The organism is Mucilaginibacter sp. UYNi724, from assembly GCF_054057495.1.
In genome coordinates this window covers 173,015-288,357 of the sequence record NZ_JBSRZI010000002.1, presented here as the reverse complement: position 1 = coordinate 288,357, position 115,343 = coordinate 173,015, and the positions used below count along the sequence as shown (strand labels likewise).

Annotated in this window: 90 protein-coding genes, 1 other RNA gene and 1 riboswitch (2 of these 92 running past the window's edge); of the genes, 32 read left to right on the top strand and 59 right to left on the bottom strand. The window is 43.3% G+C overall.

Annotated elements, in window-relative coordinates; translation table 11 throughout:
* On the bottom strand, positions 1-433 hold the 5' portion of the coding sequence (locus ACVW0P_RS04080; protein WP_457130954.1) for a DUF4126 family protein. The gene continues 53 nt to the left of window position 1, outside the view; only the first 433 of its 486 coding nucleotides appear in the window; the start codon lies at positions 431-433; its stop codon lies beyond the left edge, outside the window.
* Between the two features lie 136 nt (positions 434-569).
* Between ACVW0P_RS04080 and ACVW0P_RS04075 the strand changes: the two genes are divergently transcribed.
* The gene (locus ACVW0P_RS04075) at positions 570-1,106 is read left to right on the top strand and encodes a hypothetical protein (RefSeq protein ID WP_457130953.1); all 537 of its coding nucleotides are present in this window, start codon (positions 570-572) and stop codon (positions 1,104-1,106) included.
* Between the two features lie 72 nt (positions 1,107-1,178).
* On the opposite strand, the gene ACVW0P_RS04070 is transcribed toward ACVW0P_RS04075, so the two are convergent.
* From ACVW0P_RS04070 to ACVW0P_RS04055, 4 genes are all read right to left on the bottom strand, one after another.
* On the bottom strand, positions 1,179-4,598 hold the full coding sequence (locus ACVW0P_RS04070; RefSeq protein ID WP_457130952.1) for an efflux RND transporter permease subunit: 3,420 nt from the start codon (positions 4,596-4,598) through the stop codon (positions 1,179-1,181).
* A 31-nt stretch (positions 4,599-4,629) separates the two neighbouring features.
* Positions 4,630-5,727: an efflux RND transporter periplasmic adaptor subunit gene (locus ACVW0P_RS04065; RefSeq protein WP_457130951.1), complete on the bottom strand. Its 1,098-nt coding sequence runs from the start codon at positions 5,725-5,727 to the stop codon at positions 4,630-4,632.
* A gap of 36 nt (positions 5,728-5,763) precedes the next feature.
* Positions 5,764-7,179: a TolC family protein gene (locus ACVW0P_RS04060; RefSeq protein WP_457130950.1), complete on the bottom strand. Its 1,416-nt coding sequence runs from the start codon at positions 7,177-7,179 to the stop codon at positions 5,764-5,766.
* Positions 7,180-7,281: 102 nt separating this feature from the next.
* Positions 7,282-7,908, bottom strand: coding sequence for a TetR/AcrR family transcriptional regulator (locus ACVW0P_RS04055; RefSeq protein WP_457130949.1), 627 nt, complete (start codon positions 7,906-7,908; stop codon positions 7,282-7,284).
* 115 nt (positions 7,909-8,023) lie between these two features.
* Here ACVW0P_RS04055 and purB point away from each other — a divergent pair, with 115 nt between their 5' ends.
* Positions 8,024-9,370, top strand: coding sequence for an adenylosuccinate lyase (purB, locus tag ACVW0P_RS04050; protein ID WP_457130948.1), 1,347 nt, complete (start codon positions 8,024-8,026; stop codon positions 9,368-9,370).
* Between the two features lie 192 nt (positions 9,371-9,562).
* A complete protein-coding gene (locus ACVW0P_RS04045) occupies positions 9,563-10,117 on the top strand; it encodes a NifU family protein (protein WP_354430266.1) in 555 nt (184 codons plus the stop codon).
* A gap of 305 nt (positions 10,118-10,422) precedes the next feature.
* Here the strand turns inward: ACVW0P_RS04045 and ACVW0P_RS04040 are convergent, their stop codons facing one another.
* The 8 genes from ACVW0P_RS04040 to ppk1 form a co-directional block, all read right to left on the bottom strand.
* A complete protein-coding gene (locus ACVW0P_RS04040; protein WP_457130947.1) occupies positions 10,423-11,217 on the bottom strand; it encodes an inositol monophosphatase family protein in 795 nt (264 codons plus the stop codon).
* A 26-nt stretch (positions 11,218-11,243) separates the two neighbouring features.
* Positions 11,244-12,422, bottom strand: coding sequence for a prolipoprotein diacylglyceryl transferase (locus ACVW0P_RS04035; RefSeq protein ID WP_457130946.1), 1,179 nt, complete (start codon positions 12,420-12,422; stop codon positions 11,244-11,246).
* A 33-nt stretch (positions 12,423-12,455) separates the two neighbouring features.
* Complete coding sequence (gene mtaB, locus ACVW0P_RS04030) at positions 12,456-13,775, bottom strand: tRNA (N(6)-L-threonylcarbamoyladenosine(37)-C(2))-methylthiotransferase MtaB (protein ID WP_457130945.1); 1,320 nt, start codon at positions 13,773-13,775, stop codon at positions 12,456-12,458.
* A gap of 181 nt (positions 13,776-13,956) precedes the next feature.
* Entirely contained in the window at positions 13,957-14,298 is a 342-nt protein-coding gene (locus ACVW0P_RS04025; RefSeq protein WP_457130944.1) for a hypothetical protein, read from the bottom strand.
* Between the two features lie 18 nt (positions 14,299-14,316).
* Entirely contained in the window at positions 14,317-14,808 is a 492-nt protein-coding gene (locus ACVW0P_RS04020) for a DUF6265 family protein (protein ID WP_457130943.1), read from the bottom strand.
* Between the two features lie 167 nt (positions 14,809-14,975).
* A complete protein-coding gene (locus ACVW0P_RS04015) occupies positions 14,976-15,542 on the bottom strand; it encodes a UbiX family flavin prenyltransferase (protein WP_457130942.1) in 567 nt (188 codons plus the stop codon).
* Positions 15,543-15,703: 161 nt separating this feature from the next.
* The gene (locus ACVW0P_RS04010) at positions 15,704-16,591 is read right to left on the bottom strand and encodes a Ppx/GppA phosphatase family protein (protein WP_457130941.1); all 888 of its coding nucleotides are present in this window, start codon (positions 16,589-16,591) and stop codon (positions 15,704-15,706) included.
* Positions 16,588-18,639, bottom strand: coding sequence for a polyphosphate kinase 1 (gene ppk1, locus ACVW0P_RS04005; protein ID WP_457130940.1), 2,052 nt, complete (start codon positions 18,637-18,639; stop codon positions 16,588-16,590). The genes ACVW0P_RS04010 and ppk1 overlap by 4 nt, the downstream gene beginning before the upstream one ends.
* 157 nt (positions 18,640-18,796) lie before the next feature.
* On the opposite strand from ppk1, the gene ACVW0P_RS04000 reads away from it, so the two are divergent.
* Positions 18,797-19,288, top strand: coding sequence for a YajQ family cyclic di-GMP-binding protein (locus ACVW0P_RS04000; RefSeq protein ID WP_457130939.1), 492 nt, complete (start codon positions 18,797-18,799; stop codon positions 19,286-19,288).
* Positions 19,289-19,445: 157 nt separating this feature from the next.
* Here ACVW0P_RS04000 and ACVW0P_RS03995 read toward each other — a convergent pair whose 3' ends face one another.
* Positions 19,446-19,883, bottom strand: a complete 438-nt coding sequence (locus tag ACVW0P_RS03995) for an Hsp20/alpha crystallin family protein (RefSeq protein WP_457130938.1) — start codon at positions 19,881-19,883, stop codon at positions 19,446-19,448.
* 135 nt (positions 19,884-20,018) lie between these two features.
* On the opposite strand from ACVW0P_RS03995, the gene ACVW0P_RS03990 reads away from it, so the two are divergent.
* Positions 20,019-20,465 carry an acyl-CoA thioesterase gene (locus ACVW0P_RS03990; protein ID WP_457130937.1) on the top strand — a complete coding sequence of 149 codons (447 nt, stop codon included), beginning with the start codon at positions 20,019-20,021 and terminating at the stop codon, positions 20,463-20,465.
* 164 nt (positions 20,466-20,629) lie between these two features.
* On the opposite strand, the gene ACVW0P_RS03985 is transcribed toward ACVW0P_RS03990, so the two are convergent.
* Together ACVW0P_RS03985 and folB are read right to left on the bottom strand one after the other, a co-directional pair.
* Positions 20,630-22,030 carry an FAD-binding oxidoreductase gene (locus tag ACVW0P_RS03985; protein ID WP_457130936.1) on the bottom strand — a complete coding sequence of 467 codons (1,401 nt, stop codon included), beginning with the start codon at positions 22,028-22,030 and terminating at the stop codon, positions 20,630-20,632.
* Positions 22,031-22,038: 8 nt separating this feature from the next.
* Entirely contained in the window at positions 22,039-22,395 is a 357-nt protein-coding gene (gene folB / locus ACVW0P_RS03980) for a dihydroneopterin aldolase (RefSeq protein ID WP_457130935.1), read from the bottom strand.
* A gap of 428 nt (positions 22,396-22,823) precedes the next feature.
* On the opposite strand from folB, the gene ACVW0P_RS03975 reads away from it, so the two are divergent.
* The gene (locus tag ACVW0P_RS03975) at positions 22,824-24,005 is read left to right on the top strand and encodes an acyl-CoA dehydrogenase family protein (protein ID WP_457130934.1); all 1,182 of its coding nucleotides are present in this window, start codon (positions 22,824-22,826) and stop codon (positions 24,003-24,005) included.
* Positions 24,006-24,085: 80 nt separating this feature from the next.
* Positions 24,086-26,209, top strand: a complete 2,124-nt coding sequence (locus ACVW0P_RS03970) for a tetratricopeptide repeat-containing sensor histidine kinase (protein WP_457130933.1) — start codon at positions 24,086-24,088, stop codon at positions 26,207-26,209.
* Here the strand turns inward: ACVW0P_RS03970 and ACVW0P_RS03965 are convergent.
* Positions 26,177-27,532, bottom strand: coding sequence for a GH1 family beta-glucosidase (locus ACVW0P_RS03965; protein ID WP_457130932.1), 1,356 nt, complete (start codon positions 27,530-27,532; stop codon positions 26,177-26,179). The genes ACVW0P_RS03970 and ACVW0P_RS03965 overlap by 33 nt on opposite strands.
* Before the next feature lie 281 nt (positions 27,533-27,813).
* On the opposite strand from ACVW0P_RS03965, the gene ACVW0P_RS03960 reads away from it, so the two are divergent.
* From ACVW0P_RS03960 to ACVW0P_RS03940, 5 genes are all read left to right on the top strand, one after another.
* A complete protein-coding gene (locus tag ACVW0P_RS03960) occupies positions 27,814-28,995 on the top strand; it encodes a TlpA family protein disulfide reductase (RefSeq protein ID WP_457130931.1) in 1,182 nt (393 codons plus the stop codon).
* 69 nt (positions 28,996-29,064) lie between these two features.
* Positions 29,065-29,529, top strand: a complete 465-nt coding sequence (locus ACVW0P_RS03955; protein ID WP_457130930.1) for a DinB family protein — start codon at positions 29,065-29,067, stop codon at positions 29,527-29,529.
* Positions 29,530-29,534: 5 nt separating this feature from the next.
* On the top strand, positions 29,535-29,948 hold the full coding sequence (locus tag ACVW0P_RS03950) for a hypothetical protein (protein WP_457130929.1): 414 nt from the start codon (positions 29,535-29,537) through the stop codon (positions 29,946-29,948).
* Positions 29,945-30,601: an SCO family protein gene (locus tag ACVW0P_RS03945; RefSeq protein ID WP_457130928.1), complete on the top strand. Its 657-nt coding sequence runs from the start codon at positions 29,945-29,947 to the stop codon at positions 30,599-30,601. Before ACVW0P_RS03950 ends, ACVW0P_RS03945 begins: the two co-directional genes overlap by 4 nt.
* Complete coding sequence (locus ACVW0P_RS03940; protein ID WP_457130927.1) at positions 30,601-31,023, top strand: c-type cytochrome; 423 nt, start codon at positions 30,601-30,603, stop codon at positions 31,021-31,023. Before ACVW0P_RS03945 ends, ACVW0P_RS03940 begins: the two co-directional genes overlap by 1 nt.
* 124 nt (positions 31,024-31,147) lie before the next feature.
* On the opposite strand, the gene ACVW0P_RS03935 is transcribed toward ACVW0P_RS03940, so the two are convergent.
* The 6 genes from ACVW0P_RS03935 to ACVW0P_RS03910 form a co-directional block, all read right to left on the bottom strand.
* Entirely contained in the window at positions 31,148-31,498 is a 351-nt protein-coding gene (locus tag ACVW0P_RS03935; protein WP_457130926.1) for a hypothetical protein, read from the bottom strand.
* A gap of 102 nt (positions 31,499-31,600) precedes the next feature.
* Positions 31,601-32,989, bottom strand: a complete 1,389-nt coding sequence (locus tag ACVW0P_RS03930; protein ID WP_457130925.1) for a sigma-54-dependent transcriptional regulator — start codon at positions 32,987-32,989, stop codon at positions 31,601-31,603.
* A gap of 258 nt (positions 32,990-33,247) precedes the next feature.
* An RNA gene (rnpB, locus tag ACVW0P_RS03925) (RNase P RNA component class A) lies at positions 33,248-33,620 on the bottom strand.
* A 20-nt stretch (positions 33,621-33,640) separates the two neighbouring features.
* Positions 33,641-34,372 carry a DUF3667 domain-containing protein gene (locus ACVW0P_RS03920; RefSeq protein WP_457130924.1) on the bottom strand — a complete coding sequence of 244 codons (732 nt, stop codon included), beginning with the start codon at positions 34,370-34,372 and terminating at the stop codon, positions 33,641-33,643.
* Positions 34,373-34,529: 157 nt separating this feature from the next.
* Positions 34,530-34,952, bottom strand: coding sequence for a BLUF domain-containing protein (locus ACVW0P_RS03915; protein ID WP_354430212.1), 423 nt, complete (start codon positions 34,950-34,952; stop codon positions 34,530-34,532).
* 74 nt (positions 34,953-35,026) lie between these two features.
* Complete coding sequence (locus tag ACVW0P_RS03910; RefSeq protein ID WP_457130923.1) at positions 35,027-36,172, bottom strand: DUF3095 domain-containing protein; 1,146 nt, start codon at positions 36,170-36,172, stop codon at positions 35,027-35,029.
* A 144-nt stretch (positions 36,173-36,316) separates the two neighbouring features.
* Here ACVW0P_RS03910 and ACVW0P_RS03905 point away from each other — a divergent pair, with 144 nt between their 5' ends.
* From ACVW0P_RS03905 to ACVW0P_RS03880, 6 genes are all read left to right on the top strand, one after another.
* Positions 36,317-37,609 (top strand): DUF5690 family protein, encoded by a 1,293-nt coding sequence (locus ACVW0P_RS03905; RefSeq protein ID WP_457130922.1) that lies wholly within the window; start codon positions 36,317-36,319, stop codon positions 37,607-37,609.
* Complete coding sequence (locus tag ACVW0P_RS03900) at positions 37,554-37,850, top strand: L-rhamnose mutarotase (protein WP_457131147.1); 297 nt, start codon at positions 37,554-37,556, stop codon at positions 37,848-37,850. Before ACVW0P_RS03905 ends, ACVW0P_RS03900 begins: the two co-directional genes overlap by 56 nt.
* 56 nt (positions 37,851-37,906) lie before the next feature.
* Positions 37,907-38,386, top strand: coding sequence for a hypothetical protein (locus ACVW0P_RS03895; protein ID WP_457130921.1), 480 nt, complete (start codon positions 37,907-37,909; stop codon positions 38,384-38,386).
* A 57-nt stretch (positions 38,387-38,443) separates the two neighbouring features.
* Positions 38,444-38,638: riboswitch (cobalamin riboswitch) on the top strand.
* A 175-nt stretch (positions 38,639-38,813) separates the two neighbouring features.
* The gene (gene metE, locus ACVW0P_RS03890) at positions 38,814-41,138 is read left to right on the top strand and encodes a 5-methyltetrahydropteroyltriglutamate--homocysteine S-methyltransferase (RefSeq protein WP_457130920.1); all 2,325 of its coding nucleotides are present in this window, start codon (positions 38,814-38,816) and stop codon (positions 41,136-41,138) included.
* A 65-nt stretch (positions 41,139-41,203) separates the two neighbouring features.
* Positions 41,204-41,590 (top strand): acyl-CoA thioesterase, encoded by a 387-nt coding sequence (locus ACVW0P_RS03885; RefSeq protein WP_457130919.1) that lies wholly within the window; start codon positions 41,204-41,206, stop codon positions 41,588-41,590.
* Between the two features lie 25 nt (positions 41,591-41,615).
* Positions 41,616-42,917: a DEAD/DEAH box helicase gene (locus ACVW0P_RS03880; protein ID WP_457130918.1), complete on the top strand. Its 1,302-nt coding sequence runs from the start codon at positions 41,616-41,618 to the stop codon at positions 42,915-42,917.
* A 129-nt stretch (positions 42,918-43,046) separates the two neighbouring features.
* Here ACVW0P_RS03880 and ACVW0P_RS03875 read toward each other — a convergent pair whose 3' ends face one another.
* Positions 43,047-43,697 carry a hypothetical protein gene (locus ACVW0P_RS03875; protein WP_457130917.1) on the bottom strand — a complete coding sequence of 217 codons (651 nt, stop codon included), beginning with the start codon at positions 43,695-43,697 and terminating at the stop codon, positions 43,047-43,049.
* Between the two features lies 1 nt (position 43,698).
* Positions 43,699-44,313 (bottom strand): hypothetical protein, encoded by a 615-nt coding sequence (locus ACVW0P_RS03870; RefSeq protein ID WP_457130916.1) that lies wholly within the window; start codon positions 44,311-44,313, stop codon positions 43,699-43,701.
* A 109-nt stretch (positions 44,314-44,422) separates the two neighbouring features.
* On the opposite strand from ACVW0P_RS03870, the gene ACVW0P_RS03865 reads away from it, so the two are divergent.
* The 4 genes from ACVW0P_RS03865 to ACVW0P_RS03850 all read left to right on the top strand — a co-directional run bounded on the left by ACVW0P_RS03865 (position 44,423) and on the right by ACVW0P_RS03850 (position 49,750).
* Positions 44,423-44,947, top strand: coding sequence for a DinB family protein (locus tag ACVW0P_RS03865; protein ID WP_457130915.1), 525 nt, complete (start codon positions 44,423-44,425; stop codon positions 44,945-44,947).
* A gap of 101 nt (positions 44,948-45,048) precedes the next feature.
* Complete coding sequence (locus ACVW0P_RS03860; protein ID WP_457130914.1) at positions 45,049-46,677, top strand: hypothetical protein; 1,629 nt, start codon at positions 45,049-45,051, stop codon at positions 46,675-46,677.
* Positions 46,678-46,992: 315 nt separating this feature from the next.
* Entirely contained in the window at positions 46,993-48,780 is a 1,788-nt protein-coding gene (lepA, locus tag ACVW0P_RS03855) for a translation elongation factor 4 (protein WP_457130913.1), read from the top strand.
* Positions 48,781-48,868: 88 nt separating this feature from the next.
* A complete protein-coding gene (locus ACVW0P_RS03850; protein WP_457130912.1) occupies positions 48,869-49,750 on the top strand; it encodes a bifunctional 5,10-methylenetetrahydrofolate dehydrogenase/5,10-methenyltetrahydrofolate cyclohydrolase in 882 nt (293 codons plus the stop codon).
* 40 nt (positions 49,751-49,790) lie between these two features.
* On the opposite strand, the gene ACVW0P_RS03845 is transcribed toward ACVW0P_RS03850, so the two are convergent.
* Positions 49,791-50,126 carry a Rieske (2Fe-2S) protein gene (locus ACVW0P_RS03845; protein ID WP_457130911.1) on the bottom strand — a complete coding sequence of 112 codons (336 nt, stop codon included), beginning with the start codon at positions 50,124-50,126 and terminating at the stop codon, positions 49,791-49,793.
* 8 nt (positions 50,127-50,134) lie between these two features.
* Positions 50,135-50,935, bottom strand: coding sequence for a hypothetical protein (locus ACVW0P_RS03840; protein WP_457130910.1), 801 nt, complete (start codon positions 50,933-50,935; stop codon positions 50,135-50,137).
* Positions 50,936-51,135: 200 nt separating this feature from the next.
* Between ACVW0P_RS03840 and ACVW0P_RS03835 the strand changes: the two genes are divergently transcribed.
* Together ACVW0P_RS03835 and ACVW0P_RS03830 are read left to right on the top strand one after the other, a co-directional pair.
* Positions 51,136-51,759: a 7-carboxy-7-deazaguanine synthase QueE gene (locus ACVW0P_RS03835; RefSeq protein WP_457130909.1), complete on the top strand. Its 624-nt coding sequence runs from the start codon at positions 51,136-51,138 to the stop codon at positions 51,757-51,759.
* 75 nt (positions 51,760-51,834) lie between these two features.
* Complete coding sequence (locus tag ACVW0P_RS03830) at positions 51,835-53,703, top strand: OmpA family protein (RefSeq protein WP_457130908.1); 1,869 nt, start codon at positions 51,835-51,837, stop codon at positions 53,701-53,703.
* A gap of 75 nt (positions 53,704-53,778) precedes the next feature.
* Here the strand turns inward: ACVW0P_RS03830 and recQ are convergent, their stop codons facing one another.
* Positions 53,779-55,971 carry a DNA helicase RecQ gene (gene recQ, locus ACVW0P_RS03825; RefSeq protein WP_457131146.1) on the bottom strand — a complete coding sequence of 731 codons (2,193 nt, stop codon included), beginning with the start codon at positions 55,969-55,971 and terminating at the stop codon, positions 53,779-53,781.
* A gap of 243 nt (positions 55,972-56,214) precedes the next feature.
* Between recQ and ACVW0P_RS03820 the strand changes: the two genes are divergently transcribed.
* Positions 56,215-57,300 carry a mannose-1-phosphate guanylyltransferase gene (locus ACVW0P_RS03820; protein ID WP_457130907.1) on the top strand — a complete coding sequence of 362 codons (1,086 nt, stop codon included), beginning with the start codon at positions 56,215-56,217 and terminating at the stop codon, positions 57,298-57,300.
* A gap of 127 nt (positions 57,301-57,427) precedes the next feature.
* Here the strand turns inward: ACVW0P_RS03820 and rlmB are convergent, their stop codons facing one another.
* Entirely contained in the window at positions 57,428-58,198 is a 771-nt protein-coding gene (gene rlmB / locus ACVW0P_RS03815; protein WP_457130906.1) for a 23S rRNA (guanosine(2251)-2'-O)-methyltransferase RlmB, read from the bottom strand.
* A gap of 282 nt (positions 58,199-58,480) precedes the next feature.
* Here rlmB and dnaB point away from each other — a divergent pair, with 282 nt between their 5' ends.
* Positions 58,481-60,046: a replicative DNA helicase gene (gene dnaB / locus ACVW0P_RS03810; protein ID WP_457130905.1), complete on the top strand. Its 1,566-nt coding sequence runs from the start codon at positions 58,481-58,483 to the stop codon at positions 60,044-60,046.
* Positions 60,047-60,169: 123 nt separating this feature from the next.
* On the opposite strand, the gene ACVW0P_RS03805 is transcribed toward dnaB, so the two are convergent.
* Positions 60,170-60,511, bottom strand: a complete 342-nt coding sequence (locus tag ACVW0P_RS03805; RefSeq protein ID WP_457130904.1) for a tetratricopeptide repeat protein — start codon at positions 60,509-60,511, stop codon at positions 60,170-60,172.
* 76 nt (positions 60,512-60,587) lie between these two features.
* Here ACVW0P_RS03805 and ACVW0P_RS03800 point away from each other — a divergent pair, with 76 nt between their 5' ends.
* From ACVW0P_RS03800 to ACVW0P_RS03790, 3 genes are read left to right on the top strand one after another with little or no spacing between them, the layout of a single operon-like run.
* Entirely contained in the window at positions 60,588-61,328 is a 741-nt protein-coding gene (locus ACVW0P_RS03800) for an electron transfer flavoprotein subunit beta/FixA family protein (RefSeq protein ID WP_457130903.1), read from the top strand.
* Positions 61,329-61,356: 28 nt separating this feature from the next.
* Complete coding sequence (locus ACVW0P_RS03795) at positions 61,357-62,334, top strand: electron transfer flavoprotein subunit alpha/FixB family protein (RefSeq protein WP_457130902.1); 978 nt, start codon at positions 61,357-61,359, stop codon at positions 62,332-62,334.
* A 36-nt stretch (positions 62,335-62,370) separates the two neighbouring features.
* The gene (locus ACVW0P_RS03790) at positions 62,371-62,970 is read left to right on the top strand and encodes a bifunctional nuclease domain-containing protein (protein WP_457130901.1); all 600 of its coding nucleotides are present in this window, start codon (positions 62,371-62,373) and stop codon (positions 62,968-62,970) included.
* A gap of 60 nt (positions 62,971-63,030) precedes the next feature.
* Here ACVW0P_RS03790 and ACVW0P_RS03785 read toward each other — a convergent pair whose 3' ends face one another.
* Entirely contained in the window at positions 63,031-63,639 is a 609-nt protein-coding gene (locus ACVW0P_RS03785) for a porin family protein (protein WP_457130900.1), read from the bottom strand.
* A 145-nt stretch (positions 63,640-63,784) separates the two neighbouring features.
* Between ACVW0P_RS03785 and ACVW0P_RS03780 the strand changes: the two genes are divergently transcribed.
* Complete coding sequence (locus tag ACVW0P_RS03780) at positions 63,785-65,044, top strand: nucleoside permease (RefSeq protein WP_457130899.1); 1,260 nt, start codon at positions 63,785-63,787, stop codon at positions 65,042-65,044.
* A 15-nt stretch (positions 65,045-65,059) separates the two neighbouring features.
* A complete protein-coding gene (locus tag ACVW0P_RS03775; protein WP_457130898.1) occupies positions 65,060-66,172 on the top strand; it encodes a DUF3667 domain-containing protein in 1,113 nt (370 codons plus the stop codon).
* A 10-nt stretch (positions 66,173-66,182) separates the two neighbouring features.
* On the opposite strand, the gene ACVW0P_RS03770 is transcribed toward ACVW0P_RS03775, so the two are convergent.
* From ACVW0P_RS03770 to trpD, 12 genes are all read right to left on the bottom strand, one after another.
* Entirely contained in the window at positions 66,183-67,937 is a 1,755-nt protein-coding gene (locus tag ACVW0P_RS03770) for a glycoside hydrolase family 9 protein (RefSeq protein WP_457130897.1), read from the bottom strand.
* A 126-nt stretch (positions 67,938-68,063) separates the two neighbouring features.
* The gene (locus tag ACVW0P_RS03765; protein WP_457130896.1) at positions 68,064-68,669 is read right to left on the bottom strand and encodes an outer membrane beta-barrel protein; all 606 of its coding nucleotides are present in this window, start codon (positions 68,667-68,669) and stop codon (positions 68,064-68,066) included.
* A gap of 110 nt (positions 68,670-68,779) precedes the next feature.
* A complete protein-coding gene (locus ACVW0P_RS03760) occupies positions 68,780-70,090 on the bottom strand; it encodes a TolC family protein (RefSeq protein ID WP_457130895.1) in 1,311 nt (436 codons plus the stop codon).
* Positions 70,091-70,136: 46 nt separating this feature from the next.
* Positions 70,137-70,814, bottom strand: a complete 678-nt coding sequence (locus tag ACVW0P_RS03755; protein WP_457130894.1) for an ABC transporter ATP-binding protein — start codon at positions 70,812-70,814, stop codon at positions 70,137-70,139.
* 317 nt (positions 70,815-71,131) lie between these two features.
* Positions 71,132-73,534 (bottom strand): ABC transporter permease, encoded by a 2,403-nt coding sequence (locus ACVW0P_RS03750; RefSeq protein ID WP_457130893.1) that lies wholly within the window; start codon positions 73,532-73,534, stop codon positions 71,132-71,134.
* Positions 73,535-73,609: 75 nt separating this feature from the next.
* Entirely contained in the window at positions 73,610-75,994 is a 2,385-nt protein-coding gene (locus ACVW0P_RS03745; RefSeq protein WP_457130892.1) for an ABC transporter permease, read from the bottom strand.
* A gap of 33 nt (positions 75,995-76,027) precedes the next feature.
* On the bottom strand, positions 76,028-76,315 hold the full coding sequence (locus ACVW0P_RS03740) for an ABC transporter permease (protein ID WP_457130891.1): 288 nt from the start codon (positions 76,313-76,315) through the stop codon (positions 76,028-76,030).
* Positions 76,316-76,381: 66 nt separating this feature from the next.
* Positions 76,382-78,796 (bottom strand): ABC transporter permease, encoded by a 2,415-nt coding sequence (locus ACVW0P_RS03735; protein WP_457130890.1) that lies wholly within the window; start codon positions 78,794-78,796, stop codon positions 76,382-76,384.
* 104 nt (positions 78,797-78,900) lie between these two features.
* Complete coding sequence (locus tag ACVW0P_RS03730; RefSeq protein WP_457130889.1) at positions 78,901-81,327, bottom strand: ABC transporter permease; 2,427 nt, start codon at positions 81,325-81,327, stop codon at positions 78,901-78,903.
* A gap of 260 nt (positions 81,328-81,587) precedes the next feature.
* Entirely contained in the window at positions 81,588-82,769 is a 1,182-nt protein-coding gene (gene trpB / locus ACVW0P_RS03725) for a tryptophan synthase subunit beta (RefSeq protein ID WP_457130888.1), read from the bottom strand.
* Between the two features lie 72 nt (positions 82,770-82,841).
* Positions 82,842-83,465 carry a phosphoribosylanthranilate isomerase gene (locus ACVW0P_RS03720; protein WP_457130887.1) on the bottom strand — a complete coding sequence of 208 codons (624 nt, stop codon included), beginning with the start codon at positions 83,463-83,465 and terminating at the stop codon, positions 82,842-82,844.
* A 3-nt stretch (positions 83,466-83,468) separates the two neighbouring features.
* Positions 83,469-84,458: an anthranilate phosphoribosyltransferase gene (gene trpD, locus ACVW0P_RS03715; protein ID WP_457130886.1), complete on the bottom strand. Its 990-nt coding sequence runs from the start codon at positions 84,456-84,458 to the stop codon at positions 83,469-83,471.
* A gap of 281 nt (positions 84,459-84,739) precedes the next feature.
* Here trpD and ACVW0P_RS03710 point away from each other — a divergent pair, with 281 nt between their 5' ends.
* Positions 84,740-85,684: an ion channel gene (locus ACVW0P_RS03710; protein WP_457130885.1), complete on the top strand. Its 945-nt coding sequence runs from the start codon at positions 84,740-84,742 to the stop codon at positions 85,682-85,684.
* Here ACVW0P_RS03710 and ACVW0P_RS03705 read toward each other — a convergent pair whose 3' ends face one another.
* From ACVW0P_RS03705 to ACVW0P_RS03630, 16 genes are all read right to left on the bottom strand, one after another.
* Positions 85,685-86,500, bottom strand: a complete 816-nt coding sequence (locus ACVW0P_RS03705; protein ID WP_457130884.1) for an SDR family oxidoreductase — start codon at positions 86,498-86,500, stop codon at positions 85,685-85,687. It lies immediately after the preceding gene.
* Positions 86,484-87,323: a glycosyltransferase family 2 protein gene (locus ACVW0P_RS03700; protein WP_457130883.1), complete on the bottom strand. Its 840-nt coding sequence runs from the start codon at positions 87,321-87,323 to the stop codon at positions 86,484-86,486. Before ACVW0P_RS03700 ends, ACVW0P_RS03705 begins: the two co-directional genes overlap by 17 nt.
* A gap of 3 nt (positions 87,324-87,326) precedes the next feature.
* Complete coding sequence (gene recR, locus ACVW0P_RS03695; protein WP_457130882.1) at positions 87,327-87,944, bottom strand: recombination mediator RecR; 618 nt, start codon at positions 87,942-87,944, stop codon at positions 87,327-87,329.
* 350 nt (positions 87,945-88,294) lie between these two features.
* Entirely contained in the window at positions 88,295-90,658 is a 2,364-nt protein-coding gene (locus tag ACVW0P_RS03690; RefSeq protein ID WP_457130881.1) for an ABC transporter permease, read from the bottom strand.
* Positions 90,659-90,996: 338 nt separating this feature from the next.
* On the bottom strand, positions 90,997-93,468 hold the full coding sequence (locus tag ACVW0P_RS03685) for an ABC transporter permease (RefSeq protein ID WP_457130880.1): 2,472 nt from the start codon (positions 93,466-93,468) through the stop codon (positions 90,997-90,999).
* 74 nt (positions 93,469-93,542) lie between these two features.
* A complete protein-coding gene (locus ACVW0P_RS03680) occupies positions 93,543-95,966 on the bottom strand; it encodes an ABC transporter permease (RefSeq protein WP_457130879.1) in 2,424 nt (807 codons plus the stop codon).
* A gap of 101 nt (positions 95,967-96,067) precedes the next feature.
* Entirely contained in the window at positions 96,068-98,476 is a 2,409-nt protein-coding gene (locus ACVW0P_RS03675) for an ABC transporter permease (protein ID WP_457130878.1), read from the bottom strand.
* A gap of 206 nt (positions 98,477-98,682) precedes the next feature.
* Positions 98,683-99,708 carry a DUF4097 family beta strand repeat-containing protein gene (locus ACVW0P_RS03670; protein WP_457130877.1) on the bottom strand — a complete coding sequence of 342 codons (1,026 nt, stop codon included), beginning with the start codon at positions 99,706-99,708 and terminating at the stop codon, positions 98,683-98,685.
* A gap of 186 nt (positions 99,709-99,894) precedes the next feature.
* Entirely contained in the window at positions 99,895-102,297 is a 2,403-nt protein-coding gene (locus ACVW0P_RS03665; protein WP_457130876.1) for an ABC transporter permease, read from the bottom strand.
* A gap of 214 nt (positions 102,298-102,511) precedes the next feature.
* The gene (locus tag ACVW0P_RS03660; RefSeq protein WP_457130875.1) at positions 102,512-104,965 is read right to left on the bottom strand and encodes an ABC transporter permease; all 2,454 of its coding nucleotides are present in this window, start codon (positions 104,963-104,965) and stop codon (positions 102,512-102,514) included.
* A 58-nt stretch (positions 104,966-105,023) separates the two neighbouring features.
* A complete protein-coding gene (locus ACVW0P_RS03655) occupies positions 105,024-107,414 on the bottom strand; it encodes an ABC transporter permease (RefSeq protein ID WP_457130874.1) in 2,391 nt (796 codons plus the stop codon).
* A 92-nt stretch (positions 107,415-107,506) separates the two neighbouring features.
* Entirely contained in the window at positions 107,507-109,912 is a 2,406-nt protein-coding gene (locus ACVW0P_RS03650) for an ABC transporter permease (protein ID WP_457130873.1), read from the bottom strand.
* 68 nt (positions 109,913-109,980) lie between these two features.
* On the bottom strand, positions 109,981-110,595 hold the full coding sequence (locus tag ACVW0P_RS03645) for an ABC transporter permease (RefSeq protein ID WP_457130872.1): 615 nt from the start codon (positions 110,593-110,595) through the stop codon (positions 109,981-109,983).
* A 44-nt stretch (positions 110,596-110,639) separates the two neighbouring features.
* Positions 110,640-112,337, bottom strand: coding sequence for an ABC transporter permease (locus ACVW0P_RS03640; protein ID WP_457130871.1), 1,698 nt, complete (start codon positions 112,335-112,337; stop codon positions 110,640-110,642).
* Between the two features lie 56 nt (positions 112,338-112,393).
* The gene (locus tag ACVW0P_RS03635) at positions 112,394-114,829 is read right to left on the bottom strand and encodes an ABC transporter permease (RefSeq protein WP_457130870.1); all 2,436 of its coding nucleotides are present in this window, start codon (positions 114,827-114,829) and stop codon (positions 112,394-112,396) included.
* A 184-nt stretch (positions 114,830-115,013) separates the two neighbouring features.
* On the bottom strand, positions 115,014-115,343 hold the 3' end of the coding sequence (locus ACVW0P_RS03630; protein WP_457130869.1) for an ABC transporter ATP-binding protein. 348 nt of this gene lie beyond the right edge of the window; 330 of the gene's 678 nt are visible here — the last part of the coding sequence; the start codon falls outside the window, past its right edge — the gene reads right to left on this strand; it ends in the stop codon at positions 115,014-115,016.

Genomic DNA, 115,343 nt, shown 5'->3' with positions numbered 1-115,343 from the left:
AAGCACCAATTGCGGCATCGGGTATCCTTGTGCGTTTCCCGAGGCTCAAGCGTAAAAACATACAACCAAATGCCGAACCGATTGCTGCCGCCCCTCCTATCAATCCACCTATAATTGGTTGTTTGTGATTTACCTTAAAAACGGTTGCACCACATAGCGCGCCTGAAACAAAACGACCTATTAAACCACCCACCGCTGTACGTTTTGGTGCAAATGGCAATTTATCACCAACCAACTCCCCCGCTCCTAAAACCTTAAAAACTTTTGAAGTGGCCATGTTCTGCATAAATGCTAATGGCGTATTTTTTATATTTTTTGAAGGATGCCTGCTGTATGCATGACTAACCACTACAGGTGCCGAAAATGTACGCATGCCTGCAATTGCACCCAGTGCCGCTGCCTGGCTAACGGCTTCTATTGTTTTACGATCCATATATTAATGTATTGTATGCTTCAGTTATGCAATAACCATTCCTAAATATTAACCAACATGTAGTTGTAGGTTCAGTTAAAAAATGTAAATCAATAAGTAAAATAGGTTGTTGTCTGTTAACAAAACTAAACTAACTATGAAACTACACGAAGATAATCCAACTGGCACATTAGGTGCTGCCATTGGCAAAGGCTTAATAGCCGGCGTTGTTGCAACTGCCGCTATGACGTTATCGCAAATGATCGAAATGAAAATAACCAAACGCGAACCCAGCGACGCCACACTTAAAGTTGCTGAAGATACAGCCGGGTTTAAGCCTGCAAGCAAGCAGGACAAGCAACTACTATCGCAAGAGATCCACTGGAGTTATGGTACTGCCTGGGGCGTAGCACGTGGCTTAATTGGGCTTACAGGCTTGAAAGGTTTCTCAGCTTCACTGGTACATTTTGGAGCGGTTTGGGGCACGGCTTTGGTTATGCTGCCTAAGCACGATGCTTCCAAACCAATAAACCAGCAGAAACCTCAGGAAATCGCCATTGATGTTTTGCACCATGGCATTTATGCTATAACAGCAGGCCTGGTTTATGACGCACTTGATGCCGGAAGCAGGCGTGAAAGAAAAGTACGTAAGATTTTGGCGTCCTTAAAAGGCATAAAGCAGCGTTTTAAATAACAAACATCTGCAATAAAAAAGAGCCGCACAGTACAACTGTGCGGCTCTTTTTTATTTATAAATTTATTTGAATTATGCCTCTGCTATTTCCAGTTTTGGTTTCTCGGCTTTCTTCTTTTTATCACCGAAGAAATAGTTTTTCATGTTTACGCGGATAATGTACATACATGGTACAAGTATCAACGTAATAATTGTAGCGAAACCAAGACCGAAGATCATTGTCCACGCTAACGGGCCCCAGAAGGCAACGTTATCACCACCGAAGTGGATGTGCGGCGCACCGTGAGTGAACAAGCCCACAAAATCGATATTGAAACCTACGGCTAATGGTATTAAACCAAGTATGGCTGCGGTCGCAGTTAATAATACCGGCGTCATACGGGTATGCCCGGCTTCTACCACTGCGTCGTGCAGGTTTGCGCCCTGGTCTATCAGCATATCGGTAAACTCAACCAGCAAGATCCCGTTACGTACCACTACACCCGCAAGGGCTATGATACCTATACCCGTCATTACAATGGCCATGGTCATCCCGAAGATACTTACACCAAGGAACACCCCGATGATACTGAAGAAGATTTCGCTGATGATGATGAACGTTTTACCTATCGAGTTAAACTGGATCATCAGGATGATCAGGATCAACCCGAATGAAGTTCCCATTGCACCACCAAGGAACGTCACAGCCTCCATTTGGTCTTCCTGGCCACCACCTTGCCTTATGGTAATGTTCTCGTCCTTTTTAAAGTTACCTACGGCCCTTAAAATATTGGCGTTTACCTCGTTGGCATTGTAAGGCTTAATAACGCTTGAGCCTAATGTAAGCACCCTGCGCTGTTGTTTACGTTTAATGTTACTAAAGGTATTGGTATAACGGATGTCGGTAAAGGCAGAAATAGGCACTTGGCGTATCGCGCCGCCTGTTGCCAGATCGCGATAGGTAATTTTCAAGTTGCGCAACTCATCAATATTACTGCGTTGCTCTTCCATCGCCCTAACCTTTATCTGGTAATCATCCTCTTTGGTATTACGGAAATCTGCTGCCTTCGCACCGAATATTGCTGTACCTAAGTTTTGGTTTACCTGTGCGCTGGTTATACCCTCGCGGTTTGCGCGTTCCCGGTCAATGTCGAAAACAATATCCGGCTTGTCATTCTGTACATCGGCAACCAGGTTTTCTATACCGGCAATGTTTTGCTTATCCAGGTAGGTTTTTAAACGGCTGCCTGTTTTTACCAGCGAATCTAAGTTGTCACCGATAATCTCTATGCTGATATCTTTTTGTACCGGCGGGCCACTGGCCTCTTGCGCTACTGCAATTTTAACACCCGGAAAACCTTGTACAGCTTTACGGATCTTTGCTAAAACCTCTTTAGTATCCTTACCATCACGCTCGCCAAATTCAACAAAGGCTACGGTTACCTTACTCTTATTTTGATAATCTCCCTGATCTTCATCCTGCGGGTCGGTAACGCCTTTGGTTACGTTAGATATGATAGACGATACAATATCCTTATTAGGCTCAACAACTTCGGCAACGCGTTTTTCTATTTTCCTGGTTATTTCGTTTGTAGTAGCCTGGTCGGTACCTATTGGCATAGTTATGTATACGTAGGCAAAGTTAGGGTCGCCGGATGGGAAAAACTCCGGTGTTTTACCGATGGTCATTAGTAGCACAATAGACAAAACAAATAACCCAAATGTACCTACAAGCATAGTTATTGGCCTTTGTACCGCTTTTTCCAGCCATTTGGCATACCAATTTTGGAACTTAGGCCAGGCGTTATTCTGAAACCTGTCTATCACCCTTAACAATACAAAGTGGTTTAACAGGTACAATACTACAAACAGCACAATCAGGTTACCTATACCAAAGTTGATCAAATAACCCACAACGGCAGCGCCGGCCATGTAAAGCAACGTGCGATTTGTTTTTTTATCAAACTTAGGGTTATCGTGTTCGCCCGGATGATGCGCTTCCATAAAGTCTACCGCGAACACCGGGTTCATGATATAAGCTACAACCAATGATGCAAGCAAAGTAATGATAAGTGTTATAGGCAAAAAGAACATAAACTCACCAATAATACTATTCCAGAATGCTAACGGTACGAATGGTGCAAGCGTTGTCATGGTACCGGAAAATACCGGAAGGAATACCTCGCCGGCAGCCATTTTAGCCGCCTCTTTAATGGGTACTTTACCGTTCGCGAAAATACGGTGCGTGTTCTCGATAACAACGATCGCATCATCCACCACAATACCCAATGCGAGCAGGAAGGAGAACAGAACGATCATGTTTAGCGTAAAGCCTATCCATGGCATCACAATAAAGGCGATAAAACAGGATAACGGTACCGATAGCGCCACAAATATGGCGTTGGTAGTACCCATAAAAAACATCAGGATAACGGTTACCAGTATAAAACCAATAATGATGGTATTGATAAGGTCGTTAAGCGTAGTACGTGTTTTATCTGATTGATCGCCGGTTACGGTAACATTTAAACCTTTAGGGAACGATGTTTTTTGTTTCTCTTTGATCAAAGCGTTTATCTTGTCAGATGCCTCAATTAAGTTCTCCCCTGTTCTTTTACTAACGTTAAGCGTTATTACATTTTTAAATTTAGATTGCTCTGGGGTTTTTAAACGCGCGTAACTCTCCTGTTCTAAAAAAGCATCTTTTATCTCGGCAATATCGCGCAGGTAAACTGCCTGCCCCTTAGGGTTACGGATAGCCATTGCAGCTACCTGGTCGGCATTTTTAAAATCCTGTTTGATATCCACACTGCGGCGTACCCCATCGGTTTTAATGGTACCGGCTGATGAAAGTATGTTTTCGTTACCGATAGCCTGAGTAATGTCATTAAAGCTTATTTGTGCTGCTGCCATTTTATTCATGTCAACATTCACCTGTATCTCGGGCGTTAAGGCACCAACTTCATCCACTTTCGAGATCTCTTTATAGCTTTCTATCTCATCCTTTAAAATGTCGGCATATTCCTTTAATCGTTTTAGGTCATAATCCCCAGATATATTGATGTAAAGGATCGGCAGATCGGCAACGTTAACATCAGATATAACAGGCTCTTTAAAGTTGTTATCGTTTTGCGGCAAATCCTGTTTGGCTTTATCAACCGCATCTTTTACATCTATTTTAGCATCCTTTGTTTTAACGTTGGCGTTAAATTCGGCTGTAATTATAGATACGTTTTGTACCGAGTTTGAGGTAACCTTTTTTAAACCTTTAAGCGATTTAAGCTTTTTCTCCAGTTGCCTGGTAACCAAATTCTCAACATTTTGTGGTGACTGGCCCAAAAACTGTGTGGTGATGAAAATTTTTGGTACAGCGATATCCGGGAAGTTTTCTTTCGGCAGGTTGTTGTAGCTAACCAAACCCAGTACCGTGATCATAAATATGAGTACGTATATAGCGGTTTTGTTATCAATGGCCCAACTTGAGGGGCCAAATTCTTTTTTAAGATCTTTCATATATTTAGTAGATCAGTGTGTGGTTGTTAAATTAGATCGCAGATTGTAACACTTTTACTTTGTCGCCGTCTTCAATATCGGCAGCACCTTCGGTAACCAGTTGTTCCCCAGCCTTTAAACCAGATAATATTTCTGACTGGCCACCGTAAGTTACACCTACTTTAATGGTTTTACGCTTAGCAATTCCATTTTCATTTACAAAAACGTAATCGCCATCTTCTGCTTTCTGGATAGCCTTAACAGGTATTATAACAGCATTTTGTTTAGAATAATCGGCTATTTTGATAATAGCTGTCATGTTTGGGCGAAGTGTTTTACGCACCGGTAATTTTATCTCAACCGCGAAACTACGTGAAGTTGGATCGATGGCTTTAGCGGCAAAAGTCACCTTGGTTTTTAAAGAGTCTTTAGCATCAGGTACTACGATCAAAACTTCGTTGCCTGTCCCAACGCTACCTGCATAGCTTTCCGGAACATCGGCCTTTACTTTTAGCATATCGGCATTTACAATGCGAATGCCGTTTGTGCCCGGTTGTGCAACCTGCCCAAGTTTAAGGTCCATTTGGTCGATGGTGCCACTTATTGGCGACACAATACGGTATAAGTTAGCTTGTGAACGCAAGCCTGATAAGCCTTTTTTACTTGCCTGCAATGTAGTTTGCGCTTGTAAAAACTGCACTTCAGTACCAATTTTTTGATCCCACAGGTTTTTCTGACGGTTATATAACTGCTGGTTAAGATCGATCTGCGCTTGCGATTGCGCGATGTTTTGCTGCAATACACTGTTGTCTAACTGTACAAGCAACTGGCCTTTGCTAACATGCTGGCCCGGTTTTACGTAAATTGCTGTAATAGTACCCGGGGATTGCGGATAGGCGGTAACGTTATCCTGCGCGTCGATCTTACCTTGTATTTGTACATAGTTGGTAAACGCGCCGGTTTTAACTTCGGCAACACCAACTTCAATAGCTTTGGTAGAATCGCCAACTTCAGATTGTAGCTTGGTTATTTGGGCGTTAATTTCAGATTGTTGTTTTTGCAGATCAGCAAGTTCTGCTTTTTTATCTTTTGGTTTGCTTGAGCACGCTGCCAGTAACAACAATGCCGGTATGTATATTAATTTTTTCATTTGAGTGATTGTATATGTGTAGTTTAAGTGTGTTTATTATTGAATTCGTCCGTATGCTTTATCCAAATCTACCTTACTAACCAGCGAGTCGTATAAACTTTGGATGTATTTATTGTTGGCATCTTCTAAAGCTGTTTGTGCTTGTGTAACCTCGATACTTGAGCCTACCCCCTGCTGATATTTAATTTTTGATACCCTTAGTACCTCCTCGGCCAGGTTACGGCTTTCTTTTTGGTTGTTAAGCGATTGCAAGCCGTTAATGTAAGTTATACGTGCCTGGCTGGCCTGTAAACCCAGGGCGTTTTTAAGGCTAATCAGAGCCACTTCCGATTTTTGAACTGCTATCTGAGTTTGTTTAACTTGGTAACGGCGCTGGAAACCGTTAAAAATAGGCACCGATAGATTAAGGCCTACATACGTTGCAGGATAGCTGGTGTTAAACAATGTATTAAATGTGTTGCTTTGATAAGCTATCGATGAATTCAAAGTAGCAGATAATGTTGGCAAGTAAGCCGCTTTTTTACGTTTCAGATCAAGTTTGTTTAACGCAACAGCTGTTTCTGACAAGTTATATTCGATACGTTTCCTGTAAAAAGATGTATCGTTTGCAATATCTGCAACTTCATTGTTTGCCTGCAACATAACGTCTGTAAGTTTATCTGTTAATTGCAGATCGTACTCAATAGGCATCCCCATCTGAAATTTTAACATCTGATAGTTCAATACAAGTAACCTAATGGTGTTTTCGCGAGTGGTAACCAGGTTGTTGTATTGCACTTTGATACGGTCCACGTCGATCTTTTCTACAAAACCTTGTTTGTTTTGGGCCGTGGTTTGATCAACCTGTAATTTTAGCTGCGCGATGTTGGCATCTAATAACCTAATCTGCTCGTTACTTACCAAAACCTGGTAATAGGCTTTAGTAACACTTACACCGGTTTCTATTTTGGTGCGTGTCAGTGAGCGCTGCGAAAGTTCCTTATAGGTTTTAGACGCCTTTAAGCCAACGAGATAAGAGCCATCAAATAAGATCTGGTTTAAGGTAACTCCTAAATTGGAGTTATACTTTTGCGTAAAGCTCGCAGGCTGCGGTGCACCCGGCGTTGGTTGGGTTATTGGGTTGCCTGCGCCATCTTTTATATTTTTATCTATAAGTACCTGGTAAATAGATGGCGTAATAAAGTCGGGAAACAAAATAGTAGGGATCTTTAAATAATCCTGGAAAGTGGCACTACCATTAATTTGCGGTAAGCCTATACCTACGGTTTCTTTTACTTTATATTCTGCGCTTTTAACATCCAGGCCGGCGTTTATAACCGAATCCTTGTGGCTTAAGGCGTAATCTACAGCTTGTTGTATTGAATAGCTGTACGCCTGCGGCGCCGGCTGCGTTTGCGAAAACCCACGCGAGGCAGCCGTTAGTAGTAATAGTAGGGTGAGTATTCGTTTCATTTGTGAGTGATGTGTATATGATAGATTATTGTTTGTTTTTTTATTGTTATATGGCAAAGCAAACGTTTTTATTGACAACGGTATGTCAGCAGTGCTCAACTCTTAATTCATTTTTTCAAGGTGTTCTGTTTTATATTTATCCAGTAACTCGTGTCCCTTTAATGTACATATACCGTAGTTAAAATGCTCAAGCAATTGATACTGAACTTTCCAGGGGCTAAATTGCGAAACCGGGAATATGAGTGTGTTAAAGCCCATTTCTACCTGGTTAACGCGCATCTTAGCTAAGATCTTTACATCCACATCTTCGCGAATGAAACCCTGTGTAATACCTTTTATCAACAATTCTTCCAATGTTTTAATGATCACATCGGCTTTAAAATCCTGGAACTTTACCCATGCATCCGGGTGATATTTCTGCATATCGTGAATTACAATGGGATTTATCCGCCCAAAGATCTCTTCAGAACACTTCATCATATTGATCATTTCTTCTATTACATTTGATGATGTATTGATGATGACAGCAATCTGGCACTCGTCTTCCTTCAATTTCTTTTCAACCAGGGCAATTACAAGTTCATTCTTGTCACTAAAAGAATGATAGATGGTTTTTTTTGACATCCCCAGGTGCCTGGCTATATCATCCATGGTAACGCTTTTTATGCCGGCTGTTAAAAACAGTTCTTCGGCACCTAAAATTATTCTATCTGTTTGACTGTTTGACATTATTAGTCAAAACTAAGGAAACATTTTTAGATTTCAAAGTTTCCATTGTAAATTACTTGTTTCTGACAATCACTCATTTTCCACAATTGTATATCTTTGCAAAAAAACCCTTTCAATGGAATTGAATTCCCTAACCGCCATTTCCCCGATCGACGGCCGATACCGTAATACAACAGCACCATTAGCCGCTTACTTTTCTGAATACGCCCTTATTAAATATAGGGTTTATGTAGAGATAGAGTATTTTATAGCACTTTGCGAGCATCCGCTGCCCCAGTTAAGTACTTTTGATAAAACTTATACCGAAAAGTTACGCGATATCTACCGAAATTTTACTGAAACTGATGCCGAGAGTATAAAAGAGATAGAGAAAACGACCAACCACGATGTTAAGGCCGTCGAATATTTCATCAAGAAAAAATTTGATGATTTGGGTGGATTAGAGGAATACAAAGAGTTCATTCACTTTGGTTTAACCAGTCAGGATATCAACAATACCGCTATTCCGCTGACTTTTAAACTTGCATTAACAGAAGTTTACTACCCTGAGATAACCAATTTGGTTGAGCAACTGAAAGGTTTTGCTAATGACTGGGATGCCATCCCGATGTTAGCACATACCCACGGCCAGCCTGCATCACCTACCCGTTTGGGTAAAGAGATCAGCGTGTTTGTAGAGCGCTTGCAAAATCAATTGGTGCATTTAAAATCTGTACCATACTCTGCAAAGTTTGGCGGTGCTACAGGTAATTTTAATGCACACCATGTAGCCTATCCTCAAATTAGCTGGAAAGACTTTGGAAACCATTTTGTAAATGATATACTGGGTTTGCACCGCTCGCAGTATACGACCCAAATAGAGCATTACGACAACTTTGCCGCGCAGTGCGATGCCTTGAAACGTATCAATAATATTCTGATAGACCTTGACCGCGATATGTGGACCTACATATCTATGAACTTTTTTAAGCAGAAGATAAAAGCAGGCGAGATTGGTTCCTCGGCTATGCCGCATAAGGTGAACCCCATCGATTTTGAGAACAGCGAGGGTAACCTGGGGATCGCGAATGCTTTATTTGAACACCTCGCCGCTAAACTTCCTATCTCCCGTCTGCAACGCGATCTAACCGACTCTACAGTTCTTCGTAATATAGGTGTGCCGGTTGCGCATACGCTGATCGCTATAAAATCTACCGTAAAAGGACTGAATAAATTACTGCTTAACGAGGTTGCCATAAACGCCAGCCTGGAAGCTAATTGGGCTGTTGTTGCAGAGGCGATACAAACCATATTACGCCGAGAGGCATACCCGAACCCTTATGAGGCATTAAAAGAGCTTACCCGTACTAATACGCAGGTTAACGCCAAAACCATTGCCGAGTTTGTGGATGGTTTACAGGTGAACGATAGCGTTAAAAATGAAATAAAAGCAATAACACCGCAAAATTACACAGGGATATAGTATAAAAACACGCGTCATTGCGAGGTACGAAGCAATCCCTACTCCGGCAGAGCCGCTCTTTAGAGCAAAGAGATTGCTTCGTACCTCGCAATGACCTGGTGAAGGCTAAGTCATCAACAGGTCAAATCACTTTTGTGAGGATGCTTTAATCAAAAACCTGATTACATTTGTTTACTATTAAATTTAACATCCATGAATATCAGCGTATATACCGAAGCCACCCCCAACCCGGCAACAATGAAGTTTATTGTAAATAAGTTGCTTGTCAACGGAAGCGTGGATTATGCTACAAGGGAAAGTGCCGAAAAAGCACCATTTGCAAAGGAATTATACAAATTCAGTTTTGTTAACGGCGTGTTTTTTGCCAGCAACTTTGTAACGGTTACTAAAACTGAAGGCAGCGACTGGGACGATATCCAGCCAATACTGAAAGAGTTTGTGAAAGGTGCTGTGGAGTCTGAACTTAAAGTGCAGGAAGTTGAGCAGGAAACCGATGTTGCCTTTGAAGGGACCGAAACCGAAATAAAGATCCAGCAGATATTGAACGATTACGTACGCCCTGCTGTTGAGCAGGATGGTGGTGCTATCACCTACCGTTCGTTTGATGAAAAAGGTGTAGTTACCGTTGAGCTTCGTGGCTCATGCAGTGGTTGCCCTTCATCTACCGTAACCCTTAAATCGGGGATTGAAAACCTGCTTAAACGCATGGTTCCTGAAGTTACCGAAGTGGTTTCTGAAGCATTATAGTTTGTTGGGATTACATTTATTAGATATTAAAAAGCCGATTGAATTTCAATCGGCTTTTTTGTGCAATAATGCAGGTGTCCCACTATTTATGACATAACGAATGAGACACTTATTAAAGTGCTGATATTTAGATACTTGAAAAATTTAGACATTTGATTTCACTTAAACCATTTATTTAACAATTTAAGCTTATTTATTTAGTAATAAGTTACTTAAGTATTTTAAGGGACTGTTCCACAGTGAGACAGGGTGGTACAGGGTGAGACACCTGCTAACGGCTATAATAAGTAGGGAATTGTGCTTTCTTAGATGTTAAAATACTTTTCAATATACTCCAGCATCTCGCCTGTTATTTTACCGTTTGTTGCCAGCAATTTGCGGGATTTCAGCACTTCCGAACCGCCCGTAAAGTTTACTATTTCGCCCCCGGCTTGTTGTACTATTACAATGCCCGCGGCAATATCCCAGGGGTTAAGGTTATACTCGTAAAAAGCTTCGAAACGGGCACAGGCGGTATAAGCCAGGTCCACAGCGGCAGAGCCTATTCGGCGCAGGCCGTGGCAATTGCGCATCAGTTCGGTAAAGAGTTTGATATAGCGTTCCTGGTAGCTAAAATCGTAGTATGGGAAACCGGTTGCTATCAGGCTATCGGCAATGCTTGGTTTGTTGCTTACCTTTATTTCGGCACCATTCAAGTACGCAGGTGCATCTTTATGAGCCCAGAAGCATTCGTCCTGATTCACTTCATAAACTACGCCTAATACAAGCTCTTCGGCATCTTGCAGGGCAATACTTACCGAATAGGTTGGCAAGCCATGTATAAAGTTGGTGGTGCCATCCAACGGGTCGATGATCCAATTGTAACGTTCGCCTATTTTGGTGCTTGTTTTTTCTTCGGTTATAAAACCGGCCTCGGGCAGTATCAGTTCCAGCCCGGCAACTATCTTTTGCTCGGCGGTTTTATCCACGTATGATACCAGGTCGTTTAGGCCTTTATACTCTATTTTATCAGCGTTAAAGGTTTTACGCTCGGTACGGATAAACGCGCCGGCCTCTTTAGATACATCAATAACCTGCCCTATTATTTGGTTCAACAGCATCTGGTGCTTTATTTAGAATGGAGAAATTACGCGTTGGTAGCGCCTGTTTTTTTGAATCTGCTGGTGCCAAAGTAAACTAATGCCGCCCCGCCCAATACCATCACTACCGAGATCATTTCTGCCTGGGTGAACGAGATACCGGCAACCACATACTTGGTATTTACACGGATCAGCTCGATGCAGAAACGCTCTACCCCTGCCATGATCATGTATACACCAAACAACACGCCCGGTGCTTTAAATTTATGGCGCAATTGCCATAGTACCAGGAACAGCAATATGCATATTACCGACTCATAAAACGACGTTGGATATACCGGCAATTTCAACTCGTTACAAAACCTGCCAACGCAGTTAGGGATAATATTGTCGCGGTCGCTCATATCCACGTTATGCGGAAATTTGAAACTCCACATCCAGTCGGGCGCCCAGCTTAAAAAGCTTGGTTTTGGGTTCAGGTTGGGGATGCCCCAATCGCCGTCGCCGCTCATTTGGCAGCCAACACGGCCAACGCCATAAGCCAGCATCATACCCGGCCCGCCAATATCCAACATGGTTAACGGTTTTATTTTGTGCTGGCCTGCAATGTACAGTACCGCCGCGCCGCCGCAAATCAACCCACCGTAAAAAGTTAAACCGCTAAAGCCTACCAGCATGCCCACCGGGTCGCGCATAAAATCGCCCCAGTTCTCTAAAGCATTAAATAGTTTGGCGCCTGCAAAGCCGCAAATAGCCGCCCACAGCAATATGCTGCCCATTAACTCGTGCGTATGCACGGTTACGCGGCGTTGCTCGGGTTTTGGTAATACCTGTTTTTTGTTTTCGTAATAAGCCCAGTACGCGAAGATAATCGCGCCCAAAATACCGGCCGGCCAGTTGCCGTTGGTTGATAATAGCACCGTTTGGGTGTTATCGGTAAGCTCGGTAAAGTGCATGGCCGCATACACCAATTTGTAGAAAAGCACAAAGCCAAAAAGGCCGTTGCTTAGTAATTCTACCCACGAAATTTGAGCGCCAATGGTAATGGTTTTCTCAAACGGGTGGATGTACCCAAGTTGCTCTCTCCGCTTAAATTCTTGCGTAAACGCCCAGTATGCGGCCATAAAAGCTATCGCCACAAAAAAACCGAACGTTTGAACTATCTTGAAAAATTCAATATTGGCACCGGTAAAATATTGGATGAGGTAATAGAGATTTGGAAACATTGGAAAATGCTAAGTTTGGTGCGAATATAATAGTTAATGAACTAATATTTCTTCGCTTTCTGTTATTTCAACATCACCATCCGGTGAAATCGCTGTTAATTGCACGGTACGTAATTCGTTAACAAGTATAGGGTCGTACTTGGTTTTTACCTTAACGTAATTCCTGGTAAAACCGTGCATAATGCCATCTTTCAAATCGGCCTCAAACAGCACTTCGTAGGTTTTACCTATCTGGGTGTCGTAAAAGGCGCGGCGTTTTTTGTCAGACAGGATGTGCAGCATCTTGCTGCGGTCGGCACGGGTAGAGCCGGGGACTACCCCACTCATTTCGGCTGCCGGGGTATTCTCCCTTTCCGAATAGGTGAACACGTGGAGGTAAGAAACCTCAAGATCGTTCAGGAAGTTGTAGGTATCCACAAAATCCTCGCGGGTTTCGCCGGGGAAGCCTACAATAACATCCACACCAATGCAGCAATCGGGCATCAGCTGTTTTATTTTTGCTACGCGATTAGCGTAAAGTTCTCTTTTGTACCTGCGGCGCATCAACCCCAATATTTTATCGGAGCCGGACTGTAGCGGGATATGGAAATGCGGCACAAACCTTTTTGAGGTAGCCACAAAGGCTATTACCTGGTCGTTAAGCAGGTTTGGTTCTATAGATGATATTCTGATGCGTTCGATGCCTTCAACCTCGTCAAGCGCCATCACAAGGTCAAGGAAGCGGTCTTCACGTTTGCCCTCGCGGATACCGAAATCGCCAAGGTTTACCCCTGTCAATACGATTTCTTTAACGCCGGATGCGGCTATTTCGTGCGCCTGCTTAATTACATTCTCGACGGTATCGCTCCTGCTGCTGCCACGGGCAAGCGGTATGGTGCAAAACGTACAAGAATAATCGCAGCCATCCTGCACTTTTAAAAACGTACGGGTACGGTCGCCAAAGGAGTATGAGGGCACAAACTCGTTAGCGTGACTAACAGGCTGGTTTAAAATGACTGCTTTTGGATTTTTAGTAAGGTCGGTAATATGATCTACCAGCTGGAACTTCTCGGCAGCGCCCAAAACCATATCAACGCCGGGAATCTCCGCTATCTCTTTTGGTTTAAGCTGCGCGTAGCAGCCTACAATGGTAACAAAGGCGTTAGGGTTGATCCTGAGGGCTTCTTTAACTATCTTTTTACACTTCTTATCCGCATTATCGGTTACCGAACAGGTGTTTACAACATACACATCAGGCGTATCCGTAAAATCGACCGTATCGAAACCGGCATTGTTAAACATGCGGCCAATAGACGAGGTCTCCGAGTAATTCAGCTTACAACCAAGCGTATAAAAAGCGACTTTCTTATTCATTTGCAAAGCGCAAAGATAAGATTTTTAGAGATTAGTTGATTACAGGTTAGTGATTGGTTGTTAACGGGGTGTAAAATTGGGTTGGGATAACGTCATGCCGAACTTGTTTCGGCAACCTACCTGATAAGTAGCCAGCCAGTCCCGTGGGATACTGAAACAAGTTCAGGATGACGGGAGTAAATTACTCTGCACTTAAAAACGCTCTCCATGATAATAAAATCTCTTTAAAATCATTAAGAGGTATATTGGTTGGATTACTACCATTCGGCCCAGAAAGTATCAAGCTATCTTGTGTTAATTCTCCATATAATCCAAACACCATATCACTCCAATACCTGTCTGTTAACTGCCCATAGTTTCCATTCAGGCAAATATCTATATCAATTAAAAAATCGTCTACATCATCAATCTGTCGCCAGATATATAAATATGAACTAAGTGCTGTTTTTCCATCCGGATGCTTACTTCCATTTAAATTCTTAAAAAAGGAAATATTGTATTTTTTTAAAATTTCTTCATTCATATTAATGGTAGAAAAGTATTATTTCCTCAACGTATAATTAAACACATCTTTTTTCCACTTACCATCTTTACCCTTTTCATCCAAAATACAATCCATTTTTAGCGGGCCGATGCGCTTGTAAGTAATCAAAACCGACTTATCAAGTAATTGAAATGTCACTTCGTTTGCGGTAAGTTTTATAACAGGCATCGGGTAGGGTTTATCTTTATCCTCCCAGCCTATGCTGCCTTTATTAAAATGGCGAAGTTTCATGATCGGTCCGGCTTCAGATTGTTCTATCGCCATAAATTCATAAAACACGATCTTTCCATCTTTTACACAGCGGAAGGTGCTCACCATGTTGTCGCCCATTGGCGGCCCCCAAAACTCTTCCATATCGCCCCATTCGTGTTTAAGCGTCCAGGTACCTGCAATAAAAGCAAGATCTTTAACCGTAGCTTTTTTGAGTTGTGCCGATGCGGAACCGGTTATTGCTGAAATAAGCAGGATGAATAATAAGGATTTTTTCATGTCTATATATTTGTTTCGCCCTTGTTGGTGCTGTCAGCTGCGTTAGAGCATTTCAATTCAAAACTGCGCTAAATGTTGTTGGTGACAACACCAAAAACGGCTGGCATGGTTCAACAGCCTCACCAATAAAAGAATCCAACAATTAGGCAATTCTAATCACTAAATAATTATATCCCTTCCCACCTGTAACTTTCGTTCTCCAAACCAATCAGGTCAATTATTCGGTTTACTACCGTCATGGCCAGTTCTTCGATGGTTTTTGGTTTACTGTAGTACGATGGGATTGCGGGGCAAATGATGCCGCCGGCTTCTGTGATGGTTTGCATATTACGAATGTGGATGAGGTTTAAAGGGGTGTCCCTCGCAACAAGTATCAGCCGGCGCCGCTCTTTTAGTATTACATCGGCAGCGCGGGTAATTAGGTCGTCGGATACGCCGGAGGCTATGCGGCCCAGTGTACCCATAGAGCATGGCACTACCACCATGGTATCAAACCTGGCCGAGCCCGATGCAAAGGGCGCCATAAAATCGTTTTTGGTGTAATATTTAAAGGGGTAGTTGCCGTGGGCTTTATCATCCAGCTCAAACTCCCAAACCTGTTTGGCATTATCGCTCATTACAATGGCAACATCCGCTACCTGGTTTTGCAGCAGCTGTAATTTATCGAGCAGTAACTTGGCGTAAATAGAACCGCTTGCACCGGTAACCGCGACAACAATTTTCTTCTTAATCATGATATATGGTACAAATAAACGGAAGAAAAGTTACAGGCACAAAAAAGGGTCGAATAACTCGTACCCGACCCTACATCTACCTATGAAAAACATGCCCTTTGAGCGGGCATCACAAATATAATAACAGTTTCTTATTTATTAAACAATTTCTTAAAATAAATTTAATGTACTGAGGGATAATTCTTTTCAATTAAAGTTTGGATAATCCCGTCTACCATACCCACTGTAGGCACATAAATGCTCTTGATATTGGCGCATTTTAACACGGTAAGATAAATCTCGCAGGCCGGGATAATAACGTCTGCCCTATCATGGTTCAATCCCAAAACATTTATACGGTCTTTCAGCGAAAAACTATCCAGGTAATTATATAGCGCCCTAAGTTTTAGATAACTTAACGCCGCGCCGTCTTTTTCCTGCGATAATTTATAAAGTTTGTTGATGTTACCACCTGTACCAATACCATAAATATTTTTTAAGCCCTTGGTATGCTCACGAATAAAATCCTTCATCTCTGTCCAGGTTTCGTCCTTGTCCTGGTTATCCAGGATGCGGATGGTACCCAGGTTAAATGATTGAGATGCCAAGATCTGTCCATCGCTGAATAACGACAATTCGGTACTGCCGCCACCCACATCAATGTATAGATAGTTTTTGCTTTTATCTATGTTGATCTCGGCGTGGCTGTTGTATATGATCTTGGCTTCGCTTTCGCCGTGTACAATTTGCAGGTTGATGCCTGCCTCGGCCATAATTTTATCGGCTACTGCCTGCCCGTTCACGGCTTCGCGCATGGCGGATGTGGCACAGGCCATATAATCGGTTACCCGGTAAACATCCATCAGGTTGCGGAAAGCCTGCATAGATTTGATCAGATCAATGGTTTTCTTTTCAGAAATTTCTTTGTTTAAAAAGGCATCGTCCCCAAGCCTTACGGGTACGCGGATCAGCGTAATTTTTTTGAAGGATATCGATTCGTTATTCTCGATGATCTCCGCGATCAGCATCCTGACGGCGTTAGACCCAACATCTATGGCTGCGTATCTCAATTTGTGTTTTTATTTTTTAGGTAGGTGTAAATGTCTTTCTGGGCGCGGGTTAGTACCTCCGATTTTGTTTTGTGGTACCTGTTAACTGCGTTCCCGCTTATATCGCGCGCTTTGGTGTTATCCTGTAACTGTATCTCGATAATATCCCTCACCTCGCGGCGCAGATCATCATCCAACACCGGGAAGCCAACCTCTACACGGTTATCGATATTACGGGTCATGAAATCGGCGCTGGTAAGGTAAACGAGTTCCGTGCCGCCGTTGCCGTAAATATGTACACGGGCATGCTCCAGGTATTTATCCACAATGCTTATCACTTCGATGTTCTCGCTAAAGCCTTTTACACCCGGTATTAAACAGCACATACCACGCACAATAAGTTTTATACTTACCCCTGCAGTGCTGGCCTGGTAAAGTTTATTTATCAGCTGTTCATCTGCAAGGCTGTTCATCTTGAAAATCATGTAGGCTTCTTTACCTGCTTTGGCAAACCTTACCTCATTATCTATCAACTTATAAATAGCCATGCGCGAATCTATAGGCGATACCATAAGTGTTTTTAAACCTTTTGGCAATACATTTCTGCTTAGTGATTTGAAGATAGCCACCAGGTCGGTGGTTATCTTTTTATCGGCAGTAAGTATCGTATGATCGGCGTAGATGCTGGCCGTTTTCTCGTTAAAGTTACCCGTAGATAAACAAGCGTAGTGGAAAGGTTTGCCTTTTTCCATGCGGGTAACGAGGCAGATTTTTGAGTGTACCTTATAACCGTCTATTCCGTAAAGCACATTCACTCCTTCTTCTTCCAGCTTGTTGCTCCAGTAGATATTGTTCTGTTCATCAAAACGGGCGCGCAGCTCTACCAAACAGGTTACCTTTTTACCGTTTTTTGCAGCGTTTATAAGGGCATGAACTATCTTTGAGTCCTCGGCCAAACGATAAACCGTTATGCTGATCTCTTTAACTTTTGGATCGATAGCGGCCTCGCGCAAAAAGTGGATCACATAATCGAACGATTGGTATGGCGTGCTGATCAGGAAATCCTTTTTGGCGATCATCCCCATCAAGCTCTTCCCAAAGGAAAGATCGGGAACGGGCAATGCGGCGTTCTTTTTATACTCCAGGTCGGGCCGGCCAACGTTGGGGAACGATATGAAGTTTTTAAAATTATGGTAGCGGTTACCGGGGATAAGGCTGCCCTTATCCAGTTTCATTTTCTTGACCAGGTAGCTTACCATATCCAGCGGCATTTCGCTATCATACAATAAACGCATCGGCTTGCCTTTGCGGCGTTTAAGCAGGCTTTTGCTTAGGGCATCTACAAACTTTACGCTTACTTCCTTATCCAGGTCAAGCTCGGCATCGCGGGTTAGCTGTAGCGAGTATGCTTCTATCGAATCATGGTCGAAAATGAAGAAGATGTCCTCTAAACTATAGCGGATAATATCATCCAAAAGGATAATAAACTTTAGGTTATTGGTTTCCGGCAGTACTAAAAACCTCGAAAGGTTATCCGGGAACTCGATAAGCGCGTAGCGCGATTTTTTATTTTTGGTAAGCCTTACAAAAAAGTAGATGGCACGGTCGCGCAGTTCGGGCAGCGGCAGGCTGTCATCCAGCATGATGGGCACCAACGTAGATAACAGTTTATCCCTGAAAAAGCCCTTCACAAACTCGCCACGGGTAACGTTTAGCTGTTTATCGTTCAGGATAAAGATCTTTTCTTCGGCAAGCTGCTTTACAATAATGTTCTCGTAAAGGTTGTTGAATTTTTTTTCCTGCTTTACAACGGTGGTTTTTATTTGGCCGAGGATCTTTTTTGGGTTATAGCCCAGTATCTCCTTAGCCTTTTCGTTCAGGTTGGCTAAACGGGTTAAAGTGGCTACCCTAACACGGTAAAATTCATCGAGGTTGGATGAAAATATGGCCAGGAACTTTATCCTCTCAATAAGCGGCACGGTAGGGTCGGCAGCTTCCTGTAAAACCCTGTCGTTAAAGTATAACCAGCTTATTTCTCTATTTATTAACGGAATGTTCTTAGTATCCATACTGTGATAGCAACAAAACTGCTCATTTATTTGTTAAGTTAATATTAACTTATCTGCATAAGTAGATGTTTTCAATATTAAATTTAATAATCCGCGGCAATAATATGCTGCGTATGCAAATGTTACTTAGCTTTGCAGCGATAACAAAATCATTATTATGCCTTCATTTGATATAGTAAGCAAGATTGACGGACAAACTTTAGACAACGCCATAAACGTAGCCAAAAAGGAAATATTGAACCGTTACGACTTTAACGGATCTAAAAGCACTATCGATCTGGATAAAAAAACCAACGAAATTACCATCGTTACCGAGGATGATATGCGCCTTAAAGCCATTACAGATGCCATCATCAGCCGCATGATCAAGCAAGGCCTGGATTCAAAAGCGCTTGATTTTGGTAAAGAGCAGTACGCATCGGGCAGCATGATCCGCAAGGAAATTATGATAAAGGAAGGCCTTGATAAAGAAGCCGCCAAAAAGGTTGTCAAAAAAATTAAAGACAGCGGGCTTAAAGTACAGGCCGCCATAATGGACGACCAGGTACGCGTTACCGCCAAAAAGATAGACGATTTGCAAGATGTTATTAGCCTGTGCCGCACCGAAGATTTTGGCCAGCCGCTGCAATATATTAATATGAGGAACTAAGGGGTATTTACGATATACGATTTTAGATTTACGATTAGGAAATCTAAAATCGTATATCGTACATAAAAAAGGCCGCTTCTTTTTACAGAGAGCGGCCTTTTACTAAACCAACTTATGAAAACACTCTTTGTGTTATTTTACACTTTTTACTTTAAACTTATTTGATCGCTATTTCTCTTGTTTGAAATTTAGCTTCTTCTCTTTTTGCTACGGTTAATCTTAAGATGCCGTCTGCATAATCTGCTTCAATTTTTGAATGGTCAACAGACTCAGGCAAGGTGAACGACCTTACGAATGAGTTGTAACTGTATTCGCGCTTGCTGTATTTTTTAGCTTCGGCATTGGCTTCCGCTTTCTTTTCGGCAGATACGGTAAGAATGTTTTTATCCAGGTTGATCTTAAAATCTTCCTTCTTTAGGCCAGGTACCGCTAATTCGATATGGAACTCATTATCATTTTCGGCGATGTTCACAGCAGGTACGCGTGCAACTAATTTATCGCTGATGAACGAATCGTTCAATAAAGAATCGAAAACGTCGTTAAAGAAAGGATGCGTGTTATTTTTTAGTCCGTGGTTAAATTTTACTAATGTCATGGTCTTATTTAATTAAGTTTTTGTTTTTGTTAACTTCGTAACCAATCAATCAACTGTTATACCAACAGGTATTAAGCGATTATTGCAAGACAAAATGTCTTACATATTTATTTATTAGCGACAAAATGTCTTACAATGGCTGAAAAATTAACAGATTACAAGTATAAAACCGACATAGCCATTCGCTTTTCGGATATAGATGCGCGCGGCCATGTAAACAATGCGGTGTACCTCACCTATTTTGAAGTAGCCCGTTTTAACTACTGGCGAGATGTTGCCCACTGGGACCTGAAAGAAATAGGTATAGTAGTGGGGCGGTCAGAGATCCATTATTTAAAACCAGTTACCATTGACGATAAACTGGTTTGTTACGTACGTGTGGTAAGAATTGGCAACAGCAGCTTTGATGTGATGCACGTGCTTGCTAAGGTGACCGAAAAGGGCGAAGAGATCTGTACCACCTGCAAAACGGTATGCATCAGTTACGATTATGATACCAATAAATCTATCGCGATAGATAAAGCCGGCCGCAAAAAAATGATCGATTACGATGAGCCAAGGTTAATATTGAATACGAATTAAAACCCAATGCGCCGATTCAGATGTGCGAATGTGCAGATACATTTATCCCTGCGCCGTTGTGAAGAACGATAGCAAAGTGAGAATCCCCGACTTGCTTGTTAACCGATTTTATTATTTAGGGTTGCCGCGCTACGCTCAAATGAAGGGATATTATATTTGCGCGTTTAATTAAAAATTTTACCCGGGTTCAATATTCCGTTAGGGTCAAATACTTGTTTAATGCCTTTCCAGATCGCAAAATGCATTGGTGTGTACTTCAACGCCATGTAATCCTTTTGTACCAGGCCTATGCCATGCTCACCAGACAGGGTGCCTCCGAGGGCGACTGTTAGTTCGAACACCTCGGTAATACCGTCTTTTAGTTTGCTATTCCAGTCGGCATCGCTCATGCCGGCCTTCACGATGTTCACATGCAGGTTACCATCGCCGGCATGGCCGTAACAAACCGATTCGAAACCATATTTAGCGCCTATTTCTTTGATGCCTTTTATCAGTTGCGGCAAAGCGGCACGGGGTACAACGGTATCTTCTTCCTTATAAATAGAATTTGATTTTACCGATACCGCCATGGTACGCCTGATGCGCCATAGTTCTTCTTTTTGTGCTGATGAATCTGCAAACAGCACCTCTTGACAATTGTGCTGCTCTAAAACCTCATTTATCTTTTCGCAGTCGGCAAATATCACATCCTGGTTGGTACCATCAGCCTCTATCAGCAGGAAAGCCCCTATCCCATCTTTAAGGTCGAATGCGATGCCATCATGCTCTATCACCCACTCCATGCCGCGGCGTTCCATAAATTCTACCGCCGATGGTATTACCCCCGCCCTGAATATCGCCGATACCGCCGCGCAGGCATCCTCGTTGGTAGCGAATGATGCCAGCATTAACGCGTCAAGCGTTGGTTTTGGGATTAGTTTGGTAACAATTTTGGTAACGATTCCTAAAGTACCTTCGCTGCCTATCAGCAATTGGGTTAGGTTATAGCCCGATGCATATTTAAGGGTATTTGCGCCCGTCCAGATGATATCTCCGTTAGGCAAAACAACTTCGAGGTTAAGCACGTACTCGCGGATGGTGCCATATTTTACCACCCTTGGGCCACCACTGCAATTGGCTACATTGCCGCCAATAAAACAGCTGCCTTTACTGGCGGGGTCTACCGGGTAAAGCAAGCCCTTTTCAGCAACGGCGTTTATAAATATTTCGGTAATCACGCCGGGCTCAACGGTCGCCTGCAGGTTCTGCTCGTCAATGTCCAGGATGTTATTGAAACGTTCCATCGAGATCATTAACCCGCCGTTTATGGCCAATGCGCCACCGGCAAGGCCCGTACCTGCACCACGCGGCGTAACGGGAATCACGTTCTCGTTACACACCTTCATTAAAAAAGAAACCTGCTCAACGGTTTCCGGCGTAGCTACAACCTCGGGGTAATAAACCAGGTCTTCGGTTTCGTCGTGGCTATAATTCTCTATTTCGGCTTTGGTAGTGAGTATATTGTTATCGCCAACTATAGCGGTAAGCTGGCTTAGTATCCCGGCTGTAATTTTATTGTAATTCATGAAATATATTATTTATGATAACTAAGCGTAATAACCGATTGTTTAAGCGGCCCGCGGAATGGTGGCCTTTGCTTGCGGATGGTTACTTCGGCAGTTTCTATAAAAGTAAACTTGGTTTTAACGCGGTTAAGTATGCTTTGCGCAACAGTTTCTAAAACTTTACGGGTATGGCTCATCTCTTCTTCGATAATAGCATACAGTACCTCGTAGTTTACCGTGTTATGCAGGTTATCCTCGTCCACATAAATTTCAGCATAGAAACCAACTTGTACATCAACCAAAAAATGAGTTCCTATCACCTGCTCCTGGGGGTAAAAACCATGGTAAGCATAAAACTCGGCGCCTTCTAAAGCTACTTTTATCATATTTCAAAAGTAATGGAATATTTGGAGGTTTAAAATTTGGTTGGCACCCAGTTTACTCCCCCCCGCGGCACTACGTGCGCGGCCCTCTCTTCGCCGCGCGGAAAGAGGGTAAGGAATATATATCTTACTTGTTTTGCGAAGCAGAGAAGGATGACCAGGGTAGCAATACCGATACCTATCAGGCCGGGATAATAACGATCAAAGTGCCTTTTATTACCCTCTTTCCGCGCAGCAAAGAAAGGGTGGTCGAGCGAAGCAATGCCCGGGTGAGTAAAATTCTCAAAAAATAGTTTTCACCAAAAAATATGTTTAAACCGTTTAAACCTACTTTTTGGCATAAAGCGCCTTGTGGTATTCAAAAACAACGATTTGGGCTTTGTTTAACTCGCGCTTAATGCCCTATATTTGACCAACCAATTTATAATGCTATGGCTAAGAACGACCTGTACGAAGCACCGGATTACTATCTTTTAGACGAACTTTTAACTGATGAACATAAATTGATCCGCGCCAGCGTACGCGAATGGGTTAAGAAAGAAGTGAGCCCCGTAATTGAGGACTATGCCCAACGTGCGGAGTTCCCTAAGCATTTATTAAAAGGTTTGGCCGAGGTTGGCGCGTTTGGCCCTACCATTCCCGAAGAATACGGCGGGGCGGGTTTGGATTATATGGCATACGGTATTATTATGCAGGAAATTGAGCGTGGCGATTCGGGCATCCGGTCAACAGCATCTGTGCAGGGATCATTGGTGATGTATCCTATTTTTGCTTACGGCAGCGAAGAGCAGAAACACAAATACCTGCCTAAACTGGCCAGCGGCGAACTGATGGGCTGTTTCGGCCTTACCGAGCCTGACCATGGTTCGAACCCAAGCGGTATGGTTACCAATATTAAAGATGCCGGCGACCATTATATCCTTAACGGTGCCAAAATGTGGATCTCTAACTCACCTTTTGCGGATGTTGCCATTGTTTGGGCAAAGGACGAAGAAGGTAAAATTCGCGGCCTGATAGCTGAGCGCGGTATGGACGGCTTTACCACACCGGAGACGCATAACAAATGGTCGCTGCGTGCATCTGCCACCGGCGAACTGGTTTTTGATAACGTAAAGATCCCGAAGGACAATGTATTGCCAAATGTATCCGGTTTAAAAGGCCCCCTTGGTTGTTTGAACCAGGCACGTTATGGCATTGCCTGGGGCGCTTTAGGTGCCGCCATGGATTGTTACGATACCGCCCTGCGCTACTCAAAAGAGCGTGTACAGTTTGGCAGGCCAATTGGCGGTTTCCAACTTCAGCAGAAAAAACTGGCCGAAATGATAACCGAGATCACTAAAGGGCAACTGTTGGTTTGGCGTTTGGCGACACTAAAAAATGAAGGCCGCGCTACTGCCGCGCAAATCTCTATGGCTAAGCGTAACAGTGTAGAAATAGCTATAAATATAGCGCGCGAAGCACGCCAGATGCTTGGCGGTATGGGTATTACAGGCGAATATCCAATAATGCGCCATATGATGAACCTTGAGTCGGTAATTACTTATGAAGGCACACATGATATCCACTTGTTAATTACAGGTATGGATGTTACAGGCGAAAACGCTTTCAAATAAACTTATAAGAAAATATAGCCTTAAGTAGTGAAAATGCCCCGCGAATATTATATTTGTGTACCCATTTATACATTACTATTGTGACCTTTACTAAAGACAGATATGCCTCAATTTTAACCAGGCATGCATGGCTGTATATACTTCTGCTCATTTTAATATCCTGCAGCCAAAAGAAGGTTGATGATGGCGAATACTCCGATGAGTTTATTCCTATTTTTAACAGGGTTAATAAGCTTTATGATACAGGTAAAGTTGATCAAGGTGTAAAGTACCTTGATTCAGCTTATAAAACGCTTACCTATCCAACCCTTAATGATCGGTTCAGGTATTACTCTTACCTGTTTATTTATCATAAAAAAGTAAAGCACCAATACCAACAGGGGCTTCTTTACGCAGATAGCATGCTGCAAATAGCAAAACTAAGCGAAACCAAAAAGCAATATGCGGCAAATTTTGCAGAGGCCAACTTTGCAAAGGGTGACGCTTACTTCGAACTGAAACAGTTTAACGATGCCTATCAATATTATTATAACGGCTACCTTACCGGTAAAAAATATTTAAATAATCTCGCCATGAGCGATTATACCTACCGAATGGGGATGATCATGTATAAAAAAGGGCATTATAGTCGTGCAGCGAATTATTTTAAAGATAGCTATAACCAAAACGTAAACATTAAAAACGATTTCCCTAATTTTTTCAGGAAACAGGAACTTTTAGATAACATTGGCCTAAGTTACCGCCACAGCGGGCAAAATGATAGTGCATTGCATTACTTCAATGCAACGCTTAATATGCTTAATCAAAACCAGGCGGAATTTAAAGAGCAGGCTTTACTTTTCAATTCGGCCCGTGGCGTGGTTTACGGCAATATGGCCGATATTTATATAACCCGGAAAAACTATACTAAAGCAGCAGCATTACTTAAAAAAAGTATTGCTATAAACCTGCAAAAGGGATATGACAACGCCGACGCGGAACTATCTGAAACTAAACTTGGGCAGATCTATTTAGAAACAGGCCAATTGGAACCATTAAAGAAATTGGTTGATAACCTTCGTAACCAACTGGATACCGTAAAAAATCCGGACGCCGAAGCGGACTGGAACCGGCTTCTGGGTAATTATTATATTAAACAAAACAACCTGCAACTGGCTGTAAACCACATACAGCGGTATAATATATTAAAGGATTCTATCTCACAAAAAGCCAGTTTACTAATGGAGAGTGATGTAAACCAGCAACTATCCAATTACGAGAAACAGCACGAAATAGATATCCTTAACAACGAAAATAAACTACAGGTTATCTATCTATATGTAAGTGTATTTTTCGCGGTGATGGCATTGATCATTGTATTGCTGGTGTATCGCAACTGGAAACGCAGCAAGCGGGACCTGCAAACCGTTAATGTGCTTAACGGCCAAATAAACGAGCAGAACTACGTATTAGAAAAAGCGCTTAGCGAGTTAAACACCAGCAGCCAGGAAAAGGACCGAATACTACGCACCGTAGCGCATGACTTGCGTAATCCTATTGGCGGTATAGCATCTCTTACCACTATGATGGCCGATGACGACTATACAGACGAGCAAAAGGAACTGATAAACCTGCTTAAAGAAACGTCATTCAATTCCCTTGAACTGATCAACGAGATCCTGGAGGCTACCAACTTGAACTCGGTAGCGCTTAATTTAGAACGGGTGGAAATTAACTCATTGGTGAACAACAGCGTTGAATTATTGCGGTTTAAAGCTGCCGAAAAAGGCCAGACAATCTTGCTGGATACCTTACCCAAGGCACAGGAACTGTACATCAGCCGGGAAAAGATCTGGCGGGTTATCAGCAACCTTATCAGCAATGCTATCAAATTTAGCCCGGGTAACGGCGAGATCCATGTAAAGGTTGCGGAGGTAAACGGCAAGATCATCATTGCTGTGCAAGACCACGGCATTGGCATCCCCGATAAGTTAAAAGATGAAGTGTTTAATATGTTTACCAGCGCGCAAAGGCCGGGCACATCGGGCGAGAAATCGTTTGGGTTGGGCCTGTCTATCTGTCGTCAGATAATGGAAAAGCATCACGGTAAAATTTGGTTTGAGAGCGAGCCTAATATCGGCAGTACCTTCTTTATCAGCCTGCCAATCATATCGCGCAGCATCCCTACCGATTTACCTGAGCAGGTTAGCGAACCAATGGCCTGATGATTTGATAATGCGCTCCTGCGTGTCAAAGTTAACGTGTATGAGCCCAAACCGTGGGTGATAACCTTCGGCCCATTCAAAATTATCGGTAAGCGTCCAAACAAAATAACCATCTACCTTGCATCCCTCCTGTTTGGCTTTTAAAACCTGTGCAATGTGGTTTTGCAGGTATATAACACGCCGTTTATCGTCTACCTTGCCATCAAAAACCGTATCAGGGAAGGCCGCTCCATTTTCGGTAACTATGAGTTTTTTTATCTGCGGATAAGCATCAAACTTTTTAAGCATGTGGTAAATGGCCTGCGGATATACCTCCCACTTCATATCGGTAAGCTCTACGCCCCTTTTCTCGGCCTTTACCAGGCTTGCACCGATGTATGGGGTAAAGAACGAGTACTTGACAATTTCACGTGTGTAGTTTTGAATGCCGATAAAATCAAAGTCGAAACTCATGTTTGCTTCATCGCCGGGCAATATATATTTATTGATGCCTTTTAAGGCGGTAACCTCATCTGTAGGGTACCCCAAACCTAATAAAGGCTCGATGTATAAACGGTTGATGAGCGAATCGGCACGTTTAGCGGCCTGATTGTGCCTGGGGCTATCGGCATAAGGCTCGATATACGAGCAGGAAAAGGTATTGCCAATGTTAGCGCCGGGCACTAACTCCCTCAAAATCCTGCCACCGGCTACTATGCTTAATACCACGTGATGGATAGCCGGCAAAAAATTGCGTAATCCCGTACGCCCCGGTGCATGGATGCCTAAAAAGTAGCCTGCGCCTGTAAATACGGCAGGCTCGTTCATCACCATCCAGTTCTTTACGCGGTCGCCAAAAGCCTTTGCGCAAATGGTGGCAAATTCGCTGAACCAGCTCACCATTTCGCGGTTTGTCCAGCCGCCTTTATCCTCGAGCGCTTGCGGCAGGTCCCAATGATAAATGGTTACCCAGGGTTCTACACCCTGCTCAAGGCAGTAATTAATAAGTTTATTGTAGTGATCAATCCCTGCCTGGTTAACTTTGCCTGTACCATTTGGCAAAACGCGGCTCCAGGCTATTGAGAACCGGAAATTTGGGATATTAAGTTGTTTAACAAGGTCAACATCCTGACGGTACCTGTTATAAAAATCGCAGGCGATACTGGGTTTATCACCATTTAAGATCTTGCCTTTTCGGTTGCTATAGGTATCCCAGATAGAGGGGCCTTTGCCATCGGTATCGCATGAACCTTCTATCTGAAGCGCGGCAGTAGAAACTCCCCAGGCAAAATCGTCGCCAAAAAGTTGTTTAGAAAGTGGTGTATCCAGGTTCTCGGTATCCATTGATTTGAGCTGATGCTGAGCCCAAAATGTACATTATTATTTTATAAATAAAGCGCAATTTCAAAAAACTTAGTGCATGAATGACGAACGCATGCTTTTAAGGAACAACCACTCGCGCAGGTCGCTTACTATGGCTGCTAATTTTGTGATGATCTTCATGGTGCTGTTTATTGTTTACTCAAATGTAACGCGGCAGTGTGTAGTTACAATAAGCACAAGATTATTAAATTGTTAAGGGATATTGACGGACAAAAAAAATATCTTTGTTTAAAACCGGCACAATGAAAATCATAAATATAACGGCTACCACCTTATTGATCTTTGCAGCTGTCTTATTAACCAGCGCAAAACCTCCTGAAGACGCTAAAGCACTAAAAGCGTTTAACCGTGCATCGGCACAGCTTGCCGCGCTAAAAAAAGTAAAATACCATTACAGCCGTGAGTTTAACTACCCTGCTGAAGATTATGTGAGTAAGGCTGAAGGTGATATGTACATTGAGTTTGGAAAGGAAAATGATGTCGCGGGTTTCAGGTTTCAATATTTTTCTGCCGAAGGCTTTTCTATTTTTAACAACGCGGAGATTTTTGACGGGAACATCAAAGACAAAAAGTTGAAAGTAACGCCAAAGGTTAAAACGGAGCAGTTGGAGGGCAAATCGGCTTTGTTTAATTCTGTTATTACGTTAAGAAATATATTACCGATAATTATCGCCGACAATGCCATTCCTAAAACAATTGCCGACACACTAATAAACCGCAAGCCATACAACCTTTTGCAGTTTGTATTACACAATAAATTGGTAAACTACATAGGTACGGGCTTTACCGGTACTACCATTGATATAACCTTTGTATATAAAATTATTACCGATAAAACTACCGGCTTGCCTGTAACTGTTTTGCAAACAAAAATAGGCAGCAAGGATCTTAACCGTACCGATTTTGCCTACCTAAGCGCGCCCCCCGCGGTTGCCGAGCAATCCTGGTATTACTCGAGCTATTTAAATACCTATGCTTTAACCACGAAAGGTGCGCCTGTAAACCTCATCGCCACCGGGCAAAACGCCCCGGAATGGAGTTTGACCAATTTTAACGGCAAGGCAAAGGAAGGCTTAAGCCAATACAGTGGTAACGTGGTTTTAATGGAATTTTGGATAAAAAATTGCGGGCATTGCATTGAAGCGGTAGCACCATTAAATAAGCTGAATGATCTTTACAATAAAAGCCGTTTTAAAATTTTAGCGATTAATACCGAGGACAGCGAAAAAGCAATTACTACCTTTATTACCACACACGAGGTGAAATTCCCGGTGATGTATGGCGATGACCCTACGGTTAACAAAAACTATGGCGTAACTGCGTTTCCACAAGTAGTTTTGCTTGATAAAAAGGGTGTTGTTATCTACTCGGGCAACCTGGATGTAGAAAAATTGAAACCGTTGATCGATAAAAGCTTGATTTGACCTTCCCGTTAAAGTAATATTTTGCCCGCATCATTTGTATTTAGCCGATGATGTTTACTTTTACTGCCGATGAAAAGCCATTTTATCCGCCTGCTTAATTACGATTTTTTTGCCAATACCAAAATTGCAGAACTGTTACTGGAACGGGCTGCTACGGCTAAACCTGTAGAATTGATGGCCCACCTGCTTGCGGCGCAGCAAATTTGGGTAAAACGCCTTAAAGGGTTACCTGCCCCATTAAAGCCCCTTTGGCCCGAGGCAACCGCCGAAGAAATTATGCCCATTGTAAATGCCAATTACCTGGAGCTGCTGGCCTATTTCGATTCCCTGCAACCGAACGATTTTGACCGGGTGATAGCCTATACAAATTCCGTTGGCTATTGTGAGAATAGTGTGAGCGATATACTTACCCATTTAATAAACCACGGCACCCATCACAGGGCGCAAATTGGCACACTTTTAAAAATAGACGGGGCAACCTTACCCATGCTGGATTACGTACTTTACATCAGAAACTTAAACCAAACTATATAAATACTATGAAGAAGTTAATTGCCGCCATATTATTAAGCTTTGTAATATTTAGCTGTACCGATACTAAAAAACAAGAAAAAGATCTGTTTAACGAGGTAATAAAGGTGCACGACCGCGTGATGGGTATAGAAGAGCTGATCATGATCAATAAAATGCAGCTGGATACTTTGATAAAAGACAGCATATCTGCCGGTGTAAGCGCGGCTGCCGTTACGCATAACAAAGCCCTTGATAGCGCCGATACCCGTATGGAGAATTGGATGCATAACTTCGACGCGGAAAATAAAGGCAAAAGCCATGATCAGATCATGACCTACCTTACCGACCAAAAGAAACAGATAGACGCTATTGACAGCACCTTTAATGTTACGGTTGCCGCGGCAGCAACATTCATCAAGAAAAATAAAACCACCAAATGAGAAAAATAGCGGCATTGGCCCTTTTAGCATTAACTGTAACCGCCTGTAAATTTAATAACGATAAGCCTACCCTGCCTATTATGGGTAACCGCGATGCGGTTACTAAAATGGTTAACGGTAAAGAGGTTGTTGATACGGTTTACCAAACCATCCCCGATTTTAAGTTTGTGAACCAGTATGGCGATAGCATCACCCAGAAGAACCTGAAGGGAGATATTTACGTGGCCGATTTCTTTTTCACCACCTGCCCTTCTATCTGCCCTATTATGCACCGCAATATGTTAAAGGTGTACAACGAGTTTAAGAGCGCGCCCGATTTTAAGATCATATCGCACACCATCGACCCAAAACATGATAGCGTTGCCGTGATGAAAAAATATGCCGATAAACTGGGTATCAGCGGCAACAGCTGGTGGCTTTTGCAAGGCAATAAAGAGAAAACTTATGACCTTGGCCAAAAGAATTACCTGGTTGCCGTAAAGCAAGACGATGGCACCCCCGGCGGCTATGTACACCAGGGCTGGTTTGTATTGGTTGATAAGCAGAAACGCATCCGCGGATATTACGATGGTACCGAGGAAAAACAGGTTGCCAAAATGATAGAAGATATCAAGACCCTACGTGCCGAAGTTAATACCGAAATTGCCCAGTAATGAAGTTAAAGGTAATTGGTTTCATCGTCGCGCTGATGGCTGTCGCAATTGCATCCTGCCAAAGCGATGCCGAGCAGGAGTTTAAACGCTACTATACAGGAGGCGCGGCTATCTATAAAACCAATTGCCAAAACTGCCATGGCGCAAGAGGCGAAGGTTTATCGAGCCTGATCCCCCCGCTTACCGATACGGCCTACCTGAACAAGAACCGCCATCAACTGGGCTGCTTTATAAAATACGGAATAAAGGAAACCATCATCACCGTTAAAGGCAAAGCCTATGAAGGCGCCATGCCCGCCAATGTTGACCTTCCCGCCATTGACGTTGCCAAAGTGCTTACTTACGTAGGCAACTCGTTCGGCAATAAAATGGGGACAATATCGGTAAATGAGGTGGACGGGGATCTGGCGAAGTGTAAGTAGTTATTGGTTGATCGATAATGGTAGCTGCGGACCAGTTCATTGTAGTTATCCAAATTATTAAAAACCTTATTCACGCGTCATTGCGAGGTACGAAGCAATCTCTGCTTTGCAGATCGGGTTGGCATTACGCATTTATACTAACGAGTTCAGTCGCAATTTTTAATTTAATGACAGGAAAAGTCTCCAGATCAATAGTCGGAAATTCTGCTAAAACTACCGTAACAATTGATGAACATCTTTTGCCATACTTATTATTAATGAAAGTTCTTGTAATACTTTTCTCTCTAATTAGATCATTGTAAACCGCTTCAATTAGGTCTTTTTTTATTTTACTTAAATTACCTTTCGAACTTATTCTCACAATATACTTTTCAGTGACCGCGTTAATAATATTTTCAGCTCCAGTTGCTGTAAATATTTTTTTGCCTACTAACGGTTTAGTATGTTTTTGCCATAAACTTTCAAAATTTTCCACAGTTATTATTAAAGATAATGTTGCTATTCGTTATTAAACAAAAGGCTTGTTAAAATTAATAACAAGCCTTTTGTTTATCCAATTGACGATAAAATTTTAACCTTATTCCCCTCTCTTCAAACCAAATTTCTCGATTTTGCTGTAAAGGTGGCTGCGTTGGATATCGATATCGTCTGCGGTTTTTGATACGTTCCAGTTGTTTTTTTCCAACTTGAACTTGATGTACTCGCGTTCGGCGTAATCCTTGTACTCCTGGAAGTTGGTGAACCGGTCAAAATCGGTTTGCGGCGCTGCTGCTGCTGTTGCAGCACCTGCATCGGCACTTACCGGGGCAGATGGGTTGGCAAATGCCTTTACATCGCCGTCGGTAATGGTTTTATCACTCAGGATGATCAAACGCTCTACCATGTTGCGCAACTCACGGATGTTACCCGTCCACGGTAAAGCTTTAAGGGCTTCAAGCGCGGCATCAGATGCCTTTTTGACCGGCATACCATAATCATTGCAGATCTCTTCCAGGAAACTCTGGGTAAGCAGGGTAATATCGTCGCGGCGTTCGGTCAACGGTGGTACGTGGATCAGGATAACGCTTAGGCGGTGGTATAAATCCATCCGGAAGTTACCGGCCTCAATTTCTTTAAGCAGGTCCTTGTTGGTTGCCGCTACTACGCGTACATCCACATCAATTTCCTTTTCGCCACCCACACGGGTAATTTTGCTTTCCTGCAATGCACGCAACACTTTTGCCTGTGCAGATTGGCTCATGTCGCCTATCTCATCCAGGAAAAGGGTACCGCCGTTGGCGCTTTCAAATTTACCTATGCGTTGTTTTATAGCTGATGTAAACGAACCCTTTTCGTGTCCGAACAGCTCGCTTTCAATTAATTCAGAAGGGATAGCCGCACAGTTAACCTCAATGATGGGGCCATTAGAGCGGTTAGATTTTTCGTGCAGCCAGCGGGCAACAAGTTCTTTACCACTACCGTTAGCACCGGTAACCAACACACGGGCATCGGTAGGGCCAACACGGTCAATAGTTTCCTTGATACGTACAATAGCCTGCGATTCGCCAAGAATAGGGCGCACCTTTGATACCTTGCGCTTTAAAACTTTGGTTTCAACAACCAGGCTCCCGCGGTCCAGCGCATTACGTACGGTAATTAATAAGCGGTTTAGATCGGGCGGTTTCGAGATAAAATCGAACGCACCTTTTTTACTGGCTTCAACAGCGGTTTCTACCGTGCCGTGTCCGGATATCATGATGAAAGGAAGATCGGGTTTTATGTTTAAACCTTCGGTAAGTACTTCCATACCATCCATGCGGTTCATTTTTATATCGCACAGTACCAGGTCATAATCGTTCTTGCGGATCAGCTCAAGGCCGTCAACGCCATTATCTATATCTTCAACAAGATAGTCTTCATACTCCAATATCTCACGAAGGGTGCTGCGGATAGCCCGTTCGTCGTCAATTATTAAAATTTTTGCCATGTGTTATTTAAACTTAAAACAGGTGGTAATGTTTGCGGCTAATATATAAAAATGTATAGTATTATGAGCAGTTTTTAAGTGAGTGGTTTTGTTAGTTGATAGATCATGGTTAATGGTTCATGGCAGCTACGTTTAACCATTAATACTGAGCCGTTTGCTAACTATAAATTATAGCAAATGCTTTTTACCATGGGCTATCAACTTCGAACCATATGCTTTATAAGCCATAAACAGAAAAACCCCCTTACGGGGGTTCTTCACAGCAGCAAATCTGTAAGCCGGGTTTTGTACTCCCTTGCGGGGGCTTCTATCATTAATCTGGCCTTGCCGTTGCCGGCAAGTTCAATCAACCTACCCATTCTGACATTCTGTTACCAGACGTGGATGCGAGCAGCACCGCTTTCAGAACCTATTTGGTTTTTCAACTCCTGAGGTTTACCGCGATCCCGGTCGCCCGGAAAAGCCGTGAGCTCTTACCTCACGTTTTCACCCTTACCCTTGCAGGCGGTATATTCTCTGTGGCACTGGCTGTCGCCCGCTGCGGGCGCCTTCCCGTTAGGAAGCAGGATGCTCTATGTTGCCCGGACTTTCCTCACCCGAACAAGCCGGGAGCGATAGAACGTTTTGCAGGGGCAAATGTAATAATTAACTTTAATGTCGCACAAACGCATCTATTAAAGCCCCCAGCACCATGGCCGCTATTGTAAAACTTAACACGCCAAGCAAGTAGGCAGCAATTGACTTTATGTAACCGGACACTTTTTTAGCGTTGAAAAATTGAGCGATAGCCCAGGAACAATAAATTATGCCCACAGCCCCGGCAACTTTCATCAAGCTTACTTTTAGCAAACCTGATGCAATTGTAAATACAGAATAGATCAGCATGCCCATCCCCATTACAAAACACAACAGGATCAATATTTCAAAAAAGTTGTATTGCTGTTTCCTGAAGAATATTTTTATCCACGGCGCTATAAATACCCCCATAATAATGTTGGCATAACCGTAATGGTTTTCTACCCAGGTAAATATTTGTGTTAATGCAGAATTTTTATCGCCCTGATAATTGACGTACCCTTCTTCTATATGGAAAAAATGATTAACGGTAGAATATACCAGCGATGTAATAATGATAAATACGATAGGCTTTACAAGGCGGCTCCGGTCATGGGTGATATATTCCCGCACGCGTAAACCCGGGCGGATCATCAGTTCCTTGATGGTGAATAAAATGCCCTTTTCGAAATGGAGCAGGTGCTGGATCTCGTGTGATACGTAATGCGCATCTACCCTTTTAAGGGTTTTGGGCTGGCCGCAAGCCGGGCAAAATTTATCGGTTATTAAAGTGCTGCAATTTCTGCAATCAATAGCGTTATCTACCATTTAACAATGTGATTGGTTGGTTTTACGGCCAAAAGTGTCGCCACTTAAAACCAACGGAAGATAGTAATTATCAGAATAGCGGGAGGGCTATTTAAAAAATAAGAGTTCAGTGCCTCCTGCAAAAGGCACCGGCTGTAGTGAAATATTTATTACAGCTTTAATACTTCACAGCAAGTTCATTAGTTTCTATAAAGGCTTTTATAGCGTCAATAGCGGCGCTGTTGCTACGGTTAAGGTCCAACTCCTTAACAGATCTTAAATAGCCAACCAGCTTTTCGGTTTTTTCTTTATCTGCAGTTGCGAAGCCCATAAGCCATTGCGCAAAACTTTTTTCGGCAATTGGCTCATCAATCAATTTAATGATGTTTTTATGGCGCGAGTCTGCCTCTATCCTGGCATACAGCGCGTTTATCATACCGTCTTTGCCTTCTAATACCTGTATAAAAATACCTTCAGAATAAAGCAACACGCCCGATATATTAAGCGCCGCGTTATGGATCCTGGAATTATGTAAAATGTCAAACAATTGATTTTCGTGCATCAACGTGACAGCGGTGCTAACGTAAACTATATTTTTCATTAATGGTGAAGTTGCCGCAATTTACCAATTTGCCGCCTGTAATACCGCATTACGGTATTTAATATGATATTTTTTTATAATTTTTCTTTCAGCATCTTAGCCGCCTGCGTGTATCCACCTTCAGATCCATCTACGAAATGGATATGGCCGTCTTCCAGGTCGCGTACGTAGCAGGACATGATACACGCGCTGCTGATGTGCAGGCCGTATTTGATAGCCCCCTCCCGCTCAAGTTGGTTCAGGGCATTTTCTAAGGCTTTGCGTTGCATGATGGTGCCGGATATTACAGTATTTATTTTACCGTCTATAACCAGCGTGTCTGACATTTCCACCAGGCTCTTCAGGTATTTTTTACCGCTTTGCGTGCGGAAATAAATATATCCGTAAAGCGTAGTAAGCCAGGTTTTAACCAACTCCCACCATTTTATCTGCCCCAGCCTAAAACGCATTTCTTCGCCCAGGCTGCTAAAAGTTGTTTTAAGTTTTAATTGTTTAACCGATATAGGCTGGCGGTTCCGGGGCGGGCCGTATAACTCATCTATCTTATTCATCACCTTACTAAACGCCGCCGATTGCTTATTACCTTCGGTTGCCACAACCAGCAGGGTAACAACTTCTTCCTTATCATCGGGCGGGGCAATCCTATCCCATCGGCATTGCATTCCGGTAAGGTCAAGCTCTCCGGATTGAGCAGGATGATCTGACAATAGCGCGTCATCTCCCTTAATTAATTTTTCGGCATAATTAAGCCCGTTGCCCAACAGTACGGGGATAAAAAACGACCGCGAGCTGCTGAACTTAGCGAGAAGCATATGATACCCCTTAGCATAGATCTCCTTCACCGATACCGTCCCTGTACGAATTTCAAGATTGAAATTATTGAGCGTATTGGTACGATATAGCGCCAGGGCTTTCATCAATTTATCTATTAAATTTGGTGGTACTATAAAAGTAGCCCCATCGCCCCCAAAAAAGAACGGGATAGTAACGTTATGATCAAAAGCAATGTTTAGAACCGTAACAATGCTGCCGGTAGCTATAAGGTTTACATCCTCGTGCCGGCCGCCAAAAACAGCGTTGGTAGATCCTTTGATATCGGTGATGATAACATGCCAGTCGGCAGGGATAGCGTGGAACAGTTTGTCGTCCGTCAAAAGATCACCCAAAAACATCTTATTTGGTGGCAAGTCGGTGTAAAACTGTTGGTTATCAACTGGCATATAATTACATACGTAAAAAGCCCCTGCAAGTTTTATATCAGCCTCAATTTAAACCCAAAGTAGTTGTTTGGGGCTTGTTAAACTTACCTATATTTACAATGGTTACACCATTGCCCTTTACATGAATTACGTTACCCTATTGCCATGCTGCTAAAGCCAAATAAGATTACAGGTACACGTTTGCAGGTAAACATCTACGCTGCAGTTACGGTATTTTTGGCTTACACCATGATATTTGGTTTCCGTAAATCGTTTACCGTAGCTACGTTTGATGGTATTACCGTGGCCGGTTACAGTTATAAAACGCTATTAGTTATCAGCCAGGTTTTGGGCTATATGCTGGCAAAATTCTACGGCGTAAAATACATTGCCGAACTTAAACGCAGCGGCCGTGGGGCTGTTATTATTTTACTTACGGGCATCGCATGGATTAGCTGGCTGGGCTTCGCGTTGGTGCCGGTGCCTTACAATATTGTTTTTTTGTTTATAAACGGTTTCCCGCTGGGGATGCTTTGGGGCGTGGTTTTTTCTTATATCGAAGGCCGCCGCGGTACCGATTTTATTGGCGCCACGCTGGCTGTAAGTTTCATTTTCGCTTCGGGGTTTGTGCGGTCGGCAGGCGGCTGGCTCATGCTTGAGTTTGGCGTTACGGAGTTTTGGGTGCCGTTCTTCACCGGGCTTTTATTTGCCGCCCCGCTCCTGCTGTTCGTTTACATGATGGAAAAGATCCCCTCGCCTGATGATGCCGACATTGCCGACCGGATGGAGCGCACGCCAATGAGCAAAATACAACGCAGGGCATTTGTGCGCGGTCTTTTACCGGGGCTTGCGGCTTGCATCCTCATCTACACATTTGCCACCATCTTCAGGGATGTCCGTGATAATTTTGGCGCGGAAATGTGGAAGGAAATGGGTTTCTTTAATCAGCCCGCCATATTTTCTAAAACAGAAACACCGATAACCCTGGTCATTCTGATACTGATAGGCAGCATGGTGATGATCCGCAACAGCTACAAAGCATTGATGACCGCCCATGTATTTATTGGCATAGGATTTTTATTGGCCGGCATCTCCACCGTGCTGTTTATTGCCGATAGTTTAGAACCCGTTTGGTGGATGACGATCGTAGGCCTTGGGTTGTATATGGTTTACATTCCCTTCAACGCCGTGTTTTTTGAGCGGTTAATTGCAACGTTTAGGTATGCCGGCAATGTAGGGTTCCTGATATACCTGGCCGATTCTTTTGGGTATGTGGGTAGCGTTAGCGTGCTGCTTTTTAAAGAGATCTTTAAAGTAAAACTAAACTGGGTCACATTTTTCTCTAACAGCGTGATTGGTTTATCGGCGGTAGGTTTGTTGCTTACGCTGTTCTCGGCGCTTTATTTCGCACGCAAATTCAGGCAGGCCACAGCAAACGGGCTATCCGCCAAAGCATAATCCATTATCTTATTCGGATAATCCATTCAGCTATATAAAACAGATAGACGGCAAGCCATACCTGTTTAGCTATTTTGAATATGTGGGCAATAACTTTAACGCCGATATGCAAAAAATGGCGGCCGACCCTAACACCCAAAAATGGTGGAAACGTACCGACCCAACCCAAATCCCCCTGCCCGATGCCGCCGCTAAAGGCAAGATATTGAGCGATATGCAGGAGGTTTTCCATACGGAATAGTTATTGCTTGCTAAAGCCTTTTTATTTAAATTTGAAGTAAGTTATCAGCATAATCTGTGGACATCTTCGATAAAAATATTCTAAGTTTCTGGAAATCCCTTCAAATTAATAAAGTTCAATACATTGTAGTTGGCGGCAACGCTTTAAAGCTGAATGGATTGCAAGGCGATACCAGCGATTTAGATCTATGGTTAAACGACACGCTTGAAAACAGAAAAGCTTTTAGAAGTGCGCTTGTTGATTGCGCCATGGGTGACTACCCGATGATTGAGTATATGCAGTTTATGCCCAATTGCACAGAGTTTATTTTACACAACGGGCTTAAATTGGATGCCCTCACTACTATGTCGGGCCTTGAGCAACATTCCTTTTTCGAATGCCTGGAGATGGCCCCCGTGGCTGATATTGAGGGCATAAGCGTTCCTTTCCTGCACATCGATCAGCTTATTGAGAACAGGAAAGAAATTAACCGCCCCAAAGATCAGATAGATGTTGACGCCCTTGAAACGATCAGAAAGTTAAGAGAAGACAGCTAATCCTCCTTTTCCTCATCCTTATTACTTACATTTGGGCCGATGTAAGTTCTTTACTTTCCTTCATCAACCGGTATAGGTTTTACTTAATTGTAGATTAATAGGGAATAGTGTGCAAATCACTAACTGTCGCGCAACTGTAAGTAACACAAAAAGGTTTTTGCCAGAATATATGCCCACTGATTGTCCAAAAACGGTCGGGAAGGGCGGCAAAAATGTTACAAGTCAGGAGACCTGCCATACCGAATTGACAATGCTTCCGCGGTATGGGGCAATGGTCGGGTGTTTGATATAGTTTTCGTTACAACCTGTATTTTTATGCAAGGGCGCGCTATATCCATACTTTTCCGCCAATCCATTCCAACAAACGCATTGCGAAGTTTAGCTAAAAGGGCTTTTAACCGATTTATTTATTTAATCAATTAAAGCAATGCTAACGCAAAATTTAGGCTACCCGCGTATTGGTGGCCAACGCGAATTGAAAAAGGTCTGCGAGGGTTACTGGGCAGGCAAAACGGGGCACAAAAATGTGCTTACCGTAGGTAAAACCATCCGCCACGATAACTGGCTGATGCAAAAAGAAGCCGGGATCGACCTGATTCCCTCGAACGATTTTTCGTATTACGACCACGTGCTGGATCACTCCCTGATGTTCGGCGCTATCCCCAAACGCTATAACGAGGTAATCCTGAAACAAGGCAAGGAAGAACTCGACCTATACTTCGCTATGGCCCGCGGTTACCAAAAGGACGGGCTGGACGTAGTAGCCATGGAGATGACCAAGTGGTTTGATACCAACTACCACTACATAGTGCCCGAGTTTTATAAGGATCAGCAGTTCAGATTATTTTCTACCAAGATCACTAACGAGTTTTACGAGGCAAAACAGTTAGGCATCATCACTAAACCGGTGTTGATAGGCCCTATTACCTACTTGCTTTTGGGTAAGGAAAAAGAAGCCGGTTTTGAAAAGATAGACTTGCTTAAAAATCTGCTTAAGGTTTATACCGAGATCCTCACTAAACTGCAGGACCTTGGCGCCGAATGGATCCAGTTTGATGAGCCCTTCCTGGCGCTTGATCTGAAGGAGAAGGAACAACAGGCTTACCGCGATGCCTACAAACAACTGCGTAAAGATTTCCCGCGCTTAAAGTTTGTACTGACCACCTATTTTGAAAAACTGGGTAGTAATGCCGAACTGGTTACCTCCCTGCCTGTTGATGCCTTGCATATCGATCTGGTACGCGCACCGCAGCAACTGGATGAAGTGCTGAACTTGCTGCCCGCTAAAACCATCCTGTCCTTAGGTGTAATTGATGGCCGCAATATCTGGAAGAATGATTTTGAGGCATCGCTCGCCATCATCAAAAAAGCAAAAGATAAGCTTGGCGATGATCGTGTTTGGATAGCACCGTCCTGTTCGTTGATCCACGCGCCGGTTGATCTGCGGAATGAGCATGACCCCGAAGTGCTTACGCCCGAGATAAAACAGTGGCTTGCCTTTGCCCGCCAGAAAGTAACCGAGATAGCGCTTTTAAAAGTGTTGTCGTCTGATGAAACAGGTGTTGGTACACAATACAAACTGGCCGAAAACCAGCATGATATCGGTTCACGTAAAACTTCAGTACTTATACATAATAATACTGTTAAAGAACGTGTTGCAAAGATAACCGAAAGCGATTCGCAACGATTAAGCGACTTTGTATCACGTAAGCAAAAACAACGGGCTTTGTTAAATTTGCCATTGTACACTACCACCACAATCGGTTCGTTCCCGCAAACTGCAGAGGTGCGTAGCTGGCGTGCCCAATTAAAAAAAGGCACTATCACCCAGGCACAATACGACCTTCACATTGCCGACGAAACTGAACGGGCCGTTAAGTGGCAGGAAGATATCGACCTGGATGTACTGGTACACGGCGAGTTTGAGCGTAACGACATGGTGGAGTATTTTGGCGAGCAGTTGCAGGGATTCACCTTTACGCAAAACGGTTGGGTGCAAAGCTATGGCAGCCGTTGTGTAAAGCCCCCTATTATTTATGGTGATGTGTCGCGCCCTAAACCGATGACGGTTAAATGGTCGGGGTATGCGCAGTCGCTTACTGATAAATGGATGAAGGGCATGCTTACAGGCCCCGTTACCATCCTGCAATGGTCGTTTGTGCGGAACGACCAACCACGATCTGAGACCTGTACGCAGATAGCTTTGGCCATCCGTGATGAAGTTTGCGACCTGGAAACTGCCGGCATAAAAATTATCCAGATAGATGAACCGGCCATCCGCGAAGGCTTACCTTTGCGGATGGCAAATTGGGCAGATTACCTGGACTGGGCAGTAAAAGCGTTCCGTATTTCGGCAAGCGGTGTGCAGGACGATACGCAGATCCATACGCACATGTGCTATTCGGAATTTAACGATATTATACAGAACATTGCCGCTATGGATGCCGATGTGATCACCATTGAAACATCGCGCTCGCAAATGGAGTTACTGGATGTATTTGCCGATTATAAATATCCAAACGAGATAGGCCCGGGTGTGTACGATATCCACTCGCCACGCGTACCAAACCGGGATGAGATGACCCACCTGCTTAAAAAAGCACGGGCGGTAATCCCCGATGCACAACTTTGGGTAAACCCGGATTGCGGCCTCAAAACCCGAGGCTGGGACGAAACCAAAAAGGCACTGATAGAAATGGTAGCCGCCGCCAAAGAAATGCGCGCTGCCGTCGCAGAGCCTGCACTAATTTAAACAACATGCCAAGCTTAAGCCCTCTCCTATGGAGGGGGCTTTGGTGAGGCTTTTATATTTGAACTATGACAACAGACGAAAGAATCGAAGCATCAGAAACGCGTATTTTTAAGGCCGTGTTCCCAAATACCACCAACCATTACGATACCCTGTTTGGCGGCACCGCCATGCATATGATGGACGAGGTTGCCTTTATCACCGCCACCCGCTTTAGCCGCCAGGTAATGGTGACCGTAAGCAGCGATAAAATAGATTTTAAGAAACCCATCCCGGCAGGTACCATCGTAGAACTAATAGGCCGCGTGAGCCATGTGGGCAATACCAGCCTGAAGGTTGCTGTAGAGATCTACGTTGAGCAAATGTACTCTGAAGGCCGAGACCTTGCCATACATGGCAGCTTTACCTTTGTAGCGATAGATGAGCACAAGAAACCGGTGAGGATAATTAAATAGCAGGTTTAGCGTATCTTTGCGGCTTATGATACAGCAAGCGCTTACCAACCTCAAAATAAATGCCCTTAATCCCATGCAGGAGGCTGCCATTGCCGCTGCTAAAAAAGGCGACGTGATACTGCTTTCGCCTACCGGTTCGGGTAAAACGCTGGGGTTTTTGCTGCCGCTGCTGGGTTTGCTGGATGCAAAGATCAACACCGTACAAGTGATGATCATGGTGCCCTCGCGCGAGCTGGCTCTGCAAATTGAGCAGGTATTTCGCACTATGGGCAGCGGGTTTAAAATTAATTGCTTTTATGGCGGGCACCCGCTCAAGATAGAGCTGAACAGCCTGTCGCAGCCGCCTGCAGTGATAGTTGGCACACCGGGCCGTATCGGCCATCACATCCGCCGTAAAACCTTTGATACAAGCACCATAACTACGCTGATACTGGATGAGTTTGATAAATCATTAGAGTTTGGTTTCCAAACAGATATGTCATACATCATCAAGGAATTGCCTAACCTTAAAAAGCGCATTCTTACATCGGCTACGCAGATGGACGCCATCCCCTCGTTCACGGGCGTTAACCGACCCGCCAAGCTGGATTACCTGACCAACGCCGCATCTACCCCCGACCTAAAACAGAAAGTGGTGATATGCGAACCCGCCGACAGGCTGGACGCCCTGTTTGCTTTAGTATGTAAGATAAGTGATAAGCCAACCCTGGTATTTTGTAACCACCGCGAAGCGGTAGACCGCATAAGCGACCTGCTGTATGATATGGGCCTGCCACATGATATTTTCCACGGTGGTATGGAACAGGACGACCGCGAACGGGCTTTGCTAAAATTCAGGAACGGCAGCCACCATATTTTGGTTACTACAGATCTTGCCTCGCGCGGGTTGGATATCCCCGAGATAGAGCATGTTGTGCATTACCAGTTGCCGCATAACCAGGAGGCGTTTATTCACCGCAACGGCCGTACGGCCCGGATGCACGCCACGGGTACCTCCTACTTATTACTTGCCCCCGGCGAAAAGCCCGACTACTTAGATAAGATCCCCGAAGAAGAGGTACTGCCCGAAAAAACGGTAATACCAAAACTATCGCCATGGGCAACGGTTTATATCGCCGCAGGCAAAAAAGATAAAATAAACAAGGTTGATATTGTAGGCCTGCTGCTTAAAAAAGGCGAACTGGCAAAAGAAGACCTTGGCCTGATAGAAGTTTTAGACCACTCATCCTACGCGGCTATAAAACGCCACCTGATAGAACGCACCGTAGCATTAGTGAAAAACGAAAAGATAAAAGGCAGGAAGATAAAGATTGACGTATCGGTATAGATCGATCTACCGCCTACTTGTCATCCTGAGCGATAGCGAAGGATCTATTATTGAATTTGCAATCGCAAAATGCAGGGTGTAGAATAGATGCTTCTCTACGTTCAGCATGACAAAAGTAGCCTATATAGATTAATTCGTTTTCTCCAAAACCGTCAGATTACCGCTTTCGCCGTTCATTAGCGTCATCTGGATCCAAATTTGTTTTTCTTTGGTTCGGATAACGTAGGTCTTTACATCGTCTAATAAGTTGTAGTCGATAGAGTGGCCGTAGTGTTTGTCAATCAGTTCTTTATTGCCAATGCTATCTATCTGCGTTTTAGGTATAGATACATTGTTTACCTGCACGCCACCTAAGGCCTTAATGGCTTCATCATAGTATTTACCAACCGTTAGGCTGCTAAATTTTCCCTCGGCACTTGGTAACTGGATATGCGTTTTAAAGGTTTTACCCTCCTGCGGTATCAGTTTGCCATTTACGGCGAAATATTCCTTATCCATAGCATTGGTGTTTTCGGCCGGGGCTTCGGCCTTATAATCGAAGGTATATTTAGCGGGCAGGCCTACATACGGGAATTTGCCCGGATCTTTATCGCTAACTGGTATCGTATTGATGTCAAACGGCGCTACGGCTACAGGCGTATTATTAGCCACGGCATCGGGTGATGTTTTGCTTTCTTCCGCTTTGTTCTTCGCGGTATCGGTACCTGCGTTATCATTTGTTTTGCTTTTGCATGATGCCATTGCGGCCATTATCATTAGCGCGTAAATAGATCTTCTCATATTACTTAATGGTTTTAAGGGCGGTTTTTAACTGAGTGGCTGCGGCTATTATCTCTTTTGATAAGATTTTGCTGTTGGTAGCTGCATCTTCATCATCGTAACGCAGGTATTTCCAGGTGTTGCCGGTGTAGCTGTCTTTAATGGCAAGCAGGTATTGGGTGCCTTTCATACGCACTTTGTTGGCGCTTATCTTTTCAATCCTGGTGCCCTGCATTTGGGTTTTGGTCATCATATCTATCAATGCCGGGTTTTTAAATTCTAATACCATGCTTTGGTTGTACTTACCAAGGCAAATATTAGCATTAGCAAGTTTTTTAACAGGGCTCAGCTTTAGCATCAGTGGCACCTCTTCAAAAATGGTTTTGATACCCACACCATCAAGCATGCCGTTTGCCATGGCTTTCATCTGTGCTTTGGGCATCACGGTAAAAATGCGCGGATAGGTCATGTCTATTACCTTATCCATATTTTTTTGATGGGTGTAAGTAACGATGGTTTCAAAGTCTTTTTTAATGATCTGCGCGTCCTGGGCAAAGGTTGCCCCTGCAGACAGCATAAAAAGGCAAAAGAGTAATTTTTCATATAAGGCGGTCGGGCTAAATGTGTTGGTTAACATTTCCACCAATAAACAGCAGCAGCGCCAATTAGTTTTTTAAAACCGTAATCGCTTGTTAACTAACACCTAAAAATTTACCTTTATCACGAAAACTAAAATTAACCTTATTATGAAAAAATTATCATTTCTGTTAGCCGTTATGGCGCTTGCCTGCACCTCGGTTTTTGCACAGATAACCAAAGACGAAACCGCTGCCGAGTGGACCCGAGCAAAAGCTTACACCAAAGCTTATTTAGATGCTATGCCTGCCGATGGTTACACCTTTAAAGCAACGCCCGAGGTACGCACCTTTGCAGGCCAGATGCTTCACCTTGCCGATGCCAATTACTTTTTCATCGCCACAGCAACAGGCAAAGTGCCCCCGTTGGCTAAGGATGTAACGTTAGAAAAAACTGTAGCCCAAACCAAAGAGGCTACCACCAAAGCGGTTTTAGACAGCTACGATTTTGCTATTGCCAGCATTAAAAGCATGACGGATGCTCAGTTCAAAGAAGAAGCATCGATGGGTAAAATGAAGTCGACCCGTGGTTTATTGCTATCAAAAGCGTTTGAGCACCAAACACATCACCGCGGCCAAACCACCATTTACCTGCGTTTAAAAGGTGCCACCCCGCCGCCAGAAATGCTTTTCTAAACCGAAGAGAAATTTATCCAAAAAGCCATCCCGGTCACTCGGGATGGCTTTTTTTGTGCCTAATGCGTATCTTGTTCGCTTTGCGTAATAGCACAACGGATATGGTGAAAATAGTATGTACGGTAATGATCGCGGTGCTTGGGCTTTCTAAATGCCACTTGAAACCGCGCGAGAGATTCGTGGCTGTGCAAGATACTGTTCAACTACTTAAAGCCGGCGATACATCCGATGCCGACAGCAACCAAACGCCGCTTAAAAACATGTTTGGCGTAAACAGCTACGAATGGAATTTTTTGGAGGATCCCGCTAATAAGAAAGATCATAGCCGGATCTACGAGACTAATATGTCGCTCATCAAAAGCTTTAGCGCGGTTAGGCATTACCTTAACTGGAACAAGCTGGAGAATACCCAAGGCAACTACACCTACAACCCCACCAATAACGGCAGCTGGTATTACGATGTGATGTACACCCGCTGCAAGCAGGACAGTATTTTGGTTTTGGCCGACTTGAAGAACTTACCCGTTTGGATGATGGACACCTACCCTGCCGACGAGCGCGACGACGAGAATGTTCCCGTTTCGTTTGGCGCTAATCGTGGCTTTCCGGCATCTTATGTAGTACAGGCACGTACTGCGTTTCAGTTTGCCGCGCGATACGGGTATAATACAAAAATAGACCCAGCACTTGTAAAGGTCGACAACCGCCCGCGTTGGACAAACGACCCGGTAAATACGGTAAAGATTGGCCTTGGGCTGATCAAATATATAGAATGTGGTAACGAACCTGACCGTTGGTGGAAGGGAGATAAAGCCACCCAGTCACCGGAGGAATATGCCGCAAACCTATCCGCTTTTTATGACGGGCACAAGGGCACACTGGGCAATAACGCCGGGGTAAAAACTGCCGACCCAAATATGTTAGTTGTAATGGGAGGTTTGGCTACCGCCGATGTAAAATACGTTGAGCGGATGGTAGCCTGGTGCAAAACCAACAGGGGTTTAAAGGCCGATGGTAGCGTAAACCTGTGCTTTGATGTGCTCAATTACCACCTGTACAGTAACGATGGCAGCGTATTTACACATCAACCCTCTACAACGGGTGTAGCGCCCGAGCTTTCGGGATCGGGCAAGGTGGCCGATGGTTTCGTTAGATTAGGTAAGCGTTTAAAACTACCGGTTTGGGTTACCGAAACAGGTTACGACATTAACCGGGAAAGTTATCAGCAAGCGCCTGCAGTAGGTAATAAACCTGCCTTAATAACGCAAGCCGACTGGACTTTGCGCTCGTCGTTGCTCTACGCGCGCCACGGGGTTCAGCGGATTTTCTTTTACCAGTTGTTTGATGCTACGCCCAATAACCCCGAGCAATACGCTACATCCGGCCTTGCCGAGAGCCCCAAACGCCGCCCCGCCGCCGACTACATTTTGCAAACCAATAAGCTGATGGGTAATTACATTTATAAAGGCACCATAAACGCCGACCCATTGGTTGATAAATACCAAAGCGGCGCGAATACCATTTATGTACTAACCATTCCCGACCAGGCAGGCCGTAAAACGGAGTATAGCCTGGATCTTAAAGGGGCGAAAAAAGGTGTTATTTATACCCTAAAAGTTGGCGCGGATGCAATGGAAAGCAAGCAAGCGAATACGGTAAATGGCAAGTTAAAAGTAAAGGTAAGCGAAACGCCCGTGTTTGTGCAGGCGGTATTAAATAGCCCTTTATGAGGGTGTCTCACCCTGTCCCACACTGTACCGTTTTTTGTCAAAATGGGACACCTGCCAAAACCACACAACTCTTTGATTATTATATAAATGGATAAACTATTTAATATTTTACTTTGCGTAAATTAATAAAACGAAAATTTATAAGAAATTGATAATTAGTGTGTTAAGTTTTTGTCTCGCTGTTAGTAATAAAAAGTGGGACAGTAAACTTAAAGCAGTGCCTTTAACCCTTAATTATGCCCCTACCAGCCTTTCCACGCATAATTGATAAGTAGATACGGATTTATCCGCTTAAAAAGTTATTTTTGCGCCTGAATGAAGCACATACGTAATTTTTGTATAATAGCCCATATTGACCACGGTAAAAGTACCCTTGCCGATAGGTTATTAGAATATACCGGCACCATCACCCAGCGCGAAAGCCAGGCCCAACTGCTTGATGATATGGACCTGGAGCGCGAGCGTGGCATAACCATAAAAAGCCATGCCATCCAGATGGACTATGAGCTGGACGGACAAAAATACGTCCTGAACCTTATTGATACCCCCGGCCACGTAGATTTTTCTTATGAAGTATCGCGTTCCATAGCTGCCTGCGAGGGCGCATTGCTTATTGTAGATGCGGCACAGGGCATCCAGGCGCAAACCATATCTAACCTTTACTTAGCGTTAGAGAATGACCTGGAAATTATCCCCGTATTAAACAAAATGGACCTGCCCGGCGCCATGCCCGAGGAGGTTAAAGACCAGATAGTAGAACTGATAGGTTGCAAACGCGAAGATATTCTTGCCGCATCGGGTAAAACCGGGATGGGTGTATTTGACATCCTGCGTGCCGTTATAGAGCGTGTACCTGCCCCTGTAGGCGACCCGGATGCGCCTTTGCAAGCTTTGATCTTTGATTCGGTTTATAACTCGTTTCGCGGTATCGTGGCTTACTTTAAAGTTGTAAATGGCGAGATCCGCAAGGGCGATAAAGTAAAATTCTTCGCTACCGAAAAGCAGTACATTGCTGAGGAAGTAGGGACGTTAAAGCTGAAACAACAACCCAAAGACGTTATTAAAACAGGTGATGTAGGTTACATCATTTCAGGTATAAAAGAATCTCGCGAGGTTAAGGTTGGTGATACCATTACTACCATAGCCCGCCCCTGCGAAGGTGGGATTCAGGGTTTTGAGGAAGTAAAACCTATGGTATTCGCAGGTATTTACCCTGTCGATACTGAGGATTACGAAGAACTGCGCGAATCGATGGCCAAATTACAGCTTAACGATGCTTCATTGGTTTTTGAACCGGAATCATCGGCAGCTTTAGGCTTTGGTTTTCGTTGTGGTTTCCTGGGCATGCTGCACATGGAGATCATCCAGGAACGTTTGGAGCGAGAGTTTGATATGACGGTTATTACCACCGTTCCCAACGTTTCATACATTGCCCACAGCACCAAAGGCGAGCCTGTTATTGTAAATAACCCGTCTGACTTACCTGATCCAAGCAGGATAGATTTTGTGGAAGAGCCGTACATCAAGGCAACTATTATTACCAAAGCCGAATTTGTAGGCCCGGTAATGTCGCTTTGTATTCAAAAACGTGGATTTATTAAAAATCAATCGTACCTGACTTCTGATCGTGTAGAACTTATATTCGAGATGCCAATGGGCGAGATCGTATTCGATTTTTACGATAAACTTAAAACCATATCAAAAGGTTATGCCTCTTTTGATTACCACCAGATAGGCTACCGCCAGAGTGATCTTGTCCGTTTGGATATTAAACTAAATTCTGAACCGGTTGATGCTTTATCATCGTTGATATTCCGCGGTAACTCATACGATTTTGGTAAAAAGATCTGTGAAAAGCTAAAAGAACTTTTACCCCGCCAGCAATTCGAAATTATTATACAGGCGTCTATCGGTGCAAAAATTATTGCCCGCGAAACCGTTAAGGCTATGCGTAAAGACGTTACCGCCAAATGTTACGGTGGTGATATATCTCGTAAGCGTAAATTGTTAGAAAAACAAAAGGCCGGTAAAAAACGCATGCGCCAGGTTGGTAACGTAGAGATACCACAAAGCGCGTTCATGGCGGTTTTAAAATTAGATTAATTAATAGAATTAAGAAATAAGAGCCAGGAACCAAGACCGATCCGGTTATTTCCTGACTCCTCTATCCTGACTCTTGACTTTATAAAAAATGCAGTTACTCGACGGAAAATACGTATCAGAAAAACTTAAAGGTGAAATTGCCGAAGAAGCGGCAAAAATTTTAGAGCGCACGGGCCGTAAGCCACATTTGGTTGCCGTTTTGGTAGGCCATGATGGCGGCAGCGAAACTTACGTTGCCAGCAAGATGAAGAACTGCGAAAAGGTAGGCTTCAAATCTACCCTGGTACGTTATGAAGATAACGTTAGCGAGGATGAACTGCTTGCAAAAGTAGCGGAGTTAAATGCTGATGCGGATATCGATGGTATCATTGTACAACTCCCGCTCCCAAAACATATTGACCCTGAAAAAGTAACCGAGTGCATCGACCCTAAGAAAGATGTGGATGGTTTCCACCCCGTTAATTTGGGCCGTATGCAGCGTAACCTGCCTTCGTTTATCCCTGCTACCCCCTACGGTATCACCCTGATGCTAAAAGAGTATGGCGTGGAAACCGCGGGTAAACATTGCGTGGTTGTTGGCCGCAGTAACATTGTGGGTTCGCCAATGAGTATCCTGATGGCGCGTAATACTACTCCGGGTAACTGTACCGTAACCATTTGCCACAGCCGCACGCCAGATATTAAGAAATTTACGCTTGATGCTGATATCCTGATTGTTGCCATCGGTAAAAAGAATTTTATTACTGCCGATATGGTGAAGGATGGCGTTGTAGTTATCGACGTTGGTATGAACCGGGAAACATCAACCATAACTAAATCTGGCTATAAGCTTTATGGCGATGTTGATTTTGGACGTGTATCCCCAAAAGCTTCATGGATAACCCCCGTACCGGGTGGCGTAGGTTTGATGACCATCATTGGTCTACTAAAAAACACTTTGGCTTCGGCTAATAAAGAAGTTTATTCGTAGTTTTTAGTGAGTAGTTTATTAGGTTAATTGGTAAGAAGCTTTACTTACTGTTAAACACCTTGTCCCAAAAATTTTCGATCCCTACATATAACTCTCCCGCTCTGATTTCAATGGCATAGCTATCTATGTAATCGTTTTGGCCCGGGTTGCCTTTGCCAGTTTTCAGATCATAATTATACCTATGGAACGGGCAAATCAATTTGCCATCCTTACACCAGCCGCCACTTAATTCGGCACCGGCATGCGGGCAGGTTGCGCCAAGTGCATACAGTTCGTTTTCGTACCCGATGATGAGGATATCCTTACCACTCGCTTTTGCTTTTTTAATGAATGGAAGGCCATTTAGTTCGATGCCGGGAATTGAGTACCACTTCATTGGTATGTTTAGAAATCTATTCGCAAGTTCATTAAGGCTGGGTTTTTGATCACCTCGTCCATACTGGTAATTAAGGTTACCTGTCTCCTGTCGGCAGATAGGATCGCTTTTGAGTTATCTATCTTTTTTACAGGCTTGGCAAAACGTAACACCATTTTGTAAGGCATATCTATCAGTATTGCCTTAGCCATTGCCAATCGAGAACCCGCCCCTTTCAGGAAATTATTAAATTTGGTTTTGTTAATAATGCGGGAGAATTTATGGTCGGTTATTTCATAAGTGTAATAATCCTGCCCTCCTAATAAAAGTTCACTTTTGTATTCGCTTTTGTTATCCTTTAGATCACCTGGTTGCAAAACCACTTTTTTATTAGGGTCTGCAAATGCTGCCTGTTGCGGCACTTTTACCGAAAATGCCGAAACGTGGTGCAGGTAATAAATCAATTCTGCCGGGGTTTTGGCAAGGTAATCCAGGTTTACCTTCATCTTATTTTTGGTAAGGTCCATATCAATATGGAGCGAGCTATTCTTAGCCGTTTTGATATCATCGGCACTCATTTTACGCACAATGCTATCTGGCAGGGTGCTAAAGTAGTTTAGGGAGGTGTCTTTTGCCAGGCTAAACTGCGGCGTTGCCCTCACCGAATCCGAAATTAAAACGTTTAAAACCGAGAGCGCTCTGCTCATATTAAAACCATAGGCAACGGTGCAGGAGCCGTCGGGATTAAAATTATAGCGCTCCTGAATGTCAACGCATGAGGTAAGGCAAAAGAAGGTGAAAAATACAACGGGTAAGTATATTTTCTTCATACGTTAGAATTTAGGTAATATTAGTTAATTTACTTGAAAGCCAAAAAATTAATATGGTTGAAACGCAAAGGGTAAAGGCGTAAGCGTGAAAAATCAAACAATGTTACTGCATCCTTATTATCTGTTTAATATCACAATCCAAGCCTTTTGCCTCACACCTTTTACCTTTAACCTCAAAAAGATTACCTTTGCGCCTTATTATGGCACACCAGGTTCCGGAAGATGGCACATTGCTTCCTTTAATGGAAGAGTTTTATACGATACAGGGAGAGGGATACAATACCGGCAAAGCAGCCTATTTTATCCGCCTTGGCGGCTGTGATGTGGGCTGCCATTGGTGCGATGTTAAAGAAAGCTGGGATGCCGAACTACACCCGCTTACCCACTCTGACACCATCATAAATAATGCAACTAAATTCCCGTCTAAAGCGGTAGTAGTAACAGGTGGAGAGCCGCTGATCTACAACCTGGATTATCTTACCCAAAATCTGCAGCAAAAAGGTATCAAAACGTTTATAGAAACATCCGGCGCTTACCCCCTTTCGGGTAACTGGGACTGGATATGCCTGTCGCCAAAGAAGTTTAAAGCACCCACGCAAGTAGTTGCCGATGCGGCGCATGAATTAAAGGTCATCATCTTTAATAAATCGGATTTTGCTTTCGCAGAACACAATGCGAAGCTTGTTGGCCCAAACTGCAAATTGTATTTACAGCCCGAGTGGTCTAGACACACCGAGATGACCCCTCGTATTGTGGAATATGTAATGGCAAATCCGCAGTGGGAAATATCTTTACAAACCCACAAATACTTAAATATCCCTTAATATTGTAACTTAGTGTATTGATTATCGTATCAGTACCCAATGTGCAAAACCTATCTTCTGTTAATTTTATTGGTGATGTTATCTGTAAGCGTATCTGCCCAGCAAAGGCCGTATTCTACTACGGATAAAGAGGCTATTAAATACTTCGCTTTAGCTAACCAAAGCATTGATGAGCATTTGTATGATGAGGCTATCACCCAGCTTGAACAAGCCATTAAGGCCGACCCTAAATTTGTAGAAGCGCATGCCCAATTAGGCGATGTGTTGCGGATGCGCCGCATTTATAAGCCGGCAATTGCCCAGTTCCTGAAAGTTATCGAGTTAGACCCTGAGTACAACCGATCTATATATTTAAAAATTGGCGAGGTAGAAATTACCAGCGCCATGTATGAGCCGGCCCAGCACCATTTAGAAAAATACCTTACCTACCCTAATATTACCGCACAAAACCAGGCGTATGCGCAGAAATTAGTTGCCGATTGCAAGTTCAGCATCCAGTCGTTAACCCGCCCTGTTGCGTTTGTGCCGATAAATATGGGTGCCGAAATCAATACCGCTGCCGACGAATATTTGCCCGTTGCTACCGCGGATGAGGGTACGTTGATATTTACCCGTAAGATAGATAATAACGAAGATTTTTATAAAAGTATTAAGTTAAATAATAACTGGCAAAATGCCGAATACCTGAGCGACGTGATAAATACGCCTATGTATAATGAAGGCGCGCAATCTATCTCTCAGGATGGTAAGTACCTATTTTTTACCGGCTGTAACCGCCCCGATGGTTTAGGCAGGTGCGACATCTACATTTCGCAAAAAAAAGGCGACGATTGGGCTAAACCATTCAGCTTGGGCAACCCCGTTAATACCTCAGGTTGGGAGGCCCAACCTTCTATTAGTGCCGATGGCCGCACGTTATACTTTGTGAGCAACCGCAAAGGAGGGTACGGTGGTTACGATATCTGGAAATCGACCCTGAGCGATAAAGGCTGGGGCGTACCCGAAAATATGGGCCCCGAGATCAATACACCTTATGATGAGCAATCACCATTTATTCACCCCGACGATAGTACCTTTTACTTCTGCAGCAACGGCTGGCCGGGTATGGGCAATAAGGACCTTTTTGTAAGCCGCTTAGGTAAGGATGGCAAATGGGGCAAGCCCGATAACCTGGGTTATCCTATTAACTCCAGCGGGGATGAAAACGGACTTACGCTTACCGCCAATGGCTCCTACGCTTTCTTTTCGTCGAACAACTTAAAGGGTTTTGGCGGTTATGACATATATACCTTCGAGTTGCCGCTTAGCCTGCGCCCTAACATTGTTACGTATGTAAAAGGTACTGTTGCTGATAAAAACACCAAAGCGCCGTTAGAGGCGGCCATTGAGATCATCGACCTGCAGAAAAACACTCCTGTTTTTCAGGATTATAGTTCGGCAGAGGGTGGAGCGTTTTTGGCGACGTTGGGCGCTGGTAAAAACTACGGTTTAAATATTTCGAGAGAAGGTTACCTATTTTACTCTGATAATTTCTCATTAATAGGTTTAAAGGATAAAAAAGCCTTTAATATCTCGGTGCTCCTCTCTCCTATTGAAGTGGGCAACAAAGTGATCTTGAAAAACATCTTCTTCGACACCAACAAATTTGAGCTTAAGGCCGAATCAAAAGCCGAGTTGCAAAAACTGGTAGAGTTTTTACAGCTAAACAAAACGGTGAAGATTGAAATTGCAGGTTACACCGATAATGTTGGTAACGAGCAAGCTAACGTAACGCTGTCAGAGAAACGCGCCAATTCGGTTTATCAATACCTATCAGCAAACGGCATTGTAGCAACCCGCCTGGTTTATAAAGGCTACGGTGAAGCACAACCCATAGCACCAAATACAACAGAAGATAACCGCGCGTTAAACAGAAGGACGGAATTTATGATCATATCTAAATAAGCTGAAAGTAAAAAGTCCAAAGCTTTAAGCGGATTATCTGCCTAAAACCTTGGACTTTTAACTTTATGCTTCAACCTAATTTCCTATTTCCGACATAAATTTGATGCGCATAAGCTGCACTTCTTCGCGAGTGTAATCGTCAGAACCAAGTTCTGCCAGGGCATCGTCGATAGAATCTATTTCGGCGGTTTTAAAATAGTCGTACACTTCTTCCTGCTTATCCTCATCAATCATCTCATCGATGTAATAGTTAAGGTTAAGCTTAGTGCCCGAGTTTACGATGGTTTCCACCTCTTTCAGGATTTCCTCGTAAGTCAAACCTTTTGAGGCGGCAATATCATCCAAATTTAAATGGCGGTCGATATTCTGGATAATGAAAACTTTAAGTGCCGATTTATTGGCGGCACTTTTTATCACCATATCAATTGGGCGGTCAATATCGTTATCCTCTACGTATTTTTTGATCAGGTCTACAAACGGGGCACCAAACTTTAGTGCCTTGCCCGCCCCTACGCCCGAGATCTGTTTAAGCTCTTCGGTGTTTATTGGATAGTGCGTGCACATCTCCTCTAACGACGGATCCTGGAAGATAACGAACGGAGGCAAACCTTTTTGCTTGGCCAGCTTTTTACGCAGGTCCTTAAGCATCTGCAATAACGCAGTATCTAATGCGCCGCCACCTTGTTTAGGCCCATCCTCGGCCTCATCTTCATCTGTCGGGCCCATTTCCTGGTTTAACAGGAAGCGGATACTGTACGGGTTATCGATGAACGCGTTACCGGTTTTGGTAAGATGCAGCAGACCGTATTGATCAATATCTTTCGACAGGAAGTTGTTCAGTAAAGCCTGGCGCATCAGCGAGTTCCAAAGGTTCTCGCCCTGCTCTATGCCCGAGCCAAAGTAATCCAGTTTATCGTGCTCGTAGTTTTTAACCTGCGCGTCGTCTTTACCCATCAAAATATTGATGATGTGGCAATCGTCGAATTTCTCGCCAATTTGTTTGATAAGGCTTAAGGCCCTGTGCAGGTGCTCCTCGCCATCAAAATGCACCTTAGGGCCGCAGCAGTTGTCGCACATATTATTACAACCCGCTTCGTTAAAGTTCTCGCCAAAGTAATGCAGTAGCTGCTTACGGCGGCATACCGATGATTCGGCATAATCTATAACTTCTTTCAGGATCTGTGTACCAATCTCGCGCTCAGCAACGGGCTTATCCTTCATAAACTTCTGCAGTTTATCAATATCCTTGCCCGAGTAGAATGCCACGCAAACACCCTCGCCGCCATCACGGCCTGCCCTACCGGTTTCCTGGTAGTAGCCTTCCATACTCTTAGGCATATCGTGGTGTATCACATACCTTACATCCGGTTTATCGATCCCCATCCCGAAGGCGATTGTAGCCACAATAACGTCAACATCTTCCATAAGGAATTTGTCCTGCGTATCGGCACGTATTTTTGGGTCTAAACCGGCGTGGTATGGTAATGCTTTTACGCCGTTAAGGCTCAGCGCTTCGGCCACTTCCTCCACCTTTTTACGGCTAAGACAATAGATAATGCCCGATTTGCCCTGGTTTTGCTTAACAAACTTTACGATCTCTTTTATAGCGTTACGCTTCGCCCTAACCTCGTAAAAAAGGTTATTACGGTTAAATGATGATTTGTAAACCGTGGCGTTATTCATTTGCAGGTTCTTTTGAATATCCTGCTGTACTTTTGGTGTTGCCGTAGCGGTAAGGGCGATAATTGGGATATTGTCGCCAATATTGCTGATCACCTGGCGGATCTTGCGGTATTCCGGGCGGAAATCATGCCCCCACTCCGAGATACAGTGCGCCTCATCAACGGCCACAAATGATACCTGGTTAAGCCTTAAAAAGTCAACGTTCTCTTGCTTGGTCAATGATTCGGGTGCCACGTAAAGCAGCTTTGTTTTGCCACTCAGTACATCGTCTTTAACCCTTAAAATATCTGCCTTGGTAAGAGATGAATTTAAAAAATGTGCTATACTGTCCGAGCCTCCGAAGGCCCTTAGCTGATCTACCTGGTTTTTCATTAGCGCGATAAGCGGGGATATCACAATCGCAGTGCCCTCGCTCATGAGTGCCGGCAATTGATAACACATGGATTTGCCACCACCGGTAGGCATTATCACAAAGGTATCGTTACCCGCTAAAATATTAGTGATGATCGCTTCTTGCTCCCCTTTGAAGTTATCAAACCCGAAAAAATTTTGCAGGTTATCAAAAAGCGACTTCTTAGTCTCTATCATTATTTACTTGTACTTTTGGAAATTATGGTTCAAAATAACAAAAATTTATAAATAAACGGTTGGTTTCATTAAAAATTTTATACTAAAATGATTATTTGATTAAAAACAATTTGTTTATTTATCGCTTTTAAAATTGGTAAAATGCGGATAGAAATATTTTAGTTTTACACTTTAATAAATTTACAAATTAATGCACATATTTAGCACGGATTTGCCAAATTAAAATCTACAACACACACAATGAATAAAAATTACTACGCCATTATTATGGCAGGCGGAATTGGCAGTCGTTTTTGGCCAATCAGCAGAACATCGCACCCAAAACAGTTCATAGATATTTTGGGCACCGGCAAAACGCTTATCCAAAATACTTATGATCGCTTCCTTAAAGTTTGCCCTCCCGAAAATATATACGTTGTAACAAACGAAAATTATACAGGCCTTGTTAAAGAACAATTACCGGAAATGGCAGATCAGCAGATACTGACCGAACCCGTTATGCGTAACACCGCCCCTTGCGTGGCCTACGGTTGTTTTAAAATTGAAAGCATGAACCCTGATGCCGCTATTGTGGTGGCACCATCAGATCACCTGATACTGGACGAAGCTGCTTTTGTGGCCACCATTGAAAAATCTTTAAAAACCGCTACAGAAAATAATTGCCTTATAACGCTGGGTATTAAACCATCAAGGCCTGATACGGGTTATGGTTACATCCAATACACCGATCAAACCCTTAACGACGATTTCCATAAGGTAAAAACATTTACAGAGAAACCAACTGTTGAGATCGCTAAAACATTTATTCAAAGCGGCGATTTCCTCTGGAACGCCGGTATTTTTGTATGGTCGGCAAAAGCTATTGTAGCGTCCTTTGATAGCCACTTGCCCGAGATGCATGAGATTTTCGCTGAAGCCCGTTCGGTTTACAATACCGACGAGGAAAAAGCATTTGTACATAAGGTTTACCAGCGTTGTATCAATATTTCTATTGATTATGGCATCATGGAAAAGGCATCAAATGTTTACGTACTACCGTCAGAATTTGGCTGGAGCGACCTGGGTACCTGGGCATCCATCTACCAGCTTGCCGATAAGGATTACGTAGGTAACGCGGTTATACCGTCAGAAAAGGTAATTATGTACGATAGCAGCAATTGTATGGTGAATGTACCCGGCGATAAACTGGTAATATTACAAGGCCTGCATGATTACATCGTGGTAGAATCAAACAACTCCCTCCTGATCTGCCCACGCGACCAGGAGCAAAATATCAAACAAGTTGTTGCTGATGTGAAAAGCAAGTTTGGGACGAAATATATTTAGGGAAGAGAGCAAGACTGTTAGATTCAAGAGAAAAGAACATAAGATTCAAGTGAAAAAAGTAAATAAATAAGGAAGCCCGACTATCATTTAGTCGGGCTTCCTTATTTGTTATAGTCTCGTCTTGATTCTATTTAAGCGCTTCGCGTTGCCTAATCGCCTCATAAAGTATCACCCCTGTTGATACCGATACGTTAAGCGATTCTATTTCGCCGAACATGGGAATCTTGGCAAGATGGTCGCTAATGCGGATGATCTCGTTACGGATGCCGTCTTCTTCGGAGCCCATAATGATGGCCGTTGGCGCGGTATAATCCGGTGTATAGATATAGTCGTTGGTTTTTTCAGTACAGCAAACCAACTGTAAGCCCGATTCCTGGAGGAATTTAACGGTCTGCATAAAATTATCATGGCGGCAAACCGGGATCTTGTACAATGCACCTGCCGATGTCTTGATGGCATCGGGGTTTATCTGTGCCGAGCCTTTGCCCGGGATAACGATGGCATGCACACCCGCGCATTCTGCTGTACGGGCAATAGCGCCCATGTTGCGTACATCGGTAATGCTATCCAATACCAAAATCAGAGGCACTTCGCCCCTTTCAAAAACTTCCGGGATAATGTTCTCTATCTTTTGGTAGATGATGGGCGAAATGAAAGCAATGGCACCCTGATGGTTTTTCATGGTGATGCGGTTCAGCTTTTCTACCGGTACCTGCTGCGCGGTTAGTTGATATTCGTTCAGTACATCTTTAAGTTCGTTTAGTAAGCCGCCGCCAAGGCCGCGCTGTATATATAACGATTCGATTTCTTTACCTGCCAATATCGCTTCAATCACTGCTCTTATACCAAAAACCATCTGATTGCCTTCGCGTGGCGGAGGTTTAGAATTATATGCCATTTTAATAAAATTATTTTAACCAAAAGTAGCGATATTAACTCATTTTATGGTTATCTAAGTTGAAGGGGCGATTGAAGTGTTAACAATACTTAACAAGCGGCTACATTTATCAACACCTGTGTAAATGAGATACTTACAACGATATTAACACGTTATACACATGCGATGTTAATTACTACCGTTGAAATTTATAGCACTGGTAATGTTTTCGTTATGTTGATAACTCTGTTGTTAATCATTTAAAAAACAGCTAAGACCATATTTTATATATTTTTGTTCGTCATGAATTTTGAGAACGATTCCCCTAATTATAAACAGAACACCGACCGAAGAAGCAGGATCACCAATCCGCAGCCTTTTGCCGGCAATGGCAAGCTGCAGCCGCAAGCGTTAGACCTTGAAGAGGCTGTGCTTGGCGCCCTCATGCTTGAAAAAGACGCCCTTTCATCCGTTATAGATGTATTAAAACCCGAGGTTTTTTACGAAGTTAAACATCAGAAAATATTTAACGCCATTGCGGTACTGTTCGAGAAAACATCACCGGTAGATATCCTTACGGTTACCGCGCAGTTACGCCAGCAAGGCGAACTGGAAATGATTGGCGGGGCCTACTATATTACCGAGTTAACCAATCGTGTAGCATCTGCTGCCAACATTGAGTACCACTCGCGTATCATTATCCAAAAATACATTCAGCGCGAGCTGATCCGCATCTCAACAGATGTGATAAACTCAGCCTATGAGGATACCAGTGATGTACTGGAAATGCTTGACAAGGCCGAGAAAAACCTTTTTGAGATAGCCCAGAACAACCTTCGCCGCGATTCGCGCAAAATGGACGACCTGGTGCACGAGGCATTAAAAGATATCGAGGCCCTAAAAGATAAAAAAGACGGTTTAACGGGTGTTCCATCCGGCTTTACCGATCTTGACCGTATGACCTCGGGCTGGCAAAAATCCGACCTGGTTATTATAGCTGCCCGCCCCGCAATGGGTAAAACAGCCTTTGTGCTGAGCTGTGCACGTAATGCCGCGGTTGATTTTGACAAACCGGTAGTCGTGTTCTCGCTGGAAATGTCGTCGGTACAATTGGTTAATCGTTTGATATCCGGTGAAACCGAAATAGAGCAGGAGAAGATCCGTAAGGGTACTTTGGAAGAATGGGAATGGCAGCAGATCCACTCTAAAATTGGCCGTTTAGAAGCTGCCCCGCTTATCATCGATGATACCCCGTCGTTAAATATTTTTGAGTTCCGCGCTAAGTGCCGCCGTTTAAAATCTCAGCACGATATTCAACTCATTATCATTGACTACTTGCAGCTGATGCAAGGTAAGGCCGAAGGTAAAGGTGGTGGCGGTAACCGCGAGCAGGAAATTGGTAGTATCTCGCGTGCGCTTAAAACCGTTGCTAAAGAATTGAATGTACCGGTAATAGCACTATCGCAGTTAAGCCGTGCGGTAGAGAACAGGCCCGGTGGTTCTAAAAGGCCAATGCTATCAGATTTACGTGAGTCGGGTTCTATCGAGCAGGATGCGGATATGGTACTGTTCCTTTACCGCCCTGAGTACTACGGACTGGATGTGGATGAGGATAACAACCCCACCCAGGGCGTTGGTGAGATCATTATCGCCAAGCACCGTAACGGTGAAACGGGTAAAGTAAGATTGAAATTCGTTGGCAAGTATGTAAAATTTACAGATCTTGATCAGGGTATGGACAGCTTCCCGGTACCTGCCAATAACGCATTCGCGGGTATAAATCCTTCACAAGATTTCGACAGCAAACCAAGCAACTTCATTATCCGCCCGTCACGTATGGATGATATGGAGGATGAACCGCCGTTTTAAGAAAGTGTAGAAGGATAAAGATATAAGAATCAAGAGCCAAGACTCGGAAAAATAAGAAGCCCGTTTAATTGATAAACGGGCTTCTTAATGCTATCTTGATTCTTATATCTTGATTATTTATACTCAATAATCATCATCATCTTCTTCAAATCCCTTTGCCGATCTGTAAACAGATTGCAATTCGCTAAAGGCGTGCATATCTCGTTTGGCTTTGGTTATCTCCATGCCTTTCTCGTAGTTGGTTATGGCATCATCTTTACGGTTAAGGGCTTCGTATAATTTGCCGAGGTGATAGTAAGTGCCGGTATAACCGGGGTGGTTGTTCACCAGGTCTTCGTAATAGCTAAGTGCCTTCTCCGTATCGCTAAGTCGCAGGTATTCAGTAGCCAGCGCGTATTTTAAAAATTCATCTTCGGGTTCGTTCTGTATAAACGCCAATAGCTTATCTAATCTGCTTGTATCCATTTTAAACTCTCTCTTTTTTAACTTAAATTTGCAGTGTCCTAATTACAAATACCTGTAAAAATATAAACCAATTATAATGAGCAAAATACTGGTATGTATCAGCAATGTTCCGGATACCACTACAAAAATAACCTTTACTGATAATAACACCCAATTTAATACGAATGGTGTTCAGTTCATTTTAAACCCTTACGATGAAATTGCCCTTGCGCGCGCTATTGAACTAACCGATGGCGGCAAAGGCAGCGTAACTGTTATCAACATTGGCGAAGCTAATACCGAGCCTACCATCCGCAAGGCATTAGCCATTGGCGCTACTGATGCGGTACGGATAAACGCGAAAGCACATGATGCCTTTTATGTTGCATACCAAGTAGCTGAATACGTGAAGAAAAATCCATTTGACCTGATATTGACAGGCCGCGAGTCTATCGACTACAATGGTTCTAAAGTTGCCGGTATGCTGGGCGAAATGCTCGACCTGCCATCGGTATCCATCATAAAAAAACTTGACGCCACCGATAGCGAAGCAACAGTTGAACGTGAAATTGAAGGCGGTAAAGAAGTGTTGACCATCCCGTTCCCGTTTGTAGCCGGTTGTGCCGAAGGAGTCGCCGAGCCTAAAATACCCAATATGCGTGGTATTATGGGTGCCCGTAGCAAACCACTAACAGTAGTAGAGCCTGTTGAAGTGAAAACTTTATCAGAGATCATCAGTTATGAAACCCCTGCCCCACGCGGTCAGGTAAATTTGGTTTCGGCAGATGACACCGCCAAACTGGTAGACTTGTTACATACCGAAGCAAGGGTTATATAATTAAAGGTTTAAACATTAACATTCCACTATGTCAGTTTTAATATACGCGGAAAACGCGGCGGGCAAATTCAAAAAATCAACTTTTGAAGCTGTATCATACGCCAAAGCAATTGCCGCCCAAAATAACACTAACCTTATTGCCATTTCTATTGGTGATGTTGCTAACGACGAATTAGCCGCCTTAGGCAAATACGGAGCCGAAAAGGTATTGAAGGTGAGCAACGATAAGTTAAAGAATTTCGTCAACCAGGCTTACGCATCAGTAATTGCCGAGGCTGCCAAAGCCAATGGTGCCGATATTGTGGTGCTGTCAAACTCGTTCAGCGGACGTGGCCTTGCCCCTCGTTTGGGTGTAAAGCTGCAAGCGGGCGTTGCCGATGGTGCCGTTGCCCTGCCGGAATTGAAAGATGGAAAATTCACAGTAAAGAAAACAGCCTTCTCAGGTAAAGCATTTGCCGTTGTGGAGTTGACATCGACCAATAAAGTTATCGCCCTTACACCAAACGCTTACAAAGTGGTTGACGGTGGCGTTGCTGCCCCTGTTGAAGACTTTAATGTGGAAGCCAATGCATCCGACTTTAAAGAGATGATTAAGGACATTGTACGCTCTACAGATAAGGTATCATTACCCGATGCGGAGATCGTTGTATCAGCAGGCCGTGGTATGAAAGGGCCCGAGAACTGGGGGATGATAGAAGAGCTTGCCGATTTGTTGGGCGCGGCTACTGCCTGTTCGAAACCAGTATCAGACTCGGGTTGGAGGCCACATAGCGAACATGTTGGGCAAACGGGCATAGCTGTCAGTCCAAATTTGTATATTGCGATAGGCATTTCGGGCGCTATTCAGCACCTTGCCGGGGTTAGTTCTTCAAAAGTTATTGTGGTGATAAACAAAGATGCCGAAGCGCCGTTTTTTAAGGTAGCTGATTACGGTATAGTTGGCGACGCGTTTGAAGTATTGCCAAAATTAATTGCTGCTGTTAAAGAGTATAAAGCATCAGCCTAAAAAATAAGATAAGATATCGCTGTGATGGGTAACGACATGAAAAAGATTAAACTGGATATTGTAGGCCTTTCCTACAGCCAAACCCAGTCGGGCGCATACGCATTGGTATTGGGCGAAATTAGCGGCCGCCGCAGGTTGCCTATCATTATAGGTAGTTTTGAGGCGCAGGCCATAGCCATAGAGATAGAAAAGATGACGCCAAGTCGCCCCCTAACCCATGATTTATTCAAGAGTTTGGGCCAGGCATTTAACATTACTGTGCAGGAGATTATTATTTATAACCTGGTAGATGGGATCTTCTACTCCAAACTTATATGTTTCGACGGTAAAAAAACGGTAGAAATAGATGCGCGTACATCCGATGCCATTGCTGTATCGGTAAGGTTTGAGTGCCCTATTTATACTTACGAGTTTATACTATCTACAGCCGGCATCGTTATAGAAGGAAATGATTTTGTTTACCTGGAAAATATCAGCGAAACCCCGGAAGAAAAAACAAATTCATCAGCTACCGGCACTTACACAACATTGAGTGAGGATGAGCTTAAAACGATGTTGCAACAGGCACTATCCGAAGAGGCTTACGAAAAAGCAGCCAAAATACGGGACGAGCTCACCAAGAGGAAATCGTCATAAAACTAAAAAGGAGGATATCTAACCGATATTCTCCTTTTCTTTTAAATGGTAATTTTCTTATTAGAATGCGAAACCAATGTTTACTGACGATGCACTGTTTCTTAATGCCGGGCCTGTGTTATTTTTTACCATATCGGTAATCCCGCCGGCGCCGTTAAGTTCAATAAAGAATCTGGAAGTATTTGTAACTGGGAATTTTACACCGATGCCTAAATCTAAACCCACGTCGGTACTATTAAAATAATCTTTAAAGTCTGTGCCGCCGGCACTTTCTTTAGCGTTTAGTAAAACGCCAACATATGGGCCAAAGTTTAAATACCAATTTTTGGTGCGGCCAAAATGCCAGTTTGCCATAATAGGAACAGTTACATAATCAACCTGATAATTTGTGGTAAAACTACCCGACGGGCTACTTATATAACCACTGTTCCAGCCTTTTTGGTCATAAAGGGCTTTTGTTTTAATGCTCCAGCTGTTTGAGAAGTAATGATCCATTACGATGCCAGCGTTAAAACCACTGCGGTAATCGGTATTGGTATATCCACTTGCTGTAACCGTTGTGGCGTTGTAACCTACCTGGATACCGAATTGATTTGTACCTTTTGTTTGAGAAAATGATGCTGTAGAAATTACACATACAGCAATAAGGGTCGTAAAAAATTTATTCATGAATTAAGATTTGGTTGCGCGAAGATAAGCATTTAGATGAAAATACGGCCTCAAATTCGCTTAAAAACCACCTTTCCCATATCGCTTTATTTCACTATTTTCAGCCTTTGCTTTTTTAACTATTAACTGTTTAAACCTGTGCTGTATGAATATTAAGTTTCGCTTAATAGTGATGAATTTTATGCAATTTTTTATATGGGGAGCCTGGCTTATCACGATAGGCAGGTATTGGTTCTCGAATAATTTAGGCAGCAACATACAATTCGGAGCTATTTTTTCCACTATGGGTATCGCTTCAATTTTTTCTCCGACAATAGCAGGAATTATATCAGACAAATATATTAATGCCGAGAAGCTGTACGGGTTACTACATATTTTTGGGGCAATTACTTTGTTTATAATTGCTCATGTAACAAATCCAGTAACATTTTTTTGGGCTATGCTCTTAAACATGTTCTTTTACATGCCGACACTTTCCCTATCCATAGCTGTTTCGTATTCTGCCCTTAAAAAATCAGGAGAAGACATAGTAAAAGTATTCCCTCCTATCAGAACTTGGGGGACTGTAGGATTTATAGCGGCACTATGGACAATTAATCTTACTCATAATGGAGCTTCTGCCAATCAATTTTACATTGCTTCTTTTGTTGCACTGTCATTGGGTGTGTATGCTTTTACACTACCAAAATGCCCCCCTATGGCGGCTAAAATTGAAAAAAAATCTTGGGTAGAATTATTCGGATTTGACGCATTTAAACTTTTTAAAAGCCCACGTTTCGCGATATTCTTTGCATTTTCAATGCTTTTAGGTGCGGCCTTACAGCTTACAAATGCCTATGGCGATACCTTCCTCGGCGATTTTGCTAAAAACCCTGGCTACAAAGACACAATTGCGGTAACTCATTCTGAAATCATTATGTCGATTTCGCAATTTTCGGAAACGCTTTTTATCCTTGCCATACCGTTCTTCCTGCGCAAATTTGGGATCAAGTATGTGATGCTGTTCAGTATGATAGCATGGGTACTAAGGTTCGGCCTTTTCGCCTTTGGTAACCCGGCCGATGGCTTATGGATGATCATCTTGTCTTGCATAGTTTACGGTATGGCGTTCGATTTCTTTAACATCTCGGGATCGTTGTTTGTAGAAACCCAGGCAGCACCAGAGATCCGCGGAAGCGCGCAAGGTTTATTTATGATGATGGTAAATGGCTTTGGTGCATTTTTTGGCAGTAATATAAGCGGTTGGTTAATAGATAAGTACTTTATTTTACCTAATGGTGAAAAAGACTGGCACGGCATCTGGCTAAGTTTTGCAGGCTACGCTTTGGTAATTGCCATCATGTTCCCGTTTGTGTTTAGATACAAACATAATGCTGCACTTAAACACGCTATAGAACACGCCTAAAAGCAACCTAAACCAATGAAAAAACACTACCGTAAAGAGAACGACTGCCTCAATTGCGGGACCATCTTAGAGGGCAATTTTTGTCATAAGTGCGGGCAGGAAAACCTGCAGATGAAGGAAAGCTTTGGCCACATGCTAAACCATGCCGTGAGCGATTACTTTCATTTTGATTATCAGTTTTTTCATACCATGCGGCCTTTATTCTTGAAGCCCGGGCTGTTGACTAACGAATACCTCGCCGGGCGCCGGGCGCAATACCTGCACCCGATTAAAATGTACATATTTATCAGTTTGGTGTTTTTTGTTTTGTTTTTTCAAGGGAACAAACAGGAGAAAGAAACTATAAAAGCTAATAAACAAACCGAACAAAAAAGCGCCGATAAAGCCCAAACAGCCATTGATAAGGGCATCAGCAATAATAAAAACCTCACAGCTAAGCAGAAAGATCAACTTTCGAAAGCTATTAAAGCCTATGTGCCAGATACGCTCGCTAAAGAAATAGATGCCGATCTTGAAAAAGATTCTGTTAAACTGAAAGTACGTAACGACGATGAAGATGGCGGGTTTCCTTTTTTTCGAGATGATGGGTTATCCAAATTTGTTACCTATAATGATTATTTAGTTTCCCAGGCAAAGTTCCCTGCTGCCGACCGCGATAATATGCTGAAGCGGTATATGATAAAGAAAAATTACGACTGGAAAGTCAAAGGAAAAAACGCGAAAGAAATTTTGTGGGAAGGCTTTAAGCACAATGTGCCCAAAATGATGTTTTTACTGCTGCCTTTATTCGCGCTGATATTAAAGTTAGCATTCTGGACAAATCATAAACTTTACGTGGAACACATTATTTATGCCATACACCTGCATTGTTACCTGTTCTCGTTTCTGGCTTTCACAATAATTTTAAAACTGCTATTACCCGATAGTTGGGAAACCATTATAAACCTGTTGAATACAGCTACAACACTAATTATTATTTGGTACATATATCGCTCGTTACGGGTGGTTTATAACCGCAGCCGCTGGCGCACCATCAGCAAAATGATAGGTGTATCGTTTATGTATTCAATGGTATTTGGATTGTCGGCAACTATTGTCCTTTTAATAACAGCTATAACGTCGGTATAAAACAAGTCGACTATTTAACGGTTAAATCTTTTTGTAAGGCCTCAATAGCGTTTGCAAGGTATGCTATAGGTGCGTTCCAGTTAATGGCAATTTCGTTTGTTGCGTAAGCTCTGTCGTCGTCAATATAAGCTTCATCAGGTACTATTGAAAATAATTTAATCCCATCCTGTATTCCAGGGTTCGCACCTCCTGATAATAAGCCGGGCACCGGATCGATCACATTATCGGCAACCGACGGCCTGTGGTGCGGGTGCATTGGGCTTTTGGCACCATAACCGGTTATGTAGGAATAACCCGCAGCGTTCCTGCCTAAAATATAGTCAAGGTTAGCCAAAGCATAATTTAAATACTTTTTATTGCGCGTTAACTGGTACGCCTTTATCAGTAATACCCCTTGGTTCGCGGCATCGCTATTGCTGCCCCATTGAAACTTGGCAGGGCCTTTGGTCATTACCGTTTGGTAGGCGTTGCCATCGGCGTCTTCAACCATGGAATCCGCAAAACTTATAAGTAACTCTGTCATTTTTGCTAATGCCGGATAATTAGCAGTATTTAAACCCGCATGCTGTGCCAGGGTATAAACACCTAATAATTTTACCTGCGCCCATGATGCCGGGATACTGATCTTACTATTTTGTTCAATTTTCAAGTTGTTGTAATATTCATCTTTACCGGTTGTTGCTAATAACTCGGATGCAGCCCAAAACCATTCATCATCAAAATGCCTGTCGCCATAAGCGCCGGTTGTAATTTGGGGTGTAAAATGCTTGTTAAGCTCATCTTGATTGTAAACTACGGACGGATTTTTTATAGCCCAACGCCATGCATATTCCGCGGCTTTCAGGCACGAATCGGATAAGCCTGGCACCTGGTCTGGATAATTCTTATAAACCCTTGATGCCTGCGCCATCACCGCGGCAAAATCAAGCGTGGCGGCTGTGCCTTTTTGCACCACGTAGCGGGTAGTGGTTGCATGGTCGGGCATTATCATTTTGTCGAAATTGGCATTGGTTAGTTTATGATAAACTCCACCATCTTGGGGGTCTTGCATGGTAAGCATCCAGCGCAAATTCCAAAGCACCTCGTCTAATACATCAGGCAATTGGTTGTTACTTTCGGGTATATTTAGTTTTACAGTCTTCATGTAGGTCGGCAAGTCCTCATAAAGCGAAAGTAAAGTGGCCGTACTGATGCCACTGTTAACAATGTACTTGTTGTAATCGCCTGCATCGTACCACCCGCGAGAGCTGGATATTATTGTTCCGGCCGGGCGGTTTTCGCTTATAGCCGATGGATGTATAAGCACCTTATCGTCCGGATGTCCCTCGGCCCTTTTCCACTTTCCTGCGTATTTCTCTTCTAAAGCGATAGAAGCCCGCTGGTAATAAAATGCTTTAATGGTAGCATCAGCAACGTTTCTATAAATAACCGGCTTAATTTCAAATGTGTAAGAACTACCTACGCCGGGGATATTAAGCGTATAGCGGCCAGGTTGGTTAAACAGGCCGAAATTGGCTACGTACGTGTACTTGCCTGAAAAAGCCGGCTGTACAGATTGCTTTAAGTTGCCGTTAAAAACAGTTTTACCTTTACTGTTTTGGATATAAAACTTACCCGGCTTTCCATTGGTGACAATAGCTATCTTAGGCGCACCCGGATAAAAGCCAATCTGGTTTAACCTGATGTTTACAGTTTGCGCGGATGCTATGAATTGTAACGAGCAAAACGCTGTTAGTAACGTTGTTTTTAGGTATCTATTGGCCATTGGTTATCATTTTGTTGTGCTAAATATAAGTTTAGTGATACCAAATACCTAATAATGTTTAAAGCAATATAAAACAAAGAGGCCTGTGCAGATTTTGCACAGGCCTCTCGTAATAATTTTTGTCGCTTATAAAAACGCGTAACCTAAGCTCAGGTTAAATAAGCTTACACGTGTTTTAACGCTTGTTGATCCGTCTACGTATTCTTGTTTAGTTAAACCCGCCTCGTAACGAAGATCGATAGAAATTTTTCTGATATCTACACCGGCACCAACAGTTGCGGCAAAATTTGCGTCTTTGTAACGAAGGTTTACGGCATTACCTGCAGCAGACCCAAATGAGTTACCATCCCTGTTTATTGCAAAAGACATAAGCGGGCCTGCGTAAAACCTACCACCAAAACCAAATGCTCCAATTTTGGTCCCCAATAATAACGGTACGTCTATACTGGTAAATTTTGCATTACTCGAAGCACCGTTACTTGAATTGATATTTACATTTTTACTGGTTACATATAATTCCGGTTGGAAATTAAAACCTAATGCACCAAACCGCGCCCAGATACCGCCAAGGTAACCCGCACGGTTGCTTGCACCAAATGTACTTCCTGAATTTGATAAGCTTGATAAATTTACACCGCCTTTAACACCAAATTGCACGCTTGGTAAAACCTGTGCTTGTGTTGCGGTTGCTACGGCTATAAATAAGCCTAAAGTAAGTATGATTTTTTTCATGGTTTATGATTTTAGTTTTAACGCATTGATATAGCATTTGTTTTAAAGACAAATATCCGGCCCGCATAATTGCGAGGGCCGGATATATAATTCTGATATAACATCACAACTTATATGGATAACTTGCCCTGGTAATAATCTAATATTTTGTTGTAAATAAAGCAATCGTAACGTGCGTTTATCAGGTTTAGATTTGCCCTGTCCAGGTAGTTCTTGGCCAGTACAAATTCTACTGAGTTAAGTACCCCTGCGTTAAAACGGATCTCAGCAATTCTGAAAGATTCGGCATAAGCCTTAACCTGGTCTTGTAGTGCTTTGTAACGTTCAAGGGCATTGCTCATATTTAAATATGCCTGCTCTACATTTTGGCGAAGCTGGATCTTGGTGTTCTCTTCAACGTACTTGTATGACTGCAAATCGATTTTGGCAAGCGTAACTTTATTACGGTTTTGGAAATAGTTCAGGATCGGGATCCGTACGCTTACGCCAAAGTTGTTATTAAAGTTGGTTTTTAACTGGTTGCCATAAGGTATTGTAGCACTACTCCCATCGTTTAAGGTAGTAGCGCTTGAATAATTTGTGTTTAAACCGGCAAATAACGACACCGTTGGCGATAAAGCACCTCTTGCTGCCGACACCCCTTTCTCGGCACTTTGCCTGCGCAATACTGCTGCTTTTACATAAGCCAACTGGTTTAATGCTGTCTGGTAAACGTCCTCTGAAGTGCCGGTTTGCTGAAGTATATCTGAGTTAGTTATTTTTTCGAATACGATATCAGGCCTGTATGGAATATTTAAGATCTGTAGCAAATTAAGTTTTGATGTTTGCAGGGTAGCTTTTTGGTTTACGTAGCTTACCTGGTTATCTGCATAGGTGCCTTTAAGATCGGTAAAGTCGTTAGGTTGTTTGTTGGCACCCTGGTTTTCTAAGATCTGTAACCGGTCCAATTGCTTCTTTGAAACTTGTACCTGGTTTTGCACCTGTGATAAGGCTTCGGTATTGTTAAGCACTTGTAAGTAAGCGGTGATGGTATTGATAGTCACCAGATCCTTTGCCTGTTGCAGGTCCATTTCACCGGCTTTGTAGGCAAGTGAAGTTTGTTTGATGCGGTTAAGGTTTTGCAAGCCGTTAAACAAAGTCAGATCGGCATTGGCGTTGTAACTGGCAAATTTTGTTGATGCGTTTACATAACTATAATCTACAAGATTAACACTACGCCCATTATTTATACCATGGTCTACCTGTGCATTTACGGATGGCAAAAGATTCTCTTTTGCCTGGTTTTTATCAACCCTGGCAGATAGTAATGTCAGCTCACTTTTACGTACATCAAGATTGTGTTTCAGGGCAATATCAATACATTGCCTTAAAGTAAGTACACTATCAACCGCCTGGCTGTGTGCCAATACCGGTACAAGCATTAAGCTAAAAAGTAAAAATTTAAAGTATCGCATTTTATGTTGTAGTTCAGAATTTTTTAGAAGATTCTACCTTGCCATCCAGCAGGTTAATGATACGTGTGCCGTACTCGGCGTTTTTTTCGGAGTGTGTTACCTGAATGATGGTAACGCCGTCCTCTTTGTTCAGCTTACGGAAAAGCTCCATGATCTCTTCCCCTTGTTTAGAGTTCAGGTTACCGGTAGGCTCATCTGCCAGTATTACTTTTGGTTTGGCAATAAGCGCGCGGGCTATCCCCACCAACTGCTGCTGCCCACCGGATAGTTGCGCCGGGAAAAGGTCTTTTTTACCTACGATATTAAAACGGTCCAACATATCGGCAACCATGGCCTTACGTTCAGATCCTTTTACATCCTGGTAAATTAAAGGGGTTTCGATGTTTTCGTAAACGGTAAGTTCATCTATCAAGTGGTACGCCTGAAAAACGAAGCCGATATATTGTTTATATAAAGCAGCACGTTGCTTCTCCTTAAGCTGATGAACGGGCTGGTCAACAAAGTAATGGAAGCCGTCGGTTGGTTCGTCAAGCATGCCTATGATGTTAAGCAAGGTTGATTTGCCCGAACCTGATGGGCCCATGATAGATACAAATTCGCCCTGGTCAACATCAAGACTGATGTCGTTTATCACGAAATTTTTGTTGCCGCCTACCTGGTAATATTTTGAAATATGCTGAAGAGATAACATGTTTAATATTGTGTTAAATGAATTAAGTTAAAATGAGTTGCAATTTCTCAAACTGATTTGGGTATTCAGGTATCAATAATATACCAAAATTATAAATAGCTTATTATCAGTTTATTATATTGATTGCTAAAAGCTAAAACTGTACGCTTATGTACAGCGTGCGTTCGGTTATGATACAGTTTAAAGGATAGAGCCAAGAAGTTAGAAACAGGAAACAAGAAGAGAACTTTAAAGGGGGAATTAGATATAAAGAAAATAGCCAGGATAGCGGGTGAAATCATCCTGCTTCCTGGCTACTGTTATCTTGTTTCTTTTAGCTACTCCGACCTTAAACTATTAACCGGGTTAGATAGCGCAGCCTTTACAGATTGATAGCTAACTGTTAAAAAGGCTATAAGCGCCGCTGCACCGCCTGCAATGACAAACACCCACCAATGTATCTCTGCACGGAATGCGAAGTCCTGCAGCCACGTATGCATGGCATACCAGGCCAATGGCGAGGATATCAGAATGGCGATAAGCACCAGCTTGATAAAATCGAACGATACCAAACTTACTATGCTTAAAACACCTGCCCCTAACACTTTACGGATGCCAATTTCCTTAACACGCTGGCGGGTAGAGAATACAGCCAGACCAAACAAACCAAGGCACGATATAAATATGGTAACAATGGTAAATGCAGTAAGTATAGACCCGGTACGCTGATCTGTTTTATACAAGGCCTCAAATTCCTGATCAAGGAAATGGTACTCGAACGGTGCATTTGGATAAAATTTATGCCAGCTGGCCTGTATCGCGGCAATGGTATTAGCTGTGTTTTTGCCCGATGTTTTCACCAATAGCTTACCAAACCAATCGTACTCGGGGAACATTACAATTGGCGTAATTTCTTCATGCAGGGATGCAAAGTTAAAATCTTTGGCAACCGCTTTAATAGTACCCATCCGGCCGTTCAACCCAATTTTTTTACCAATTGCCTGCTCAGGTTTCCAACCCATTGCCTTTACCGCTTTTTCGTTCAGTATAAAGCTGAAACGCCTTTTGCTTTCGGCGGTATCCAGTACTTGTTGTTCGTCACCAAGATCCAGGTCGCTGCCGGCAACTAATTTTATGCCCAATGTTTTGGTGAAGCTTTTTTCGATCGGGATGGCGGTTACCGAAAGGTTAAAGTCGGCATTTTTGCCTTCGGCTATGTTAATGGAATATCCACCGCCGACATTCACCGGCGAATCGTAACTCGCGGTTGAACCCAACACACCCATTTGCCTGCTTATTTCGGTTTTAAAGGTTTCAATTTTACTGTACGGCATACCGCCCATATCTAAAACCAAAACCTGGTCGCGGTTAACGCCGGTATCTAAACTTTGCATATAGTGTAGCTGGTTGCCTGCAATTAAGGTGCTAATGATAAAAAATACTGATACCACAAATTGAAACACCACTAACGATTTACGCAGCATGTTACCACCCGCTTGCATAGACGAGCCGCCCTTAAGCGTAATAATGGGCTTAAAGGCCGATAAGTACAGTGACGGATAAGTACCCGCTAACAATGTAACCAATACAAACAAGGCTACCAATGCGGTTGCAAGCCATGACAAATTCCATGTTTGCAGGCTTAGCTGCTGGCCTGTAAAATTGCTGAATGCGGGCAATGCGACATCTAATAATGCAAAGCCGACTATCAACGATAATAACGTAATTATCCCTGCCTCCATTATAAATTGGATGAACAACTGGCCACGCATAGCCCCCATTACCTTGCGCACACCAATTTCTTTAGCACGTTCGGCAGAGCGGGCGGTTACCAGGTTCAGGAAATTAACACAGGCCAAGGTCAACAATATAATGGCAACTAAGCCCAAAATGTACATATACTTAATATTGCCGCCCGGCTCTAAACCACCCGCGGTAGAGCGTAAATGCACATCCGTAAGGGGTTCCAGGTTAAACCACATTTTATTGCGTGCTTTTGGCCTGTCTTTAGTGATGTAGTCGGTCATTTGTTTAGCAACTGCCAGCCTGTTGGCATGGGGCTTTAACAGTACGTAGGAGTAATCGTTTGATGAATCCCACGCGCGGGTCAACGAACGGGGCATCATGGCGTAGCTTGCCATCAGGTCGAACTTGAGCTGTGAGTATTCGGGCACGTCCTCTATAACACCCGTTACCATCATACTATTCTTTTGATCTACCTTTAATATTTTACCTATAGGGTTGTCGTCGCCAAAGTATTTTTTAGCTGTAGATGCTGTGATTACAATAGATGATGAGTTTGCCAGTGCCGACTTAGCATCACCGGAAATAAACTTAAAGTCGAAGATCTTGAAGAACGATTCATCAGCGGCAAGCATCTTTTTCTCTTTAAATATCTTGTCGCCATATTGTACCACGGCGGCGCGCAGGTTTGAATAATTTACAACGCGTACGCCATCTTCAATATCAGAAAGCTCCTGCTTAAAAACAGGCACAGGCCCTGTAGGCGTCATCGCGGTTGTGTTAACATCGGCATCGTCTGCAGATTTGTAACTGAAGGTCAACCGGCTTATCCTATCGGCCTTTGTGTGGAAACGGTCGTATCTAATCTCGTTGATCAGGTAAGTGGTAAGCAACAGAAAGCAGCAGATCCCCACTGCCAGCCCTGCCATACTTATTAGCGATGTGGTTTTGTTTAGCACCAGATTACGCCATGCCGTTTTTAAATAGTTTTTGATCATCTACTACAGATTTAATGATTAATATGATTTAACAGATTCTCTCTCTTGTTTCTTTACTCGTGATATCTTGCTTCTCTATTCACTCCTCAAGCTTTTAACCGGATTTGCAATCGCAGCCCTTATTGCCTGGAAACTGATGGTTGCCAAGGCTACTATCATGGCCAATATGCCCGATACCGCGTATACCCACCATTGAATTTCTATGCGATAGGCAAAATCCTGTAGCCATTTGTGCATAAAATACCAGGCAAGCGGCGAGGCTATTAGAAATGACATTCCTACCAACTTTATAAAATCTGATGATAACATGTTTACAATACCCGGCGTTGATGCACCCAGTACTTTACGGATCCCTATTTCTCGGGTACGTTGGAAGGTACTGTAGGATGCAAGGCCCAGTAGGCCAAGGCATGATATGGCTATTGCTAATATAGCGAAGTTGAAAAACAACTTACCAAAACGCTGTTCGGCACGGTATTGCCTGTCAAAAAACTCATCTAAAAAGTAATAACTGAAAGGCCTTTTCGGAATAGCCTCTTTCCACTTAGTTTCGATAGCGGCAAGCGTTGCAGGTAGGTTTTTGGCGTCAACTTTAATAGATATCAGGTCGAACCCGCCCAACTCTACACGCATGCTTAGCGGTTTTATTTTTTCCTGTAACGACCGGAAGTGAAAATCTTTCATTACCCCTACTATTTTACCTTCGCGCCCCCACTGCTTAAAACGGCGGCCTATAGCTTCTTGCGGCGAATTGTAACCGAATAGCTTTACAGCTTCCTCGTTAAGTATCATGGCTTGCGATGTATCCGTGCTAATAAAATCACGGGAAAACGGCCTGCCTGCAACCATCTTGATCTTAAACTGGTTCAGGTAATCAAAGTCGACGAAATACAGGTCCAGATTGGCGACCTGTAGGTCGCCTTTTTTATTTTCAATTTCTGAGTAGGCGCCACTGTTGTTCCCACCTGGCACGCTTGATGACTGCGATACCATTTTAACGCCGGGCAACCCTTTTACCGATTGCTGAAAAGCATCTTTACCGGGGTCGCTGTTGGTATTCATCACCAGCATCTGGTCTTTAGAAAAACCAAGGTCGCGGTTACGCATAAAGTCCATTTGGTTATAAACGATTATAGTGCCGATAATAAGCGCTATCGAAATGCTGAACTGTGCTACTACAAGGCTTTTTCTTAACAGGTTACCTTTGGTGCCTGATGAAAACCGGCCCTTTAAAACCATGATAGGTTTAAACGACGATAACACCAAAGCCGGGTAAATGCCCGCCAAAAGACCAATGAGTACCGATGTGCCAAATAAGATAACCACGTAATATGGTGATGAAAAAATTCCGGGGCTAACCACCTTACCAGATAATTGATTAAACATGGGCATTAACAAGGCAGATAGCACCACGGTTATCACAAATGCTATCAGGCAAAGTACAACACTCTCGCCAATAAATTGAGCGGCCAGTTCGCCTTTTGCGGCACCCACAACTTTACGGATCCCAACCTCTTTGGCGCGCTCAACAGATCGCGCTGTAGTTAGGTTTATGAAATTGATACAGGCTATCAACAATATAAATATGGCTACAATGCTAAATGTATAAACGTTACTCATGCTGCCTACTGCCGAACCACCATGTGTAGAACGCAGATAAACATCTTTAATGGGTTCTAATATTAAAGTTGCAAACATTTGTTGCTTGCGGCTTTGTTCGCCATTACGTTTCTCTATAAACGCCGGGAATTTTGACTGAAGCACTTTGGCATTTACACCCGGTTTTAAAAGCAGGTAGGTGTTTGCGCCATAATTACCCCATTGTTCATCTATCCCTTTCCTAAACTTTTGGGTTAGTGATGACATAGACAGAATCATATCCGCCTTTATCTGCGAATTTTCAGGCAGATCTTTCATTAAGCCGGTTACCATAACGGGAATCGCGTCGCCGGTTAGCAATACGGTTTGGCCAACCGGGTCGGTGTTGCCAAAGTATTTTTTAGCAGCGGTTTCGGTAAACACCACGCTGGCTTGGGCGCTTAACGCCGTTTTAGGGTCGCCTTTTATAAGTTTAAAGTCGAACACTTTAAAAAACGCCGAATCGGCAAACAGGGTTTTTTCCTCCTGAAATTTAACGTTGCCTTTAGTTACCAAATAACTGCCGCCACTAACCCTTACAAACGACTCGATCTCCGGGAAATCGAGTTTTAAATTGGGTGCGAACGCCCACGATGTTGCATCGGTGTTGATCGTTTCCGAAGGCGTTTTGATATCAGTTACCACACGGTATATCCGGTCTGCCTTGGTATGAAACTGATCATAGCTAAGCTCGAACATTACATACATGGAGATAAAGAAACACGCGGTTATCCCAACTGATAATCCTGTAATATTTATAAACGAGAAAACTCTATGCCTCCACAGGTTTCTTAAGGCGATTTTAAAGTGATTTTTTAACATGGTTTGGTTGTTGTATCCTATTAATTCAATTAATTATTCGCTTCGTAAACTTTTCACCGGGTTTGCCAATGCGGCCCTTATGGATTGAAAGCTGATGGTTAATATGGTTATGGTTATTGCAGTTATTGCAGATATTACAAAAACGCCGGGGCCTATAGTTATCCTGTAGGTGTATTTGTTAAGCCAGTTTTGTAAAAAGTATAATGCTATTGGCGATGCTATTACACAACTGATCACCACAAGTAAAACAAGATCTTTTGATAGTAAATACCACACCTGTGCTACCGATGCACCCAAAACTTTACGTACGCCTATTATCATGATGCTGAGGTTATCTTTAAACTAAATTTTGTATTGATTCTTACTTCTAAAGGTCTTGACTCTCTTCTATTCGCTTTTTAAACTTTTTACAGGGTTAACCAGCGCCGCTGTAATGGCTTTGTACCCTACCGTTATCCAAGCAATGATAATAGATGAACCGATAGAGATAACGAAAATGCCGATCCCCGGCTTTATCTTGTAGGTAAAATCCTGCAGCCATTGCTGCGTGAAATACCATGCAATCGGCGCGGCAATTACAAATGAAACCACGATAAGCAACGTGAACTCTTTAGAGAACAAGTACACAATATTGGCAACAGATGCGCCCAAAGTTTTACGAATACCCACCTCTTTGGTGCGCTGTACCGCCATAAACGATACCATACCGTACAGGCCCAAGCAGGAGATAAAAATGGCCATGCCCGCGAATATTTTATACAAGATGGATAACTGATCTTCCTTTTTATAGAAACTGGCTATCTTTTCATCCAAAAACTTGTATTCGTAAATCTCTTCGGGAAATGTGGCTATCCACAGTTTCTCTATCGCGGCAAGCGTTTGCTTTACGTTGGCAGGTTTTAATTTAATATTTGCCTTTTGATATTGCCCAGTCCACGTACCCATTAGCACTGGTGGGATCTGCTCGCGTAACGATGAAACGTTAAAGTCTTTCACCACCCCTACGATCTTCTGTGTGAGGTTTTTATCGTCCCATAGGTTTATAGTTTTACCAATAGCTTCTTTAGGATCGGTTACGCCAAGGTTTTTCAAAAGCGTTTCGTTCACCACATATTCCCTTACAGTATCACCCTTTGTGAACGGGCGGCCGGCAATAAATTTCATATTATATAGAGCAAAATAATCGGCATCCGCCCATTTCATGTTTACCCTAAAGTCTGTTTCCTTTTCGGCGTTATCGTATTTGATTGGGCTTGCCCCGTTCATATTGTCAGACGGGCTTGCAAAGCTGTAGCTTAAACTTTTCACGCCCGGTTGCTGGAGTATCTCACTTTTGAGCGCGCTCAGTTTCAATCGGCTTAAGCTGTCGTTTGGTAAGGAAACCGTTATAATAGCATCTTTATCAAAACCCAAAGCTGAGTTTTTAAAGTGGTTGAGCTGGCTGATGATCACAATGGTGCCGATGATCAACACCTGCGCAATGCCAAACTGTAACACGACAAGGCTTCTCCTTAAGGTTATCCCGTTTGATTTGCCACGGGTTATCTTATTCTTAAGCGCGGCTATCGGGTTAAAGCCCGATAAAATCAATGCTGGATACATGCCCGATAACAAGGTAACGCCAACCAATACCGCTATCAGGAACGCGATTATTACCGGGTTGGTAATGAAATTAGCGGTGAGTTGTATTTCCAATAGTTTGTTTAACGACGTTAGTCCAAATTCGCTTAACCCGATAGCAAGTATAATGGAGAATAGTGTGATGATAAATGTTTCGCTCAAAAACTGCAATATCAACTGCCGGCGCTGGCTACCCAAAACCTTACGGATGCCAACCTCTTTTGAACGGTTAACCGCCTGGGCTGTAGCCAGATTCACAAAATTTACACAGGCAATTATCAGCAAAAACAAACCAATAAGGCTTAAGGCCTTAATAAGGTCTTTACTAAATACCTGGTTGGTGTAAAGGCCGGCGCGGGTATCATAATGCATCTCGGCTAATGGCTGTAGCAGGAATGCATCCCTTTTTACATCATCAGGTTTGTGCTTTTTAATGAAACCTACCAAGCTTTGATTAAAGCTTTTTTCAGTTACGTTATTGGGCAATAATACAAAACACGAATGAGAGCCGAATGTACTGCCCCAATCTTCCTGGTTGTTTTTATACTCCGTATTTTTAAGTGTGCTGTATGATACCGCTATGGTTATCGGCAAGTCGGTGTTGGCTGGCGGGTCTAGCATAATACCGGTAACCTTTAGGTCTAATGTGTTATTGTACCTGATGGTTTTGCCCATTGCGTTAACCCACTTACCAAAATACTTTTCAGCCACTTTTTTGCTGATGATAATGGTATTTGGTTCAACCAGTGCATTTTTCTCGTCGCCGGCCAGCCAGCCAAAATCAAACATCTTAATAAGCTGCGGTTCGGTAAAAAACACATCAGTTTCCTTAAAGCGCTTCACTTCGCCGTTGTTGGTTGTAATGCTTAATTGTTTGTTGTTATCATCAAATATGGATCCGATAAGCGGGATGTTTGAATAATCTACCCGCATGCCCCTGCTGGTTGGGAATGGCACACCGGCACGGTACTTCACTCCTTCGGATGAAGTGCGTTTAGCTAATACGCGATAGATGTGATCTTTGTTAACATGATAATTATCAAAGCTTGTTTCGAAGTTTATCACCAAAAAGATGAGCAAGCAAGCCGCTATCCCAACGGCCAATCCTACGATATTGATAATGGTATAACTCTTGTTGCGGATCAAACTGCGCCAGGCGGTTTTAAAATAATTTCTGATCATGATAATGTTTTAAATAGTAATTGTAAATACTAAAGCCAACGATTAATGCTTAAAGACTTGTCCTTAAGCATTAATCAAATATGTGTATCAACTAATCTTCATTTCTACTCGCTTCTTAAGCTTTTCACCGGGTTTACCAATGCGGCCCTCACGGCTTTATAGCCTACTGTTATCCATGCTATGGCAATTGATGATACCATCGCCAGCCCAAACACGCCGGCTGTTAATGGGATTCGATAAGCAAAATTTTGCAACCAGCCCGACATCATATACCATGCTACCGGCATGGCTATTGCAAAGGCGATGGAGATAAGGATCATAAACTCTTTAGAGAACAAGAACACGATGCTGAATACCGACGCGCCTAATACTTTGCGTACCCCTACCTCTTTAGTGCGTTGTATCGCCATAAAAGATACCAGGCCATATAAGCCAAGGCACGATATAAAAATGGCTATGAACGCGAAGATCTTGTAAACCAAAGCCAGTTGGTTTTCCTGCCTGTAAAACTGGGCTATGTTTTCATCAAGGAAGAAACCGTTGTAAGCATACTCCGGGTAAGTAGCTTCCCAAAGTTTTTGGATCTCTTTGGTTGTTTTGGTAAGGTTACGTGTCTGGATCTTGATAGCTGCTTGGGATAGTACCGACTTGCGTGGGGATATTATAATTGGTTTAACCGCGTCACGTAACGAATTGGTTTTAAAATCTTTAACCACACCGGTTATTGGTGCCCATGCCCCTCTGCCACCAACGCGTATTGTTTTACCAATAGCGTCTTCGGCCTTCATCACACCCAATTTATGGATCAGGGTTTCGTTTACTACAACCTGGCGGGTAGTATCGCTTTGGTCGTAACCATGGCCGGCAGCGAATTGCAACCCAAACGTTTTAAAGTAATCGGCATCACCATATTTTAAAAATGTGGTAAATGTTACATCCTTAGTAGAGTTATTATAGTAGAAGTTAGTGCCCCAATTATTGTCTGATGATGGCGCATCCGAAGCAAAACTCATCGACTTTACATCCGGGTTTTGCAATACCTGCTGCTTAAACGACTGCATTTTGCTCAGGCTGAGGCTATCAGTATAGCCTGGTATGATAAGGACCGCATTTTTATTAAAGCCAAGGTCGGCATCATTCACAAAATTCATCTGGTTAACGGCTACAATGGTACCGATGATAAGTAGTTGCGCAATAGCAAACTGCGCTATAACCAAGGCCCTGCGTAACGGGATGCCACCTATAGAAGCGGCAGTTATTTTATTTTTAAGCGCGGCAACCGGTTTAAAGCCCGATATGACCAATGCAGGATAAATACCAGATAATAGTATCACGGCGAACATGGTAATAACAAGGAATAATACAGTGCCTGTATTCAATAATGCAATATCATCCGGCACGCTGGCAATATTTTTAAGATAAGGCAATGCTATTTTTGCCATCGAGACAGCTAATATTACCGAGAACAGGACCACCATAGTGGTTTCGCCAATTACCTGTGCTATAAGCTGCTTGCGTGTACTGCCCAATACTTTACGGATGCCTACTTCTTTAGAACGGCCTACAGATTGCGCGGTTGACAGATTGATGAAGTTGATGGACGCCATCAGGATAATTAAAATGGCAATAAATGTTAGGGTATTTAAAGTGGCTTTGCTGGTCAAATGGTCGCCCAGGGTGTTGCCCACCCTGGTATCAAAATGCATAGCGCTTAATGGCTGTACCAAATGCTCGCGTACAGAAAGTGTTTTTTCATTCAAATTCTTTTTGGTGAAACCTACCAGTTGCGACTCGAAACTTTTTTGACTAAGATTTGCAGGCAGCTGTGCAAATACCTGGTGATTACTGCTGATCGAACCCCAATCAGTATTATACTGATAACTTTTACCGCTTTGTTTCCAGGTGATGTATGATACCATTATTTTCAAAGGGATATCGCTATTACTTGGCGAATCGTCCACAACACCCGCAACGCGCAGGGTTAGGGTATTATCCATTTTAATGGTTTTACCAACGGCGGTATTCCAGTCGCCATAGTATTTGGTGGCGATGGCTTTGCTGATAACGACCATATTTGGCTGGGAAAGTGCATCCTTTGTTCCGTTTAACCACTTGGTTTGGAAGATATCGAAGAACTGCGGCTCTATAAAAAACACACCAATTGGTTCGATGAATTTTTTGTCGGCGGCCGCGTTATTGGGGTCTGCACCGGGAACCGTCATTTGGCTGCCGTAGCTGCTGTTTAAAGCGGCAAAGTTGACCTGCGAAAAATCTAAGCGTAAAGCATCAATGGCAGGTACCGATACGCCGGGATTATAATTTACACCATCCTCTGCAGTTTGCTTGGTAATGAGGTGATAGATGTTTTTGAAATTGCTGTTAAAAGTATTGTAGCTAAGCTCGAATTGCAGGATAACAAATATGAGCAGGCAGGCACCAATGCCAACGCTTAAGCCCGATATGTTTATAATAGAATGTGCCTTATGACGGATGATGTTTCTCCAGGCAATTTTAAAATAGTTCTTTAACATTGTGATGGTAATTTGCTTAACACTAGTTAAAACATATACCAAAGTATTAAATACCTATTTATCAGATGTTTATACAAATAAAAAAGCGTACGCTATGTACGTAACTGTAACAGTATGTGTTCGGTATTGATACAGTGGCAGCGATCAGAGGTTGGTGATTGGAGATTAGTTAATACATTGCAAATTAAAAGTACGAGATCAGAGGCTGGAAATAAAGCAAATAATCTCTACCCTCCGGTCTCTGATCTCTAACTCAAAACCTAAAACCCAAAATACTTAATATAGGTATCCAAGTCCTTATCCCCCCTGCCTGATAGACAGATCACCACGTTATCGTTTTTCTCGAATGTCATTTTTTCTAAATAAGCCAGCGCGTGCGCGGTTTCAATTGCAGGGATAATGCCCTCCATTTGCGAGCATTGCAGGCCTGCATTAAGGGCTTCTTCATCTGTTATACTAACGTAACTGGCGCGGTTGATTTTGTAGAGGTGTGCGTGCTGCGGGCCAATGCCTGGGTAATCTAACCCGGCAGAAATAGAGTATGGCTCAACAACCTGCCCGTCGTCGCTTTGCATCAGTATGGTACGGCTGCCGTGCAGTACACCTTCCCTGCCTAAAAATGTAGTAGCCGCCGAGTGGCCGCTATCAACACCTTTACCCGCTGCCTCAACCGCAACCAGTTTTACAGATTCGTCATCAAGAAAATGGTAAAACATACCCATAGCATTACTGCCACCGCCCACACAGGCCATTACATATTGCGGTACTTCGTTACCGGTTTGCTCTAAAAGCTGCTTTTTAGTTTCTTCAGAAATAATGGATTGAAACTTTGCCACCATATCCGGGTATGGGTACGGGCCCACCACCGAGCCGATAATGTAATGCGTATCTATCGGGTTGCCTATCCAGTCGCGCATGGCTTCGTTGGTGGCATCCTTAAGTGTTTTACTGCCGGATGTTGCCGGTACAACCGTTGCGCCCAGCATTTTCATCCGGGCAACGTTTGGCGCCTGGCGCTCCATATCTATCTCGCCCATATACACCACACATTCTATACCTTTTAAGGCACAAACGGTGGCCGTAGCTACACCATGCTGACCTGCGCCCGTTTCGGCAATGATGCGCTTTTTGCCAAGACGTTGTGCCAGCAAGATCTGCCCTATGGCATTATTTATTTTGTGCGACCCTGTGTGGTTCAGGTCTTCGCGTTTGAAAAAGATGTTAGCGCCATATTTTTCAGAATACCTGTCTGCACGGTACAAAGGCGAGGGGCGGCCAACGTAATCTTTTAATAGTTGGTTAAACTCGGAAATAAAGCCTGGGTCGCTCATTATTTTAATATATTCCTGCCTAAGCTCTTCCACATTAGGGTACAGCATTTCCGGGATGTATGCACCGCCAAAATCCCCGTAATATCCTTGTTCGTTAACTCCGTATTTCATTGTATTTAAATTTATTGTCCCGATAGCTATCGGGATAGTGATTGAAAGGAAATATTTTACAATTTCAACTTTTTAACCTTCAACTTTTACCTTATCAAATGCTTGTTTTAATTTATCTATATCTTTTAAAGCCGGCGATAACTCGAACTTACTATTTAGGTCTACGCCGTAAAATGCCGCGTGTTTAATTTGCTTTACCTCGTCCAGATTATCTAAACTTAACCCGCCCGATAAAAAGAACGGTACATCCAGTTTGTAGCTATCCAGTATAGCCCAATCGAAAACCATGCCCGAACCACCATGCACGGGCGTTTTAGTATCGAACAGGAAAAAATCAACCGAATTTTTGTAGGCGTCCAAACGTCCAAAATCAAACTTTTCATCTATTCCAAACGCTTTTATCACTTGCACCTCGTGCCTGTACATATCGCAAAACTGGGGGCTTTCGCTTCCGTGCAATTGTATGGCATCAAACTTATATTTATAAATCAGTTTACTGATACTGTCAGCATCTTCATCCACAAAAACGCCTACTTTAATGATATCCGTTGGGATGTTTACCAACTCGTCATCATCCATCCCCCCAATAAACCTGGGCGATCTATCATAGCAGATAAAGCCCATATAGTCGGCTTTTAAGGCCTCAACAGCCTTAATGTTATCCGTGTATTTTAAACCGCAAACCTTTATCTTCATGGCTTAATTGGCTATCAGAATTTTGAAGCTATGCAAAGCTTTTTTGCTAACAAGCGCTTTTTCTGCCTCATAAAAACAATCCGCAAAGCTTTTTTCGGGGTGGATTGTTTTGATGGCCATAGCGGCGTTGCTTAATACTACGTTTGTTTGTGGCAAGGTAGCCTCATTATTTAGCACGCTCATAAATATGTCTGCTGAATCGCCAACGGTATGCCCACCGGTTATCTGGTCTTCGGCCAGTTTCTCAAAGCCAAGGCTCTCAATACTGTTTATTTTTTCTCCTTCGGATGAAAAGGTCTTAAAATCGCAGGTAAGCGAGATCTCGTCATAACCGTCCAGGGCATTCAGGATAGTGTATTTTACGTTAGATTTTTGGTAAAGATAAGCGTAGATCCTTGCAAGCTCCAGGTTAAACACGCCAACCATTTGGTTTTGTGGCTTCGCCGGATTAACCAACGGACCAAGCATATTAAAAAATGTTTTAACCCCCAACTCGCGGCGAATGGGTGCAACGGTTTTCATAGCCGGGTGAAAAAGCGGCGCATGCAGGAAACAGATATTTGCCTTATCAACACTGCGTTTTAGCGCGTCGGTATTGTTAGTAAATACATAGCCCAAATGCTCCATCACGTTAGACGAACCACAGCCCGATGACACGCCGTAGTTACCATGTTTAGCCACCTTATACCCTGCCCCTGCCACCACAAATGATGCAAGGGTGGAGATATTGAAGGTGTCTTTACCATCACCACCGGTACCGCAAAGGTCTATCAGTTCGCCTTGTTCAAGGTCGATAGGCAGGCAAAGTTCCAGCATTGCATCGCGGAAACCTTCCAATTCGTTTACAGTAATGCTGCGCATACAATAGGCCGTCATAAAGGCTGCCATTTGCGAGTTATTGAACTTACCCAAAGCAATATCCTTTAGGATATCTTTCGATTGCTCGCGGGTAAAGGTCTTGTGTTCAAAAAGGTGATTAAGTATCTGTTTCATTTATTAAGGCATAAAAAAAGGGTTACCATGTGGCAACCCTTCTGTATATTTTATAAAAAACAAAAAATGAGGTTGCCTTACGAATTCTCGTTAAGCCACCACCAATTGTTGTTTAATATTTGGACTTTCATTTTGTTAAGCAAATATGGAAATTGTTTTCACTAAAAGCAAGCATTATGATATTTTTACGGATAACAATTAGTGAATTATAGATTTAATAAATTAGCGAGTGATAGCTCCTTATTTTCTATCAGCAATTCGCTAAATGACTAATTAAAGCCATGGCCATACACAACCAGCAGATAAATCCCGAAAATGATCTTGGCTTTGGCCCGCAACCGGTGATCAAGAACCAACCGCTGATTAATAAGGATGGATCTGTAAATGTAAAGCGACGTGGCCTCTCCCGCTTTAATACCGCCGACAATTACCACACCCTTATCAAAATGAGTTGGGGTAAGTTTTGGGTGGTGGTACTAAGTGGTTATTTAGTAGCCAACCTGATCTTCGCTTCGATTTATGTGTTGATAGGCATGGATAGCCTTGACGGTGCAAGCGGCAATAGCCTTGGCAGCCATTTTTTGGATGCGTTTTTCTTTTCGGCACAAACCATATCTACGGTTGGTTACGGGCACATCAGTCCGCGGGGTGTGGTAGCTAATAGCGTGGCGGCCTTTGAATCTATGATAGGCTTGCTGGCATTTGCTTTAGCTACGGGTTTACTTTACGGGCGTTTTTCGAAGCCATCGGCAAAAATAGTTTATAGCGAAAATCTATTGGTATCGCCCTATAAAGAGAACGGTCGTGGGTTGATGTTCCGCCTGGCTAACATCCGTAAAAATGTATTGATAGACCTGGATGTAGAAGTTATCTTCTCCTACAACGAGTTTGTAGATGGTAAAACAATCCGCCGCTTTTTCCCGCTGGAACTTGAACGTAAATATGTGAGCCTGCTTACGCTCAATTGGACGGTAGTGCACCCGCTTGACGCCAACAGCCCGCTAATAGATATTTCATTTGAAGACATGGAAACTTACCAGGCAACCTTTGCCGTATTACTAAAAGCTTTTGATGACACCTTTTCGCAAACGGTGCATTCACGTACCTCTTACACCGCGCAGGATATGGTTTGGAACGCCAAATTTATACCAATGTTTAACCGCGACGAAGAAGGCCGGATAGAATTGGATATGAGTAAGGTTGGTGAGTTTGAAATGATCGGATAGCTATTTAAGCAACGCATTCTTTTCTCTCGCGAAAACTTTAAATACCTGCTTATCCAAAAAGGCAGGAAGGAACTTGCTTAAAAATACCGTTAGCTTTCCCTGAAAGGTCATGATCAAAGTAAGTTCGCGGTTTTCTATACCGTTGACTATGAGGCGGGCAACCTCTGCCGCCGGCATCATTTTATCTTCTTCAAGCGTGCTTTCGCCCTGTGGCTTTCCGTTTTTATCAAGGGCTGTATTACGGATATTGGTTGAGGTAAAACCCGGGCAGGCCACCATTATGTGTACGCCCGTACGCAGGTTTTCTACCCGCAGGGCATCCAGGAAGCCGTTCATGGCATATTTGGATGCCGAATATCCGGCACGGCCCGGCAGGCCTTTATAACCGGCAATAGATGATACCCCTACTATGCTGCCACGTGTCTTAACTATCTCTGGCAGGGCATATTTTGTACAGTAAACCGTTCCCCAAAAATTAACGTCCATCAAGCTTTTCATTACCTGCAGGTCTACATCTTTGAAAAGGGCCCGCATGGAGATACCCGCATTATTTATCAGGATATCGATATGCCCGAAGGTTAGTTTAGCTTGTTTGACAAGGGCGGCGCAATCTTCCTCAACCGTCACATCGCATTGTACGGCTATGGCTTTGATATTGTATTGGGCTTGCAGGTCTTGCGCTATACCGCATAGGGTAACGTATTGGCGGGCGGCCAAAACCAGATTTGCACCACGCAAGGCAAATTCGATAGCGAGCGCCTTGCCTATCCCTGAAGAAGCACCGGTGATAATTACAACCTTATCTTTCAATTTCATATTTCGGGGCGAAGATCTGCGGAATGCCAGGTATTTTAATTTCCGGCATATGCAATAAATACTTCGCGGCGAATATAATCATAGCGCCATAAAAACTTTTGATGTAAGCCCAGCCAAATTTTGTGTTTGGCTGATTTTTAAAGTTTAGGATATAGGTTTTGGGGAAGTAATAGTTTTTATATCCCGCCAGGCGGATGCGGAACGACAAGTCTATATCATGCCCAAATGCTGCCAAACGCTCGTCCAGAAGGCCTATTTTAATTAATACAGATCTGCGTAACAGCATGAAAGCACCGTTTATAACATCTACCTCGGTAGTAGCAAATTCTTCGTCCGCTACCCAGTTATCATCGGTTTTGTAAAGTCGCGATTTTGGGAAGTATTTAGCAAGGCCGGTAAGTTTCAACAAACCACCCCAGGCACGTGAAAAGCCAACGCGCGATTCGGGAAGGAATTTGCCGCGGGGACTAAGCATCCGTACGCCAACACCACCGGCATCTGCATGGGCATCCATAAATTCAACAGCATGCTCCAAAGTTTTTTTGCCGCTTATTGTATCCGCATTGACCAATAAAACATACTCTCCTGATGCTTTTTCAATGCCTTGGTTCCGGGCTTTTGCCATACCCATAGGGCGTTCATTTTGGATTAAGCTAACTTCAGGAAACTCATTTTGTACCATCGTAACTGACTTGTCTGTCGATGCATTGTCAATCACAATCACCTCATGATCAATATGTTTACAAGCCCTAATTAGAGTAGCTAAGGCCTGTTTTAAGAAAGAGCAGGTATTGTAATTAACTACAACTATAGAAAGTTTCATAAGCTATCGGGATAATGAATTTTCGTACGGCACACGGGTTACAATAGACCGTCCTAACGTAATCTCGTCTACGTACTCTAATTCACCTCCAAAAGCTATGCCACGGGCTATAGTTGAGATATTTATTGCAAATTGTTTTAATCGTTTATGCAGGTAAAAGATGGTGGTATCTCCCTCCATAGTGGCGCTTAAGGCAAATATTACTTCTTTAACCATACCATCCTTTAATCTTTCTACAAGCGAATCTACCTGTAAATCTGCGGGCCCAATGCCATCCATAGGGGAGATTAATCCGCCCAAAACATGATAGACGCCGTTGTATTGGTTAGTATTTTCAATAGCCATCACATCGCGTGTATCTTCTACTACGCATATCAAAGTATGATCGCGTTTGTGGGACGTACAGATCTCGCAGATCTTTTGATCAGATATGTTGTGGCAAGTTTGGCAAAACTGGATCTCGTTACGCAATTTGCTTATTGCTGTACTAAATTTATGCACCTCTTCCTTATCCCTGTTCAGTAAATGCAACACTAAGCGCAAGGCGGTTTTTTGGCCCACGCCCGGTAATTTTGCAAATTCGGAAACAGCATCCTCCAGCAACTTAGATGAAAAATTCATGCTGCGAATTTAATGATTTTGAGCGATGCTACATAGATCTCATCACCCGAATTAACTACTGTCCCACTTTTTGTATTATAAAAGCGAGACACTAACGCAATTCGCTGTAAATCAAATAAATACAAAATATAGAAAATCAACTCATGTTAAAGTTATACTTTATAATATTTATATAAACAACTATATTACAGCTATTAATAATATTTTATACCCTTGTTCTATTTCTAAAAAAACGGTACACCGTGGGACACCCCGAGACAGCACCATTTTTTTTACCAACTTTGGTCTAAAAAGACTTAAAATACTAACCTTAAATCCCATCTCCGGGACAGGAATCACTATTTAGTGCATTATTCGCTCCGCAAGTTTTTAACCGGGTTAACCCAGGCTGCTTTGATGGCTTGCCAGCTTACGGCAACCAGGCATAAAGCTATGCTTAAAAAAAGTGTCGCCACAAAAACCCAGATATTAAAGCCTGTATGGTATGTGTATGATTTAAGCCATTGATTGATATTATACCAACTTATAGCCGCCCCTATCACAAAGGATATCAGCACCAGTTTCACAAACTCCTGTGATAGTTTTAACCATAAACCGGCGGTACCTGCACCCAGTATTTTACGGATACTGATCTCCTTACCGCGGCGCTCGGCCGAGAATGAGGCCAATCCAAAAAGGCCAAGGCAGGATATGACTATAGCCAGGCAGGTAAACATTATCGCCATGGTGCCCAATTGCTGTTCGCTTTTAAATTTTTGAGCGAAGCTTTCGTCGGTAAACTTATAGTCGAAAGGGTAATAGGGATTGTACTTACGGTAAATATCCTGTAACAGACCCAGGTTTTTTGATACAGAATTTGCAGGGTTAAGCCGTAAGCCAATATTCCCTATCCATCCTTTTGTAAAACCAATAATGGTAGGTTTAACAGCATCGTACGGCGAACCCCAAACAAAGTTTTTAACTACACCTATAACAGTGCGCTCGGCGTTCATCCAGGTTATTTTTTGCCCAACCGGGTCATTTAAACGCATCAGGTGTACAGCAGCCTCGTTCAAAACAACTGCGGTAGAGTCTGACGGGCGGTCTGCAGCAAAATCGCGGCCTTGTATAATCTTTATCTGGTAGGTGTTCAGCATGTGGTAAGTAACCGCTATACAATCTATCGGGATCTTATCCTCTCCCGGCAATTGGCCAGGCCATTTATTTTTCCATGTGGCGCTGGTTAAAGTGGTAATGGGTTCTGAGATACTGGCGGCATCAGTAATTGCACCGGTGCTGATGGCATCTTGCCTAAAGCTTTCAAATTTATCGTACATGGCACCGTCTACCGGTAATTCGATAAGGCCGCTGCGGTTATAGCCTATGGGTAGACCTTTGATATAATTGATTTGCCGGTACACAAAAATACTTGATACAATTAAACATGTGGCAAAAGTAAATTGTACAACAACCAAAACCTGGCGAGGCTTAACGGTGGCGTTAATATTGGCAAAATGCCCCTTTAATACTTTAACAGGGTTAAACGATGATAAAAACAACGCCGGATAGCTGCCTGCAAATAAACCAGTCAATACGGTTACTGTTAATGCAACTACCCATGCCCATAAGTTGCTGTAAGGTATGTTTAGCTGTATGCCAATGATGTTTTTAAAAACCGGCATCAGTATAATGACCAACATCAATGAAATAGCGAGCGCCACAAATGCCATCAATAACGATTCGCCCATAAACTGCTGTATCAGGGTGATGCGGCGGGCGCCGATGGCTTTGCGGATCCCTACTTCCCTTGCCCGCCGCTCTGACCGGGCGGTAGACAGGTTCATGAAATTTATACAGGCTATTAACAAGATGCCAATGGCCAGAAAAAAGAATAAGCGCGCATAATCTATACTGCCACCCACGTTTACGCCGTTTTTGAAATTGCCGCGAAGGTGAAGGTCGGTAAACGGGTAAATAAATAATTTAACCTGTTTATCTGCCGGGAAGTGCTCGCCTATGAGGTTCTTTATCTTTACATTGACAGACGTGGCCGATGCACCCGGTTTCAATAGTACGTAGGTTGCATAACCGTAATTGTCCCAGTTTTCGCCTTTTAACCAGGGCTGTTGCGAAAGGAATGCATCCCACGGGATAATAACCTTAAAAGTAAAACTGGAGTTGGGGTTATCTTTGATAACCGCGCTAACCTTCATGGGGAACTGGTTGCCAAATTTCACCACCTGCCCTACCGGGTCTTTATTACCAAATATCGCTTTAGCGCTTGATTCCATCAGCACAATAGAGGTTGGATCTGTCAAGGCACTGCTTTTGTTTCCCTGCGTAAAATCGAAACTAAACATATTGAGTATGTCCGGATCAACCGCTACCGTATTAAATTTTAGACCCTTGTCTTTATAAAATATCGTAATATCTTTTGCTTCGTTTATGCGGGCAGCATTGGCTATTTCGGGGTAATCTTTTCTAAGCACACCTGCAAGCAGCTGGGGCGTAAACCACTTTGTCTGTATTTCGCCGTTACCTGGCTGATTTTTAAATACCTGGTACAGCCTGTCGCCATTAACATTGAATTTATCAACGCTGTATTCATTGTAAACATATAGCAGCAGCATAAAACTCACAGCCATGCCAATTGCAAGCCCGCCAATATTGATAAACGACGATATTTTGTTCCTGATCAGGTTACGCCAGGCTATTTTAAAGTAATTTTTCAACATATGGTAAGGGTTGTTTAATACCACAATATCAACACTCTAAATGTTAAATTATAATTTTTAACATTAGTTAACAGCCACACCCAAACCGTCTTCAAAGGAGAGGCCTTAAAAATAAAAAAAGCGACGGGTGTAAGCCCATCGCTGTTAATTAAATTTTGCGATGTTAAACATCTGCCAGTATAATTCACTCACCCCGCGACGCTACGCGCGCGACCCTCTCTCCGCAAGCGGAAAGAGGGCAAGAATTTTCTATTATTCCTTCTTTGCGAAGCAGAGAGGCATGTCGTGCGAAGCAATGACAGGGTGAGTAAACTATGCGCAATGCAACACTAACTAACCTATTCGCTTCTTAAACTCCTTACCGGGTTGGCTACCGCCGCTTTTACGGTTTGGAGGCTTAGGGTGAACAAGGCGGCTGTAAGCATCCCCGCCCCACTCAGCGCGAAGATCCACCAGCTGATGGTGGTACGGTCGGCAAAGTTTTCCATCCATTTATGCATAGCCCAATACGCTATCGGCGTTACCAGTACAAAGGCCAAAACGATAAGCCAGATCAATTCGGTTGATAACAGGGTTACGATCTGCGTTACAGATGCCCCTAATACCTTGCGTACGCCAATTTCCTTGGTACGCAGGGTTGTGGTGTATATAGCCAGGCCCAACAAGCCCAGGCAGCTAATAAAGATAGATAAGCCGGTTGCCCACGTTAGTAGTTTCGAGGTATTCTGCTCGGCTGTGTAAAACTTGGCTATGTCTTCGTCATAAAAATTATACTCAAAGTCATCCTCGGGGTAAATTTCTTTCCAGGCCCTTTCTACACTGGCAATTGCTTTTTTCCATTCGTTGCCACCGGCAGTTTCGGGCTTTAAGGCCAGGTGAAAAGTGCGGCTGTTCCATTTATTGTGGCTGGGTATCAATAGCGTAAGGGGCTTTATTGGCGAGTGTAACGAGCGTTGATAAAAATCGGCTGTCACGCCAATTATCTCCGCTTTCTTATCTCCGTAATCTATCAGTTTACCAATGGCATCACCGGGGTTACGGAAACCCAATATTTTAGCATAGGTGTTATTGATAACAAAACCACCGCCCCCGATTGTGTCTGATGCTTTTAAGTTGCGCCCGGCCAGCAACTTTATCTGGTAAACTTTAAGATAATTCTCGTCGGCATATTTTAGCTGCAGGTCTGTTTTAATCTCCTTTTTGCCATCTTTATAAGTTACTTCGGTAGAATTTGTGTTGCCGGATGATGGTGGCGATCCGCCTATGCTTATCCGTTCAATCTGCGGGATAGCGCTTATCTTATCCATAAATACCTGTTGTTTATCGGTATTTACCTGCTTGTAGGGGGTAGACATATTTACAATGGCATCCTTTTTAAAGCCAAGATCTTTATGCAGCGCGTAATAGATCTGCTTACTTACCAGGATGGTTGCCATAATGAAGAACTGCGCTATCACAAACTGCGTAACCGTTAACGATTTGCGCAACCACGCCGTACGCGATCTGCTGCCGGCCTGCACCTGGTTCTTCAAAACGTCGACAGGCTTGTATCCCGACAACATAAGTGCAGGATAAAAACCTGACAGTAAGCTAACCAATACTACCAGCACCAAAAGGAAAACAAATAAGTCGGGCTGATGAAGATAATTTACGGTTATTCCTTTTGGTATAAAATCGGCAAAAAGCTTTAATATCATCGGTGCAAGGCCTATAGATATAATAACCGCGAAAAGTGTAATTAGGAAAGTTTCGCTTAAAAACTGAGAAATTAGCTGGCCGCGTGTACTGCCCATGGTTTTACGGATGCCAATTTCTTTGGCGCGTTGCGATGCCTGGGCGGTGGTAAGGTTTATAAAGTTGATACAGCCTAATATTAACAGAAAAGCGGCGATAACCAGCAGGCCATATAAAGTTGTTTTATTGGCTGTACGTTCTCCGTCGAGGCCGCCATATACCTGGTCGAAGTGGATGTCTTGCAGCGGTTGCAGATGAAAGCCCTGTGTGTTGCCCTTGCTTTGTGGCGTTGGTGGGTTATGTTTTGTAAGCATCGCGTTCAATTGCTTTTCTACTTTCGCTGCCGATGCCTTTGGCGATAGTTTTATAAATAATTGCGATGCCGAGTTTGTATTTCCCCATTGCGTAACGGGGAAATTATCTTTTAGGAAATGGTTGGTGGTACCGGTTATGTACGATATAAAATCGTGGTAATTAAAATCGGTACGTTGTTTCAAAGGCTCTATAATACCGCTAACGGTAGTTTTTATGGAATCGTCGTAAATCACTTCCCTGCCTATCATCTCGCCATACTTAAACTTAGGGAAATAGATTTTGGCCTGTTTTGTTGTCAGCACTACCTGGTTTGGCGCTTTAAGCGCTGTTTTTGCCGATCCGACAAGCCATTTATAATCGATGAGGTTAAAGTAATGCTCTTCAACAAAAATAACACCTATCTGCTTTTTAATTTTACTATCCGCGACAGACGCTTTTGGGATTATCACTGCTGTTTGACCGTATATAAAAAAGGGCGCAATTTGGTCAATCCCCGTAGCTTCAATTGTTAAAGCGGGTGGTAGTGCCATGGTTACACCACTATTATGGCCAACTTCTCCGGAGTAGGAAAAATCTGTGGTGACCCGATAAATACGGTCGCTATCCTTATGGAACTGATCGAATGTAAAATCAAAATGGACAATGAGGTATATCACTAGGGCGGCACTGATGCCTATCGATAAGCCTACAATGTTGATCAGGGTAAACAACTTGTGTTTCCTGAAGCCCCTAAACGCGATTTTAAAATAATTTTTGATCATCAACAGCAGATTAAATGATTATATGATTTAACAGATTCTATTTCTTAATTCCTGACTCCTGATATCTTGTCTCCCTACTCGCTTTTCAAACTCTTTACCGGGTTAGCCAACGCGGCTTTTATAGATTGGAAGCTGATGGTAATAAACGCGATAACCATTGCCCCTGCCCCTGCCGATGCGATGATCCACCATTTGATGCCATCGCGGTAAGCAAAACCCGATAGCCATTGCTGCATGGCAAACCATGCAAGCGGCGACGCTATCAGGATAGATATTACCACCAGTTTTATAAAATCTTTAGAGAGCATACCTACTATGATAGATACGTTGGCGCCCAATACCTTACGGATGCCTATTTCTTTGGTGCGCTGCTCTGCAGCGTAAGCAGCCAGGCCAAATAGGCCAAGGCAGGCTATCACTATTGCCATGGTAGTGAACGAAACGAAGATCTTCCCGATGCGCTGCTCAGTGCGGTAAGTGGCGTCAAATTCCTCGTCCATAAATGAATACTGGAACGGCATATTTGGCGACACAGACTGCCATTTGCTTTTTATTTGGGCGATAAGGCCTGTAATATCCGCGGTGTTTACCTGTACGGATAATGCGTCTGTATTGGTTGTAAGCTCAAACACCAACGGGGTAACATTCTCGCGCAGCGAATTGAAATTAAAATCCTTAACCACGCCAACTATATGCACCTGTTTTAGTATTGATGCTTTTTGATCCATCGGCAGGTAAAGTTCTTTACCTATTGGGTTGGCAAACCCAAGTTGTCGCGCGGCAGATTCATTGATCATTACAGAAGCCGAATCGGTAGACATTTCTTTAGAAAAGTTACGGCCGGCAGCAATTTTCATCCTCATAGTTGAGATATAATCGTTATCCACTCCCCAAAACTGGGTAGATAAAGCGGTTTTGGCATCGCGTGCCTGGCTGGTAAAAAAAGTGGTGCTGTTGCGGTAATTAGCGGTTGGTATAAAACCGCTTAGTGTAGCATTTTTAACACCCGGCAAACGTTTCAGTTCTTCTTTTAACACTTTGGCTTGGTCATTTAAAGTACCTGTTCCTTTTATGATAAGCACGTGGTCGCGATTGTAGCCAAGGTCTTTATTCTGGATGTACTTAAGCTGATTGTAGATCACCATGGTACCGATGATCAAAAAGATAGATATTGAAAACTGGAACACCACCAAGAAACTGCGCAAAAAACCGCCTTTAAAGCCCGATGCCAGTTTGCCCTTTAATACATCGATAGGTTGGAAAGCCGATAAGAAAAACGCGGGGTATGAACCTGCAAGCCCGCCTATAACCAACACACCAACCAGCAAGACCGGCACCAACCATATGAAAGTTTGTGCGGTAAAAGCTAATTCTTTACCCGATGTATCGTTAAAATATGGCAGCAATGCCCACGCGGCAACAACACCTATCACCGTGGCTATAAAGGTTACGATAACAGACTCTGACAAAAACTGCATGATGAGCATTTTTCGTGGCGAGCCAAGCACCTTGCGTACCCCAACTTCCTTAGCACGGTTTGATGAACGGGCGGTGCTCAGGTTCATGAAATTTACGCAGGCTATCAGCAATATAAATATCGCTACAGCCAAAAAGATATACACGTACTGAATGTTGCTATTATTGCCCAACTCGCCTATCCTGTTTGATTTGAGGTGGATATCATTTAATGGGGTAAGGTTCATTTTAAAATAACTGCCCGTTTTCAAAAACTGATCGTAACTCATGCGGATAGCAGGCTCTAACTGGGCGCCGACATACTTCCTCACCATGTTTGGGAACTTCGCCTCTAAGGTATTAGGGTTTGCGCCCGGTCTTAGCAATACGTATGTATTGTAATTATTGCTTAACCAGTTATCTGTTTTACTATCTTCCAACGATATCATGGACAAGTAAATACCAAACCTGAAGTGCGATTGCGTTGGGATGTCTTTGATAACCCCTGTTACTTTAAAGTTCAGCGTATCGTTCATCACCAGGGTTTTGCCAACCGCGTTGGTGGTGTTAAAATATTTTTTGGCGATGGTCTGGTTAATTACCACGCTGTTTGGCGATTTTAAGGCAGTGTTGGGGTCGCCCTGGATCATAGGCAGGGTAAACACACTAAACAAGTCAGGGTCGGCATAAACAATGTTTTCTTCCTGTACGTTTTGGTCGCCTTTGCGAATTTTGTAATCGCCATGAATCCGCAAACGCACGGTTTTTTCTACTTCCGGTAAATCGGCCAGAAAAGCAGCTGCCAATGGCGCAGGACTTTGGGCGAACGAACGGTCGCTGCCACCAAATTTGATGTCGTTGTTTACGCGGTAAATGCGGTCTATTTTAGTGTTGAACTTATCGTACCCCAACTCATCTATCACATAGAAAACAATAAGCATGCAAACACACAAACCCATTGCAAGGCCCAAAACGTTGATAATGGTGAAGCCCTTGTTCTTTTTCAGGCTCCTGTAAGCCGTTTTTAAATAATTTCTAAACATTATATATGATTTAAGGTTCATAGATCATAGTTGATAGTTCATAGCATAAGCAATTAACCGCCAACTAAGGCCTAATCTCTAATTAACTGGTCTCTGATTCACTACTCGCTGCGCAAGCTTTTTACCGGGTTGGCCAATGCCGCCTTAACCGATTGAAAGCTTACCGTTATAAATGCTACCATTAGGGCAAGTGCGCCTGCCACTACAAACACCCACCAGTGGATCTCTACCCGGTAAGCAAATTCCTGGAGCCATTTGTGCATGGCGTACCAGGTTATAGGTACCGCTATAATAATAGACAAGCTAACCAATTTCAAAAACTGTGCAGATAACATCCCGGTGATACTGCCGGAAGATGCGCCCAGTACCTTACGGATACCGATCTCTTTTACCCTTTGGCGGATACTGAATGCAGATAAACCAAACAACCCTAAACTTGCTATGACAACCGCCAGTATGGCAAATGAAGTAAATATTTTACCTGTGCGTGCCTCATTAACGTAAAGCTGCGCGAACTGGTCGTCCAGGAAGGTGTAGCTAAACGGACTATCGGCATGATAATCGGCCCATTGTTGTTTGATGTCTGATAGTAAACCAGCTACCTCAGCGGTTTTTACTTTTACCATCACAGCGCCGTTGCTGTGGCCGTAAAGCATCATCAAAGGGGCTATTTTTTCTTTGGCTGATGAGTAATGGAAATCTTTAACCACCCCCACTATAGTAAACTCATGCTGGCCCGACCTTACAATAGTTTTGCCTATCGGGTCGGCCTTTATGCCCAGTTCCTTAACGGTTGTTTCGTTCACAATTACGGCTGATGAATCTCCGGGGGACGCGGGCGAAAAATTACGGCCCGCCGCCATTTTCATCCCCATGGTTGGAAGATAGCTATCATCGATATGATATATTGCAGCGTGGATCTCGCTGTGTGCCGCATCGGCAGTGGTTGATTTCAGGTAGATCTGTGTGCCATCGCTTGTGCGTATGGGTACATCACTGGATATAGTGGCGTTTACCACCTGCTTATTTTGTAACAGTTGGTTCTTAAATGGCTCCAGGTTATTTTTTAAAGTGTAGGTGTCGTTAATAACCAATATCTGTTCTTTATCGTAACCCAGCTTTTGGTTTTGCATATAATGCAACTGCTGGTAAACGATGATGGTACCGATGATGAACATGGTTGATATGGCAAACTGGAAAACGATGAGCCCGCTGCGTAACACGCTTTTGCTGTTTTGCGAATTGGTATTGCCCTTTAGCACACTCAATATCTTAAATGATGAGATAAAGAACGCCGGGTAAATACCAGCTGCTACACCAACTATCAAGGCAATAAGCAATTCGATAAGTAAAGCTTTATAATTTAAATAGAACTGAATGGTGGTGTTTTTGCCCGCAACATCGTTAAAGTACGGCAGCAACAGGTAAACCATAACCAAAGCAAAAACCATTGCCATAAGGGTGAGCATGATCGACTCTGCTAAAAACTGGTTAACCAGGCTACTTTTCAACGAACCCAACACCTTACGGATGCCTACTTCTTTTGAGCGTTTTGCAGATGCCGCTGTAGAAAGGTTGGTAAAATTGATACAAGCCAGGACGAGGATAAAAAAGGCTAATACGCCAAATATGTAAATGTAGTTAATATCGCCGTTTGCTTCGCGCTCAAATTTAGTGTGCGAGTACAGATGGATATCGGTAACTGGCTGTAAATTGAAGAGGAATGTATTGACCGATTTCTGTGCTTCAGCAAGGCTTACACCCATATCGCGCTGAATTTCGGGAACCACGTATTTGGCAACAAGTTGCGGGAATTGTGCTTCCAGCTTTTTAGGGTCGGCATTTTTGTTGAGTAACAGGTAAGTGTAGTACCCCAGGTTGCTCCAGGTTTGCTGTCTTCCGGCGGTATAAGTGATCATGCTGGTAAAACCGTCTGCATGGAAATGCGAATTATCCGGCACTTTATCAAGTACACCGGTAACTTTCATACTTTTATCGCCCACGGTCAGCATTTTGCCTAAAGCGGATGCGTCACCAAAATATTTCTTAGCCATCACTTTATTTAGTACAATAGCATTTGGTTCGGCAAGGCAGTTTTTTGCATCACCTTCTAACAAAGGGATAGAAAACACCTGCAAAAAGTTTGCATCTGCCATAGAAATATTGGTTTCTTTAAACTGCTGTGTGGCGGTTTTAACAAACAATGGGGGTAGGTTTGATAAACGTGTAAACGATGCAATTTCAGGATAAGCATTTTTCATGCCCTCGCCTACCGCAATATCTACTATCGGGTAACTATCGTTACCGGCATTGCCAATGGTAACCAGGTTTACCCGGTAAAGCTGCCTGGCATTTTTGGAATAAGTATCGTAGGTAAGCTCCTGGTACAGGTAGCCGGTAATAAGCATACAACAGGCAAGGCCAACAGCCAAACCAAACATATTTATGAACGAGAATACCTTGTTTTTAGTAAGGCTCCTCCATGCTATGAGTATATAATTCTTTATCATGATACCATGATATATCTAAAATCAATACCAAATTCATAAATCGTTAATAATCAATAATATAATATACGTACGAAACGCTTCGTGTGTTCGTTATCGTAACAACTATTGTTCGGTTATGATACAATTTATTTTCTGTAATAAATTAAAAAGCCCGGCCTCAAACTTTAAGTTTAAAGGCCGGGCTTTTTAATGACCATATCGGGTGTTTATTTTGATGATACATTAACGGTTCCATCACCACGTACTTCAACCAGTGCGCCGCCGCCATTAAGTTTGCCGTTAACACGTTCTTTCTCTTTGTTGCCTTCAAATTTGCCGTTCATGCTAAAGTTTACGTTGTTGCCACGCAGGTCAACATCCACTCCCTGGCTTGCCGGTAGTTGCAGGTCTACATGGCCCGAGTTAGCATCAATTTTAACATACTTACCTACACGCAGCATTTGGACATGCATGCTGCCCGCACTTGTTGATGCATCTACGCTGCCGCTCATGCCCATCAGGTTTACGCTACCGCCGCTTGTGCCGGTAATAATTTCACCATCTATGTTACTGCCGCGTACGCTGCCGCCGCTGGTTTTAGCATCTATAATGCCTTTAAGGTCGGTTAGGTTTAACGAACCGCCGCTGGTTTCTAAACGGATCTTGCCGCTGCAATCGCTTGCTGTAACGCTGCCCCCGCTTGTTTCCAGGTCGATATTTGGTTTACAACCCGCAACGTTGATGCTGCCGCCACTTGTTTCACCTTTAATGATGCCGGTTAGGTCTGTTGCAGAGATACTGCCACCGCTGGTTTCAAAATTTTGATCGCCAATTAGGTTTTTCAAATGCAGGCTACCACCGCTGGTGTTAAGGTTTGTAGTTGTGTTAGCATTCACATAAACTTTAAAGCCAATACTTAACGATTTGCGCCAGTTCATGTTATTCCTGCGGCTTTTTGCTGCGGCGTGCAGTTCGCCGCCATGGATATCGATATCAAGGATATAATCTTCTTCGAGGCGTTTTTTAATTTCTTCTTTGGTAAGCTGCTGGTTGTTATTACCAACTACATATACATCCACATGTGGCTGCTCGGTGCCGCCTGTTACAGATATACTGCCGCCACTGGTGTTTACAAATACTTGCTTAATGCCATCGTTAGCTAACGACCGGGTATAGTAAGGCGTTTTGCTATCCTGTGCCGATGCAATGCAAAACGGCGCTGCCATGAGTACTAAAAGGAAATACTTTTTCATAATATGTTTGAGTTTATAATAAGACCACATTTTTATTTAATAGGTTGCATGGGGGGGAGAGAAAAGTTCATAGTTGATGGTTCATAGATCATAGACGAAGTAGTTTAATAGATGGTCTTTAACACTTTTTTGTGAAAGCCTTTTCCTACTATTAACCATGAACTATCAACCATGAACCATAAAAACCTACTCGCTTTTCAGGCTCTTTACCGGATTATTTAGTGCAGCTTTTGTGGCTTGTACGCTAACCGTTGCCAATGCTACAAGGGCAGCGCCGCCGCCGGCCAGCAGGAAAACCCACCAGTTGATGTTTATTTTGTAAGCAAAATCCTGCAGCCATTTATCCATGGCAAACCAGGCTACAGGGCAGGCAATCATTGTTGCGATGATCACCAGTTTCATCAGGTCGGTGCTTAGTAAGCTTACAATATTGGCAACGCTGGCGCCGAGTACCTTGCGGATGCCTATCTCTTTTACCCTTTGCTCGGCAGTAAACGTTACCAAACCGAATAACCCAAGGCAGGCAATGCTGATAGCCAGGATGGTAAATATCAACAGGATAGTACCCTGTTTTTTTTCAGTTTGATATTGGGCGGCAAAGTTTTGGTCGAGGAAATGGAACTCGGCCTTGTTCTCAATATCAAATGTGCTGTACACTTTAGAAATATAATTTAACGACGCCTGCACGTTGCCCCTGCCAATACGGATGTATAAATTGTCTTTATCCTTTGCTTCGGCAGGAAACTCCATGGTCATAGGTGCAATTTTGTGCTGTAACGAATAGGTGTTAAAATCTTTTACAACACCAACAATGGTTTGCTCTATCACTTTGCCCTGCTGGTTAACACCCGTACGTACGCGCTTACCAACGGCATCTTTCCAGCCCAGTTCTTTTACTAAAGTTTCGTTCACCAAAATGGCATCGGTAACATCGCTGGTTATATTTTTAGAAAAATTGCGGCCGCCCGCCATCTTAATTTGCAGGGTGGGGATAAAATCCTCATCTATTTGCAGGTTTTGCACAATCTTAGATTCGGATGTGGCTTTACCATCCGGGCCAAGATTAAAATCGCCACCGCCAATATTATTGTTCCCTATCGGGTTACCGGCAACACCAACCGCTTCAATGGCCGGGTTTAGTAAAAGCTGTTGTTTAAGGGCATCTACCTTGCCGCGTACCTCGCGGTTATTAATGTGAAAGGTTAATGTTTGTGCTTTGTTAAAGCCCAGGTCGCGCTTTTGGAAATAGTTTAGTTGCTGATAAATTACGCATGAGCCGGCTATCATCACTATGGTGATCACAAACTGGAACACCACTAACGATTTCCTGAACAGGATGGTTGAGAGCTGGTTGCCCAACTGCCCCTTCATAGCCGAGATAGTTTTAAATCCAGACAGGAACAAAGCCGGATAAATACCGCTCAATACACCTGCTATCAAACTAAAGCCAGCAAATGCCGTGATAGTTTTCACCGCGCCAAACTGAAGCAGGGTAAGTGTTTTGCCGGATAGCTGGTTAAAATAAGGTAACGCGAAATGGATGATTGCTGCCGCTATTAATGTAGCGATAAAGGTAAGCAGGATACATTCGGCAAAAAACATCACCATCAGTTGTTTCCTGTCAGATCCGATCACTTTGCGCACCCCAATTTCCTTAACACGGATGGACGACCTTGCGGTAGTAAGGTTTACATAGTTAATGATAGCGATGCTAAGTATCAACAATGCGGTAATGCTGAACACGTACACATACGTGATATTGCCGTTAGAGCCCAGTTCGTAGCTTAGGTTAGACCGCAGGTGGATATCCGTTAACGGCTGCAACTGCATGGTAAACTTCATTGGGCCAAGATCGTTTTTGATGTGTTTGTTGAAAAACGCACCTCCTGCAGCTTCAATGGCTTTATAATCGTCGTGATTTTTTAGCAGCAGGTAAGTGTACAGGTTTGAGTTACCCCAGTTGCCGCCGTAACCGTTCATGTGGTCGGCGGGGAATGCACGCAAAGCTTTAAAGGTGAAGTGCGAGTTTACCGGCACATCGGCAATAACTCCCGTTACTGTTGTAGGCTGCCCTTCTACCTGGATGGTTTTATTGAGTGCTGTCGATGCATCGCCAAAAAGGTTCTCGGCCAGGGTTTTGGTTAATACGATGGTTTGCGATTTTGCCAGTGCGTTTTTTTCATCGCCATATAAAAATGGGTAACTAAATATATTAAAGATGCTATTGTCGGTAAGCAGCATGCTGCCTTCAGTAATTGTTTTATCGCCATAAGTGATTTTGCCACCACCTTCAGCATCGATCCGTACGGCATCAACCACCTGCGGGAATTCCGATTTTAGCGTAGGCGCGTAGGGAGCCGAGGTTATTGCCAGGTCAAACTTACCACCGTTCCATTGCCCGTGCTGTGCTACGCGAAAAACCCGTTCGGCTTTGGTATTGTAGCGATCATAGCTCCACTCATCAGTAACGTATAGGGTAATTAACCAAAAGGCGGCAATGCCCATGGCAAGGCCAAATATGTTTATGAAAGAAAATGCTTTGTGTTTTTGCAAGTTCCTCCATGCTATTTTAAAGTAGTTTCTGATCATGGCAATGCTGTTTGACCAGTATAAACTTAAATAAAATGCCACATATATAATAATCTAATTATCAATTAATTAGCATAATTACATATGTGGCAATACGTACGCATCTGTAACAGTGCGTGTTCGGTTACGATACAGTTGGACGAATAGAATCAAGAGCCAAGATACAAGAGTCAAGACTAAACCGTTTATCTTGACTCTTGATTCTATCATACTCCTATTCGCTTCTTAAACTTTTCACCGGGTTGGCCATGGCGGCCTTTACCGACTGAAAACTGATGGTAACTAATGCTATGGTTACAGCAGACAGCCCCGATAAAAGGAATATCCACCAACTGATATCAACACGATAGGCAAAGCCCTGTAACCAATTGTAAATGGCATACCAGGCAATGGGCGAGGCAATAACAATGGCTATGACAACCAGGCTTATAAAATCCTTGCTCATCATTGCTACAATGTTGGCTGCGCTTGCCCCTAAAACTTTGCGTACACCAATTTCTTTAACCCGCTGCTGCGCGGTAAAAGTGGCCAGGCCAAATAAGCCCATGCACGATATAAATATGGCAATGCCCATTGCAATGCTCATTAGTTGGGAAGTTTTTTGTTCCTTGTCGTAAAACCCGGCTATTTGTTCATCAAAAAACTTGTACTCAAATTTTTCATTAGGATATATCTCTTTTGATGCTTTTTCAATTTGGGCAATAGCCTTTTTCAGGTCATCGGCATTTTTACCTTTTGTTGCCAGCTTTATGCTGATGGTTTTTTCAGTATCCTTAACCGAGCCCATAAAAAACGGTTCGATGGCTTCATGTAATGATACGGAGTGGAAATCTTTTATCACACCTACTATAGGCCTTTCCGAATCCTTTACATCTACACCTGTCAGGATGGTTTTCCCTAACGCATCTGCAGGGTGTCTAAAACCTAAAGCCTTGGCAAAAGATTCGGTTATTAAAAATTCCTGCAGGGTATCAGTGCGCATTAAATTGCGCCCGGCTATAATTTTCAAGCCAAATAGGGGCACATAATTTTCGTCGCAGGTTTCAAATGATGTGCGGTCTAATTTAACCAAGCCATTTGAACCATTATATTTAACATAGGTGCCGGGGTGCCCGTATGCTGCTGGTGTTACACGATGCTGGCTAACCAATAACACGCCCGATAGCTGTTTAATCCTATCGGCAAAAACATTAAGCTCATCGTTGCCCCCGCTCCAGCCAACATGTGTGGTAATGATGGCATCTTTATTAAACCCAAGGTCCTTATTTAAAATAAAATGGATCTGGCGGCCAATGGCAACCGTGCCAATAATAAACACCAGCGACACCGTAAACTGAAACACAATAAGGGTTTTGCGCAGGTAGTTTTTGCCGTTTGGCATTTGCGCACCCTGCCCCTTTAAGCTTATTGCCGGTAAATAGGCCGATAATACCCTTGCCGGGTAAATACCTGCCAGCAAGGCGGTAAATATGGTTACCGCAATTAAAAAGACAAGCACCGATGGTTCAAACAAATTTAATGCAACACCCTGTGGTATCAGGTTCTGCATAGCGGCAATTACCGGGTTGGCTATTATTACCGAAACCAATATCGCGGCTATGGTAACCAAAAAGGTTTCTGTTAAAAATTGAATGGTGAGGCTTAATTTACTACTGCCCAATACCTTGCGCACTCCCACCTCTTTCGCCCTGCGCAGCGATTGCGCGGTAGAAAGGTTTACAAAATTGATAACCGCGATTATCAAAATAAATGCGGCAATTCCCATTAAACCATATAGTGTTGGTAAATGCGCTTTGCGTGTATAAGTATCCTGGTATGCGCTATTAAAGTGGACATCGGCTAACGGCTGGAGCAATAGTTCGGTTTTAAAGCCCGGCGGTATTTTAACATGGGCTTTTACAAAAGCCGGGAACTTTTTTACCATCTGCGCAGGCGTTACGCCTTTTGCCAGCTTTACATAACCCTGCGAGTTTGAATCCCAGAAGGTCCAGCGCTGCAGGTCGAGATGGTTTTTTAAGAAGCTTTGCTGAATGGTGGCAAATGAAATAAAATCCTTAAAAATGAAATCGGAGTTCTTGCCCAGATCCTTTACAATACCCGATACAGTGAGGTGCAGCGAATCTTGGTAGATAACCTCCCTACCTATAATACTTTGCGGGTCAATATCGCCAAAGTATATTTTCGCTTTTTTTTCAGACAGTACAACCTTAAAGGGTTCTTTTAAGGCCGTCGCCGCATTGCCTGCAAGCCATTTATATTTAAAAATATCAAAGTATTGTGGATCGGTAATTACGATATCAGAGATCTCCCGGGAAGCCTCAAATTTTTTTGGGGATTTGCCGTAGGGTATAGTGACTTTAAATGCATAGTTGTAAAAAGCAGTTACGCTTTCAAACCCAGCTAATTCATTTCGCATGGTTATTGGCAAAGCGGGAATAGTGCCCGCCTCGCTATCCTCTACCCCACTGGCATTGCGTAGTGAAGCTACAACCCTGTAGATACGCTCCTTATCCGGATGAAAGGTATCGTAACTTAATTCGAAGCTGGTAATCAGATAAATAATTAAACAAGCACAGATGCCGAGCGAAAGACCGAGTACATTTATACCCGTGTACACTTTGTTCCGGCTAATGCTTCGCCAGGCAATTTTGAAGTGGGTTTTCAACATGATTTTTTAAATTTTACAAGCTAAAAGGAAATTTTTATTCTTCCAATCACTGATTAATTTACTCACTGCGCAGGCTTTTTACCGGGTTAGCCAGCGCGGCCTTAACCGATTGTATGCTGATTGTTGCCAGCGCTATGAGCGATGCCCCGCCGCCGGCAAAAAGGAACACCAGCCAGCCGATGTTAATTTTGTAGGCAAAATCCTGCAGCCAGGTATTCATGGCAAACCAGGCTATCGGCATGGCTATCACAATGGCGATGATGATAAGTACCATAAACTCCGTTGCCAGCAGGCTGATGATCTTGGCAACGCTTGCGCCAAGTACCTTGCGGATGCCTATCTCCCTTGTTTTTACCTGTGCCGAGTAAGTTGCCAGGCCGAACAAGCCCAGGCACGATATCACAATGGCGATGGTTGCGAACAGATTAAATAACGAGCCTTGCTTTTGCTCCATGGTGTACATTTTACTGTAGGTTTCATCCAAAAAAGCGTAATTGAAAGGTACCTCGTTATTGTATTGCTTCCACGAGGCAAGTGCCGCGGCTATAGCTTTTTGCGCGTCGCGGCCGGTAGTTTTTACATAAACCTTCCAGCAGTAATTGGGCTGATATTGGAATACCGCGGGCTCTATCTTTTTATGAATGGTGTTAAAGTGAAAATCCTTTACTACACCTATGATGCTACCGTTACGCGCCTGTACGCGCAGGCGTTTGCCTATAGGGTTGGTAAGCCCCATTTCTTTAACAGCGGTTTCATTAATAATAAAATGTGCCGAATCTGCAACCGAACCGGTGAAATTATTGCCTGATACCAGCTTCATTTTAAAGAACGGGATAAAATCTCTATCGGCAAAAACCTGGTTGAACCACATATTTGAGTTTGCCGGCTTGCCATCCCAGTCGTTGTCGCCGGTAGAACTGCCATCGGTAATAATATCACGCCCGGCACGGGTAACAGAAATTACCGCTGGGTTTTTAAGCAGTTCGGTTTTTACGACATCAAAGTTCTTTTGCATATCGTTACGCATGCTGAACGAGAACACATTTTCTTTATCATACCCCAAGTTTTTGTTGCGGATAAACCTTAACTGGTTGCCTATTACCAAGGTGCCTATGATAAGAATGATGGATGCAGAGAACTGCAACACTACCAGGATCCTGCGGAACGCTACATTACCGATACTTACCGAGATCTTCCCCTTCAACGCTTTCAATGGTTCAAAAGAAGAAAGCAGTAATGCAGGATAGATGCTTGACGCGGCAAGTGTACCTATCAAGGTTAAGATGATACAAAGCCAAATGTTGTAATTTGACAGATCTAATGCTATCTGCTTGCCCGAGAATTGGTTAAATTGCGGTAATAATACGACCATTAGTACAAAAGCAAAAACGGAGGCTATTACGAACAGCAAGGCGGTCTCTACCATAAACTGCATAAATAGCTGGAACTTACCCGCCCCTATTATCTTACGCATGCTCACTTCTTTGGCACGCAGCATAGAGCGTGCGGTAGAAAGATTTACGTAATTGATGCATGCGATGATCAGGATCATTAAGGCCACTATTGCAAATGTACTTACGGTAGACATGCCGCCATCCGTACCATCAGCTTTGTAGAGGTGCATTTTTAACAACGGCTGGGTTAGGTAAGGCACGGGTGCATCAACCGGGTTTTGGCGTTCGTGGATAGCCTGGAGCTTTTTCTCTAAAGCAACAGTGTTTACATTATCGTTTTTCAGCAAAAGGTAAGTTTCGAAAGCAAACTGGCTCCAGTCTGCATCCATAGATGATACAATAGTTTTGTTATCGTAGCTCTTTTTGTTTTTCACATAAGCCAGGTCGTTAAACCTTGATATGGGCATTAAAACATGGTATTGGAAACTTGAAGTTGCAGGATAATCGGCAATTACACCGGTTACCTTATTCTGCTCGTCCTGGCCTGTTAGTACTACCTTGCCAATCGGGTCTTCATTACCGAAATATTTTTTGGCGGTACTTTCGGTGATCACTATCGAACTGTTATCAGGGAACGGATTGCGCTTGTCGCCTTTTATCAGGTTAAAATCAAATACGGTAAAGTACGATGGATCAGTAAAAGCGAAGTTGGTTTCATAAAAAACTTTGTCTTTGTATTTAAACGGGGCATCGCCCAGCGGCATAATGCGCACAGCATCTTTCACCTCAGGGATTTCGCTTTTTGCAAATGTAGCAACCGGAGCAATGATGTGGCTAAAGATCTGCTTGCTAATACCTGTACCACCCACAATGCCTACTTTATAGATATTTTTAGCTTTAGAGTTGTTTTTATCAAAGCTCAATTCATCCTGCACCCAAAGCAGCATAAACAGGCCTACAACAAGGCCCACCGTTAAACCCGCCACATTTATAGTAGCGTAAAACTTGTTTTGAGTGATGTTGCGCCAGGCGGTTTTTAAATAGTTTTTTATCATGATATCTTTTTTGAAAATACTATCCGATAGCTATCGGGGTTAATCTTGTTACTTCAATTTGGGCCTATTCTCTAATTACCGGTCTCTAAACTTTATTCGCTTCGTAAACTATCTACGGGGTTAGCCAATGCGGCCTTTATGGCATGGTAGCTAATGGTTACAACGGCAGTTACTAAAGCTATCCCCCCAGCAAATACAAATACCCACCAGGGCACAGCAATACGGTAAGCGAAGTTTTGCAACCAGTTATGCATAGCATACCACGCAATGGGCGATGCGATGACAACCGAGAGCAGGATCAATTTAATAAAGTCTGTTGATAGTAAAGTGGTTATGGTAGCCATACTCGCGCCTAATATCTTGCGGATGCCAATCTCCTTGTTGCGCTGCTCTATAGTGAATGCTGCTAAGCCAAACAAACCAAGGGTAGCCAGTAAAACAGTGATGTAGGTAAACGTGCCGAATATAGATGCCAGCCTGTCTTCAGCTTTGTATTGCTTATCAAAGGCATCATCCATAAACGTGTAGCTGAACGGTGTTTCTTGGTCGTACTTTTTGTAGATGGCCTGTATAGCGCTGATGATAGATGGGATATTGGTATGTGAGTCGATACGGGCGAAAAGGTTACAGCCTACCCTGCTCCATGCTTTTGCAGTATCTGCCGCGATAAATAATCCTAACCCGTCTATCTTACTCTCCATAGAACTGAAATTGAAGTTTTTAAGCACACCGGCTATCTGAATACGCTCGGTGCCATTTTTGATAAAACTACCCATAGGATTAAGGGGTAATTTAAGGCCGGCTATGGCCGCCTCGTTTATGACTACTTTTTTAGGGTCTGCAAGATTGGTGTTTGGTGCGGGTTCGTATTTCCATTTTAACCCTAAGGTTTTAATAAACATATCATCTACCGACAAAGCCGCCAGCGGCTTGCTTTCCCCGGGTTTGCTTCCATCAAAAAAGTACATATCGTAACCCCCAAACATGGTATAATGAGAGGTTGCAACATTTTGAATACCTGCTAGTGACCGCACATCTTTGTTAAACGCCGGGTAATTGCTGCCAAAGCTTTTTCCTACCGGTATCATTACAACATTTTCCCGGTTAATGCCTGTATCAGCATGCCTCAAATAATATAGCTGCCTGTCAATTACTATCCCACAAATAATCAAACCAATAGCAATACTAAACTGCAATGTGGTAAACACTCTGCGTACTATTACACCGCCGGTTTGCCTGCTTACTTTTCCCTTAAGAGTTATTACCGGCTTAAAGGCCGACAAAACAATCGACGGATAAATGCCTGCAATTAAAGCGGTTAGAGCTAATAACCCAACCAGTAAGATTAACACCAAAGGGCTGTAAAGAAATGAGTTGTCAATTTTAAGCTCCAGCACATTTAAAAACCAGGGTTTAAAGGCATAACATAATCCGTAACCTAATAGGAACGACAGGCAGGTAAACAATCCCGACTCTACATAAAATTGCGCTGCAATAGCGTTACGGCTGGCACCAGATACTTTGCGCACGCCAATTTCTTTAGCCCTTAATGTTGCGCGCGCTGTAGTTAAACTCATATAGTTCACTAATGCCAATAACAGGATCAGCACGGCAACTAATGGAAAGATTTTTAAATATTTAAGGTTCGAGAAATCGCCAAAGTTGTTGTTTAAATGTAAACTGGTTAGTGATGATAATGAAAAGCTGGTTTCGTAGCCATGATCAGCTTTTTCCTTTTTGTTATTAATCATAGCCCGCAAGCTTCGCGTTAATTTAGCGGTATCGGCACCAGCCCTTATTAATAGATATAAATCGAAAGAACCCGGCCCCAACTCTTGCTGGCCGCTGTATAGCTTGCCTTCGTTACTTGCCAGTATACTACTTGCCGATGCTACAAAATTGTATTCTATCGAAGAGTTGGATGGGTTGTTTTCAGCCACCCCGGTAACCTGGTAGTTGTAGGCGCTATCTGTGCGGAGCGTTAATGTTTTACCTATCGGGTTGCTATCACCAAAATACTTTTTTGCCATATCCTGCGATATCACTACCGTAAAAGGATTGTTCAGTGCGGTTTTTTTATTGCCGGATTTTAGTTTAAATGAGAAAAAGTTAAAGAATCCGGGGTCGGCGAAAACTAACTTTTTTTCAATAAACTTAGTATCCGGTGTTAATAAATTATTTACACTAACGGGTTTGAAATATCCCAGCGTGCGCATATAACTTTCGACAGCAGGCTGTGCCTGTTTTACTAAAGGGCCCGCGGCATAGCTCATGTAATCCATATTCATGGTGTTACCGCCCATTTTTATTTTGGCCTGTAGCTTATAGATCCGCTCAGCATCTTTATGGAAACGGTCATACGTCATCTCGTGGGTAACGTACAGCATTATCATCATACATACGGCCAAACCAACGGCAAGCCCTGTAATGTTTATCAGGCTGTAAAGCTTCTGCTTTTGCAGGTTGCGAAGAGCGATTTTCAGATAATTTTTAAACATAATCGTTTATCTTTAAATTCTAAAAACTAAACACTAAATCCTAAACTTGAGTACTAAATTAATGATCTCTACTCCGACCGTAAACTTTTCACCGGGTTGGTAAGGGCGGCCTTTACCGCCTGGAAACTAACCGTTATGACAGATATAAGCGTGGTTACAAACGCTGCCGAAGCGAACACCCATACGCTGATTTCTACGCGGTACGAGTAACCTTGCAGCCACTTATGCATCAGGTACCAGGCTGTTGGAGTTGCGAACAGGAACGAGATACCAACCAGTGTTAAAAAATCTTTCGACAGCATGGTGGTAACGCCCATTACGGAAGCACCCAACACCTTGCGCACGCCAATTTCTTTGATGCGGTTTTGGGCCATATAGGTGGCCAGGCCAAACAAGCCAAGGCACGATATAAATATGGTAAGGCCTGCAAACAGGGTTGCCAGTGTGCCTATGCGTTGTTCGTCGGCGAATTTTTTGCTGTATTCATCATCAACAAAGTGGTAATCGAACGGGTATTCGGAATTGTATTTTTTGAAAACGCCTTCGGCCAGTTTAAGGTTTTCGGCGGTGGTATGCTGCGGGTTAAGTTTGTAATGGATGACCTGAAACCAAGATTTAGGCCCCTGGATCACCATTGGCCTAACCGGCTCGTACGGCGATTGCAGGATAAAATCTTTGATCACTCCAACTACTTTAAGTTTGGTTTCGCTGTTTTTTACGATCTGCCCTATCGGTCTTTAAAGCCCATGGTTTTTACCGCGGCCTCGTTCAACAATACTGCCGTTGAATCTGACGGGTAAGTTTTTATATCGATATCACGGCCTGCCACAATTTTAAGGTTCATGGTTTTGGTAAAATCGGCATCAACGTTAAACATATTGAAGTCGAGCTTCGCCCCTTCCTGCTTACCTTCCCAAGAGTAATCCCAGGTATCGCTCCAGCCCTCCGTCATAGGCGCGCTGGTTTTAGTGACTGCAGTGGCGGCCCCGCTTGTTACCAGTTCGTTACGGATAAGCGCGTAGTTTTTACTAACCGTGCCCGACATAAAGGTGTACACAAGGTTATCTTTTTTATAACCTGTATCACGGTTTTGGGCGTAATCTAACTGTTGCTTTACGATAATGGTGGAGATGATAAGTACGATAGCGAACCAAAATTGCGTCACCACCAAAACCTTACGTGGAGAGAATACAGCCTTGGCAGCTTTAAAAGTCCCTTTTAATACCTTTACCGGCGCGAACGACGAAAGGTACAATGCAGGGTAACTACCGGACACTATACCCGTAAATAGGATAAATGAGAATACAAGAAGCCAGAATACCGGGCTTGCAAACGGGATAAATAATTGCTTTTCGGTAAGGAGGTTGAAAGACGGCAGGGAAACCTCTAGTATCACCAATGCAACTGCGCCGGATATAAGGGAGATCATGATAGATTCGCCCAGGAACTGTGCGATAAGACTTGCCTTTGACGCGCCCACAACCTTACGGATGCCCACCTCTTTAGCGCGTTTTTCGCTTCGGGCGGTGCTCAGATTCATGAAGTTGATACAGGCTATCAGCAATATTAAACCCGCAATAATGCTAAACAACCTAATAATGGTGATACGGCCGCCAACAATCTTTCCATTCTCGAATTTCGAATACAGCCGCCACTTGGTTATTGGGTGCATAAACACATCGATATCCTTAATTTCTGAATGGGTTCGGGTGATGTTTTTAACCTGATTATCCGCGTAAGCTTCGGTAACACCCGGCTTTAACATTACATAAGTTTGTACCGAATTATTGCCCCAGTTCTTATCCTCGTGGCCGTTTATTTTTTCCCAATAGCTCCATGGCATCAGGTACTCAAAATCAAAACGGGTGTTGTTTGGCAGGTCCTTCATCACACCGGTCACAGTGAAATAATCTACGCTATCTATCTTAATGGTTTTACCCATGGCATCGGCATCACCAAATAACTTCTTTGAGGCTTTCTCTGTAATGACAATATTTTTCATGCTGTTAAGGGCACTTTTGCTATTGCCTTTAACCAGCGGGAAGCTGAACATAGTAAGAAAATCGGGGTCGACGTGGAAGCCTTGCAGCGTTAAACGTTTATCGCCGATAGAGAATAAATAATTAGCCCGGTCGGTGCGCGATGCCTGCTCTACCTGCGGATAATCCTGCTTAAGGGCCTTCATCATTGGCTTTGGCGTAGTACCCCAGCAAATCATTTTTCCATCAAAAAACGACTTGTTGTACATTTGAAACAAGCGATCTTTACCGGTGTGGAACTGATCGTAACTCACTTCGTTCTGCACCCAAAACAATATCAGCGCCGCGCTTGCCATACCAACCGCCAGGCCGGCAATATTTATCCCGGTAAACGTTTTGTTTTTTAACAGGTTACGCCAGGTAACTTTTAAATAATTTTTAAACATGCGTTACAATTTATATGGTCTAGATTCTTGACTCTTATTTCTTGGTTCTCTAAAAACTATTCATTCTTCAAACTATTAACCGGGTTTGCCAGCGCGGCCTTAACCGATTGAAAGCTGATAGTTACAAATGCGATGACCAGCGCTCCCAAACCTGCCGCGGCAATTACCCACCAGTGGATAGTTACGCGGTAGGCAAAATCCTGTAGCCACTTGTTCATTACAAACCACGCAAACGGCGACGCGGTTACAATGGCAATGCACACCAGCTTTATAAAATCTTTTGATAACATCGCTACTATAATGCTTACATCAGCACCTAATACCTTGCGGATGCCTATTTCTTTGGTGCGTTGCTCGGCAGCATAGGCCGCCAGGCCAAACAAACCAAGGCAGGCAATGATGATAGCCAGCGATGTGAATATGGCAAAGATCTGCCCGATGCGTTGTTCTGAGCGGTAAGACGCTTCAAAATCCTGATCCATAAAAGAGTAGTCGATCTGCACACCCGGTGATAGGCTGTTCCATTTTTCTTTTACCTGTGCCATTAGGCCGGTAATGTTTGATATACTTACGCGGATGGCTAATGCGCCGGGGTTTTCGCCGTAGGTAAGTACAATTGGTTCAATTTTTTCGCGCAGCGAGTTAAAGTGGAAATCCTTTACAACGCCCACAATGTGGCATTCCTTTACATTTGGTGTACTGCCTTTACGGTCGCCACCTAATGATTGGTAAACGGTTTTATTGATCGGGTCGGCAAAGCCCAGGAACTTCGCGGCAGCTTCGTTGATGATAATGGCAGATGAATCTGTCTGCATGGCTTTTGAGAAGTTACGCCCCTTTGCCATTTTCATATCCATGGTTGGGATATAATCGGCATCAACCTGCCAGCTTTGCGGAAACAGAGATTTCTTTTGGTCGTAAGTAGCATCCTTAAAATAGATACGGGTATTGCGCCAGCCGTTGGTAGGCAAAAAGCCTGTCATGGTGGTTTCTTTCACGCCCGGCAATTCGGCAAGGCCTTGTTTGAATACACCTGCCTGCTGGTTAAGCTCACCCAGGTTTTTCACCACAAGCACCTGGTTCCGGTTATAACCCAAGTTTTTGGTTTGAATAAAGTTTAGTTGATTGTAAATAACCAATGTACCGATGATCAACAGTATCGACACAAAAAATTGGAATACCACCAAAAAGCTGCGTAAACCACCACCTTTAAAACCTGCGGATAGCTTGCCCTTCAATACATCTATAGGTTGAAACGCTGATAGAAAGAATGCCGGGTATGAGCCCGCTAACGAACCAATAACCAACACAATAGCCAGTAGAGATGGCACTAACCATTTAAGGGAATCAACCGTAAGGACGATCTCTTTACCGGATAACCGGTTGAAGGACGGCAACAATATAGCTGCCGCTATAGTTGCAATAACAGTAGCTACAAAAGTAATAAGTATAGATTCGGCCAAAAACTGGAAAATAAGGTGCTTGCGCGATGAACCCATCACCTTGCGCACCCCTACCTCTTTAGCACGATTTGATGAACGGGCGGTGCTTAGGTTCATGAAGTTTACACAGGCTATCAGCAATATAAATATGGCGATGGCCGAAAAGATGTAAACGTATTGCATGGTGCTGTTAGGCCCAAGTTCGCCGCTCAGGTTCGAGTTTAGGTGGATGTCTGTCAACGCAGTCAAATTCATTCTAAAATGGCTGCCGCCCTTTTCAAACTGGGCAACGCTCATCCCCAGTTCAGATTGCATTTGCGCGCCGCTAAACTTTTGCAAAAACGCGGGAAAGCTGGCGGCCAGCTTTGTGTAGTCTTTAGCGTCTTTTAACAATACATAGGTATTATAATCACTCCTTAGCCATTCGTTAGAGCGGCTGTCAGGGAACGATTCCAGCGATACGAAAAAGTCGAAATTAAAGTGCGATTGTTTGGGCAGGTCTTTAATAACACCGGTTACCTTAAAGTTTTGTTTATCGTTAAATACAATGGTCTTGCCAACCGCATTTCCGGTGTTAAAATATTTTTTAGCGGTGCTTTCGGTAAGTACAACGGTATTAGGATCGGCCAAAGCGTTTTTAGGATCGCCATTTATCATGGGTAGGGTAAACACATTGAAAATGTTGGCATCAACAAAACCCACCTTGTTTTCTACGATATTGATATTACCTTTTTTAACATGGGTTGTGCCGGCGGATTTTATCCTTGTAGCATCTTCAACGTAAGGATATTCAGCCTTTAAGGTTTTAGCCAAGGGCGGCATGGCAACGGCATATTGCACGTTGTTTTCGCCCAATTTAAGGTCTTCGTTTACGCGGAAAATGCGGCTGGCCTTGGTGTTATAACGGTCATAGCTAAGCTCATCAACAACATAAAATACAATAAGCAGGCAGGTAGCCAAGCCTAAGGCAAGCCCCAATATATTAATAGTTGTAAAGCCTTTATTTTTATAAAGGCTACGGTAGGCGGTTTTTATATAGTTTTTAAACATGATAGGTAGTGTTAAACACTGAAGTAATTTATTACCACTCGCACCGTAAGTTTAGGGTTAACTTTTACCGCTCGATAAGGCAATTATTGGGCAATTCTCAAGCAAACCCCTCCGCGTTTCGGGCGCGGAGAGGTAAGGCAGGAGGCACACTTAACTATATTAATTAAACTAAAAATAGGGCGTATTATACCATGATGTTTTCCATCACAGTTTGGCCATCCAACAGGCGGATGATACGGTGGCTGTAACGGGCATCATGCTCGGAGTGGGTAACCATTATAATGGTAGTACCTTGTTCGTTCAGGTCGGTTAGCAGTTCCATCACATCGTTACCGTTACTGCTATCCAGGTTACCTGTTGGCTCATCCGCAAGGATCAGTTTTGGTTTGTTTACAACCGCACGGGCAATAGCCACACGCTGCTGCTGTCCACCCGATAACTGCTGCGGATAGTGGTTACGGCGGTGCATGATCTGCATTTTATCTAACACTTCTTCTACCCTTTTAACACGCTC

Coding starts and splice junctions, on each gene's coding strand:
- ACVW0P_RS04075 (WP_457130953.1), top strand. CDS start 570: ATGAAACTACACGAAGATAATCCAACTGGCACATTAGGTGCTGCCATT.
- ACVW0P_RS04070 (WP_457130952.1), bottom strand. CDS start 4,598: ATGAAAGATCTTAAAAAAGAATTTGGCCCCTCAAGTTGGGCCATTGAT.
- ACVW0P_RS04065 (WP_457130951.1), bottom strand. CDS start 5,727: ATGAAAAAATTAATATACATACCGGCATTGTTGTTACTGGCAGCGTGC.
- ACVW0P_RS04060 (WP_457130950.1), bottom strand. CDS start 7,179: ATGAAACGAATACTCACCCTACTATTACTACTAACGGCTGCCTCGCGT.
- ACVW0P_RS04055 (WP_457130949.1), bottom strand. CDS start 7,908: ATGTCAAACAGTCAAACAGATAGAATAATTTTAGGTGCCGAAGAACTG.
- purB (WP_457130948.1), top strand. CDS start 8,024: ATGGAATTGAATTCCCTAACCGCCATTTCCCCGATCGACGGCCGATAC.
- ACVW0P_RS04045 (WP_354430266.1), top strand. CDS start 9,563: ATGAATATCAGCGTATATACCGAAGCCACCCCCAACCCGGCAACAATG.
- ACVW0P_RS04040 (WP_457130947.1), bottom strand. CDS start 11,217: ATGCTGTTGAACCAAATAATAGGGCAGGTTATTGATGTATCTAAAGAG.
- ACVW0P_RS04035 (WP_457130946.1), bottom strand. CDS start 12,422: ATGTTTCCAAATCTCTATTACCTCATCCAATATTTTACCGGTGCCAAT.
- mtaB (WP_457130945.1), bottom strand. CDS start 13,775: ATGAATAAGAAAGTCGCTTTTTATACGCTTGGTTGTAAGCTGAATTAC.
- ACVW0P_RS04025 (WP_457130944.1), bottom strand. CDS start 14,298: ATGAATGAAGAAATTTTAAAAAAATACAATATTTCCTTTTTTAAGAAT.
- ACVW0P_RS04020 (WP_457130943.1), bottom strand. CDS start 14,808: ATGAAAAAATCCTTATTATTCATCCTGCTTATTTCAGCAATAACCGGT.
- ACVW0P_RS04015 (WP_457130942.1), bottom strand. CDS start 15,542: ATGATTAAGAAGAAAATTGTTGTCGCGGTTACCGGTGCAAGCGGTTCT.
- ppk1 (WP_457130940.1), bottom strand. CDS start 18,639: ATGGATACTAAGAACATTCCGTTAATAAATAGAGAAATAAGCTGGTTA.
- ACVW0P_RS04000 (WP_457130939.1), top strand. CDS start 18,797: ATGCCTTCATTTGATATAGTAAGCAAGATTGACGGACAAACTTTAGAC.
- ACVW0P_RS03995 (WP_457130938.1), bottom strand. CDS start 19,883: ATGACATTAGTAAAATTTAACCACGGACTAAAAAATAACACGCATCCT.
- ACVW0P_RS03990 (WP_457130937.1), top strand. CDS start 20,019: ATGGCTGAAAAATTAACAGATTACAAGTATAAAACCGACATAGCCATT.
- ACVW0P_RS03985 (WP_457130936.1), bottom strand. CDS start 22,030: ATGAATTACAATAAAATTACAGCCGGGATACTAAGCCAGCTTACCGCT.
- folB (WP_457130935.1), bottom strand. CDS start 22,395: ATGATAAAAGTAGCTTTAGAAGGCGCCGAGTTTTATGCTTACCATGGT.
- ACVW0P_RS03975 (WP_457130934.1), top strand. CDS start 22,824: ATGGCTAAGAACGACCTGTACGAAGCACCGGATTACTATCTTTTAGAC.
- ACVW0P_RS03965 (WP_457130932.1), bottom strand. CDS start 27,532: ATGGATACCGAGAACCTGGATACACCACTTTCTAAACAACTTTTTGGC.
- ACVW0P_RS03960 (WP_457130931.1), top strand. CDS start 27,814: ATGAAAATCATAAATATAACGGCTACCACCTTATTGATCTTTGCAGCT.
- ACVW0P_RS03955 (WP_457130930.1), top strand. CDS start 29,065: ATGAAAAGCCATTTTATCCGCCTGCTTAATTACGATTTTTTTGCCAAT.
- ACVW0P_RS03950 (WP_457130929.1), top strand. CDS start 29,535: ATGAAGAAGTTAATTGCCGCCATATTATTAAGCTTTGTAATATTTAGC.
- ACVW0P_RS03945 (WP_457130928.1), top strand. CDS start 29,945: ATGAGAAAAATAGCGGCATTGGCCCTTTTAGCATTAACTGTAACCGCC.
- ACVW0P_RS03940 (WP_457130927.1), top strand. CDS start 30,601: ATGAAGTTAAAGGTAATTGGTTTCATCGTCGCGCTGATGGCTGTCGCA.
- ACVW0P_RS03930 (WP_457130925.1), bottom strand. CDS start 32,989: ATGGCAAAAATTTTAATAATTGACGACGAACGGGCTATCCGCAGCACC.
- ACVW0P_RS03920 (WP_457130924.1), bottom strand. CDS start 34,372: ATGGTAGATAACGCTATTGATTGCAGAAATTGCAGCACTTTAATAACC.
- ACVW0P_RS03915 (WP_354430212.1), bottom strand. CDS start 34,952: ATGAAAAATATAGTTTACGTTAGCACCGCTGTCACGTTGATGCACGAA.
- ACVW0P_RS03910 (WP_457130923.1), bottom strand. CDS start 36,172: ATGCCAGTTGATAACCAACAGTTTTACACCGACTTGCCACCAAATAAG.
- ACVW0P_RS03905 (WP_457130922.1), top strand. CDS start 36,317: ATGCTGCTAAAGCCAAATAAGATTACAGGTACACGTTTGCAGGTAAAC.
- metE (WP_457130920.1), top strand. CDS start 38,814: ATGCTAACGCAAAATTTAGGCTACCCGCGTATTGGTGGCCAACGCGAA.
- ACVW0P_RS03885 (WP_457130919.1), top strand. CDS start 41,204: ATGACAACAGACGAAAGAATCGAAGCATCAGAAACGCGTATTTTTAAG.
- ACVW0P_RS03880 (WP_457130918.1), top strand. CDS start 41,616: ATGATACAGCAAGCGCTTACCAACCTCAAAATAAATGCCCTTAATCCC.
- ACVW0P_RS03875 (WP_457130917.1), bottom strand. CDS start 43,697: ATGAGAAGATCTATTTACGCGCTAATGATAATGGCCGCAATGGCATCA.
- ACVW0P_RS03870 (WP_457130916.1), bottom strand. CDS start 44,313: ATGTTAACCAACACATTTAGCCCGACCGCCTTATATGAAAAATTACTC.
- ACVW0P_RS03865 (WP_457130915.1), top strand. CDS start 44,423: ATGAAAAAATTATCATTTCTGTTAGCCGTTATGGCGCTTGCCTGCACC.
- ACVW0P_RS03860 (WP_457130914.1), top strand. CDS start 45,049: ATGGTGAAAATAGTATGTACGGTAATGATCGCGGTGCTTGGGCTTTCT.
- lepA (WP_457130913.1), top strand. CDS start 46,993: ATGAAGCACATACGTAATTTTTGTATAATAGCCCATATTGACCACGGT.
- ACVW0P_RS03850 (WP_457130912.1), top strand. CDS start 48,869: ATGCAGTTACTCGACGGAAAATACGTATCAGAAAAACTTAAAGGTGAA.
- ACVW0P_RS03845 (WP_457130911.1), bottom strand. CDS start 50,126: ATGAAGTGGTACTCAATTCCCGGCATCGAACTAAATGGCCTTCCATTC.
- ACVW0P_RS03840 (WP_457130910.1), bottom strand. CDS start 50,935: ATGAAGAAAATATACTTACCCGTTGTATTTTTCACCTTCTTTTGCCTT.
- ACVW0P_RS03835 (WP_457130909.1), top strand. CDS start 51,136: ATGGCACACCAGGTTCCGGAAGATGGCACATTGCTTCCTTTAATGGAA.
- ACVW0P_RS03830 (WP_457130908.1), top strand. CDS start 51,835: ATGTTATCTGTAAGCGTATCTGCCCAGCAAAGGCCGTATTCTACTACG.
- ACVW0P_RS03820 (WP_457130907.1), top strand. CDS start 56,215: ATGAATAAAAATTACTACGCCATTATTATGGCAGGCGGAATTGGCAGT.
- rlmB (WP_457130906.1), bottom strand. CDS start 58,198: ATGGCATATAATTCTAAACCTCCGCCACGCGAAGGCAATCAGATGGTT.
- dnaB (WP_457130905.1), top strand. CDS start 58,481: ATGAATTTTGAGAACGATTCCCCTAATTATAAACAGAACACCGACCGA.
- ACVW0P_RS03805 (WP_457130904.1), bottom strand. CDS start 60,511: ATGGATACAAGCAGATTAGATAAGCTATTGGCGTTTATACAGAACGAA.
- ACVW0P_RS03800 (WP_457130903.1), top strand. CDS start 60,588: ATGAGCAAAATACTGGTATGTATCAGCAATGTTCCGGATACCACTACA.
- ACVW0P_RS03795 (WP_457130902.1), top strand. CDS start 61,357: ATGTCAGTTTTAATATACGCGGAAAACGCGGCGGGCAAATTCAAAAAA.
- ACVW0P_RS03790 (WP_457130901.1), top strand. CDS start 62,371: ATGAAAAAGATTAAACTGGATATTGTAGGCCTTTCCTACAGCCAAACC.
- ACVW0P_RS03785 (WP_457130900.1), bottom strand. CDS start 63,639: ATGAATAAATTTTTTACGACCCTTATTGCTGTATGTGTAATTTCTACA.
- ACVW0P_RS03780 (WP_457130899.1), top strand. CDS start 63,785: ATGAATATTAAGTTTCGCTTAATAGTGATGAATTTTATGCAATTTTTT.
- ACVW0P_RS03775 (WP_457130898.1), top strand. CDS start 65,060: ATGAAAAAACACTACCGTAAAGAGAACGACTGCCTCAATTGCGGGACC.
- ACVW0P_RS03770 (WP_457130897.1), bottom strand. CDS start 67,937: ATGGCCAATAGATACCTAAAAACAACGTTACTAACAGCGTTTTGCTCG.
- ACVW0P_RS03765 (WP_457130896.1), bottom strand. CDS start 68,669: ATGAAAAAAATCATACTTACTTTAGGCTTATTTATAGCCGTAGCAACC.
- ACVW0P_RS03760 (WP_457130895.1), bottom strand. CDS start 70,090: ATGCTTGTACCGGTATTGGCACACAGCCAGGCGGTTGATAGTGTACTT.
- ACVW0P_RS03755 (WP_457130894.1), bottom strand. CDS start 70,814: ATGTTATCTCTTCAGCATATTTCAAAATATTACCAGGTAGGCGGCAAC.
- ACVW0P_RS03750 (WP_457130893.1), bottom strand. CDS start 73,534: ATGATCAAAAACTATTTAAAAACGGCATGGCGTAATCTGGTGCTAAAC.
- ACVW0P_RS03745 (WP_457130892.1), bottom strand. CDS start 75,994: ATGTTAAAAAATCACTTTAAAATCGCCTTAAGAAACCTGTGGAGGCAT.
- ACVW0P_RS03740 (WP_457130891.1), bottom strand. CDS start 76,315: ATGATAATAGGCGTACGTAAAGTTTTGGGTGCATCGGTAGCACAGGTG.
- ACVW0P_RS03735 (WP_457130890.1), bottom strand. CDS start 78,796: ATGATCAGAAATTATTTTAAAACCGCCTGGCGCAGTTTGATCCGCAAC.
- ACVW0P_RS03730 (WP_457130889.1), bottom strand. CDS start 81,327: ATGTTAAAGAACTATTTTAAAATTGCCTGGAGAAACATCATCCGTCAT.
- trpB (WP_457130888.1), bottom strand. CDS start 82,769: ATGAAATACGGAGTTAACGAACAAGGATATTACGGGGATTTTGGCGGT.
- ACVW0P_RS03720 (WP_457130887.1), bottom strand. CDS start 83,465: ATGAAGATAAAGGTTTGCGGTTTAAAATACACGGATAACATTAAGGCT.
- trpD (WP_457130886.1), bottom strand. CDS start 84,458: ATGAAACAGATACTTAATCACCTTTTTGAACACAAGACCTTTACCCGC.
- ACVW0P_RS03710 (WP_457130885.1), top strand. CDS start 84,740: ATGGCCATACACAACCAGCAGATAAATCCCGAAAATGATCTTGGCTTT.
- ACVW0P_RS03705 (WP_457130884.1), bottom strand. CDS start 86,500: ATGAAATTGAAAGATAAGGTTGTAATTATCACCGGTGCTTCTTCAGGG.
- ACVW0P_RS03700 (WP_457130883.1), bottom strand. CDS start 87,323: ATGAAACTTTCTATAGTTGTAGTTAATTACAATACCTGCTCTTTCTTA.
- recR (WP_457130882.1), bottom strand. CDS start 87,944: ATGAATTTTTCATCTAAGTTGCTGGAGGATGCTGTTTCCGAATTTGCA.
- ACVW0P_RS03690 (WP_457130881.1), bottom strand. CDS start 90,658: ATGTTGAAAAATTACTTTAAAATAGCCTGGCGTAACCTGATCAGGAAC.
- ACVW0P_RS03685 (WP_457130880.1), bottom strand. CDS start 93,468: ATGATCAAAAATTATTTTAAAATCGCGTTTAGGGGCTTCAGGAAACAC.
- ACVW0P_RS03680 (WP_457130879.1), bottom strand. CDS start 95,966: ATGTTTAGAAATTATTTAAAAACGGCTTACAGGAGCCTGAAAAAGAAC.
- ACVW0P_RS03675 (WP_457130878.1), bottom strand. CDS start 98,476: ATGATAAAGAATTATATACTCATAGCATGGAGGAGCCTTACTAAAAAC.
- ACVW0P_RS03670 (WP_457130877.1), bottom strand. CDS start 99,708: ATGAAAAAGTATTTCCTTTTAGTACTCATGGCAGCGCCGTTTTGCATT.
- ACVW0P_RS03665 (WP_457130876.1), bottom strand. CDS start 102,297: ATGATCAGAAACTACTTTAAAATAGCATGGAGGAACTTGCAAAAACAC.
- ACVW0P_RS03660 (WP_457130875.1), bottom strand. CDS start 104,965: ATGTTGAAAACCCACTTCAAAATTGCCTGGCGAAGCATTAGCCGGAAC.
- ACVW0P_RS03655 (WP_457130874.1), bottom strand. CDS start 107,414: ATGATAAAAAACTATTTAAAAACCGCCTGGCGCAACATCACTCAAAAC.
- ACVW0P_RS03650 (WP_457130873.1), bottom strand. CDS start 109,912: ATGTTTAAAAATTATCTGAAAATCGCTCTTCGCAACCTGCAAAAGCAG.
- ACVW0P_RS03640 (WP_457130871.1), bottom strand. CDS start 112,337: ATGTTTAAAAATTATTTAAAAGTTACCTGGCGTAACCTGTTAAAAAAC.
- ACVW0P_RS03635 (WP_457130870.1), bottom strand. CDS start 114,829: ATGTTTAAAAACTATATAAAAACCGCCTACCGTAGCCTTTATAAAAAT.